The organism is Clostridium sp. 1001271st1 H5, from assembly GCF_005845215.1.
Classification (GTDB): Bacteria; Bacillota; Clostridia; order Lachnospirales; family Lachnospiraceae; genus Enterocloster.
On sequence record NZ_SPHO01000005.1, the window covers coordinates 115343 to 230685 of the forward strand.

The following is a 115343-nucleotide window of genomic DNA, read 5'->3' on the forward strand; positions in this document are numbered from 1 at the left end:
CCCGGGGCTTCACGGCGGCTGAGACAGAAAAAGCGCACCGTGAGATTGCCTGCCGCGTGTTAAAGGCCGCCGGGGAGACGGGGCGCGGATTCATCCTGATGAACCGGGGGGATTCCACGCTCCGGGGGCATTATCCCCTGGAAACGGAAGTTCTGCGGGAGGTGCTGTGGAAGGAAGGCGGAATCCAGGTGGACGGCGAGGTCATCTGCCCCTTTTTCCGGGAAGGGGGACGGTATACCATCGGTAATGTACATTATGTCCGGTATGGCAGTGAGCTGATTCCGGCAGGAGAGACGGAGTTCGCCAAAGACAGGACCTTTGGGTACCGTTCCTCGAATTTGACAGAGTATGTGGAGGAAAAGACGGAAGGCGTTTTCACGTCTCAGAATGTGGTCTGCATCGGACTGGATGATTTGCAAAAGGGCGATGTGGATAAGGTGGCGGGCCAGCTCATGGAAGTCAGCGGTTTTAATAAAATTATAGTGAATGCCATTGGATACGGCGACCTTAAGGTGTTCTGCCTTGCCCTGTACCGCGCCATGGACCAGGGAAAGCGGTTCCTGTTCCGCACAGCCGCCTCCCTTGTAAAGGTGATAGGGGGGATTGCAGACCAGCCCCTGCTTACCAGGGAGCAGATGGTAAGGTGTGAAAACGGACACGGCGGCGTTATTGTGGTGGGCTCCCATACGGCCAAGACCACCAGGCAGCTGGAGGAACTGAAAAAGATTCCCGGAATTGAGTTCCTGGAATTTAACTCAGACCTGGTGCTGGACCAGGCGGCTTTAGAGGAGGAGACAGAACGGATTGTCCGCAGTATGGGGACCATCATTGCAGGCGGCAGAACCGCGGCAGTCTATACGAGAAGGCGTCTGCTGGAGCTGGAAAATGACACCAGGGAGGCTGCTCTTAAACGTTCGGTGAAAATCTCAGACGCAGTGCAGACCCTGGTGGGAAGACTGGAAGTGGTTCCGGCCTTTGTGGTTGCCAAGGGAGGAATCACATCCTCCGACGTGGGGACCAGGGCGCTGCAGGTAAAGAAGGCCACTGTCATGGGCCAGGCTGCTCCCGGCGTACCGGTGTGGAAGACAGGAGAGGAAAGCAGGTTTCCCGGCATTCCCTATGTTATCTTTCCCGGGAATGTGGGGGAGGATGGTACGCTGCGGGAGGCAGTGGAGGTTTTGATTGGGAAGCAGTGAATGATGGAAAGAACTTATACCATATAGAAAGAAAGGGCCGTATCGTCGTGGTACGGCCCTTTTGGAATTTAGCTATTGTCTTTTAGCCGATTGTCTTTCCGCCGATTTTCTGCCCACCGATTCCCGCACAATCAGTTTTGTACCAATGCGGATTTTCCTGGAACGGGATTCCCAACGTTTTTCCGGACCGTTTTCCGCTGCCTGGCGGTCCGCGTCCTGTATCAGGCGCATTAATTCATCCACAGCCTCAACGGCAAAGGCCCGTTTGGATACATTGACTGAGGTCAGGGGAGGACTGGTGACCTCACAGGTAGGACGGTCATTGAAACCAATGATGGATATATCCTCCGGAATACGGATTCCCTTCTCCGAACAGGCGCGGATGAAACCTACTGCAGTGGTATCATCATCGCATACAAAGGCATCCGGCAGCGTCAGGGAAGGCGAATCCAGGATTTTACGGATATCACGGTAGCTTCCTTCCTCTGTGTAATGGACCGTCCAGATATGTTCCGGCAGGAATGCCAGACTGAAATGCTTCAGCGCGTTTTCATATCCTGAATGCCTCTCCCGGAAGCTGCTGATACGTGTCTGGCTTTTCAGATAACCGATGTTGCGGTGTCCGTTCCGTACCAGATAATCAATGGCTTGGTAGGTTCCCATCTGGTTATTGATGGATACGGAATTACAGGACAGACGGGTGAAATCATTGTCCAGCGCCACAAAGGGAATCTGGATGGCTGAAAATGCATCCATATCCTCATCGAACATTTCCGTAGCAAAAATAATGGCTCCCTGGGAGTTCAATTCATTGATTCGTTCTATCTGCGGTTCCACCGGCCGCCGTTTGTCAATGGTGGACAGGAGGATATTGTATCCGTAGCTTCTGGCCCGGGATTCAATGTTTTCCATAAGTAAAAGAAAAAAAGGGTGCAGGTCAAGAATCTCTCCGTGCCTTTTATAAATGATAAAACAGAGATTATTGCTGGGCTCCGCTGCTGCGGAGCTCTTTATCAGATGTTCATATCCCAATTCTTTCAGTTCATTTAAGACCCTGGAACGGGTGGCCTCCGAGACACCTGGCTTGTGGTTGATAATCAGCGACAGAGCCGCAGGGGATACGCCTACCTGGCTGGCTATTTCTTTATTTGTCATGGATATATCCTCCTAATATCATTGAAAAATCTGTTTCTAGTGAATATTATAAAAGATTTCAGCTTATATGTCAAATGATTTAGTGAATGGTTTAGAAAATATTCAGCGTATTTTTACGAAAAACCATGTTTGTATTTTATAAACTCTTTTTAAAAATGTCTTGATAAAGAAGATATAGTCACATGGTCTGAGGTAAAACGGTAAAATTTCATGAGATTAGTAGAAGTACACAAAATCATGAAAGAAAAAATAGTAAATATTCAGTATTTGCAAACTAAATATTTAGAGATACAATCTAAATATAAAGAAACAAAAAACTAAATATTTAGGAGGAAAACAGAATGATTCAGTACGAAAAGGTAAACGGAGATTTTGATTTAACAGGCAAGGCAGCTATTGTTGTAGGCGGGGCAGGCGGTATCGGGGAGGCAACCGCACAGATGTATGCAAGGAAGGGAGCAAAGGTAGCCATTGTGGACTGCAAGGACAACTGTCCGGAGGTGGCAGAAAAAATCGCTGCTGCATACGGGGTTGAGACAATCGGCGTCAGATGTGACGTCACCAGCCAGGAGAGCGTGGATGCAATGATGAGGGCGGTTACAGATGCCTTTGGCGAGATACATATCCTGGCAGCCATGCCCGGGTTTGTAGACCTATACCGTGCGTCAGAGATTGAAATCAGCACCATTGAAAAGCATATGGCAATCAATGCAGTGGGCGTATTCCGGGTCTGCCAGGCAGCAGCCAATCAGATGATTGCCCAGGGAAAGGGAGGCAAGATTGTGTGCGTAACATCCCAGGCGGACTTTATTGCAATCAATAAACATGTGGGATACACCATGAGCAAGGCAGCTGTGGTGGGCATGATAAAGGTATGTGCCCTGGAGTGGGCTGAGTACGGCATCAATGTCAATGGCGTTGCTCCTACCGTGGTAAATACATACATGGGTGAAAAGGCATGGCAGGGCAAGGTGAAAACCGACATGATTGAAAGGATTCCGGCCCGCCGTTTTGCAGAGACAGACGAAATTGCGGCAGCCGTACTCTTCCTCTCATGCAATGAGTCCAACATGATTACCGGTGAGGACCTTGTTGTGGATGGAGGCTTTACAATTTATTAAATCAGGGGAGGACATGGTATGGATGCATTGACAAGAAAATCGTATGAGCTGCGCCGGGACATCATAGAAATGGTGTACAAATCAGGGGCCGGGCATGTGGGCGGCGACCTGAGCGTGGCGGATATATTGACTGTCTTATATTTCAGGGTGATGAATGTGTCGCCTGAGAAAATGGAGGATGAAAACCGGGACCGTTTTCTGCTCAGCAAGGGACACTGTGCGGATGCGCTGTACTGTGTCCTGGGGGAACGGGGGTTTTATGATGTGAAAGAGGCAATTGAGACCTTCAGCGGGTTCGGAAGCAGATTTATCGGCCATCCCAACACAGAGGTGCCTGGAATAGAGATGAATTCAGGCTCCCTGGGACACGGGATTTCCGTGGGTGTGGGAATGGCGCTGGCAGCAAGGATGGACCGGAAAAGCTACCGGACCTATGTGGTTCTGGGGGATGGGGAGATGGCAGAGGGCTCCAACTATGAAGGCATGATGGCGGCCGGCCATTACCGTCTGGATAATCTGTGCGCGACCGTGGATTTAAACCGTCTGCAGATAAGCGGGACCACGGAACAGGTGATGAACAGCGCCAGCCTGGCTGCCAAATTCAGGGAATTTGGATGGAATGTTATTGAGGTGGCAGACGGCCATAACTGCGGCATGCTGGCAGAGGCATACGAAAAGGCGGAGGCATTCAAGGGAAAACCATCGGCAGTGATTGCCCATACAGTGAAGGGAAAAGGCGTATCCTTCATGGAAAACCAGATATCATGGCATCACGGGGTTATGACGCGGGAACAGTACGAAACAGCCGTAAAGGAAATAGAGGAGGTGCTGCAATGAATCAAGTTACAAACCGCCAGGTGATTTGCGAGACCCTGTTAAAAGCAGCGGAAACCCAAACAGATATTGTGGTCCTGTGCTCGGATTCAAGGGGCTCTGCCTCCATGACCCCTTTTGCGAAACAGTATCCGTCCCGGTTTGTTGAACTGGGAATTGCGGAACAGAATCTGGTGTCGGTGGCAGCCGGTATGGCTGCCTGCGGAAAAAAGGCGTTTGCCGTATCCCCGGCCAGCTTTCTTTCCACCAGGAGTTATGAGCAGGCCAAAATTGATGTGGCCTATTCAGGGACTAATGTGACTTTGGTGGGAATCAGCGGGGGAATCAGCTACGGAGCCCTTGGAATGAGCCATCATTCCTGCCAGGATATTGCTGCATTTTCAGCCCTTCCCGGCATGAGGGTATATCTGCCCAGCGACCGGTTTCAGACCCGGCGGCTGATGGAAGCCCTTTTGGAGGACCAGGAACCTGCTTATGTGAGAGTAAGCAGGTCGGCCACCGAGGATGTTTATGATGAGACAGCGGAGCTTAAGCTGAATCAGGCAATGGTACTTTCCCGGGGAACCGATGTGATGCTGATTGCATGCGGAGAGATGGTGCCTTATGCGGTCAAGGCAGCGGAAATCCTCCAAAGAGACGGCATCAGCGCCGGAGTAATTGACATGTACTGCTTAAAACCCTTTGACGGGGAGACTGTGCTGAATTTTGCAAAGCAGGTAAAATGCCTGGTGACAGTGGAAGAACATTCTGTTTATGGAGGACTGGGAAGCCTGACAGCCCAGGTGACAGCCGGGAGGTGTCCGGTTCTGGTAAAACAGATTGCCCTGCCGGATGTCCATCTGATACCTGGAACCAGCCGGGAGGTGTTCCGCTATTACCATATGGATGAAGAGGGGATTGCTGAAACGGTAAAGAATACATTGGCGGGGGTGTGACAATATGAGGTATGTATTGGGAATTGACCAGAGCACCCAGGGTACCAAGGCGGTACTGGCGGATGAATATGGAAAGATTGCCGGGCGGGCGGACCGCGCCCACCGGCAGATTATCAACGGACAGGGATGGGTTTCCCACGATTTAAATGAGATTTATGAAAATGTGCTGGCCGCAGCAAGGGCTGTTCTGGACGAAACAGACATCCTGCCGGAGCAGGTAGCTGCAATCGGAATCAGCAACCAAAGGGAAACCACGGCAATCTGGGACAGGAACGGCGCACCCCTGACCCACGCAGTGGTATGGCAGTGTGCCAGGGCAGAGGGGACGGCCCGGAGCCTGTCCGCTTACAGTGAAATCATACGGGATAAAACAGGTCTTAAGCTGTCTCCCTATTTTCCTGCGGCAAAAATGGCATGGCTTATACAAAACCTGGATATACAGGAGGATGATTTAGGGCAGATATGCCTTGGTACCATTGACTCCTGGCTTATATTCCGCATGACCGGAGGCGCCTCCTTTAAGACAGACTATTCCAATGCATCCAGGACCCAGCTCTATTCAATCAGGGATTTAAAGTGGGATGAGGAAATCTGCGGACTGTTCGGCGTGCCTTTAAAGTGTCTGCCGGACGTGTGCGACAGCAACAGCGTGTTTGGAATGACGGATTTGGGCGGTATTTTCCCTGAACAGATACCCATTCACAGCGCCATCGGAGACTCCCACGCCGCCTTATTCGGGCAGGGCTGCCACGACAGCGGAACAATCAAGACCACCTATGGCACAGGTTCATCCATTATGATGAATGTGGGGGACGCCTTTGTAAAGAGCAGCCACGGTCTGGTTACCTCCCTTGCATGGGGAATTGACGGAAAGATTGATTACGTACTGGAGGGCAATATCAACTATACGGGAGCTGTAATCAGCTGGCTGAAGGATGATGTGAAGCTGGTGGCCTCGCCAGCAGAAACAGAATGTGCGGCAGCTATGGCTAATCCGCTGGATAAGACCATACTGGTGCCTGCTTTTTCCGGACTGTCCGCGCCGTACTGGAAGGCGGATGCAAAGGCTGTTTTATATGGAATGAGCCGCACCACAGGGAAGAATGAAATCATTAAGGCGGCGCTGGAAAGTATTGCTTACCAAATCAACGCGGTACTGGAGTCCATGGAAAAGGACAGCGGCATTCCCATCCGGGAACTGCGGGTGGACGGAGGACCTACAAGGAACAGCTATCTGATGCAGCTGCAGAGCGATTTGTCCAATGTGGTGGTGCAGATTGCCAATACAGAAGAACTGTCGGCAATCGGGGCAGCCTATCTGGCAGGATTGGGCGCAGGAATCTATGAAAAGGCGGCCCTGTTCGGACGGGAGGAGCGCAAACAGTATGTGCCTGCTATGAAAGCGGAGCAGCGAAAGGAAAAACTGGCGGATTGGAATCATGTTATTGACCTTCTGTCGAGATAAGAGGAGACTGTAATTCGTGAAGAAGGAGTGTGCAATGGGGACTACAAAAAAACAATACCAGGCAGGGGTGAATCTGGCAACCTACCGCCTGACGCCGTTAAAACGGTTTTATTATGCACTGGGAGATTTCGGCTACAATTTCATGTATTACTGGCTCAGTACGTATCTGACCATTTACTATACAGATACCATTGGAATTCCGGCGGCAGCTGTGTCGGTTATGATGCTGGTTATACGCATCTTTGACGCATTTAATGACCCGGTTATCGGTTCGCTGGCCGACAGGACCCACAGCAGATGGGGAAGATACAGGGTCTGGTTTTTACTGGGGTCCATTGCCATGGCGTCCTTTATTGTGCTGATTTTCGCTGCAAGCCCGGACTGGTCCTATCGTGGAAGGCTATTATGGATGTGGGGGGTCTATGTGCTGCTGACCATTGCTTCCACATGCAGCAATATGCCCTATGGGGCGCTCAACGGCTGTATCACCCCGGATTCGGAGGACCGTGCAAAGGTGTCCGGGCTGCGGATGATGTTCGCCAATGTCAGCTCTATGGTTACGGTAATCATCGCGGTTCCGCTGATGAGGCTGTTCTCTTCAGATGGTACTGCCAGCAGCGCCAGGGGATATTTCTGGGCAGTGCTGATTACATGTGTTCTGGGACTTCCCACCATGGTCATCTGCTGTATGAATACAAAGGAGGTACTGACGCCGCCGCCCACACAGACCAGTATACCGCTAAAAAGCCAGATGCATTCCCTGGTAAAAAACCGCCCTGTCATTATTCTGATACTGGGTCAGTTTATCCTTGGATGCGTGATTTACGGCAGGGCGGCCATGCTTGCCTATTACTGGGAGTATAATGCAGGGGATGCAGGCTATGCCACTACCTATGGAATCATCAGCCTGTTTGCGGCAATTGCAGGAACCGGCTGGTTTGGCAATGTTTTGTTCAGATGCCTGAACCACAAGGGCAAGGTTTGCTCGGTCCTGAATTTTGTCACGGCAGGCGCTTATTTCCTCATGTACTTTGTGACTGCCCCGGCCGTATCTTTCTGGGTCCTTACTTTCATAGGAAGCATGAGCTTTTATGCCTATATGGGCGTGCATTTCGGCGCAATCGGGGATGCTGTGGACTATGGGGAATACATAACCGGGGTGCGCTGCGACGGATTTCTGTCCTCGTTTGTGTCGGTGGCCAATAAGGCCGGCGGCGCCATCATGCCGGCTATCGGAATTGCGGTGCTGGCAGCCTTCCGCTACGTGGCAAGAGGTGAACAGCCTGCTGAGATTCTGAATGCAATCAACTGGTTCATTACCCTGATTCCGGCAGTCATCAGCGCGGTCAACGGCGTGCTGTACCTGTTTTATCCTATCAGCACGGAAAAGCATAGGGAAATCATGAAGGAACTGATTGGGAGAAGGGCATAGGCTGGTCATGAATTTTATTGGTATGGTATTTTGTTAATCCTATTCTTTCGATTGTAATCTCATACGGAATGATATAAGAAAGCTGGACCAGCCGGCTTATTCCATAACCGTACTTTAGGAGGAAATATTTATCAATTGTTTAGAAAGAAGTCAGAGTTTTTTAAATATAAATGCTGCGCAGTCTGCTATACTGTAGAAAACAAATGAAACGGACTGGACAATAAATGAAATTCTGGGCTTACTTTTTAATTCCTGTATACACGGTTTTATTTACAAGAGGATATAACTGGTTTACCACCAATTTTTCTGTTATAGGCAATTTTTTTGACAGGAAGAAGTCGTTTTTCCTGTGGGGCGTTTTGGTGGGGAGTTATTTTTATATGATACACAGGAACATAAAATCCCGGATTGCGCTGCATCCAATCTGCGCCGGATTGGTTCCGGCTGCGCTGGTGCTGCTGTTCTGTGCCATTACGACCCCGTATCTACCGGAGGAGTTACCCCTTAAATCTGTATTGCATATCATATTTGCATTTTTATCCGCGGTGCTGGTGCTTTTGTATCTGCTTTGGATAATAGGAGCCCGGTACCGGATATCCCCCGGGGCATACAGGCGTTTTCTGTATGGGTGGGGAGCCATTGTGGGTGTATCCGTATTCCTTTTGGCAGCGGCCGGAATCATCAGCAGTGCGCTGGAGATTTATGTGACCCTGACATCCGTTGCCATGGCGGAACGTCTGGTTTGCCGGATTGCCGCACAGAAGGAAATGCCGGACGGCGGGGAAAAGGTATCCGAAGATGATTCCCAGGGGAACTGCGGGGGAAAACACCGCAAACAGCTATTGACATAAAATAGGGATTTACATATAATAGGGCTAGAAAAAACGTGCTTTTCCAGTGGACATACACGTAAATCAGCCACAAAGAGAGAGTATATGGCACAGAGGTGTTATGACTCTCTCTTTCAATATCAGGAGGATTCTTATGCCAGTATTTGATTTCAGCGACAGACCTAAAACAGAAGAGGCGCCCCAGTGCACCTACCGTGTATTTTACTCCGGTGAGGCCGCTGCTTCCCCGGAGAAGCCCATGCTTGTCCTGGACAACAGCAGCCGGACCTGGAACCACCATTCCTGCGGGGTGTTCGCCAATCAGGCCAGGCGGACGGCTTTTGAATTCAAGGAGGAGGACGGGACTGTCAGCGCGGATATCCTGCAGGTTGACGCCCGCTTTATCAGTCTGCTCCGCTGGCTGGGGGAAAACCATATCAGTGTCCGGCTGTCCGGCCAGAACCGCGGGGACGGGTATGCGGTCTATAAGATACGGGAGGTGGCCTTTGGCGGCGGCACCAAGCTGTCTGCGGAGGACGGATTTCTCCAGTTTATGATTGAACGGCTGCTGGCAAGCAGCGCGCCCGAGGCAGAGCTGGCAGAAGAGGACCAGGAGGAAATCGGGGATGACATGAAGCTGACCAGCCTTCAGAGTCTCTCTGATTTCATGAACTGCGCCGGTCGGACGCTGCCGGACAATATACGGATTTGGGCCCGCAGGAACCTGGCTGTGGCCCGCTCCCATGAAGTGACCCCGGAGGAGAGGCGCCACGCGCAGCGCGCCCTTTCCATCATGATGAACATTCAGTGGAAGAACCACTATTTTGAGTCCATTGACCCTGTGGAGGCCCGCCGGATACTGGATGAGGAGCTGTACGGTATGGAGCGGGTCAAACAGAGAATCATAGAAACCATCATACAGATTAACCGTACCCATACCCTTCCTGCATACGGTATGCTTCTGGTTGGTCCGGCAGGCACCGGAAAGTCACAGATTGCCTATGCGGTGGCCAGGATTTTAAAGCTTCCCTGGACAACCCTGGACATGAGCTCCATCAATGATTCGGAACAGCTTACCGGCAGTTCACGCATTTATTCAAACGCGAAACCTGGTATTATCATGGAGGCATTTTCCATGGCGGGAGAATCAAACCTTGTGTTTATCATCAATGAACTGGATAAGGCATCATCAGGTAAGGGCAATGGAAATCCTGCCGATGTGCTGCTGACCCTCCTGGACAACCTGGGTTTTACGGACAATTACATAGAGTGTATGATTCCCACCGGCGGCGTGTACCCCATTGCAACTGCCAATGACAAGTCTCAAATCAGCGCGCCCCTTATGTCACGTTTCGCGGTGATAGACATTCCGGACTATACGCCGGAGGAAAAGAAAATCATATTTTCCAGGTACGCCATGCCAAAGGTTTTAAAGCGCATGGGGCTGCATGAAGATGAATGTGTGGTGACAGCAGATGCCCTTGACGCGGTCATAGAAAAGTACGCGGATACCACGGGCATCCGGGATTTGGAACAGGCCGCGGAGCATATGGCTGCCAACGCGCTCTATCAGATAGAAGTGGACCATGTACCTGCGGTGGTGTTTGACGGGGGGATGGTGCGGGGGCTGCTGGGGTAAGGCGACTCAGGGATACTGCGGCCCAGGCAGTATTTTTACTAAAACTTCTTTATCTCATCTGCCAGGTAAAGCAGAAACTGCTGCTCCCTCTGATTCGGTTTGCAGAGCCGCGATTTAATGAAGCACACTGCCATATGGTCACCGTCCGCAATAGGCCTACACAGGCAGCTTTTCATATTCCGGTTAGCTGAATTTATTATGCCTGGCAGCAGGTAATTGTGGCGGAACAGGGCTTCATAGGTGGTTCCGCGGTCTGAAACATACAATGCCCCTGCTGGGTGAACTGAAAAATCAACCCGGTCATCTGTGACCAGGTTGATATTTATTACAACGGGATATTGAGCCAGGTCATCCTTTGTGACTGTTTCTGAGGCAGCCAGGGGATGACTTTTTGCCATATATACCCCCATGGCAATTCCCAGCCTCAGAACATAAAAATCCAGTTTATAATTCTCTGCAACCTGTCTGTATTTATCTATCTGTTTTTCTTCCATCATAAGAATTCCTATTCTGCATGTCTGATTTAATATATACCCCATGACTTTCTTTAATCCTCCCTCTAAAAAGACATCGTGGCTCTGGGTCGTATACATTTTTTTATAATTAAGAAAACATTGGAAAATGGAAGCTGAAGGCGTACAACAGACCAACAGGGATTCCCGGTCCCCGGAACGGTCAGGAATTTCCAGTATGGACTGCCAGTTTGCCACGATTTTTTCTGCTGCATCTAAAAAGTATAATCCTTCTTCAGTGGCGGTCAGGCCAGCTGCTGTGCGGATAAAAATGTTGTATCCGACCTCTGTTTCCACGTTTTTGATAATACTGCTTAGATGCGATTGGGAAATAAATACGTTCTGGGCGGCCTTATTGATGGAATGGCATTTGTTTGCCTCTAAAATATACATGAGATTTTTAATGTCCATTTGTATCTCCCCAGCCAGACGGCTCATTATCCTATCTGTATTTGAGATAAGGTATCCGATATACCTATTAGTAAATCAAATGACCGTATGATAGTATCAATTATATACAATTACTTTATTATCAACAAGTGGGGGCATATAATTGTCGAAAATCATGAATCGCAGCAATGCTTCCGCTTTTGAGGATTGCCTTAAGCAGGTGATGATGGTTTTCATTAAGTTGATGAGAAAAATCATCAATAGGCAGCTGCTTACGGATACAGAGGACGGGAATACTGGATAAATTTGGAAATTCGAGGGGGCGGAGGATGGAAAATTGAAGGAAAATAAAGCATATTTCAACAGAAAATAAGAAAAACGGGTAAAAAATTAAAAAAATACGGAAAAAAGAGAAGTTGGCACCTAAGTTGCTTATATTAATTGTGTAAAGGTTGTGCACAAACCGAAACATAAGATACAGTCAAAATCACTGAAAGTGAAAAAATTTATGGGGGGTACACTTATGGATTATAACTTAATCAAACTGGTTGTTATTTTCGCCATAATCGTGGCAATTATATGGGCGAAAAAACCGCTGCACTGGGCTTTTATTGTAGGTACTGTCGCCACGGCAGTCATCTGCATGATTCCAATCAAGGAATGCGGGGAAGTAATTGTCGGTGTTCTGACCAGCTGGGGTAAGATGGCCATTGTACTTGACATCTACCTGATTACATTTCTCCAGAGATTGCTGGATAAACGCAAGCAGATTCAAAAGGCCCAGGTTGACATGATTAATCTGTTTAACAACAGGATTGTTAATGCACTTTTAATTCCAATCATCATTGGTTTCCTTCCGTCGCCTGCCGCCCTGGTTTTATGCGGGGAAATCGTGAATGAGGCTACAGGGGATTACATGAATGCAAAGGAGAAAGCCATCATTACATCCTATTTCCGCCATATACCGGAATCTTTTCTCCCTACATACCCTGTTATCCTGCTGTTATGCGGATTTTCAGGACTGCCGATATCCAGTTTTGTAATTGCAATGCTTCCGCCGGTTACCATATTGTTTGTGGTGGGATACTTTATTTTCCTCAGAAAGCTTCCTACTAAAACCGGCATTGAGATTACTGTCAGCAAAAAGGATGCAGCAGTCAGTCTGTTCAAACATATCTGGTCATTGGTACTGATTATGGTATTAATCATGGGGGTTGGATTGTCAGTCGAAATTTCAATTGGAATCGTATTACTTATCAGCTTCTTTGTCTATAAGGTCACGCCAAAGGAAATAGCCCAGCTGCTGCCCAAGGCATTTGATAAGGTAATGATTCTCAGCACGCTGATGATATTCATCTTCCAGGGATTTTTATCACATGCCGGTGTGCTGGCATCTCTGATTACAGCGTTCCAGACATTACCGATTCCCGCCTATATTATGTTTGCTTTGCTCATCTTTGTGGGCGGTGTCCTGACAGGGGCGCAGGGAATCATAGCAGTGGTTGCTCCGCTTGCATTTGCGGCAATTCCAAACTTCGGGGTACCTCTGGTTATGCTGCTGGGCTGTTTTGCATGGGCATCAAACCAGTTATCCCCCACACATGTATGCGTGGTAGTTGCAGCCAATTACTTTAAGGTTGATTTCAGCGACATGGTCCGTCAGGTTATTCCCTGCCTGGCAGTATATCTGGCATTTACATTTGCCTATTATCATGTTCTGCTGCTCTTTATGTAAGATAAAACAAATAAACTTAAAACACCAAATCGGAGGAAATTATTATGGCTATCTCAATTGAAAAAATAGAAAAAATTAAGGAAGCAGCTCTTTGGAATTTTTATAACGGGTTAAACTGCTGTGAAAGTGTTTATGAGGCAATTATTGCCAGCGGGGAGCTGCCGGAGACAGACGCACCTTACCACACCTGTTCCATGTGCGCCGGATTTGGGGGAGGCGTGGGCATGAGCGGCCTTACCTGCGGCGCATTATCAGGAGCCATCATGGCAGTCAGTGCAAAGCATGGCCGTAAAAATCCAAAGGGTGAGAAACCGGATGGGCTGTATGATGTGGAGTACCGCCGTTATAACAATATGGTCAGTGATTTTACAGAGGCCATGGAGAGTCCCCTCTGCCGGGAAATCTGTAAAGACAATTTAGACCGGTGGGGCAGCCCGGAGCGTAAGGACCACTGTGCAAAGGCTATTATTGCAGGTGTGGAAATCGCATGTAAGTATTTAGACCTGACCACGGATGATATCGCAGGATTCTCATGGAAGAAGAATGTTGCTGGTTTCTAATTTCATCTGTCTTTAAGGAAAACAGGAGAATATAAATGTCAAAAAAGATTGTTGTTGTGGGGGGAGTGGCAGGAGGCGCGTCGGCTGCAGCCCGCGCCAGGAGGCTTGATGCCCAGGCAGAGATTGTCATCTTTGAGAGGGGAGAACATGTATCCTTTTCCAATTGCTGTATTCCGTACCATTTAAGCGGAGTGATTAAAAATAGTGAGTCCCTGGTGCTGATGACGCCAAAGGAGTTTAAAGAAAAGCATGATATTGATGTCTTCACGGGCAGGGAAGTGGTTGCCGTCAACCGGGCGGAAAAGACCATCTGTGTAAGAGATGGGGAGACTGGCCGGATTGATACGGAAAGCTATGACAAGCTCATACTCTCTCCGGGGGCCAGTCCTCTCCGTCCGGGGAGCATAGAAGGGGTGGATAAACCGCATGTATTTACGGTGCGCAATGTTACCGATGTCCGCGCGCTGAATGCATTCATTCAGCGTGAGGATGTGAAGGAAGTTGTTGTGGCCGGAGGAGGCTTTATCGGTGTTGAGGTTGTGGAGAATTTAAAAGAGGCCGGAAAGGATATCACCCTGGTTGAAGGGCTGAATCAAATCATGGCATCCTTTGATTACGACATGGCGCAGATGCTCCATAAAGAGCTGATGGACCATGGCGTGAAGCTTTTGCTGGATTCCACGGTTACCTCCATTGAAGATGATAAGGTGATTGTAAGGCAAGGGGGGAGGGATACATGTGTCTCGGCCCAGGCGGTGGTGCTTTCCATCGGAGTCAGGCCGGAGACAAAGCTTGCAGAGGATGCCGGATTGAAAATTGGGATTACCGGCGCCATTGAAGTGAATCATAATTATCAGACCAGCGACCCGGATATTTATGCAGTGGGGGATGCGATTGAGGTATACAACAGCCTGACCCGCAGACCGGGACGCCTGGCGCTGGCAGGACCGGCCCAGAGGCAGGCAAGGGCAGCTGCGGACCATATAAATGGAATTCCGTGTGTGAATAAGGGTGTGATTGGCTCAAGCTGTCTGCGGCTGTTTGAACAGAATGCTGCCTGTACAGGACTAAATGAAAAGGCCGCAAAGCAGGCAGGGATTCCATATGATTTTGCGTATGTACTTCCGCCTGACAAACCAGGACTTATGCCGGACAGCAGGTACATGTGCTTCAAGCTTTTGTTTGAAGTTCCCACAGGCCGTATCCTGGGAGCCCAGGCCATTGGAAAAGGAGGGGTGGATAAAAGAGTTGATGTCATTGCGGCAATGATTGCCATGAATGGAACATTGGAGGACCTTAAGGAGCTGGAGTTGTGTTACTCCCCTGTGTTCAGCACGGCAAAAGATGTTGTGAATATTGCAGCCCTTGTAGGCCTCAATATCCTGAATGGCCGTTACCGTCAGGTCCATGTGGGCGATGTCCGCCGTCTTGTGGAGGAGGGAGCTTATATCGTAGATGTCAGGGAGGAAAGAGAATATAATGCGGGCCACATTAAAGGAGCCCATAATATACCCCTGAGTCAATTGCGCCAGCGTATGACAGAGATTCCCAAGGATATTCCGGTGTATCTCCATTGCCGCACAAGCCAGCGCAGCTATTATGCATTGATGTATCTTCAGGGAAATGGGTATAAGAATGTAACCAATATTTCCGGTTCCTATCTGGGAATCAGTTTATATGAATATTTCAATGATAAGACCCTCTGCAGGGACCGTATTTTAACAGAATATAATTTTGCGTAATGACTGCCGTTACAATAGCTAAGGAAAGGATGTAGGGATATGGATATGGAAGTGAAACGGGACAGACTCATGAGCAGAATTAATTCGTTGGCTAAGTTTAACGAGACGCCTGGATGCGGGGTTACCAGGTATTCCTATAGTACCCTGGACAAGCAGGCAAGGGCATATATCCGGGAAATCTGCGAGGAGATAAGTCTGAATGTATATGTGGACCAGATTGGAAACATACGGGCCCGGTACCAGGGAATGGATGATTCCCTGGCGCCTGTATGGATTGGCTCCCATATAGACAGTGTCCGAAACGGCGGCAAATACGATGGAATCGTGGGGGTCATATCAGCCCTGGAGGTGTTGAATGTATTTTTTGAACATAATATCAGGCCGGTACGCCCGGTGGAGCTTGTGATATTTGCGGAGGAAGAAGGCTCTAATTTCGGCACCACCATGCTGGGAAGCAAGGCTCTGGTTGGGAAATGCAGCAAGGACTATTTGAAAAAGCTGAAGAACGAGGGCGGAGAAACTGCTTATGAAGTAATCAAGGGATTTGGGCTGCAGCCGGATGAGGTTGAAAAATGCCGCTTGAATCCATCGGATGTGTATGCCATGGTTGAAATGCACATTGAACAGGGAGCAGTGCTGGACAAAGAGGGGCTTACCATAGGAGTGGTTCAGGCAATTGCGGGGATGTATACATACAGAATCATCATCCATGGTTCTTCCGACCATGCAGGCTCCACGCCCATGGATATGCGCAGGGACCCCATGACAGCTGCCGCAAAGCTGATTTGCGACATTGAGGAATATGTAAAAAGGAATGTATACCATACAACGGTGGCAACCATAGGGGAAATTGAATGCCAGCCCAATAAGCCCAATGTGATTCCCCAGAAGGTGCAGTTTAGCGTTGATATCCGTGATGTGCATCAGGATGGAATGGAGCGTGTCATCTCCTTTATCAGGGAAAAGGGTAAAAAGATAGAGGCGGAAACCGGAGTGGTAATTGAGATTGCTGAAGTCGGCAAATCTAAGTGCATCCAACTGTCCCAACGGATTGCGGGAATTATCGAAGAAGTGACTGTGGAAAAGGGCTATCCCTATAAATGCATGAACAGCGGCGCGGTCCATGATGCAGCCATGATAACAGAAGTAACGGATGTGGGAATGATATTCGTGCCAAGTGTGGATGGCAGGAGTCACACGGTAGAAGAGTATACAGAGGCCGGGGATATCAAAAAAGGAGCGGACATTTTGCTGGAAACAGTAAAACGGCTGGCGTTATAAAGAAAGGGGCGGAAGGCTTACCATGAAAAAAGTAATTAAAGGCGGAACAATTGTCACGGCTTCCAATGAATATGTGGCGGATATCCTGATTGAAGATGAGAAGATTACCAATATCGGTGTAAATCTTGAATGTGCAGATGCAGAAGTGTACGATGCTTCCGGTAAATTTGTACTTCCGGGAGGGGTGGACCAGCACGTACATTTTTCATTTGAGTTCAATGGAACAAAGGTAAGGGGATTCGAGACATCAAATGCGGCAATTGCAGGCGGAACCACAACCGTGATTGAATTTGTGAACCAGGTAAAGGGAAAAGGGCTGATTGATTCCATCGAAGACTACCGCAGGGAAAACGCAGAGAATGTTGCCATGGCCGATTATTCCTTCCACATTGTCATGACAGACCCAAGGGAAGAGGTCATTGATGAAATCCCCAGACTTGCAGATGCAGGTTACCCGACCATGAAATTATTTATGGCGTATAAGGGAATGTTCTTCCATGCAGATGATGATGCCATTTTAAAGGCGTTAAAAAAGGGAAAAGAGGCCGGTGTCACGGTCATGGTTCATGCTGAGAATGCAGACATGATTGACGTGCTTCAAAAAGAGCTGGTGGCAAAGGGATGCACGGAGCCGTACGGACACGTCTTGTCCAGGCCTCCGGTCGTTGAGGCGGAGGCGACCAGAAGGGCTGTTTACCTGGCGCAGCTGGCGAACGCGCCCTTATATATTGTGCATGTTACCTGCAAAGAGGCATTGGAGGAGATAGCAAGGGCGTACGACAAGGGCATGGCGGTGATGGGAGAGACCTGTTCACACTATCTGGTGCTGGATGAGTCCAATCTTGCAAAACCGAATTTTGAGGGGGCAAAATACGTATGTTCCCCTGCACTCCGTACACCGGACCATTTTGAGGAACTGTGGAAGGGTATCAATAACGGATGGCTGAATGCAGTAAGCTCGGACCACTGCGGCTTTGACTTTAAAAACCAGAAGCATATGGGACAGGATGATTTCCGTAATATCCCAAATGGAGCCCCGGGCCTTCAGAACCGTCTGGCCATACTCTGGACATACGGTGTGGAAACAGGAAAGATTACCCGGCAGAAGCTGGTAGATATTTATGCATCAAGACCTGCCAGGAATAACGGGCTTGATTACTGCAAAGGATTCATTGAAGTAGGATATGATGCGGATATTGTTATCTATGACCCGGATTACACGGGTGTGATTTCCAATAATGATTCCCTGCATGGTGTTGACTATAGTCCGTACGAAGGTATGGAACAGAAGGGTAAGGTGGATACTGTATTTCTTAGAGGCAGCACAGTGGTAGAGGATGGGAACTATATTGGAAATAAGGGTGATGGAAAACTGATTAAAGGTAAACCATTTGGTACAATGTACCGTGACAGATAAGGACAGATATAGAATCACAGGAAAAAGAGAAAGGGGCAGGGCCGGTCAAACGCCCCTTTGTCTTTTTTCGCGCTTATAAAATTTCATTGGATTCCTGAACCATGGCCATGATATCGCACGATGAGGTTATTACAAATGGAAAAAGACTTACAGTACTATAAGGATATATGCAGTGAGCTTGAAGCCATATTTGAGATGGCGTTTGACCAGATTACGGTGGCGGACGGAAATGGTATATTTTTGAGGGCCAGCAAGGCCTGCGGGCTTAATTTCGGAGTGCCCAATGAGGAAATTGTGGGAAGCAGCGCGTATGATTTTGAACGCAAGGGTATTTTTGACAAGTCGGTAACGGTTGCTGTGCTGGAGAAAAAGAGAGAGGTAACCCTTGCGCAGACAACGGCCGGCAATAGAAAGCTCCTTGTCACGGGAAAGCCTATCTTTGACGGGGAAGGGAAGATTAAACGGGTCATTAATATATCAAAAGATATTACAGAAATAGAAAATTTAAAGGAAGAGCTGAAGAACAAGGAGGAGCTGGTAAAGACGGTCCGCGACCAGCTCCGCCACCAGAATGGAAATCAGGAAATACTGATTGGCTCCAGCGCTAAAATGCAGGAGGTGGTCCGCCTCATGGAACACATTGCGCCGCTGCAGACAACCATACTTCTGCAGGGGGAGACTGGCGTTGGGAAGAGTATGTTTGCACGGTTTATCCACAATAATTCGCTGCATAAGGAGATGCCCTTCATTCAAATCAACTGCGGAGCCATCCCGGAAGAGCTCCTTGAGTCGGAACTGTTCGGATATGTTCCGGGAGCGTTCACAGGAGCTTTAAGGGAAGGAAAAAAAGGACTGCTGGAATCAGCAGGCGAGGGTACCGTGTTTTTGGATGAGATATCCGAGCTGCCCCTTCATCTGCAGGTAAAGCTTCTGCATGTCCTTCAGGAACGGGAAATCATGCGGGTGGGCGATACAAAATCCGTAAAGATAAGCGCCAGAATCATTGTTGCAGCCAACAAGGATTTAAAGGAACTGGTTAAGCAGGAAAAATTCCGCGGGGATTTGTATTACAGAATCAGCGTGGTACCCATTCATATACCGGCCCTCAGGGACCGTGAAGAAGATATCATTCAATACATCCGTTTTTTCCTGAAAATAATGAACGGGCGCTACGGCATGACAAAGGATATCACCTATGAGGCCACGGAGCTGCTGCGCAGATATGAGTGGCCGGGAAATGTACGGGAGATGGAGAATGTAATTGAACGCCTTGTGGTCAGCACGTTTCACGATACAATTTCGGAAACAGATATCAGGAAGATGATGCCGGCTTTTAAAAGAGAGGAGAGCGAAGAAACGGGAACCAATGATATGAGCCTGACCGAACGGCTGAATCAGGTGGAAAGGTCCATACTGGAGGAATACCACAGTATGTATAAGACTACACGGGCCATTGCGGATAAACTGGGCATCGACCAGTCGACCGTGGTTAAAAAGTTAAAAAAATATGATATAAAATAGACATACGCATCCCTTGATTATTAGATTCCTTAATCAGGGGATTTTTTATTTTGCCCAAACCCCTTGATGGTATACCGGTATACTGGAATACTGGTTTCAACAAGAAAAGAAAGCCATTAAAACCAGGAGGTCACGAAGATGTGTGTTTATGAAATGGGGAACTTAAGAATCGTGGATTTGACCAGCCATCTGGGGACGCACTGCGAGTGTCCGTATCATCACAGCGATGACTGGCCAAGTGTGGCGGAGCTGCCTCTCACCAACTTTTTAGGAAGAGGCGTGTATCTGGATTTTGGAGAGATGGTTTCGCCCGGCAGCCACATTACGGCAGAGGATTTGGAGCAGGCGGCCAAAGGAAGGGTGCAGGAGGGGGATGTGGTAATCATTGATTCCGCATACTTCCTGCCGCTGATGGTGGCAGTTTCTGCCTCCAAGCGTTTGAAGGTCAATTCTTTTGTGGCCCTGTCCGTTGTTGGCGCGCTGCTCTCAGGACTCAGCATTGGATTTACCGTTGTATGAGCGTATACAATTGTGGGCCCCGGCCTTGCGTCCATGGCAACCTTCATTGACCCTGAGGGAATCAACGCCATGAATATTGTTTGGGCGTTTGTGGGATTTGCCTTTTTCGTATCCTTCCCGGTAACCCTGTTTATATTCAGGGATGAGGAGAATGCAGAGCTGACCCTGTACTTTCTCCTTTATGAGACATCCTGTTATCCGGTGCCTGGTTGTTGACGGGTAAATTTTTTTAGGGTATGATTAGACGTGAAAACACGCTCTGGAACAGACGTGAAAATAAAGACTGCAGGGTGTGTACCAGATGCAGGAGGAGGAGACAGTCATGGTCAGTAAGAGTCCATTGCAGATACAGGCATATGATTATTTGAAAGAGATGATACTGTCCGGCAGGCTGGACCCGGATGTGCTGTATTCGGAGACGCGCATGTCGGCGGAAATCGGGATATCCAGAACGCCCATGCGGGAGGCTATCCAGTGTCTGAGCCAGGACGGCTATATTACGGTGGTGCCCAGCAAGGGTTTCATGCTGAGAAAGCTCAATGAGCAGGACATGGAGGAGAGCATCCAGATTCGCTGTGCAATCGAAGGGTTCTGCATCCATATGGTGGCTTCGCAGACCAATACAAAGAAGGGACAGAAACTGCTGGTGACCCTGGAGCGGCTGCTGGATAAACAGGAAAAGGCCCTTGGCAGCAGGAACGGACCCAGCCGGGAGAATCTGGAGAGCGGAAGCTGCAGCAGCGCGGGCCTGGAACAGTTCATAGAGTATGACCACCAGTTCCATCTGGCGCTGGTAAATTATGTGGATAACCGTGAGTTCCGGTAGATGTTCCAGCGTCTGATGTATCTTATCCATCTCACCACAAAGGGCGCCTTGTCCGTGCCGGGGAGGACAGAGGATACGCTTAAGGAACACCGGGAGTTTTTTTCCTGCCTGAAATCAGGGGACGGGGACATGGCATACAAGCTGATGATTAGACATCTGATGATGCCTCTCACCATGCATATTGCGGAGTAAACGGGGAGTAAGCCCTTCCTGGACAGGCAGGGAGAACAGAGGGGGTATAATATGTACTATACAACAGATTACGCATCGCCGGTTGGCCGGATTAAGCTGGCTGCGGACGGAGAAAACCTGATTGGGTTGTGGCTGGAAGGCCAGAAATATTTTGCCGGTACGGTAAAAGAAGAGATGACGGAGGACAGGGGACTGGATATATTTAAACATACAGAGGATTGGCTGGACCGTTATTTTGCAGGTAAGAGGCCCTGCGCATCGGAACTGCGGCTGGCTCCCATAGGCGGAGCGTTCCGGCAGGGCGTATGGGAAATGTTATGTCAGATTTCCTATGGTCAGCTGGCTACATACGGCGGCATTGCAAGGAAGATGGCAGAGAAAATGAACAGGGAAACCATGTCTGCACAGGCAGTGGGCGGAGCAGTGGGCCATAATCCCATTTCCATCATTATACCGTGCCACAGGGTGGTTGGCACCACCGGCAGCCTGACCGGGTATGCTGGAGGCATCGATAAAAAAATATGGCTGCTGAAGCATGAAGGGGTGGATATGGAGGGCCTGTTTATGCCAAAAAAAGGGACTGCGCTTTGATTTTGACTGCTTGCCAGGGGAATTGGGGGTTGATTTGATTCTCTGGATTTAATTACAATGAGGGAATAGAAGGGCACTGAATAGATGTGACTATTCAGGAGCCCTTCTTTCATTTGCTTAAAAATTATTCTTATGGTTTTCGCCGGTTCAGACTGGCGAATAGAGGGAGTAAGATAATTTCTCTGCTCTTTCTGCTTCAGATAGAAAGTATGCATAAAATGCTTTAAATGCATGCGTCTGGTACTTATTCCTTCTGTAGATGATTGAAAATGGCCGTTCAAATTTCGCATCGCAGATATCCAGCATTATCAGTGTACCGGCATTGATATAGGAGGAGACAAGGGAATAGGGAAGTACCGATATGCCGATACCGATGCAGACCGCGTCAATAATGACCTGGGATGCAGAGCTTTCCCAATAAGGCTGAATGTTCAGTCCGTGTGACTGAAACACATTATCTACCACCATGCGGGCGCCGCTGAATTGCTCCCGCAGTAAAAAACGTTCGTCAATCAAATCAGACAGGTGCAGGTTTTTTTGATTTTTTAATGAATGGGAGGGCGCTGCGATGATGACCATGTTGTCCTGGGCAAACGGTACGCATTCTAATTCCGGAAAGGTGGTGATGCCCTCTATGGTTCCAATATCAAATTCATTGTTGATGACCAGTCTGATAACAGTAGAGGTGTGGTCTGTAATTACATTGGGCTGTATGTTTGGAAATGTCTCCTCAAATCCTTTCATAAGTGTTGTAAACAGAATACTGCCAACACTGTTCCCTATTTTTAACGTTTCACGGGCCGTCTGCTGTAGTATGACCTGCTCCATCTCTTCAAACTGATGAAGAATACTGTCCGCATAATCCCGCATGACACAGCCGGGGGCAGTCAGATATAAGCGGTGTGATATGCGGTCAAATAACTTCACACCATAATAATCTTCCATTTCACGGATGGCCAGACTGACTGCGGGCTGCGATGTATATAGTTTTTGGGCTGCCTTGGTAATGGAGTTCTCACGGCAGACAGTCAGAAAAATCTTTAAATGCTTCAATGTCATTTCACACACCACCAATTGAGATTAATAATATAAGACGGATAACATGAAATAAACAACATGTGACAAATAACATATGAAAAATAGTATGTTTAGTATAATAATTATATCTCTACACAAATGAAAAGTAAAGTGATATACTAAAAATGTAATAAATTTCAACAAAAAAGTGCACTAATTTCAACAAATGTTACAAAAATCAACGGAGAAGGAAGGAGCCTATGAAAAAGAAGGATAGTTCAAAACTGATATGGTGCGCTGTATCAGTCACACTGTTCCTGCTGGTCTGGCAGGCTGTGGCAATGACTTCGGGGGGTAGTATTGTAATGGCAAGACCAGCGGCAGTATTCAGAAAACTGATTGAAAAAATAGCGGACGGCACGTTATGGCCTCACGTGGGAAGCAGCCTGTTCCGCGTCATTGTGGGATTTACCATTGGATTTACATGTTCTATCCCAGTTGCATTCCTTATGGGATGGTATGGTCCGGTCAGAAATCTGTTTGCTCCATGGGTACAGTTTATAAGAAACATTCCGCCGCTGGCCTATATACCCCTTGTGATTCTAGGAGCAGGAGTGGGGGAAAAAGCTAAAATCATTGTGATAGTCATTGCCAGTTTCCTGGTATCGGTTGTAACGATATATCAAGGTGTCTGTAATGTGGACGTGACATTGATAAAGGCGGCAAGGGTGCTTGGGGCAAGCAGTAAGGATATTTTTCTCACCGTGGTCATACCGGCATCCACCCCGTTCATACTTGTGGCCGCAAGACTGGGCTTATCCTCATCCCTGACAACCCTGATTGCTGCTGAACTTACAGGGGCTTCCAGAGGACTTGGCATGATGATACAAAAAGCCCAATCCTATTATGACAGGGAGACTATGCTGTTGGGAATCCTGGTTATCGGTGTGATTGGCATCATATTTGAGAGGATAGTATATTTCCTGGAAAGGAGGCTGACCGGATGGCAGGAGACACAGGGACAGCAAAAGTAAAGATTGATTCGGTTGTCAAAACCTTTGATACCCGTGGAGGTGAGGTGGTTGCCCTAAATGGGGTGAACCTGGAAATTGCAGAGGATGAATTCGTCTGCGTAGTGGGTCCGTCGGGATGCGGTAAATCCACACTGCTGAATCTTATCGCAGGCTTGTCTGCACCTACTTCCGGTAAGGTATATGTAAATGGAAAAGAAGTGAAGGGCCCGGGAGCCGAGCGGGGCGTTGTCTTTCAGCAGTATGCGCTGTTTCCGTGGCTGACAGTAAAGAAAAATGTTGAATACGGTCTTAAGCTCCAGGGGATGGGCAGAAAGGAAGCTTCGGCAGAGGCATCCCGGTATATTGAGATGGTAGACTTGAAACAGTTTGAGGATTCTTATCCAAAGGAACTGTCAGGGGGAATGAAACAAAGGGTCGCCATAGCCCGGGCTTACGCGGTAAAACCCCAGGTACTTCTTATGGACGAGCCGTTCGGAGCCCTGGATGCCCAGACTAAGACGCAGCTGCAGAGTGAGCTTACCCATACATGGAGTCAGGAAAAGAGAACTGTATTTTTTATTACCCATGATGTGGAGGAGGCAGTTGCACTGGCTCAGAGAATCATCATCATGAGCGCCCGTCCCGGCAGAATCCGGGAAATTGTGGACGTAAACCTGCCGTATCCCAGGGACCAAAAGATGAGAATATCAAAAGAATTCATGGAAATTAAAAACCACATATGGGATGAGGTTTATGAGGAATACATGGCAATGCGAAAATGACCCAGCTGTGAAACAGCAGCCATGAAACAATAACCGTCAAAATAGAAGGAGGTTCAAGTTTATGAAAAAAATGGCCAGATTAGTTTGTATGTCAGCACTTGTTTTGAGTATGACGGCCTGCGGAGGAAAGGGCAGCACAGAATCTGCTGCTCCCGCAGCCAGTACAGCCCAAACCACTGAATCACAGCCCGCGGAAAATACAGAAGGAAATGATACTGTTTATGAAACAGTCAGTCTCAGGGCAGCGTATATGCCGAACATGGGCGGAGCTTCGCTGTTAGTGACAGCCAAGGAATTCGGCTTTTTTGATACGTACGGTTTAGATGTTGAATTGGTTGAATTCGGAGATGGAACAGCGGAAATTGCTGCAATGGCATCCGGTGACATTGATTTTGCCATGATTGGCCACGGGGCCCATGCGCTATGCGCAGAGGGCAGCGCTGTTGTATTCTATCCGGATGCAATCGGTCTTTCCAGCGCCATTGTCGCCAATAAAACCAGGGATATTTCCGGGCTGGAGGATTTGCGGGGAAAGTCCGTTGCTTATGTGTCGGGCACATCCTCAGAGGAGCTGCTGGTGCTTGCACTGTCAAAGGCTGATATGACAATGGATGATATTGAGGCAGTGAATTTTGATGTCTCCGGCATGGTCACAGCCATGGCATCCGGTCAGGTGGATGCGGCTGCCTCATCGCAGCCTTATACCAGCACTATTAAGGCGCAGCTGGGGGATGATTTTATCCAGCTGTGTGAAGACCGTGATTATCTTGATGAGAGGGTGCTGATGAACAGTGAGATATGCACATCTGAGTTTGCAAAAGAGAATCCGGAGCTGCTGGTACGGATTTCCTGCGCACTGCTGGAGGCGGCGGACTACCGCTCGGAGCACATAGAGGACATTGCAGAGGCGGTTGCAAAACAGTGCCAGGGGGACAAGGATACATTTCTCACGTTGACTGAGGAGTGTATGTGGCTGCCGGGCAAGGAGGTAAATACGCATGTTAAGGACGACTCCCTGAAAGCTTTTTATGAGAATGCCCAGACAGCATTTCTAAACAGCGGAAGACTGGCAGAACCCGTGCCAGTGGAAAATTATGTCAGATTTGATGTGATAAAATCTGCCTGCGATATTGTTTATTCAGAATCAAATTAAAAATCAGATAAGGAGAGAATAATGGCACTTGTATTAAATCAGAGAGAGCTTTATCAGCATGCTGTGAGTCATGAATACATCATTCCGGCATTTAATTGTTTTGATATAGAATCCATGCGGGCCATTGTCATGGCAGCGGAGGAGGAGGATTCACCTGTGGTTTTACAGGTCTGCATGGCCATGCATAACAAAGTGCATCCTTTGGGAAAATTTGTTTCATACATAAAGGACTATCTTGCGGATGCAGAGGCCCCGGTTCTGTTGAACCATGACCACATGCAGAAGATAGAAGACTGCATGGAGGCTGTTGACATGGGATTTCCGTCTGTCATGTTTGACGGGTCTCATCTTCTCTTTGAGGAAAATGTGGAAAAGACAAAAAAAGTGGTGGAATATGCCCATGCCAATGGAAGATGGGTGGAAGCTGAACTGGGGAGTATTCCCGGTTTTGAGGATATTATTTTCAATTCCAAGAGCATATACACCAATCCGGAACAAGCAGCAGAGTTCATTGAACGTACAGGCTGTGATTCTCTTTCCGTTGCGGTCGGTACAGCGCATGGAGGAGTTCGTGCTAACGGGCCCCTGGAAATGGACTTTACTCTTCTGAAAGAGATAAAAAGAGCGGCAGGAGCCACGCCATTGGTACTGCATGGAGCTGCTTCACTGCCAAAGGAGTATATCGATGAGGTAAATGCTTACGGAGGCACGGTTGAATATCTGAGTATGTGTCTGGAAACCACGATTGAGAAAAGCCGGCATTATGGCGTGGCTAAGGCCAATATGGATGTGGATAATTTCCTGAAGTATACATACACATTGCGAAAGTTCTTTACAGAGCATTCCGACCAGTTTAATCCCTTTGATTATAATACGCTGGCCAGCAGCGCCATGAAGGAAGCCTGCGCTCATAAAATGAGATATGTGACAAAAAGCGCGGGATTTGGAACCGGATTTATTTGCGGAATGAGAGGGGAAGATAAATGGGTTTAGTTGCCAATCAAAGAAAACTATACGCATTTGCAAGGAAGAATCATTTTATTTTGCCTGCATTTAACTTTTATGATTTGGAGTCCATGCGCGCCATATTTGAGGCGGCACAGGAAATGGATTCACCGGTGATTGCCCAGATATCATTGTCAGCGTATGGGAATCTTGCTCCTATCCATGAGTTTGTTCCTTTTGTCAAAGCAGTGACCGGGCAATACAGTGTACCAATTATGCTGCACCATGATTATCTTCCGGACCTTACATCATGCAGACACGCAGTGGACTTGGGTTTCCAGTCAGTATCCTTTGATGGTTCCGGACTGCCGTACCATGAAAATCTTTACATTACACAGCAGGTAGTTGAATATGCCCATATACATGGGGCTATTGTGGAAGCGGAACTGGGAAATGTTCCCGGAGATGGCTTTGTGGCTGCCAGTGTTTATACAAATCCGTATCAGGCTGCGGAATTTGTGCGAAAAACCGGCTGCGATGCCCTGGCCGTATCGGCAGGCACCTCTCACGGTGGTCTCCGTACAGGGAAGCCTCTGGAAATAGAATACGGATTATTAGATAAAATTAAAGCAGCGGTGGGGGATATTCCGCTGGTTCTTCATGGAGCGGCCTCCAGGCCCGCTGCCTATACTGGCCGCGTCAACCGGTACGGCGGAAGGGTTGAGTATCTCAGCATGGCTCCGGAGGAATCCGTGTCAGAGGTCAGGCATCATGGAGTGGCCAAGATTTATGCTGATATGGACAATTGGCTTAGCGTAACAGGGGCTCTCCGGCAATTCTTTGCGGAAAAACCAGATGTTTTTAATCCCATTCAATATATGCCGGCCGGCGGTCTCGCGATGAAGGAGGCAGTTAAGCATAAGATGGAGTATGTTGCCCGAAGTGCCGGATATGGCCGTGGTTTTTTAGACGATTGCAGGGAGGTCGCAGAATGAAGCTGGAGTTTGAATATGGGAATGGACGGATGGGCGCTGAATTACCTGAGAAGACAGATGTATTTATCCCGGGTACCACAGTAAAGGACCCGCCCTGTATACCAGAGGAGCAGATAATTGAACGGACAAGGGAATCCATCCGCAATCCAATGGGTATGAAGCCGCTATCGGAAACAGCACATAAAGGAAATACGGCAGTGTTTGTTATTCCGGACATTGTGAAGGGAGGCTGTCAGGCAATGTCCCACCGCAAGGTGGCAATACAGGTAATATTGGAGGAACTGTATGCAGCCGGTGTGGAGAAAAAGGATATACTGCTTCTGTTTTCCAATGGGCTGCATCCACGTACCACTGTGCCTGAGATGCAGAAAATCCTGGGAGAACAGCTATTTAATGAATTCTATTATACACATCAGATTACAAGTCATGATTCTGAGGACTATGAACATCTGGCAGATTTGGGTTATACAGCGCGCGGCGACCGTGTACTAATGAACAGATATGTATTTGAGTGTGACATTCCCATCCTTATCGGGCATACCCAGGGAAATCCCTATGGAGGATATTCCGGCGGTTATAAGCATTGCGCCACCGGCATTACACACTGGAGAAGTATTGCCTCTCACCATGTGCCGGATGTTATGCACCGGTCTGATTTCACGCCTGTGTCGGGCCATTCCCTGATGCGCACTAAGTTTGACGAGATAGGTATGCTGATGGAACAGGAGATGGGGCATCCGTTTTTCTGCTGTGATGCAGTGTTGGACACATGGTCCCGGCAGATTGAAATTAATTCCGGGTATGCGGCTATCATGCAGCCAAAATCGTGGATTATGGCCAATAAACGTACGTATGTGCCGTTTGCAAAGGAAAAATATGATGTTATGCTCTTTGGAATGCCATTGGATTTTCATTATGGAAACGGCATGGGAAGCAATCCCATTCAGATGATGCAGGCAATCAGCGCCCAGGTAATCCGCCACAAACGTGTCATGAAGGACAACTGTGTCATTATATGTTCATCAATCTGCAACGGCTACTTCCATGATGAGCGCTGGCCTTATTTACGGGAACTATATGAGATGTTTCAGCATGATTATATGAATGTACTGCCGGATATGAATCGTTACGGTGAATATTTTGCCACCAGCGAGGAGTATATACGGAAATATCGGTTCTGTAATGCATTTCATCCATTCCACGGATTTTCAATGATGTCCTGCGGACATATTGCAGAGATGAATACATCTGCTATTTATATTGTAGGTGCCCAGGAGCCCGGAATTGCCAGGGGGATGGGACTTAAGACACGGGCTACATTTGAGGAAGCTTTGGCTGACGCAATGAAAAAGTATGTGGGACCCAACCCCAGTATACTGGCACTGCCGCAGACTTTTCAATTGGGAGCAGTCCATCTGTGTATGAAGGACGATGACTTAAGTCGTGTTTGATTCATCTGGGCCGGCTGGTTTGGAGCAGTTAAAAAAAGGAGTTGGACAATGAACATCGCCATAAGAAAAATATTTGAAGAAGGTGAGGGAGTGTTCCGGATGGTACCTGCCTTTGTATCAAAAAATTTCAATTCACCTGGAAAGCGGTTAAAACTGCATCCGGATGACTATTATTATTACGGAATGAAGGCAGGGGCAATCATGGAACGATGGTTTTGTTCCATTAATAAGGCTCGCAATCATAATCCGGAGCGAGAAGACGAGGGATTAAGCTATGTACTTGGATTTGATGGGGAACAGATATTGTTTGCGGATGCAGTAAGCGAATTAAAGGAGGAATTGATTGGAAACAGACTTCAAGATACGTATGGGACCTGGCCGGTATTTGCAAAGTTTTTTGATTATGGGAATCCCCTGTTTTTCCATTTCCATCCCGGCGCCGTTGTAGCTGAACGGGTTGGCTGTTCGGCAAAACCCGAATGCTACTATTTTCCGCCGCAGCTAAACAGTCACGCAGGCGCCCGCCCCTCTACTTATTTTGGGTTTAACCCTGACGTTACGAAGGAGGAAATACGCAGCAGAATAGAGCATTTCGGAGATTATGACACACATATAACTTCTTTATCAAAAGCTTATGACCTGGAACTCGGTACGGGCTGGTATATTCCTGCAGGCGTTTTGCATGCACCTGGGTCGCTGCTTACATACGAACCGCAATGGGGAACTGATTTGAATTGTGTATTTGAAAATGTTGTGTGCGGGGAAGTATATTCCACGGATTATCTCAGTGATATTTGCCCGCCGGAAGAGGAAAATAAAGTGGATTATATCATGAATGCGGTTGATTGGGATAAGAACTTTGACCCGGATTTTAAGGCGCATTATTTCAGACCGCCATGCCCTCTTCCTTATAAAGACAAGAATCTTACGGAAAAATGGATATGTTATGGAAATGATTATCTGGCTGCAAAGGAAGTTTCCATTGCCCCTAAATCGACTGTTACCTTAGTGGATGAGGCCGCATATGGATGCGTGGTGATACAGGGATTTGGACTGTTCGGTGCATATAATGCAGAAGCAGTGAACATGATGCGCGCAGGGGACCTGACAGCAGATGAGTTTTTTGTGAGTAAAAACAGCGCGAATAAGGGAATTAAGATTGTAAACAACAGCGTTTCGGAACCCATGGTAATCCTGCAGCACTTTGGACCGGATAATGCAGTTTATGCAACTACAATGACTCCGGCATTAGACAAAACAGTCTGAAAATACAGGTTTATAAATGCGTTGATTCATTTTAAAAATGAACCAGCGCTTTTATTATCTGCAGTTGTTTATGGAAAGAAATCGTGCTATAATCCTTTTAACAAAACATTGCCCACATATATATCAGAATTCAGATACGCTTCTGGCGGGGCTGATGTGAAACTATAAAGAATTCGGGGGTCCGGGTGCGATGAAAAATTTTAAGGTGGGAAAAAAGCTGTTTATTTCTTATTCCTTGGTCCTGGCCATTCTTCTGGCAGGATGTATTGTGAGCATTGTGGATTTAGTAAGACTGGGGAGGCAGATTGAAACATTTTATGACGGCCCCTTTACGGTTAACAGCAGCGCCAATATTATTAATTCAAATTTCGAGAAGATGCAGAAGTCTGTATACCGTGCCATCTCAAACACCAATCCGGAAATCGTGGACGAGGCAATTGCCAGTGCCAAGGATGCTGATTCGGCTATTAAGGAACAGCTGCCGGTGATTGAGGGCCATTTTATGGGAGACACCCAGATTGTAGTCCGTCTGAAGGCAGCTCTTGCCAGGCTTGAGCCCATGCGCGAACAGGTATTGGCCCTGGCAGGGCAGAATAAAAAAGCTGAAGCAGCAGAGTATATGGAGAACAACAACATCTTCGCAATTAAAGAAGCGCAGACAGAGCTGAACCATTTGATTGAGAATGGAAATGCCAAGGGAGAAAGCCTTGTGGACGGTCTGAGGTCCAGGTATATGAATTCAATCATTACCATGGCCATACTTGGAATTGCAGGCGTGGTAATCAGTGCTGTTTTCGGTGTCTACATCGTACGGGGAATCACCGGACCGGTCAAGGAACTGGAACAGGCTGCCCGAAGTCTGGCACAGGGCAGTCTGTCCGATGTGCGGATTGGTTATATATCGGAGGATGAACTGGGAATGCTTGCCCAGGACATGCGCAGCATGGTGGCCATGTGGCAGGATGTGATTCAGGATGAGGCGTATCTTTTAACTGAAATATCCAATGGGAATTTCAATGTGCACAGCAGTAAGAGAGAATGTTATGTAGGAGAATTGAACCAGCTGCTGATGTCCATACAAAAAATTAACAGCGGTTTAAGCGATACCCTGTCTCAAATCAACCAGTCGGCAGCGGAGGTGGCATCCGGCTCTGAACAGGTATCCATGGGGGCGCAGACCCTGGCCCAGGGGACCACGCAGCAGGCAGCGTCCGCAGAAGAGCTTTCCAGTACCATTATGGAGATATCAAATCAGGTTGACAGAAACACAAAAAATGCACAGCAGGCCAGCGCTGATTCCCGTATGGTCCGGCTAAAGGCAGAGGAGAGCAGTGAATGCATGGGGGACATGCTGGAGGCAATGGCAGAAATCAATAAAGAGGCCAATGAAATCTCCAAAATCATCAGAACCATAGAAGATATTGCATTTCAGACCAATATTCTTGCGCTGAATGCGGCAGTGGAGGCAGCACGGGCAGGTGAGCAGGGAAAGGGCTTTTCCGTTGTGGCCGGTGAGGTACGCAGCCTGGCCAATAAATCTTCTGCTGCATCCAAGAGTACGGCTGCCTTGATAGAAAACTCCCTGCGGACAGTGGAAAATGGAAAGGATATAGCCAATAAGACCGCGGTATCCCTGTCAGAGGTCGTCAATGGGGTGGGACGTGTTACGGAATCCTTAAATAATATTGCGGAGGACTCGGCGGGGCAGTCTGAAGCCATCCGTCAGATTACAGAGAGCATTGAGGTGATTTCGGATGTGGTCCAGACGAATTCCGCAACTGCAGAGGAAAGCGCGGCTGCCAGCGAAGAGTTATCTTCCCAGGCACAGATTTTGAGATATCTGGTTGAACGTTTTAAACTTAAGGATGTATAATTAGAAAATTCAGTTTGGCACACAAATGGGCCGGCAGTTTCCTGCCGGCCCATTTCGTATGAGAAAAGTTGTATGAAAAGCATTATGCTTTATAAATTAAATATAGCACTAATGTATGAATAAGATATGAACAGGGTTGACTTTTATTATGTATTTTATCGTATATTTTACTTATGTTTTTTTTAGATGCCGCATAGTCCGGGATAAAAACGGAATATATAAAATAATATATGAATCCATAAAAAAATATTGACAGCATATCCATTATATAGTATATAAAATGATATAAAAATGAAATGAGAACAACAGGGAGACCGAACCCGCAAGGCAGGCAGCTGTACTGATACCATAAGATATAAGCCTGCAAGGCGGAAATAGAGACTGACCCGGCAGAAGGAGGGCGTATGGACTACATCTGTTCAAAATGCGGAAAAAAGGAAACGGTAAATACCAGAAAACCGGCCTGCGGATGCGGAGGGCTGTGGAAACTGGACTATAAGGCGCCGGTGTTCAGGCAGGAGCTGATAGACCGGGACACCTGGGGAATATTCCGATACCGTGCATTCATGCCGCTGTCAGATGAGAGCTGGAAGGAGATTACCCTTGGAGAAGGCATGACTCCGGTTATCCGGTTCTCTGAGGATGTTCTGCTTAAGATGGATTATTTCATGCCCACCCTATCCTTTAAGGACAGGGGAGCAGCGGTCCTGGCGGCCCACTGTAAATCCATAGGTGTGGATTTTGTGGTACAGGACAGCAGCGGCAATGCGGGAAACAGTGTGGCGGCCTACTGTGCAAAGGCAGGCATCGGATGCGAGATATTTGTGCCTGAAGGCACATCGCCCAAGAAGATTGACATGATAAAATCCCATGGTGCAATGGTCCATATTGTTCCGGGTACAAGGGACCGCTGCGCGGATGTGTGCCGGGCCAAAGTGAGGGAAGAGGGGAAATATTATGCCAATCATGTGTACAACCCATTTTTCTATGAAGGCACAAAAACTTATATTTATGAGGTTTACGAGCAGCTTCACCGGATACCGGAGCATCTCTTTGTCCCTCTGGGAAACGGCACCTTATTCATTGGGGTGGTCAAGGCGCTGGAGGAGTTCCTGGAAGGGGGAATCATTGACAGAATGCCCCGGATTGTGGCTGTGCAGAGTGAGAACTGCGCGCCGTTTATAAAGTCGGTTGAGACCAGAAGCAAGGAAGTGCAGCAGGTGGATGTGAAGCCCACGCTGGCAGAGGGAATTGCCATCGGCGTCCCCATGAGGGGTGAGGAAATCCTGGAATCCATTTACAAATATGATATCCCGGTGGTTGCCGCGCCAGAGAACCGGATTCTGGAAGCAAGGTCAGTTCTGGCGGCCAGGGGCATTTACTGTGAACATACAACAGCCGCTTCCTATGCAGCGTATTGCAGATACTGTGAGTTATACGGGCCGGCAAAGGACTCGCTTATATCCATGTGCGGGGCAGGGCTTAAATCCGACCATTGATGAATCCGGTTTGGACAAGTGCATACAACGGCGGAAGGAGGAGCGATGAATTCTATATTGAAAACATATTTTCCTGTTGCTGATATGATAGCAGGAACCTTTGGAAACAGCTGCGAGGTAGTGGTCCATGATTTGTCCAAGCCTGAAAGCTCGGTTGTCCACGTTGCCAATGGCAGCGTGACCGGAAGGCAGGTGGGCCAATCGTTTGACCATCTGGTGCGGCAGGTGCTTCTGAATAAAAATTTTAAGGATGACAAGGTAACCAACTATCTGTTTGAATCCTCTGACGGCAAGAAGGTAAAGTCATCCTCAGCCCTGATACGGGATGAGGCCGGGGAGGTAATCGGCATGCTGTGCATTAACTGCGACCTTACGGCCTGTCAGGTGATGCAGGCCCAGCTCCAATCCTTTTTATGCACAGGACAGGCAGAACCTGAGGCTGAGAAGGATGTGGACCAGGACGTGATGGCTGTGATTGATGAGCTGATACTAAAAATCATCGGGACAGCCGATGTGAAGAACATGACCCGGAAAAAGAGCGTGGAGATTGTCCGGTTTATGGATGAAAAGGGAATCTTCCTTGTTAAGGGGGCTATTGATAAGGTGGCTGCCCTTATGGGAGTGTCCAGGGTGACCATATACAGTTATCTGGATGAGGCAAAGGGAAGACGCTGATTGTGCAGGCAGGGGAATTGTACATTTTGCACAAAAATATGGCTTGTTTTTTTACACAATAATGTTCGAAAAGGACTTGTTAATCAGACACAGCTGTAATATAATCTAAATATGCAAGTGATATATCACAGACAAGGATGGAATTTATGGGATTAGGAAAGACGGATATAGCATATGAGTATTTAAAGAACAAAATCGTTACATGGGAAATTCCGCCCATGTCTGATATATCTGAGGAACAGCTGCAAAAGGAGCTGGATATAAGCAGAACCCCAATCAGGGAAGCCATCCTGAGGCTTGAAAAGGATGGGTTTGTGTATCTCTATCCCCGTAAAGGAACCATTGTGGCGGAAGTCAGCCGTGATTTGGTGGAGGAAATTTACCAGGTGCGGCTGCTGCTGGAGCCATTCATTGCCGAGGAGGCAAGCCACAGTGTCAGCAGGTCATGGTTAAAGGATTTGCGGGAGCGTCTGGCGAACCCGCCGGAGAGCCTGACGGACAGGGAGTTAAGGGTGTATTACATCAATCTGGACCTGGAACTTCATTCCACCCTTCTGGCAAACTGCAGGAACCGTTTTATCCAGAATGAGATGAGGAACGTATACAATCATAACCAGAGAATCCGCTGGAAAGCCTCCAATCCCAGGTCAGGTTATGATAATTCCGTTCAGGAGCATATTGAAATCATTGATGCGCTGCTGAGCGGGGACCCGGATGCGATTCGGGAGGCAACCACACGCCATATTACTGAATCCAAGAAAATTACTTACGGAGCCATGTGAGGCCGGCATGGCTCCGTAGTAAAAAAAACATCTGATATATCAGATGCATATAAAAAATATATAACAAGAAAAGGAGCAGATTATGAAGAACACAATAAAGGATGTAAGGTTTTTTAGGGCAGTTTCCAAGATAAGCAAACCCATTGCAGACTCCACCCATACTATCAGCAAAATCGCCTTCTATGTAGTGGAAGTTACCACGGAGTCAGGGGTAAAGGGTCAGGGGTACCTGCTGTCCTTCCACTATTCACCCAATGCAATTGAGGGCGCCCTGAAGGATATGTGTGAATTTGTCAGGTCCAATTGCTATCAGGTCTATGAGACGGTTAAGGTAAAGAAGGATTGGGACAGGGAGGCGGAATATTTCGGCAATACGGGACTGAATACATGCGCCGTAGCGGCCCTCAACATTGCCATGTGGGATGCCTGGGGACATACCTGCGGCATGCCGGTATGGAAAATGCTGGGTGTGAACCAGACCAGGATTCCGGTGTACGGAAGCGGCGGATGGATTTCCTATACGGATGAGGAATTGCTGGAGGAGGTACTGGACTATAAGGCCAGGGGATTTACTGCGGTTAAGATAAAGGTGGGACATCCGGAGGGCATTGAACGCGACATGCACCGTTTGTCTATCTGCCGGGAGCGTCTGGGAAACAGTGTGAAAATCATGATGGATGCCAACCAGGGCATGGATGTGGTGGATGCGCTGAAGCTTTCCGAACAGGCCAAGGTCATTGGACTTCAGTGGTTTGAGGAGCCGGTACCCCATACTGATTTTGCCGGTTATGAGCTGCTGAGGAATAAATGCGGCATTGCCCTGGCCATGGGAGAGCGTGAATATGACTGCGAGGCCCTTAAAAATCTGATTTCCAGAAATGCGCTGGACCTTTGGCAGCCGGATATTGTCCGTCTGGGAGGTGTGGAGAGCTGGAGGGATTCCGCAGCATTGGCAGAGGCGTACCATCTCCCTGTACTGCCCCATTATTATAAGGATTATGACGTTCCCCTTCTCTGTACCATCAAGACGCCATACGGGGCTGAATCCTTTGACTGGATTGACGGTATCATTGACAATACCATGAAGATTGAGAATGGCTTTGCGTACCCGAGGGAGGGCGCCGGATGGGGCTTTGCATTTAAGGAAGAGGCCCTGGAGGAGGTAAAATAAATGAAGGCGATTTATGTGTCGGAACCTGGTAAAATGGAGATAGTTGACAAAGAAATGCCGCAGATTACAGGCACCACACAGGTTCTGGTGAGAATCACGGCAGCCGGAATCTGCGGGAGCGACATACATATCCTGCACGGCACCCATGCATATGCCACCTATCCCCGTGTCATCGGGCATGAGGGATGCGGCGTCGTGGAGGCGGCGGGAGCGGATGTGACTGATTTGAAGGCAGGGGACCCGGTTGTCATTGAACCCATCCATGGGTGTGATACCTGTTATGCCTGCCGTCACGGACACTATAACTGCTGCCCGGATATTGTGGTGGCAGGTGTCCATGTGGACGGGGTCATGGAAGAATATATGGTGGTGGAGCGGAAACAGCTGCATCCCTATGACCCTGTACTGACACCTGTACAGGCAGCCACAGCCGAACCATACACCATTGGGGCTCAAGCCAATGCCCAGGCGGGAACCATGGCCGGCGACCTGGTCCTTATCCATGGGGCTGGTCCCATTGGCATGATTATCTGCGATATTGCGGAAAGCCTTGGCGCCACTGTCATTGTCAGCGAGGTGAACCAGTCCAGGCTGGACCTGGCCGGTAAGTTCGGGGCAGCCTATACCATTAATCCGGGCAGGCAGGATTTAAGGAAGTCCATTATGGATATCACGAAAGGGGAAGGTGTGAACGTGGTGTTTGAGACCAGCGGTATCCCGGCTCTTACCAGCCTTTCCGTGGAGCTTCTGAGTCCCCACGGCCGCCTGGTGCCCCTTACATTTGCCCCGGAACCCATCCCCATCAATTTCCGTCTGGTCAATAAGAACGAGCTGGTCATTGCCGGCACACGGAACCAGAACAGCAAATTTAAAGAGGTGGTGGACAGCCTTCCCGGGCGCAGGAACAGAATCAATCAGTTAGTGACCCATGTATTCACGGCGGATGAGGTACAGAAGGCATTTGAGACAGCCATGGATAAGAACAGCGGGGCATGCAAAGTAGTAATTACATTTTAGGAGGTAAATATAAATGACATCACGGGAATATGTTGCAGGTCTGTTTGACCTGACAGGGCATGTGGGTATTATCACAGGAGCCAGCAGGGGGCTGGGCCTGGGACAGGCAAAGGTGCTGACAGATGCAGGGGCAACGGTTTACAATTTAGACCTTGCGCCCCATTCAGACGAGGAGGCCATCCGGAAAGGGCATATGACGGATATTGTCTGCGACGTGACAGAATATGAACAGGTACAGAAAGCAGTGGAAGAAATCGCGGCAAAGGAAGGACATCTGGATTTCCTGATTAACAATGCAGGCATAACCTTCAAATGCAGGGCAGAAGAATTTCCGGAGGAACGCCTGGACAAAATCATGGAAATCAACCTGAAGACGCCTCTTATGATAGCGAAAATCTGTTATCCGTACCTGAAGGAATCAGAATACATCGGGCGGATTGTTTCAATTTCATCCATGGCAGCCTACATGGGCTTTACAGGCGTGCTGCCCTATGATATGACAAAGGCGGGGATTCTGGGACTGACCAGGGGACTGGCTGAGGAATGGAAGAATGACAACATCCTGGTGAACAGTGTTGCTCCCGGCTGGTTCCTGACCAAGCTGAACGAGGATATGTTTGAACAGAACCCGGACCGAAAGGCAGCTGCCTTAAGCAAGCCCATGCTGCCAAGGTTCGGCAGGCCGGTGGAAATCGGATACATGATGCTGTTTCTTTTATCCGGCGCATCTACGTATCTGACAGGACATGATTTTACGGTTGACGGAGGAGCTACTTCTCACGGATTCTAAAAGGGAGAGGAAATTTTATGAGGGCAAAAATTTGTTTATTGACAGCTGTATTAGGGGCCGTGCTGCTGTCAGCCGGCTGCGGGGGGAAAAGCGACAGCACAGGCGGGGTAATCCGCATAAGCATAGGGCAGAGCAATAATCCGGGTGAACCGTTTGCAGAGGCCGCTGATTATTGGGCTGAGATTCTGGAAGAGGAGAGCGGGGGAACCATGGTCATGACGCATTATCCCTCCGACCAGCTGGGGTCTAAGACCGACCTGTTCGACCAGATGATTGCAGGGGATGCTGTGATTGCCCCGGGAAGCGCGCCTTTTTTCTCGGATTTGGGGATAGCGGACTTTGGCATTGTCCAGGCCCCCTATCTGTGCGCGTCCTGGGATGAGATGGAACATCTGATGGACAGCAGCTGGTATCTGAATCTGGAAAAGCAGCTGGAGGAAAAGGGGTATAAGGTTATAGCCAGGAACTGGAAGTACGGGACAAGGCATACCTTGACAAAACATCCGGTACAGCATCCGGGGGACTTAAAGGGCATGAAGATACGCGTACCCGACAGTGTGCCTTATGTTAAAACATTTGAGGCAATCGGGGCCAATCCAACGCCTTTATCCATGAACGAGGTCTATCCGGCCCTGCAGCAGGGAACCATTGACGGACTAGAGAACCCACTGCCCACTATTGTCAACGGAGGGTGGCAGGAAGTGGCCAAGTATGTCTTACTGGACGGCCATATCCTGGATATGACATCCATGGTGTGCGGTCTTGATTTCTGGAACAGCCTGACGCCGGAGCAGCAGGATATTCTTCAAAGGACGGCTGAGAAGGCAGGGGAGTATCAGAACCAGCTGATGGTGAAGGCGGAAGAGGACGCGCGTCTGAGACTGGAACAAGCAGGCGTGCAGTTTTCAGAGGCGGATGTGGATGAATTCAGGAAGGCGGCAGAGGTATATTATACCTATGACGAGTTTAAGAACTGGACCCCCGGGCTTTATGACACGGTAAAGGCGATTCTGGCAGAGGAGGAGGAAGATGACAGTGTGGAATAAAATTAAGAACATTGATTTTGTGGTTTCCGGCGTCTGCCTGGCAGGACTTGTGCTTCTGACTGTCATGGGCGTTGTCATGCGCTACGTTGCCCACAATCCATTTACCTGGCTGGAGGAAGTACAGAAAGCCCTCATAACCTGGATTGCCTTTTATGCGGGCAGCGCCGCGTTCAGGACGTCGGGCCATGTTGCCATAGAGATATTAGTGGATGCAATGCCGGAACCGGCGCAGAAAGCCGTTGGATACCTGATTCATGCAGTGGTTGTGGGAACCCTTCTGTTTCTGGCTTACAATGGGCTGTCTCTGGCCATGCTCCATGCAGGTGTGGAAAAGACCACCAACATACTGAAGATTCCCTATTGGTTCATTGATTCGGCAGTACCCATTGGCTGTCTGCTGATGTGTGTGAATTATGTGGTGACAGCTGTCTTTGGCACGGAGGATGAGGAGGTGATTTCCTATGAGTAGCCAGCTTATTGTGATTGCTCTGGTCATTACATTGGCCTGTCTGTTTTTAAAAGTACCTGTATTTATATCCATTATTGCAGGCGCCGGCGTGTACTTTTTTGCGGAACCGGCAGTATCCACTCATCTGATTGTCCAGAGAACCCTGTCGGGTATGCAGAGCGTGCCGCTTTTAGCCGTACCGTTCTTTGTTTACTCTGGAGTACTGATGAACTACGCAGGCGTGACCCAGCGCATCATGGATTTTTGTAATGTGCTTACCGCTGACATGTGGGGAGGACTGGCCCAGGTCAATATTCTTTTGTCCACTCTGATGGGCGGTCTGTCCGGGTCCAGCCTTGCAGATGCAGCCATGGAAGCCAAGATGCTGGTGCCGGAAATGCGCCAGAAGGGAATGAGCAATGAGTTCTCATCTGTGGTCACCGCCTTCTCATCATCCATCACTCCCTTGATTCCGCCAGGCATCGGTATGATTTTATACGGTTCCATAGGAAACGTATCAATCGGACAGCTGTTTATGTCCGGTCTGGTGGTGGGGATTGTTCTGTGCGCTGCCATGATGCTGTTGACAGCGGTTATTGCAAAGAAGCGGGGCTATAAGCCAGAGGCATCCTATAAAAAGGGCGGAAGGAGCCAGGCATTGGGGGCCAGTCTTAAGAGAGCAGTCCTGCCCCTCTGTCTTCCTGTCATCATCATCGGAGGTATCAGGCTGGGAATATTCACGCCCACAGAGGCAGGGGCTGTTGCGGTTGTTTACTCCATTATCCTGGGCTTTATCTATGGGAAACTGAACAGGCGCAACATGGTGGTGGCCCTGAAGGAGACACTGGTGACAACCGGCTCCGTTATGCTGATTGTAGGAGCGGCCTCTGCCCTGGCATGGATTCTCACAAAAGAACAGATTCCCCAGGCACTGACAAGCGCCATGGTTAACACCATTGGGAACAAGTATATTTTCCTGATTGCCGTAAATGTGTTCCTTCTGATTGTGGGAATGTTCATTGAGGGAAATGCAGCTACCATCGTATTGGTGCCCCTGCTGATTCCCATTGCAAGGGCATATGGAATCAATGATATCCAGTTTGCATTTGTATTTATTTTCAACATGGCCATAGGCGCTATCTCACCGCCCATGGGAACCATTATGTTTGTGACCTGCGGCGTTACGAAATGCAAGATTAAGGATTTCCTGAAGGAGTCCATACCTTATTTTGCATTGATGCTGGCAGTTCTGTTGCTGATTACTTATGTTCCGGCCACCACAACGGCCATTATAGATTTATTTTATTAGGAGGATACCTGAATGAAATTCAGCGGTACGGTTACATTACAATACGACACACCTTTTTCACCCTTTAAAGTCACGGAATATGAGTCAGCTTTGGACTGGCTGAAGGAAAGCGGTTTTGACGGCGCAGAGGTCTGTATATCCAATTACAACGGGATTGATGTGCATAAAGTAAAGTCGGATTTAGATAAAAGGGGACTGGGGTGTTCCACCATATCCACGGGACAGGCAAGAGGCCTTGAGAATATTTCGCTTCTTCATCAGGGAGAGGCCCTGAGGACTGCCCAGGAAAGAATGAAACAGCATGTGGATGCGGCTTCTGTACTGGGCTGCAAAGTCACCCTGGGACTTCTCAGGGGACTTGGCACAAGGGGAAATGAACAGGAGGAAAAGGAAATTCTGGCAAGGAATCTCCAGCCGGTTCTCCAATACGCAGAGGACAAGAAGGTCACCATTATGCTGGAGGCAATCAACCGGTATGAGACAGCGCTCTTTAACAGTGCACAGGAGACAGTGGATTTCATAGGAAAACAGTTGGGAAATCCGGACTGCATGGGGATACTTTGGGATATTTTCCATGCAAATATAGAGGATGCCCGGTTTGAAGAGGCAGTGGACTGCATGGGAAAACGGCTGAGACATGTACATATGGCGGACTCCAACCGGATGTTCCCGGGATACGGGCATACGGATTTTGAGAAGATTGTAAAGAAATTAAAAAAAGCCGGATTTTCCGATTACATGTCCTATGAATGCCTTAACCTTCCTTCCGTGGAGCTGGTAAGGCAGGAATCCGGAGCGTTTGTGAGGAAACTTCGTGGTATGGCATGATGTCAGGAAGGAGATTGAGGCCGAAACAAGCGCAGCAAACAATACATCCAGAAAATAACAGCTGTCCGGTCATTGTCTGAGATTGTGCAGAATCCAAATCCAGTATATAATAAGTATGTTTTAATATGAATATTGGAGGAAGAAGAATATGACATTTACTTACCCGGCGGTATTTACGCCCCATAAAAACGATAAAGGCTACCATGTAACATTTCCGGATCTGCAGTGCTGCGAGGCAGACGGACCGGATCTGGAGGACGCTGTGGAACATGCCAGGGAGGCAGCATATAACTGGCTCTATCTGGAGATTGAAGAAAAAACCTTTGAGTTTCCGCCCCAGACGCATATGGAGGATATCAAGCTGGAGGAAGGGGATTTCCTGAAACAAATCATGGTCACAGTAAAGCTGCTGCCGGATAATGATTGATTTTATTGCTTTTTTTTACATTAAGTGGTAGGATAAAGCATATCGAGTTAAGAACAGCTGGTGCCGCTGTCTGTCCATGGCAGACTGCGGGTAATAGGGAAACAGGTGAAAATCCTGTACGGTCTCGTCACTGTAAGTAAGGAGCGCATGGTCAATGTCAAGGACAGTCACTGATTCGGTTTCGGATTGGGAAGGCGGTCATGCGTGTTGATATACAAGTCAGGAAACCTGCCAGTTGTTGGTACAGGAATATAATTCCAAATCACGAGTAATTGGTTGTACCGATTTACGGTGTTTCGGCCGCGGATTTCTGACTCAGACGGTAACGGATTTTTACGCAGGGGAAACTATGCCCGGATGGAAGCGGATTGCTTCGGGGTATGGAAACGCTGCGTATTACATATCTGCAGAAAATCACATATCTGCGGACATCTTCCGGAATACGCCTATGGGCGTGCAGGCTGCCGTTTGGGATTCATCCGATACAGGCGGCATATTCCTCTACCTTGCTTTAACCGATGAGGTTATATAAAACAAGGAGGAAAGAGAAGATGAAAATGAAAAAACTGGCAGTATTATTTGCGGCAGCCGCCCTGACAACGGTGACCGTGGCCGGCTGTTCCGGCGGACAGAAGGAAACAGCCGCAGAGACAGCCGAGGAGAATGAGGCAGCGGCGGCTGCTGAGACAACAACAGCGGCAGAAACGGAAGCAGCGCAGACAACAGAAGAGGCCGCAGAAGCAGCTGCCGAGGCAGACGAGGAGAATTACGATACCGGAGATGCATCTAAGGATAATACCAGGAATCAGGATGAAATCGGTGAAAATGAACTTCTGGTAGTCAGCTTTGGTACCAGCTACAATGACAGCAGACGTCTGACCATTGGTGCCATTGAGGACGCTATTGAGAAGGTATTTCCTGACTTTGCCGTAAGAAGAGGATTTACCAGCCAGATTATTATTGACCACGTAAAATCCCGGGATGACGTTGCTATTGACAATGTAGGCGAGGCCCTTGACCGGGCGGAAAAGAATGGCGTCAGGAATCTTGTCATTCAGCCCACCCATCTGATGAATGGGCTTGAGTATACGGATTTGGTCAATGAAGTGGCGGAGTATTCGGATGCATTTGAGAAAGTGGCAATCGGAAAGCCTCTCCTTACCACAGATGACGATTTTAAGGCAGTTATGAAGGCCATCACAGAGGCAACAGCCCAGTATGATGACGGCGAGACAGCTATCTGCTTCATGGGACATGGCACTGAGGCGGATTCCAACCAGGTATACGCAAAAATGCAGGATATGCTCACAGAGGCAGGATATAAGAATTACTATGTGGGTACTGTGGAGGCAACGCCAAGCCTGGATGATGTCCTGTCAGCCGTGAAGGAAGGCAGCTATAAGAAGGTGGTCCTGGAACCTCTGATGATTGTAGCAGGCGACCATGCCAACAATGACATGGCAGGAGACGAGGAAGGCTCCTGGAAGACTGCCTTTGTGGATGCAGGCTATGAAGTGACATGTCTGGTCAGCGGACTGGGCGAGCTGGAGGCAATCCAGCAGCTCTTTGTGGAACATGCTCAGGCAGCAGTTGACAGTCTGGCAAAATAAATCAGAAAGATAAGTGGGCGGTCGGGGTAATTTGCTGACTGCCCTTTTAAAAGTGGGGAGATTGGAAATGAAATTCAGGAAAATGAAATTGGCTGCCCTGCTGCTTGTCGTGGGGCTGTCAGCTGGAACTCTTTCAGGCTGCGGAAAGGAGGCGCCGGCTGCTGCAGACATTGCCGCGGAGACCTCTGCGGAGGAAACGTCCGGGGCAGAGCGCGCCCAGGCAGGAGACACCGCAAGCCAGGAGACAGGCAGCCGGATGGATGCAGCGGAAGACGGAATGGTACCAGTCCTGGCAGATGCAATAAAAGATGGGGTCTATGAGATTAAGGTGGACTCCAGCTCCAGCATGTTCCGGATTACGGAGTGTGAACTTACGGTGCAGGATGGAGCCATGAGCGCGGTTATGACCATGAGCGGAACCGGGTATCTGAAACTGTATATGGGAACAGGCGCTGATGCAGAGCGGGCTTCGGATACGGATTTTATTCCATTTGCGGAAAATGCGGATGGGAAACACACCTTCAAGGTGCCGGTGGAAGCACTGGACAAGGGAATTGACTGCAGCGCGTTCAGCAAGAAAAAGGAAAAGTGGTATGACCGTGTGCTGGTATTCCGTGCCGGCTCCCTTCCGGCGGAGGCGTTTGCAGACGGTAAGGTGGCTGCCGCCGGGAGCCTTGAGCTGGAGGATGGTTCCTATACAGTGGCAGTCAGGCTGGAGGGCGGTTCAGGCCGGGCATCTGTGGAGACACCGGCAGCACTCCGGATTGAGGACGGCAAGGCTTTTGCAACCATTATCTGGAGCAGTTCCAACTATGATTATATGAAGGTAGGGGGCGAGAAGTTTGACCTGGTGAACACGGAAGGGAATTCTTCCTTTGAGATTCCGGTCAGTGCCTTTGACTGGAAGATGCCGTTCATAGCAGATACAATCGCCATGAGCGAGCCTCATGAGGTGGAATATACCCTGGTGTTTGATTCGACGACAATAAAAAGGGCTGAATGATGAGACGAAAAAAGATAGTGACGGCGGTTGCCGCTGCAGGAATCCTGATGGCGGTGATATGCGCAGGCTGTTCGCTGGCCGGGCGGGCTGACACAGGGCGGACGGCTGCAAGACAGACGGCCACGGATGAGGACCCTGAGGCTGTCCCGGAAAGCTGGAGCAGCAAAAAGATAACCGGGAGTATGGAACTTCTCTATGCGAACCAGTTTTCAGTGGACTACTACGATGGCGGCTACTCAATGATAACCATAAAGGACAGCGGCCGCTATCTGGTGGTGCCGGAAGGAAAAACAGAGCCCTCCGGTATTCCGGACGAAGTGGCTGTCTTAAAACAGCCGCTGAAGAATATTTATCTGGCGGCAACATCAGCAATGGACCTGTTCTGCAGCCTGGATGGAACGGACCGGATTACACTGTCCGGGACAGACGCTTCCGGTTGGTACATAGAGGAGGCCAGGTCAGCCCTGGAAGATGGCAGAATGCTTTATGCGGGCAAATACAATGCACCGGATTATGAGCGGATATTGTCCATGTCCTGCGACCTGGCCATAGAATCCACCATGATTTATCATTCCCCGGAAGTAAAGGAACAGCTGGAACAGCTGGGGATACCGGTTCTGGTGGAGCGTTCCAGTTACGAGAGCCATCCCCTTGGCAGGATGGAGTGGCTGAAATTATATGCCGTGCTGTTGGGCCGGGAGGAACAGGCAGAGCGCTGCTTTGACCACCAGGTAAGACAGCTGTTACCTGTGATAAACCAGGAGAATACCGGGAAGACAGCAGCATTTTTTTATATCAGCAGCAACGGTTATGTCAATGTGAGAAAGTCAGGGGATTATGTGGCTGAAATGATTGCCCTGGCCGGAGGAACCTATGTACCCCAGGGACTTGCAGAAAATGAAAATGCATTGTCCACCATGAACATGCAGATGGAAAGCTTTTATGCCGCTGCCAGGGATGCAGATTACATTATTTACAACAGCACCATAGACGGGGAACTGGACAGCCTGGACCAGCTTTTGGATAAAAGCAGCCTTCTGGCTGATTTTAAGGCTGTGAAGGAGGGAAATGTGTGGTGCACGGAAAAAAGCCTGTTCCAGGAAACCATGGGGCTGGGGGATATGATTCTGGATATCCACCGGATACTGACAGAGAAGGAGCCGGAAGGACTAAGGTATATGCACCGGCTGCGCTAGAGCCTGTCTGAAAACCCATTCCCGCCCGGCAAAGATACATGGCAGTCCCATGGGCTGCCGGAAAAAGGAGTTATGCCAATGCCAAAAGGTACCTACACAAAATACAGTATTTCATTTGCCCTTCTGGCAGCCATGATGTGCTTATTATTTATCTGGAACATTAATTCCGGCAGTGTGCATCTGTCCGTGGAGGAAATCGGTGAGATCCTGCTCAGGAGAACCGGAGAGGACACCTCATACCACATTGTGTGGGATATACGCCTTCCGCGGATTCTTTCAGCTGTGATACTGGGCGGAGCCTTATCCGTATCCGGTTTCCTGCTCCAGACGTTTTTTGCAAATCCCATCGCAGGGCCATTTGTGCTGGGAATTTCATCCGGCGCAAAACTGGTGGTCTCCCTTGTGATGATTGTCCTGCTGGGGAGGGGAATCTCCATCGGCTCAGCCGGGATGATTCTGGCTGCTTTTGCAGGCTCCATGATTTCCATGGGATTTGTTCTGATGATTTCCGGTAAGGTAAAGAAGATGTCCATGCTGGTTATCTGCGGTGTAATGATTAGCTATATCTGTTCCGCCATAACGGATTTTGTGGTGACATTTGCGGATGACGCCAACATTGTCAATCTCCACAACTGGTCCATGGGCAGCTTTTCAGGTACCTCATGGGAGAATGTAAGGGTCATGACAGCAGTGATATTCCTGGCGCTGCTCCTTGTCTTTCTCATGGCAAAGCCCATTGGCGCTTACCAGATGGGAGAGGTATATGCCCAGAACATGGGGGTAAACATCCTGGGGTTCAGGGTGGCCCTGATTCTGCTTTCCAGCATTCTTTCGGCCTGTGTGACCGCATTTGCCGGTCCCATATCCTTTGTGGGCATTGCGGTCCCGCACCTGGTGAAGAGCCTGTTTAAGACGGCAAAGCCCATACTCATGATTCCGGGCTGCTTCCTGGGCGGCGCTGTGTTCTGCCTGTTCTGTGATTTGGCGGCCAGAACGGTTTTTGCGCCCACGGAACTCAGCATCAGCTCCGTGACAGCTGTTTTCGGCGCGCCCATTGTCATCTATATGATGGTGCATAACCGTAAGAACATGCAGTGATTGGGAAGGATGGGGGCAGCAGGAAAATAGAACAGAGGGAGAGACAGAGAGGCGGATATCATGGCAGAAGATTACATTTTGACTGAAAATATGACCGTGGGGTACGGCGGTACACCTCTTATTAGGCAAATCGGGATTCATGTGAGACCGGGCCAGATTGTGACTCTGATTGGTCCAAACGGGGCTGGCAAATCCACCATCCTCCGAAGCGTAATCCGGCAGCTGGGACTGTTGGAAGGGTCCGTATATCTGGATGGCACGCCTATGGAGCAGATGGGGGAGAGGGAAATTGCAAAGCGTATGTCCATTCTGATGACAGAACGGATTCATCCTGAACTTATGACATGTGAGGATGTGGTCAGCACCGGCCGTTACCCGTATACCGGAAGAATGGGCATACTGACCGCAGAAGACAGAAAGAAGGTCAGGGAGGCCATGGAGCTGGTCCATGCATGGGACCTGGCCCGGCGGGATTTTTCAGAGATAAGCGACGGGCAGAAGCAGCGCATCCTTTTGGCGCGGGCTGTGTGCCAGGAACCCAGGGCCATTGTGCTGGACGAACCCACCTCATTCCTGGATATCCGGCATAAGCTGGAGCTTCTGACGATACTTAAGGACCTGGTTCATGAGAAGAAGGTGGCAGTGCTTATGTCCCTGCATGAGTTGGATTTAGCGCAGAAATTATCGGATTATATTGTCTGTGTGAACGGGGAATACATTGAACGGTGCGGCACACCGGAAGAAATCTTTACATCCTCCTATATAACCAGTCTGTACGGAATTACGAAAGGAAGCTATCATGCCGAGCTGGGCTGCCTGGAAATGGAACCGGTCAGGGGAACGCCTCAGGTGTTCGTCATAGGCGGAAACGGAAGCGGAATCCCGGTGTACAGGAAATTGCAGCGCATGGGAATTCCCTTTGCTGCAGGCATTCTCCACGAAAATGACATAGATTACCCCATTGCCGTGGCATTGGCCGCAAAGGTGATATCGGAAGCCCCCTTTGAGCTGATTCAGGAGGAGACGTATGAGCGGGCGGCTGCGGTTATGGCATCCTGCGGCCAGGTCATCTGCTGTCTGAAGGATTTCGGGACTGTAAATGAGAAGAACCGGAAGCTGGCTGAGCTGGGCAGGGATAAGCTGGTTAAGATGGGGGATGTGCTAATCCACTTTTAACTGCAGCTCCGTCACCTGCTCCTCCACATGCTTAGTGGTATGGACATCAATCCACAGCAGTTCCAGCAGCGGTCCCCGGATGTTCAAGGAATGTTCCCTGGCATAGGCAAGGAGCTGGGGCACATAGGTGCGGGTCTGTCGGAAGTTGCCGCTGTAACAGACCGACAGATAGGAGCCTTCCCCGATGCAGTGCTCCCCGTCCGGATGAAGGATGAACACTGCGTCATACTGCTGGCATCGTCCGTCCATGGCATCGGACAGGCTGATGAAGGAGCCCATCTGGTTGTTGCCTATAATGTACTGACGGTCCGGTCCAAAGGAGACCAGCTGTTTGATGAGAATATCCATTTCTTCGTCCGTCTCGTAGCTCTGCATAATCCGGTGGCAGGGCCGGGACGGCATTTCTTTTAATGTGATGGTACCAAGGGGAAGCATCCTTGCCCGGGAAATGGTTTCCCTGCGGGTGATGATGTTGTCCCTGAGGGATATAAGCCGTTCAATGTGGCGGTCAATCACATCCATTTCCTTCTGGAACAATTCCAGGGAGGAATCAATGCTCCGGTTTTCGATATAAGCCTTTATCTGTTCCATGGAAAACCCCAGTTCCCTCAAATCGCGTATTACATTCAGGCACCACAGGTCCTCGGTTCGGTAAATGCGGTAGCCGTTAAAGGCCCGGCGGGGGACCAGTATGCCCAGCTCCTCATAATAGCGCAGAATATCCGTACTTATGTTGTAAAGGGCTGCAATCTCCCCGATTTTATAAAATGTTGACATGAATTTTCTCCCAAATATGGCAATATTTACTGTTTACCTTGGTATTATACCAAGGTTTATGATGGTAATGCAAGCCAGTTGTAAAGTCGTCATAAAGGAGCTGTATCATGAATTTTGAAGGAATGTCACTGAAGAAAAAGTTCTGGAGGTTTGTATGGCCCTCCGTGGTGGCCCAGTGGATTTTTGCGCTGTATACCATGGTGGACGGGATGTTTGTGGCCAGGGGGGTATCGGAGGTGGCTCTGTCCGCAGTGAATATTGCCTCTCCCTTTGTAAATTTCCTGTTTTCTGTTTCCATCCTGTTTGCCGTGGGCACATCCACGGTGGTGGCCATTTTTCTGGGGCAGGGCAGGCAGCGGGAGGCCAATCAGGCCAACACCCAGAATATGGTGGTGACAGGCGTCCTGTCCCTGCTCATTATGGTCACTGTGTGGCTGTGCCTGGACCCCATTGTAAAGTTCCTGGGAGCCACCCAGAGCACGGCGGAGTATGTGAAGCATTATATTTTGTCCCTTCTGCCCTTTACATGGTGGTTCATCATATCATACACGTTTGAGACACTGGTGAAGACAGACGGATTCCCGCGGTTTGCAGCTGTGGCTGTGGCTTCAGGCGCCCTTATGAACTGTGTGCTGGACTATTTCTTTGTCATGGTGTTTCACTGGGGCATTGCGGGAGCAGGGGCTGCCACGGGACTGTCGCAGATGCTGCCCGTATTCCTGTATCTGAAACATTTCCTGGGGCCAAAGGCCACCATACGGTTTGCCAGACCGGTCTGGGATTCGGGACAGTTTTTCCGGGTGGTAAAGATTGGGCTGTCCTCCGGACTTACGGAGCTGTCGGCAGGTTTCACGGTATTCATGTTCAATCATGCCATACTCCGGTATATCGGCGAACAGGGAGTGGTGAGCTACACAATCATCGCATATGTAAATACCATTGTGGTCATGTCCATGGCGGGAATCGCCCAGGGCATCCAGCCCTTAATCAGCTTTTATTACGGCAGGCAGGAGAGGGATGTCTGCAGCAGGCTTCTTAAGTACTCCCTGACAGCGGCTGTTGGCGTTGCTGGAATTGCCTTTATTGGTTCTATGGCAGGGGCTGACTGGCTGGTGGCCCTCTTTATTTCAGAAAAGCTGGAAGGACTCAGGCTTTACTCGGCGTCTGTATTCAGGATATTCAGCCTGTCATTCCTGGTGCTGGGATTCAACATTGTGGGGGCAGGATATTTTACGGCCATAGAACGGCCGAAGGAGTCATTGGCTATCTCCATGGGCAGAGGCATGATTATTATGACGGCTGCATTAGCAGGCTGTATTGCGGTAATGGGAGGCGTGGGAATCTGGTGGGCGCCTGCTGTATCGGAGCTGTCGTGTCTGGGTATAACTTTGTTTCTGGTATATTTGTATACCAGAAGGGAGATGCGGATGGCAGGGGAGGAACAGGCGGAGACGGTATAGGCGGGGAGGGTCTGGCCGGCACATAAAAGACAACGGAACAGGGCCGTGCATGGAGTGATTCATGTCATGGTCCTGTTTGTCTTTGAAATATTTTTATTCACAAAGGTAGACAGGGCCATGTATATTTGCTAAAATAAAACCACATTTCCAATGAGGTCTGTAATTCTTATCATTCAATGCAGTTTCTGCAGTACATTTCTCAATCGGATTTTAACATGATACAAAGGGGGTATTTTATGCAAAAAAATGAAAAGCAGGTATCAAACCGTGAGGTGAAGTCCAGTGCATTTACTACACTGTTCGGTAAACCGGAAAATGCTGCAAAGCTGTATTCGGCATTGAACGGTGAAGAGGAGGTGGCAGCGGAGGATATAACTTTTACCACGCTGAGCGGGGTACTTTTTATGGCGCGGAAAAACGATATGGCATTTACTGCTAAGGGAAAAGTGCTGGTTATCAGCGAACACCAGTCAACCTTAAATGAGAATATGCCGTTAAGGGATGCCATTTACTATGGAAGGACAATGGAGAAACTGGTTGAGTCCAGAGCATTGTACCGCACCGGCCGGATTCAGATTCCAACGCCTGAGTTTTTTGTTTTCTATAATGGTGACAAACATTTTCCGGAAGAGAGAATTCTGAAACTTTCGGATGCATACCTTGAAAAGACCCAATATCCTATGCTAGAATTAAGTGTAAAGGTAATTAATATCAATCTGCCGTCAAACCACCCGATTCTAAAAAAATGCGGGCCTCTGTATGAGTATTCCTGGTTTATCCAGCAGATAAAGAATTATCTGGTACATGGAAAGAGCCGCGATGAGGCAATTATCAGCGCCATGTCCGACTGTGAGCAGAAGGGTTTTTTGGCGGAGTTTCTGAGAGAACATGGAACGGAGGCGGTGAATATGCTGTTTACGGAGTTCAATATGGAGGACGCCCTGGAAGTCCGTTATGAAGAGGGAAGAAACGAGGGTAGAGCAGAGGGTAGAAACGAGGGAATCAGGGCTTTTATCCTGGATTATTTGGAGGACGGAAAGACGGAGGAACAGACGCTTGAGCGGCTGAAACAAAGGTTTTCCCTGAATCAGGAGGAGGCACAGAAGTATTTTGGCCTTTATAATACCAGGAAAAACCACAGCAATTAGTGCAGTCCCGGATTAGCCCAGGACAGGCCGTGCGCTGTACACTCAGCGTCAGGGCCTTTTTTCCATCCCCCGGATGTGAAGTATAATAGGGTGAATTAAATAATTGCCCTTTGCCTCCGGATATGGTACCATGTCATGGTATAAGAACAGAAAGAGGAACGCAAAATGGGAAAACTGTATGGAATTGGCGTAGGACCGGGGGACCCGGAACTGCTTACATTGAAAGCATACCGCGTTTTAAACGAGGCGGATGTGATTTTTTGCCCTGAAAAGGAAACTGGAGCAGGCAGCTTTGCTTTTGATATCATAAAAGGACTTTTGAAGAACACAGAGGCGGAAATCGTAAATTTAGTATATCCAATGCATTATCACGGCATGAAGCTGCGTGAAATGTGGGAGCAGAATGCAGGATGCATCGCAGAGCATTTAAACGGGGAGCGTACCGGTGCCTTTATTACGCTGGGGGACCCGGCGGTTTACAGCACATTTATGTATACGCTGCCTTACATAGAGGCAGCAGGCGTGGAGGTAGAGGTGGTGCCCGGCATTACATCCTTCTGCGCAGTGGCAGACTCCATGAAAATGCCTCTGGTAGCCTGGAATGAAGATTTGGTTGTGGCGCCCGTGCGTAAAAACAGCAGTGAAGATTTGGGAAGGGTGCTCAGGGAACACGACAATGTGGTTCTGATGAAGCCCTCCACTGACCCGGAAGCCCTGCTGCAGGCCCTGGAGGAGAACCACCTGGAGGATAGGTTTGTGCTGATTACCAAGACCGGCACAGGTGAAGAGCGTCTGGTGACTGATTTTGAGGAGCTGAAACATTATGATATCCCCTATCTGTCCACAGTCATTATCAAAAAGCAGGGGAGGCAGTAATGATTCTATGTAAAGACCTGCATAAGCGTTTCGGAGATGTGGAAGCGGTGAAGGGTGTCACCATGGAGATACCTGATGGAATGTTTTTGGGCCTGCTGGGACCAAATGGAGCAGGAAAGACAACATTAATGCGGATGATGACAGGATTGCTGATGCCGGATACCGGCACCGTGTCCTTTGACGGACAGGTCATGGACCGGAATGCTGTGGCTGTAAAGCAGGCCATTGGTGTGACCAGCCAGCACGTCAACCTGGACAAGGAATTGACGGTTGAAGAAAATATGGAATTTGCAGGCCGCCTTTACCGGATGGGAAAGGCGGATATTGCTGTTTCCACAGACCGTCTCCTCACATTCCTCGGACTGGACAGTGTGCGGAAACGGGTGACCCAGAACCTGTCCGGAGGGATGAAGCGCAAGCTGATGATTGCAAAGTCCCTGATTCACAACCCCAGATACTTATTTCTGGATGAGCCAACCGTAGGCATTGACCCCAATGCCCGCCGGGATATATGGGATTTTCTGCGCATGCAGCACAAGGAGGGAAAGACCATACTTCTGACCACCCATTATATTGAAGAGGCCCAGCATCTTTGTGATTATGTGATGCTGATTGACGGAGGAACGATATTTAAGGAGGATACGCCCGAAGGACTGATTGATGAAATCGGACCCTTTAAGGTGGAATATGACGGAGGTGACAGGATGAAGGCTGAGTTTTTCAGGGACCTGGCTGCTGCCAAGTCCAGGTCTGCCGAGATTGACGCACTGTGCAGCGTACTGCCGTCCACCCTGGAGGATGTATTCTTCCACTATACCAGTAAGGGGGTGGGAGGATGGAAATAACCACGATTTTGTGGCGGGAATGGCTGTTCCTTAAACGGCGGTTCTGGCGGGTCACGTTTTCCCAGATGGTATCTCCGCTGCTGTATTTCGTGACCTTTGGAATGGGGCTGGGAAGGGTGATGGAGATGGACGGAAGACCCTATCTCTATTATCTGATACCGGGACTTTTAGCCATGACAACCATGCGGAACAGCTACACTTCCGTTTCAACCCGCATCAGTGTCATGCGCCTCCACGAGAAGAGCTTTGAGTGCTATCTGTATTCGCCCACCCGGATGTATCTGCTGGCAATGGGCCATATCTTTGCAGGAGCCCTCCGCGGTATGTATTCCGGTGTATTCATCGTTCTGCTGGGAATCGTGTCAGGGGCCAGGCTGTCCATGAACGGCTGGCTGCTGACAGCAGTCATACTGAATTCGCTGATTTTTTCAGCCCTGGGTTTTCTGGCAGCCATGATGATGGAAAGCCATTATGACATGAATAATTTTACAAATATTGTAATAACCCCCATGTCATTTTTATGCGGCACCTTTTTTTCGCTGGACGGCATACCGGAAGCCCTGAAGTGGGTTGTGAATATCATGCCGCTGACCCATACCACGCGGCTTATTCGGGAAATTTCTTTTGGAGGCAGCGTCAGCTGGCTGTCCATGGCAGCAGCGTGCCTGTTTGCAGCGGCCCTTACCGGGTGCTGCGTGTGGGCATGTTACCGGGAAGCAAAAGCATAAAAACAGGGATTATGGAAAGAACTATAATACTGAGGAAAATAGATTGAAAATGAAAAAGAATGAACATGTGATAAAAGAAGTATTTCCCGGCTCCATTGCAAAAGAGATGGAAATCGAACCGGGTGATATACTTCTTTCAATCAATAATGAAGAGATTGAGGATGTATTTGACTACAGGTATTTGATTAAGGATGAGTATATTGAGGTAGTCATAAGAAAACCGGACGGGGAAGAGTGGCTGTTGGAAATCGACAAGGATTATGACGATGACCTGGGGGTGGAGTTTGAAAACGGCCTGATGAGCGATTACCGTTCATGCAGCAACAAGTGCATATTTTGTTTTATTGACCAGATGCCGCCGGGGATGCGGGAAACCTTATATTTTAAGGACGATGATTCCAGGCTTTCTTTCCTGCAGGGAAATTACATCACCCTGACCAACATGAAGGAAAGAGACATAGAGAGAATCATCCGGATGCAGCTGGCTCCTATTAATATATCCGTGCAGACCACCAATCCGCAGCTGCGGTGTAAAATGCTCCACAACCGATTTGCAGGCGATAAGCTTAAGTATCTGCAGATGCTCTATGACGGTCATGTGGAAATGAACGGACAGGTGGTCTGCTGTAAGAATGTAAATGACGGGGCGGAGCTGGAGAGGACCATCAATGATTTGTCTAAATATCTGCCCTTCTTAAGAAGCGTATCCGTGGTTCCGGCAGGAATCACAAAATTCAGGGAGGGGCTGTTCCCCATTGAGTTATATACCAGGGAAGAGGCCGGCGCTGTTATTGACCTGGTGGAAAGCCGCCAGCAGGAATTTTATGACCAATACGGACTCCATTTCATTCATGCAAGTGATGAGTGGTACATTACGGCAGGCAGGGATTTTCCGGAGGAGGAGCGCTATGACGGCTATATCCAGCTGGAAAATGGAGTGGGAATGATGCGTATGTTCATCAATGAATTCAACGAGGCCCTGGAAGCAGTTATCAATGGCAGGGAGTATGAAAGGCTGAAAAAGACAGTCACAAGGACGCTGACCATTGCAACAGGGAAGCTGACCTATTCCACCATCTGTGACTTTGCGGGAAAGCTGATGGACGCATTTCCGCATCTGACCATTCATGTGTACTTTATACGGAATGATTTCTTTGGGGAGACCATAACGGTATCCGGTCTTATAACGGGACAGGACCTGATAGGACAGTTAAAGGAGCGTCAGGATGCAGGGGAGGATTTGGGTGAAGTACTGCAGATTCCATCCAATATGCTGCGCATGGGCGAACAGGTGTTTTTAGATGACCTGACGGTCCAGGATGTGGAACGGGAGCTGGGAATGAAGGTGGTGGCCGTGGAATCAGGGGGCAGGGAGTTCATTGACGCTGTCCTGGATTCGGAATACAGAATGGAACGCACAAACGATAATTTTGTCTATATACAGGCCTATGACCGGAGTAAGGGAAAATAGAGCTGCAGATATGGATGTATTGAAAAAGAGAGACGCCTTGGAGAAGCAGAGGCAGGAACAGGAAGAGTGATATAGTTTTAAACTATAGAAGCCTATAAAAATTACAAATTATGCCTTCTTTTTGATTTGTGCTATGATTACTGCAATCAGAAACCATGACAAAGACATTAAAGAAGGGAACAGATATACATGAAGACATCATCACTGTTTAACCATAAGACAGTACTGTCCCTGGAGGTATTTCCTCCTAAGAGGACAGCGCCCATTGATACGATTTACCGGACATTAGATGAACTTAAGGGAATCACCCCTGATTTCATCAGCGTCACATACGGGGCAGGGGGCAGCGAGAACAGCCAGGCAACGCTTAAGATAGCGTCTTTCATTAAGCGTGAATACGGCATAGAGAGCGTGGCCCACATCCCATGCCTGAACCTGACCAGGGAAGACGTTCTGCTGATTCTGGGACAGCTGAAGGAACAGAACATAGAAAATATCCTGGCCCTGCGGGGGGACCGTATTCCTGACAGGATACCGGCAGGAGATTTTAAGTACGCTGCGGATTTGGTGGAATTCATAAAAATGCAAGGGGATTTTAACATAATCGGCGCCTGTTATCCGGAGGGACATCAGGAATCAGGCGGTCTGGTAAGGGATATGAAATACCTGAAAGACAAGGTGGATGCGGGCGTCAGCCAGCTTATTACCCAGCTTTTCTTTGACAACGAGTATTTTTACCGTTTCCGGGAGCGGATGGACCTGGTAGGCATCCATGTCCCGGCGGAGGCGGGAATCATGCCGGTGGTCAACAAAAAGCAGATAGAACGCATGGTATCCCTGTGCGGCGTAAAACTGCCAAAGAAGTTCATTTCCATGATGGAACGGTACGGGGATAATCCTGTTGCCATGCGGGATGCGGGAATCGCCTACGCGGTGGACCAGATTGTGGACCTGGCAGCCCATGGCGTGGATGGAATCCACCTGTATACCATGAATAATCCCTATATTGCAAACCGGATTTACGAATCCGTATTCCGGCTGATGGCGTCTTAGAGCGCCTTTGGAAAATGGGTATTTAAGCCTCTAGGTCTGCGGGCCAATGAGCCGGCTTAACTCTTCCAGATAGTTCTCTGCAAAACGGCTGAGATGGAGTCTGGGGTCTGCAATCCATCCAATGAGCATGTTTTCTTCTGTTTCCAGCGGAACCGCCATGATGGAGTCGCCGTTCAGGTTGCGGTTTAAAATGCCGCTGCATATGGTATATCCATTCAGTCCAATGAGAAGATTGAACAGGGTGGCCCTGTCGCTGACATAAATTACTTTCTTTCTTGGAATGGTGCTGAGTATTTCCTCTGAGAAATAAAAGGAATTTTTTTCTCCCTGCTCAAAGGCCAGAAAGGGGTAATCCTCCAGGTCCTCTATGGTTACGCTTTTTCTGCCTGACAAGGGATGGGTTACGCTGATGAATACATGGGGACTGGCCCGGAACAGGGGATGGAATACAAGACCGCTTTCCTTAAACAGTTTTTCCAGCACCTTCCGGTTAAAATCATTGATATAAAGAATGCCCAGCTCACTGCGGTAATTCTTTACATCATCAATAATCTCATAGGTGCGGGTCTCCCTCAGCGTGAATTCATATTCGTCGGTGTTCTGCCTGGATACCAGGTTGGCAAAGGCATTGACGGCAAAGGCGTAGTGCTGGGTGGATATGGAACAGATGCGCTTTACCGGCTTTTTGTTGGTATAGTGCTGTTCCAGCAGCTCGGCCTGCTCCAGTACCTGCCTGGCATAGGAAAGGAATTCTGTTCCCTGGGAGGAAAGGGCAATGCCTTTGGAGCTGCGGTTAAAGATGGATATGCCCATTTCCTTTTCCAGTTCCCTGACTGCATTTGAAAGGCTGGGCTGGGTGATGAAAAGCTGCTTTGCCGCCTCGGAAATAGAGCCGCAGTTTACGATGGTTACAATATAGCGCAGTTGCTGCAGTGTCATGACAAATACCTCCATTGCATTTGATGCATGGAGGTATTTTAGCACGGAATGATATAGTTTGAAACTATGTATGTTCATGTTTGGATGATTTTTTATGATTTCCGCCGGTCATATGACGGATGATTGCGGAACAGGTGCCGTGAAGAACCACCAGGGTCAGGCAGACGGCTGTCAGCAGGAGCGCATAGTCTGTGAAGGTTCCTGGACTGTTTCTGTATGCTCTGTTAAGAAACGGTATCCCCAAAACAAGGGAGAAATACCAGAATGAAGGGACTGCCCATCCGCCCAGGGCCTTCATGGGGGAAATTCCGGACCGGGTCCGGCTGTTCCAGCAGCGGGATGTTCCGGGGCTGTTCCTGCAGCGGGATGTTCCGGAAACAGAAGAGCATCTCCGGGAGGCATACTCCCCCAGCTGACATATGGCAAACAGGGCGGTAAAGTAAACAGCAGCCCCAATAATGGTATGAAGCCGTTCCGGCGTGAGCCATATGCTCCAGGCGTGAGCCATGCCTGAACCGGCTGTGCCCGGACCGGCCGTACCTGAGCCAGCCATGCCAGCCCCCGGTGTCCCGCTGCCGGTCATTCCCAGATATATGGGGATGAAGATGGAGAACAGGATTCGGAAGCCGTTGACAAAGATGGTCAGCAGATACGAAGCCAGGGCGCTTAAGGCCATCCATCCCAATTTACCCTTCATGGTCCTCATCCGGTGGATATAAGAGAAAACCAGGGCAGCCGCGGAAATCATCAGGAACCGGACGCCTGAGCAGGAGGCGGCTATGATGAAACGGTAGGAATGGCTGACATAGCCTGCCTGGGGGACCTTTATGAAGGAAATTCCGCTTAAGGCGCTGACCCACCAGGCAGTGGGGGACAGAATCCATGAAAGGCTGCCACAGTCCATGCGGCTGTAATAATATTTCATTCCCAGCAGGAAGGCGGCTCCCGCAAGATAGAAGGGGATAGTTTGCCGGATAAAGGATTTTGCGCTGCGGATATCCACTTTTTATGCCTCCTCCGTCTGCTTCTTTTTCCTGTTGGCGCTGTTTCGCCGGATACAGCCGGCTGCCATTATGACTCCCGCAGCACACAGAAGTATCAGGGTTCCGGGTTCTGAGCCAATGGTATATCCGGCTCCCACGGCAAAATCAGACACATGCTTCGGCAGCGGAAGGGGCTGGTTCACATCCGCGGCAGAACCCTCCTGGTTGCGGACTGTTTCAGTGACCGCGATGAAGGAGGTGTAGGGTGTCATCATGCTGTAGTCCAGTCCCAGCTGTGTGACGGTCTTTTTGACCATGGCCTGCCTGATTATATCCTGGGTATCCTCCCGTGTACCGTAATCCGTAAGACGCTCTGCCTTTGTCCTGGCCCACAGATAGGATATGGCATGATTGTCTGTTCCGGCCTCTGTCCGGTCCACCGGTATTTCCTGTATGTAATCCTGATTTCCGGTTTTGCCGGTTATCCGTATGGTGCCGGAAGGCTGGCCCCGCCATTTTCCAAACAGGACAATGGGCTTTTGGGCAAACAGGGTGGGAAGGATGCCCGGCTCTACATCGTAAACATCAAAACCATCAAAGGAAACCTTTATGCCGGTCATGACCGGGGACTGGATATAGGTGCGGAAATCACTGGCAGTGCCTGAGGCCTGTTCCGGCTCCGTTACAACAAAGGCTTCCCCGGAGCCGGCTTTTGCGATTCCGTCAATTAAATAGCGGTTGACGGAGGTGCCGATTCCAAAGGAGAAGAAATCCGCAGTTTTAAGGTTCTTATTTATTATTTTGAAAATGGACGCCTCATCGGACATATAGCCGTCTGTGATGGTGACAATGCTTCTGGCCATCTGCGGGTCCTTTGGCAGGGAAACCGCCTGCTCGAGGGCCGGGGCCAGCTCCGTGCCGCCGCCTCCGTCCTGGCGCTCAATCAGGTCAATGGCCATCTGGATGTTTTCCATGGTGGCAGGTACAGATGCTTGGGCCATGGAGATGGCTGTGTCTGAAAACAGTATCAGGTTAAACCGGTCTGAATCCCTGAGATTTCCTACCAGGTCCCGTATAAGCTCCTTTGCAGTGTCAAGAGGATACCCGAACATGGAGCCTGACACATCCAGCACAAATATGTATTCACGGGGCGGAATCTCCTCCGCCCTGACACGCTCCGGGGGCTGTACCATCAGCATAAAGAAGTTCTCCTTTTCCCCTGTGTCCAGCATGTGTCCGCAGTTTATATCCTGCCCGGTAAGTCTGTAATCCAGGATGAAGTCCCGGTCCCCTGCAAATTCTCCGGAATCAGATAGGGTCACATGGGCAGCGGATTCGCTTTCTTTTTCCACCTTGATTTTATGGGAACTGCTGGTCAGACTGGAAATGGGAACGCCTGTGGAGAGGTTGACGGCAATATCATAGGTTCCCTGAGGGGCGGTTCCTTCCTCCAGGTAAGGACTTGCCACCCACTCATCCTGCCCGCTGTTTTCCGGCGAAGGACTGGCATATCTGGGTCCGGTTACGGTGGGGAATACAAACTGGTAAACCCCGTCCCGGGAGGATATCAGTTCGGTGTAGTGCAGTTCAATGCGCACCGTATCCCCGGGCATCACATTGGCCACATTCATGGTAAATACATTGGGACGCTGCTGTTCCAGCAGAGAGGCGCTTTTTCCTTCGCTTTTAGCTTCCTCGAATTCTGTTTTGGCCTCTTCCTTTTCCCTGATTTTTGCCGTGATTACCTCGTCCCCGATTTCCATTTTCATACCATGGACCGTGACCCTGGCGGATGCCGGGAACACGTAGCTGGCGTTGATTGGATTTTGTCCTTCGTTGGTATAGGTCTGGGTGACATAGGTTTCGGCAATGACGCCGTTTATTGTGGTGGACACACTTGTGTCTTTCAGGGGGAACTGTTCCGCCGTCCCTCCGGTGTCCTGTATAAAGAAATAGGGGGCAAGAGTCTTGTCCGCCGCATCCCCCTCCGGTTCCCCGCCGTAGACCGCAGCAGGGGACAGGGTCAGCATAAGCAGGGTCAGACATACACAGAGCCATGTTTTCTTCCGTTTCATTGTTTACACCTCGTTTGTTATTTGTAGGAGTTTCCTTACTGTCCAGATTACAATGGACAGGCATCAAAAAGGCATCAAAGATGCATCAAATTTGCATCATATGAAAAAATTTTACAGCCGTTCAGGCAAGATGAAAAGGCCGGAGGAGAATTCTGACCGTAAAGAGGAAATCCATTGACATTCTGTATTTTTAGTTATAAAATAAGTACCGGGAATGAAGTTCTCCCTTAGTCTGACTAGAACCGCTTATAAAGCTGATGACTTCTGCATTATGTATTAACGCAGAAATTATCGGCTTTTTCTGCGTTTGTAAGGAGGAAAAGAATATGCTGATTAGTATTGCTTACATGTTGATGCTGGGAATGTTTCTGGGCTGGGTGTGCAGGAAACTGCGGCTGCCCGGCCTTATGGGGATGATTTTTACGGGGATTCTTCTGGGACCCTATGCGTTTAACCTGATTGATGTGTCCATTCTGAACATATCGTCGGAGCTGAGGCGGATTGCCCTCATTATCATATTGATGCGGGCAGGGCTTTCCCTGGATGTAAATGATTTAAAGAAGGTGGGAAGGCCGGCCGTGCTCATGTGTTTTCTCCCTGCCTGCTTTGAAATATTGGGAATGGTCATACTGGCGCCGAAATTGCTGGGGATGCCGGTGCTTGACGCCGCCATTATGGGAGCTGTGGTTGGGGCGGTTTCGCCGGCTGTCATTGTTCCCAAGATGTTAAAATTGATTGAAGAAGGATACGGTACGGATAAGGGAATTCCGCAGTTGATTTTGGCGGGAGCTTCCGTGGACGATGTGTTTGTGATTGTCATGTTCACGGCCTTTACTGGTCTTGCCCAGGGTGGAGCGGTGTCACCCATGAGCTTTGTAAAGATACCTGTGTCCATTCTGGTTGGAGGACTTGTGGGACTGGCGGCCGGATGGGGTCTGGCTGTATACTTTAAGAGAGTTCATATCCGGGATACGGTGAAGGTTATCATCCTGCTGTGCGTGGCCTTTATTCTGGTGACGCTGGAGGACAGGTATTCGGACATCGTGCCGTTTTCAGCTTTGATTTCAGTCATGGGAATCGGAATCGCCCTGCAGAAGAAACGGGAGGAAGCAGCCCGCCGGCTATCCGTTAAGTTCAATAAGGTGTGGGTCTGCGCTGAAATCCTGCTCTTTGTTCTGGTGGGGGCAACTGTGAATATCCGATATGCATGGTCGGCCGGTTTACCGGCTGTCTTACTTATTTTCGGCGTGCTGGTGTTCCGGATGGCCGGTGTGTTCTGCTGTCTGGTCAGGACAAAGCTGGATGTGAGGGAACGGGTATTCTGCATGATAGGGTATATGCCTAAGGCTACGGTGCAGGCCGCCATAGGCGGAATGCCTCTGGCCATGGGTCTGGCCTGCGGGGATATGGTGCTGACGGTTGCAGTGCTGGCCATCCTGATTACAGCACCCTTGGGAGCCTTTTTGATTGACCTGACCTATAAGCGTCTTTTGCAGAACAGCTAAGGGACTGTCCGGCCAGCTGCTGTTTGCTGGAATGAAAAGCCCAGGTCCAGAAGCATTCGGTCCTGGCCGTATCCTGCCGTAAATGTGGCGCCCTGGGGCCTGCCCTTGTCATTGAGGCCCAAGGGAACGGTCAGCTCCGGGTATCCTGCCGCGCACACGATATCGGAAGCCGAGGTATTGAGAAATGCAATGGAGTCCAAATCATAGGACTCCATCAGGGTATCCAGCTCCTGACGGGCTTTTTGGATGGAGTCATGGATTGGAGAATAATCAGGGACCGTAATCGCTTCAGCTGCTTCCAGATGGTCCTGTCCGTAACGCATCCTTCGTATGGGGGCCTGCCGGTTATAGTCCAGCAGGTCCCCCAGTTTTGTTATGGGGAGCTGGTTTTGTTCTGCAAAATGCTGGAATTCCTGTTTAAAGGTCAGGTGAATGACAGTTTGGACCCGGACTCCATGGCCCTCCAGCGGGATTTCTGTCACATGGGCCCCGGCGGATATAAGGATGTCCCTGAGCCGGGATATCATGGCAGGGTCATTGTAGGCGTATACTGCCAGACCAATGCCGGCACCTTTTAAAGCGTCCGGATTCAGGTTTGCCGCGGGATTGGAAGCCGCGGTGCCGGGCAGGCCCAGAAGGGCGTCATAGGCCAGGGCTGCATCCTGTACTGTTTTGGCAATGGGCCCCGGGGTGTCCAGAGCATGGATTAACGGCATGATTCCTTCCGCGGATATCCGGTCACGGGAGGGCTTAAAGCCGACCACGGAGCTGGCGGCCGCAGGGCCGGCGATGGAGCCGGCTGTCTCCGTGCCAATGGACACCGGCACCAGGTTGGCAGTGACCGAAACCGCGCTGCCGCTGCTGGAGCCGGAAGGGGAAATCTTCAGGGGACCGTAGGGATTGACGGTCTGGCCCTTGTTACCGCTGTATCCGGAGGGCATGATACTTGACATATAATTGGCGAATTCCGATAAATTATTTTTACCCAGGATAACAGCGCCCTGCTCCCGCAGGGTGCGGACCAGAGGGGCATCCTGGGCAGGAATATAGTCTGAGTAGGCCTCGGCCCCAAAGCTGGTGGGTATGTTCCTGGTATTGATATTATCCTTGAACATGACAGGAATTCCAAAGAGAGGGGAGGGAGGGCGGAAGTCTGCGGTATCCTGCTGCCCGGTTGAATCCTGCTGCCGTCCTGATGCGCCCGGCTGTTTCCGGATGGCATCGCATGTCCGGGCCTGCTCCATGGCATCCGGCGCTATCTCCGCAACCGAGTTATAACCGTGTCTGCACTGGTCCAGCTTTTTAATGCGGTACAGGCAGAGGGCGGTCAGTTCCTCATAGGTCAGCTCACTGTCCATGACGGACTGCTGCAGCTCATCCAGGCTTTTTTCCAGTACATACTGTTCTTTTTCTGCCTCCAGGCGTTCCATGTCCATACCTTCCAGCTGCCGGTCAATGGAGGTTAGTAAATCTTCATTGTCCCAGCTAATCCATTCTTCTCCGGGCGGGACCATGTTCCTGAAATACAGGACCATGGCTGAGAGCAGAAGGAGCAGGATTAGGGAAAAGGCCAGGATTTTCTTATATGTTCTATTCATAATATGAGTTCTCCGTATTTTTAATTGAAATCCGCTGTTCGTTTGAACTGATAAGAATAGGATGTCCGTATCTTATTGATTTTATCTATCCGCGCTGTTTTGGGAAGAAAGGTGAATCCTGCCATTGTGGAGATTAGGACAGCATGGTAAAATGAGAAAGGAACGGTCCGGTTCCGTAGGGACCGGGGCCTGAGGAAACCGACGGCTGAAATTCACCGGAGGAAACCGACGGAGGAAAATACCCGGGTTCCATCACGGTCTGAAATCACCCGGCTGAAATCACCCGGCGGGCATGGATGCCGTACGGAAAATGGCGGCACAGAACAGGGATAATACTGATAAATTTAAGTGAATTCCGTTGGAACTATACCTGGAGTTAGCAGGAAAGGGGAAGGGAAATGAAGGATTTGAAGAAAATATGTAAAATAGCCGTTATTCAGGCTGCGCCTGTTATGTTTGACAAGGATGCATGTACACAGAAGGCGGAACAACTGATTCAGGAGGCGTCCCAGGGGGGAGCAGAGCTCATTGTGTTTCCGGAACTGTTTATACCGGGATACCCTTACGGCATGACATTTGGGTTTTGCGTGGGAAGCCGCAGCGGGGAGGGACGGAAGGACTGGAAAATGTACATGGACAACTCCATCCTGGTTCCCGGAAAGGAGACAGAGAAAATCGGCCTGGCTGCCCGGAAAGCTGGGGCTTATGTCAGCATCGGTGTCTCTGAACGGGACGGTGTGACGGGAACCCTTTACAATACAAACCTGTTCTTCTCTCCCCAGGGAGAATTGATTTGCGTGCACCGCAAATTAAAGCCCACCGGGGCTGAACGGGTGGTATGGGGCGATGCGGACAGGGGATATTTTCCGGTTGCGGAAACGCCCTGGGGTGTGATGGGAAGCCTGATTTGCTGGGAAAGCTATATGCCGCTGGCCAGGGCGGCCCTGTATGAGAAGGGAGTGGCCCTGTACATATCCCCTAATACCAATGACAATCCGGAGTGGCAGTCCACCATTCAGCACATTGCCCTGGAGGGGAGATGCTACTTCATCAACTGCGATATGTATTTTACCAGGGATATGTATCCGGAGGGCCTGCACTGCAGGGATGAGATTGACAGACTGCCGGATACTGTGTGCAGGGGAGGCAGCTGCATCGTGGACCCATATGGTCACTATGTGACAGAGCCGGTGTGGGATAAGGAGGCCATAATCTATGCGGACCTGGAGACGGACCGGGTATGTGCCAGCCGTATGGAGTTTGATGTCTGCGGACATTACTCCCGTCCGGATGTGCTGAGGCTTCAGATTGACGACAGATAATCCATAGGAAAGCAGGTTGACGGGCGTGAAGATAAAATCAGATACAGAGCTGCATCAGCGCTTGGAGGAAGTGAAGAAACTGGCCAGCCGTATGATGCACATGCACTATTGCGAGCACGATACAGAGGGAATCATTTCCTGTTTTTCAGACCGGTTTTCCTGGATGGGGGCAGGGGAACAGGAGTATCTGTCCGGCAGACAGGCCTGTGTGGAACGGTTCCGGAAGTTTGGTAAAACCATTCCCGACTGTAATATCCGGGATGAGGAATACGATGCCTTCTGCCCCATGGAGGGCATATATGTTGTCATGGGACGGATGTGGATAGCCACGGACCCCAGCACCCGGATGTACCTGAAAGTACATCAGAGGGTGACCTTTGTGTTTCAGGATACAGAGGAGGGGATTATGTGTTCCCATATCCATTGTTCCAATCCTTATCAGGAAATGCTGGACGGGGAGAGCTTTCCGGAAAAAATCGGCAGGCAGTCCTATGAGTACGTCCAGGAGCGCTTAAACGCCCTGGAGGAAGAGACAAAACAGCAGAACCGGCAGCTGGAAGTAATCATGTCCTCCATTGCAGGGGGGCTGAAAATAAGCAATGACGATGACACCTATTCCTTTGCCTATGTCAGCAGGGAGGCGGCGGCCCTGTTTGGGTATACCGTGGAAGAATTTATGGAAGCAACCGGCGGGACAGCAGTGGGAAATGTGTATCCGCCCGACCTTCCGGGCGCCCTGGCTGACTGTGCGGAGGCGTTCAGGGATGGAAACCTTACCTACTCCACCCGTTACAGGGTACGCTGCAAGGACGGAAGTCTTAAGTGGGTCATTGACAGCGGCAAGAAGGCCCAGGATGCGGACGGGAACTGGATGGTCAACAGCCTGTACCTGGATGTGACCAGGTCTGAGGAGGACGCCCAGCGTCTGAGGGAACAGACCCAGCTGCTGGCCAGTATTTACGATACGGTTCCATGCGGCATCATCCGCTTTGTCAGGGACATACAGGGCGGATTCCGTCTTGTTTCCATCAATAAGGCCGTATTGTCGCTGATGGATTACCAGGATATGGAGGAGGGTTTTAAGGACTGGCGCGACGGCGTACTGGGTGCTGTGCTGGCAGAGGACCGCCCGATATTGCAGGAGGCATACCGCAGGCTGAAGGAGGTTGGCGACCGGCAGGACCAGGAATACAGGGTAAGATGGAAGGACGGAAGCCTTCACTGGCTGGAGGGGACCAGTATGATTGTGGGGGTCACTCCACAGGGAGAGGACATCCTGCAGCGCACAGCGGTGGACATCACCCAGCGCAGGATTCTCCAGGAACAGTTAGGGCGGGAACAGGAGATGTACCGTGTTTCCATGGAGGTGAGCTCCGCTGTCATGTTTGAATACCGCATGGATGAGGATGTGTTCATCAGCTACGAACCCAGGACAGGACAGGGAGTGCTCCGCAACGAACTCCCCAATTATTCCAGGATACTGCTGGAACAGCAGGTGGTCCATCCGGACGATGTGCCTACGGTCATTGACAATATCTGCAACGGCCGCTCAGAGGTTTTTGAGGTGCGCTGTTCTGTTCCCGGCGGCCAGCCCGGAAAATTTATCTGGTACAGGGTCAACAGCAGGCTGATTATGGAGGAAGGGAAACCCAGCCGGGTGGTGGGAGCGCTCCACAATATACATTCCATGAAATCAAAGCTCTCAGAGAACAGCGAACGCCTCTATATGAGCCAGTCAGCTCTTCAGGCCATCAATGGCGTGTATGTCAGCATATTCTATGTAAACCTGTCCCAGGACAGCTATTACGCTGTAAGGCTGCCGGAAGCCAGCAAAGGAGCGGGGCTGCCGAGAAACGGGGCCTATTCCTCCGTTCTTCGCAGTTATATCCTTTCGGATGTGGACCCGGCAGACAGGAACCGGGTGGGTTCCATATGCAGCCTGGACTGGCTGCTGGGGGAGCTGTCCGGAGGAAACGAACATATTGAGGTGGAGTTCAGGCACTGCCGCTCTCCGCTGTGGCTGCGGATGGAGGTCCACATGGCTGCCGCGGAGGAGGGAAGGCCAAAGACAGCCATCATCGCCCTTCGCAATATCAGCGCCGAGAAACAGCGGGAGCTGGAGTATTATGAGGAGGAGAAAAAGGCAAAGCATGCCCTGGAGGAAGCATATGATTCCCTGAACCGGGCCAACCAGGCAAAGTCGGATTTTCTCTCCAGGATGAGCCACGACATACGTACGCCCATGAATGCAATTATGGGCATGACGGCCATAGCTAGGAGCAGTCTGTCCAACCGTGATAAGGTGGAGGACTGTCTGTCCAAAATCAGCCTTTCAGGCAGTCATCTTCTGGATTTAATCAATAAGGTGCTGGACATGTCAAAAATAGAATCCGGAAATGCAGGGCTGAGCGAGGATGCTTTCTGCCTGAAGGATTTGGTGGAGGAGGTGTCCCAAATCATCAAACCGGATATGGACAGCAGGAAGCAGGAGCTGTCCATTGACATAAAGGAGATGGCCCACCATGCCGTATACGGGGATGCGGTCCGGGTCAAACAGATACTCATCAACCTGCTGTCCAACGCAGTAAAGTATACTCCTGACAGGGGCCGTATATCTGTATCCCTGGAAGAAAAGCTTTCCAGTGAAAGCGGGGTGGGATGCTTTGAGTTTGTGGTGGAGGACAACGGCATCGGCATGACGCCGGAATTCCTGGAAAAGCTGTTCATGCCCTTTGAACGGGCCGAAGATTCCAGGGTCAGCCAGGTCCAGGGAACCGGGCTGGGACTGGCTATTACCAGGAATCTGGTGCAGATGATGAACGGCACCATCCGTGTGGAGAGCCGGTTAAACAGGGGGACCCGGTTCATTGCCACCATATTCCTGAAGCTGGCTCAGGAGGAGACAGGAGAGGGTGCCCCGGACAGCGGCAATGAAGAGGCCCCGGCCCCATTTCCGCCCGGGACCCGGGTGCTGCTGGCGGAGGACAATGAGCTGAACCGTGAAATCGTGGTGGAGCTTCTGGCCATGTTTGGAATTACAGCTGTGTGCGCGGTCAACGGTCAGGAGGCAGTGGAACGGTTTAAGGCGGACCCGCCCGGAACCTATTCCCTTATCCTTATGGATATCCAGATGCCTGTGATGGACGGATACACGGCAGCCAGCGCCATCCGCAGCCTGGGCAGGACAGGACAGCGCCCTGACGGGGCGGGGATTCCTATTATTGCCCTTACAGCCAATGCTTTTGCCGACGATGCTTACCGGGCCAGACAGGCAGGAATGGATGAGCACGTGACAAAGCCACTGGAAATCAACCGGCTGCTGGAAATCATGCACCGGTACCTGGATGGGCCTGACAGGAACCCGCCGGATTAAAAGTTCGTTAAAGAATGGGCCGTCCTCTTGTGTAATCCGTGCTTTTCCCATATAATAGGCCGTAAACAGAATTACATGAGGAGAGGACGGATTCCATGGACGATGAATTCGGTGACACTGTCCCGAAGAATAAATATCTGATACAATTTACCGCATGAGTGGGTTGAGGCATGGCTTGCGCACATTTGGGTGCAGGCCGTGTCTTTTTGTTTTTCGGAGGAATACCGGTAAACGGGGCGTTGTCCATGGATGTTTTGTCCGTCCGGACAGAAAGGAATAAAACATGAAAACGGAAGCAAGAAAATCATTTATCATCAACTGCATGTATTTTACAATCCTGCTGCTGGCAGCCTTTGTACTGCTGAAAATTGGGCTGCCCATGGTGGCTCCCTTTGTCACTGCGTTCGTGATTGCATATCTGTTGAGGAGGCCAATCTGCTTTGCAGCAGGCCGTCTGCACATGAACAGGAAGGTTACGGCCATTCTTACGGTGCTCCTGTTCTACAGCGGGGCAGGCCTGCTGTTCACCCTTCTCTGCGTCAAGATGTTCTCAAACGGGAAACTGCTGGTGGCGGGACTGCCGTCATTCTATGCCAATCATGTGGAGCCGGTATTTACCGGAATCTTCAGCGGCATAGAACAGTCCCTCCTGCGCATGGACCCTTCCCTGCTTGGGACCTTGGAAGAGCTGGAGGGCCATCTTGTACAGTCCGCCGGACAGATGGTATCCGGCATCTCCATGGGGGTCATGGGATGGCTCTCCGGTTTTGCCTCGTCCTTACCCGGCATGTTTATCAATCTGCTGCTCATGGTCATTACCACCTTCTTTATTGCTGCTGATTATGAACTGCTGACCGGGTTCTGTCTGCGGCAGCTGGGGGACCGGCCAAAGGCGGTCTTTATGGAGATACAGTCCTACGTGGTGGGCACCCTTTTGGTGTGCATACGTTCCTATGCCCTAATCATGACCATCACCTTTGTGGAATTGTCCATTGGCCTTACCCTGATTGGGGTGGAAAATTCGCTGGTCATTGCATTCCTCATCGCTGTATTTGATATTCTTCCCGTGCTGGGGACAGGAGGAATCATGATTCCATGGACTGTTATCACTGCCCTTATGGGCAACCACGGCCTGGCCCTGGGGCTACTGGTGGTATATCTGTCCATAACAGTCATCCGCAACATCATAGAGCCTAAAATCGTGGGAAGCCAGATTGGCCTTCATCCGGTGGTTACGCTGGTAAGCATGTTTGTGGGGGCGCAGCTTCTGGGGGTGCTGGGACTGTTTGGTTTTCCCATCGGCCTGTCCCTTCTGCGCTACCTGAATGAGACAGGGACCATACGGCTGTTTAAAACAGGAGAGGGAGAGTAAAGGAATCGGACGGAACAGATTTCAAAACAGATTTCCTTCCAACACATATTGCATCCCTGCCTAAATGCTTGGTATAATGGTAAAGATAAGAGGAAATCGCAGAGACAGAGGAGAGTAAGACATGGAACAGGAAGGGCAAAAGCACCAGCGCCGTGTGCGCTACAAGGGAACGCATCCCAAACGTTACGAGGAAAAGTACAAGGAGCTCCAGCCGGAAAAGTACCCGGAAACAGTGGCCAGGGTCATTCAGAAGGGAAGCACTCCTGTGGGTATGCATATCCCCATTATGGTGGATGAGATATTGGAGTTCCTGCAGATACAGCCGGGCCAGACCGGTCTGGACGCCACCCTGGGATACGGGGGCCATACCAGCAGGATGCTGGAGCGTCTGGAGTCAAAGGGGCATATCTATGCGCTGGATGTGGATTCTATTGAGATGGAGAAGACCAGGAAACGGCTTGAGGATATGGGCTATGGGCCGGACATACTGACCATCCGGAAGCTGAATTTTGCCAATATAGACCAGATAGCACAGGAGTCAGGTCCCCTGGATTTTGTGCTGGCGGATTTGGGCGTATCATCCATGCAGATTGATAATCCGGCCAGAGGTTTTTCCTTTAAGAAGGAAGGTCCCCTGGACCTGCGTCTGGACCCGCTTAAGGGGGAGCCTGCGTCTGAGCGTCTGAGGAGTCTTACCCAGGAGGAATTTACAGGTATGCTCATAGAGAATTCCGACGAACCCTACGCAGAGGAGATTGCCCGCGCGGTCATGGGAGAAATCAAGCGTGGGAGGGAGGTTGCCACCACTACCAGGCTCTATGAGATGGTAGACAGGGCATTGGCGTTCATTCCGGAGGAGGACCGGAAGGAGGCGGTGAAGAAGTCCTGCCAGAGGACCTTTCAGGCCCTGCGCATTGATGTGAACAGCGAGTTTGAAGTATTGTATGAATTTCTGGACAAGCTTCCGGGCGTATTAAAGCCCGGAGGACGGGCTGCTATCCTGACCTTTCATTCCGGTGAGGACAGGATTGTAAAGAAGTCATTTAAGGAAATGTACAGGGCGGGCCTATACAGCCAGGTTTCTGCTGATGTGATTCGTCCGTCGGCAGAGGAGTGCAGGATGAACAGCCGTGCCCATTCCACCAAAATGCGGTGGGCCATTAAGGCGTGACTCACAGGCTGACAGTTACAGACAGGAATAAGGAGGTGCTATAATGAAGGCATTATTTATAGGGGGAACAGGAACCATCAGCACGGCAGTGACAGCGCTGGCCAAAGAGAGAGGATGGGAGATTACCCTTCTCAACCGGGGGTCCAGACCAGTGCCGGACGGAATGGAATCCATTGTGGCGGACATTCATGATGAGGCGGCGGTGGCCCGGGAATTGGAAGGCAGGACATATGACGTGGTGGCTCAGTTCATTGCATATGGGGCCGGGGATGTGGAACGCGACATACGGCTTTTTCAGGGAAAGACAAGACAGTATATTTTTATCAGCAGCGCGTCCGCGTACCAGAAACCCATGGCAGGCTGTCCCATAACGGAGAGCACGCCTTTAATTAACCCGTACTGGGAATATTCCCGCAAAAAAATTGATGCGGAGGAGGTTTTGACGGCCGCGTACCGAAGGGAAGGGTTCCCGGTAACGATTGTGCGTCCCAGCCATACATACGATGGGAAAAAGCCTCCGGTGGCCATTCATGGCGACAGGGGAAACTGGCAGATATTAAAGCGGATACTGGATGGAAAACCGGTCATCATACCAGGGGACGGCACCTCCCTGTGGACGCTCACCCATTCCTCTGATTTTGCCAGGGGGTACGTGGGGCTTATGGGCAATCCCCATGCCATAGGCAATGCCTATCATATTACCAGCGATGAGTCCATGACCTGGAACCAGATTTATGAAACCCTGGCAGAGGCCCTGGACAGGCCCCTGAACGCCCTTCATGTGGCATCTGATTTTCTGGCTGAGCATGGAAAGGAGTATGATTTTGCAGGTCAGCTTCTGGGGGATAAGGCATGCACGGTTCTGTTTGACAATACGAAAATCAAGAGGGCAGTGCCTGATTTTGTATGCAGGGTGTCCATGGCAGAAGGACTTCGCAGTTCCGTCCGCTACATGCTGGACCACCCGGAGAGCCAGACGCCGGACCCGCAGTTTGATGCATGGTGCGACCGGATAGTCATGGCATGGAAGGCTGCGGATGAGGCATTTGGAAAATAGGGATTGTTTGTGAACCGTTGGACCCATCAGGGGGAAACGGATAGACAGTAAGGAGGTCCTGGCAGATGGATGGGTGTACATGGTGTCTGTGCAATGAAAAGATGAAGAAATACCACGATGAAGAATGGGGCGTTCCTCTTCACGATGACCGTGGGCAGTTTGAGTTCCTTATGATGGAAGTCATGCAATGCGGACTGAACTGGAACATGATGATACAGAAGCGGGAAATCTTCCGTCAGTGTTTTGACGGGTTTGATTATGACCGGATTGCAGCATATACAGAGGATGATATTGAGCGTATCCTTATACAGGAAGGAATGATTAAATCCCGCAGGAAAGTGGAGGCTGTTATTCATAATGCCAGATGTTTCCGGAAGGTCAGGGAGGAATACGGCTCATTCAGCGCTTACATATGGGGCTTTTCAAAGGGAAAGACCATTTTGTACGCAGGCCATCAGAAGGGCAGGATTCCGGCACAGAACGCCCTGTCACAGCAAATCAGCCAGGATTTGAGGAAACGAGGATTTAAGTACCTGGGACCGGTCACGGTCTACTCCCACCTCCAGGCCTGCGGCGTGATTAACGACCATGTGGAGGGGTGCTTCAGGTATCGTGATATTGTGGAGCGCTATCCCACTGTGAGAAAGCGGGACAAGGCGCCGGATGCCTGACGGCCGGTATCAATAGAACAGCCATGGGTATTTTGGTGCGGGATAACTGATTATAATAAGGTGATGAAAGGGATTCGGGTCTGTCTCAGGCCGCGAATCCTTTTTGCTTTCCAGGCGACAGAAAAGCTTTAACTGAAATTAAGAATTATTCAAAGAACAAAGAAGGTATGTGTGTTACCATAGAATCATCAGAGGTATCAGGGCGGCTTTATCCCTGGTACGGTGTGGCGTGAGGAGGGAGTATGATGAAAATGAGGTGGCGTGTGGCGGCGGTCATAGTCTGTGTGGCAGCGTTGTCTTACTGTGCGGACAACAGGCCCAATCTGACGCTGGCGGAGAAACCGGTGATTTATCTGTACCCGGAACAGACCCGGGAGGTAAGGGTCAGACTGGATTACGACGGAAGGCTTACGGATACGATTCCTGCCTATGGGGATGGATGGCAGGTCACGGCATGGCCGGACGGAAGGCTGGTGAATCAGGCTGACGGGCAGGAATATCCCTATCTGTTCTGGGAAGGGGAGGACTGCACGGAGTATGATATGTCCAAAGGGTTCGTGATTCCGGGAAGCGGGACAGAGACATTTCTCAGGGAAAAGCTGGAGTTTTTGGGGCTGGTTCCAACGGAATATGAGGAATTCATTGAATACTGGCTGCCCAGGATGAAGGACAATCCTTATAACCTGATTACATTCCAGAGGGAAGCCTATGAGAAAACGGCCCGGCTGTACATTTCACCGCAGCCGGACAGTGTGCTCAGGATTTTTATGGTGTATACACCGCTGGAGCAGCCTGTCCGGGTGGAGGAGCCGGAGATGGACAGATTTGAACGGAAAGGCTTCACTGCAGTGGAATGGGGAGGAAAGGAGGTTTTGGCAAAATGAAAGTTAAACCGGTTGTTTATTATAAGAAGCCGGGATATCCCGCCGGGGCTGACATACAGTCTCATCCTGAACTGCTAAAAAAGGTGCCGGACAGATGGGCTAAGAACAGTGTGGTGCTGACGGCTCTGGGAATGTCCCTTGCACTATGCGCCTGTGCAGCGCCGGGAGGCGAAGGACAGAACGGCATGAACCCGGGAGGCCGGGACCGGGAAAATGCAGGCCAGGCCAGTGCAAGTCAGGCCAGTGAAAGCCAGAGTGGCCGGGACTCAGGAGAGCCGGAAGAGGACGGAGGAACAGAGGGCGGAACAGAAGGGAAGGGCCTGGTGGCACCTGTATTCATTCATGGAGGCGGGACCGGGGCCTATGGCTGTGTGGCAGTGACCTCTCCATTTTTCCTGTCAGAGGAGGAGGCATATGAAATTATAAAATCCGAGGCGGAAAGCTATGGAGGAATTGCATTTGCACGGGAAACCGCCCCTGTGCTGGAGCAGGTGAAACTGCCGGAGAGCCGTCTCTTCAGCGGGCAGCCCGTGACAAAACAGTCCGTCCGGAACGGCGATTTATATCTGGACGAAGCGGATGAAGATAAGAACATAGCCTTTGAGTTTATTTCCAGGGACGATGTATATGAATGGCGGAAGGAGAACGAGGAGGCCGCGGCTACTTTTACGCTCTATGATGTAAAAGGGACCGCGCAGCAGCTGAGGAAGGAACTGGTTTCCTATGGGCCGGACATGGCCCTGGGAATTTTTTATGACCCTTGCAATGATGTGAATATGGAAGGTGTTTTTGATGCAATGGCCCAGGCAGAGGAACGCGGGGAGACCTTTGACTGGGATGGGGCCAGTCTGGAAAAGAAGGCGGAAGCCAGGGAAAAGTCAGAGAAGGAGCTGCGCGCCCAGGTGCGTGATTTCCTGGATTGGCTGAAAGGACAGGGGGTAATCTGATGCATGTGACGCTTCATCTTACCAATGCCTGCAATCTGGCCTGCGGATACTGCTATGAGTGCCACAGGAAGGATTATATGACAGCCGGGACAGCCAGGAAAGCAGTTCTTCTGGCAGCCGGGAACGGGCGGCCCTCCTGCGGCGTCCTGGCAGCCGGGAACAGGCAGCCCTCCTGCGGCGTCATATTCTTTGGCGGGGAACCCCTGCTGTGCAGAGACGTGATTTACGGCACAGTGGCTGCCTGCAGGAAAATGGAGCATGATTTAAATACCCGATTTCATTTTAAGATAACCACAAACGGGACGCTTTTGGACCGGGAATTCCTGGACTATTCCAGGGAAAACCATATTCTGATTGCACTGTCCCATGACGGAACGAAAAAAGCCCACGATTTTTTCCGGAGGCATAAGGACGGAAGGGGCAGCTATGATGAACTGGAGTCCGTAATCCAGGAACTTCTGGCTGTCCATCCTTACGCTCCGGTTATGATGACGGTATGCCCGGAAACGGTAGGAGAATACGCCAGAGGAATTAAGGAATTGTGGAAAAAGGGATTCCGTTATTTCATATGCAGCCTGAACTATGCCGGTACATGGGACAAGGGCTCCATCAATGAACTAAAAGCACAGTATGGCGAACTTGCTGACTTTTACTATGAAATGACCTGTAAGGAGGAAAAATTCTATTTCAGCCCCTTCGAGGTCAAGATAGCCAGCTGGGTTAAGGGGGCCGCCTACTGCCATGAGCGCTGTGAGCTGGGCTTAAAACAGATTTCGGTTGCCCCGGACGGGGTACTCTATCCCTGTACGCAGTTCGCAGGCCATGGCAGCTATGCCATTGGCACGGTGGACCAGGGCATAGACCAGGCCAGAAGGCAGCGGCTGTACGCTGAGAGCCGGAAGGATAAGCCGGAGTGCAGCGGATGTGCAGTAAAGCAGCGTTGTAATTGTACCTGCGGGTGCCTGAATTTCCAGGTAACAGGAAACATCCGCCAGGTGGCTCCCATGCTGTGCTTCCATGAACGGCTGGTCCTTCCCATTGCGGATAAGCTGGCTGCCCGGCTGTATAAACAGAGAAGCGGGATGTTTATCCAAAAGCATTATAATGATATGTTTCCGCTGATTTCGCTGGTGGAGGACAAGGCGGGAAGACAGGGGGAAGGAGGGAAGAAAAAATGAAGACAAGGACGGAGTACACATGTCCTCTGGAATTGACCCATGACATCACAAAGGGAAAATGGAAGCCTATCATACTGTGGCAGCTGGGCAAGGAGCCTCATTCGCTGGCTGGCCTGAAACGGGAGATAAGGGGAATCAGCCAGAAAATGCTGATTGAGCAGTTAAGAGAGCTCTGTGATTATGGAATGGTGTCAAAGATATCCTATGAGGGATACCCCTTAAAGGTAGAATATTCGCTGACCGGCCGGGGGATTAAGATGCTGGAAGCAGTGGTTATCATGCAGGGAATCGGAATCGAAATGATGATGGAGGACGGCAGGGAAGAATTCCTGCGGGATAAGGGTTTGCTGGATTAGGGCATGGTCACAAAAAAGTGTGTAATTTACAGGGAGCCTCTTTCGTGCTAGAGTGTGTTTGACAATTACGTTCCGCCGGATGGCGGGGATGAAGTTTCTAATACGCTCCGGAGTGCATCGGAGGAAATATGAGAGGAGGCATTTTTATGAGGGATGCAGAAACAACCATAGGAAACTTGGCGGATAAACAGACCGTGGCTTTTATCGGGGTTACGGATGAGGAGGGATATCCGGCTGTCAGGGCCATGCTGGCGCCGCGGAAGCGGGAGGGGATAAAGGTCTTTTATTTTACCACCAATACCTCATCCAGACACGCGGCGCAATACCGTGAAAATCCCAAGGCATGTATCTATTTCTGCGACAGACGTTTCTTCCGGGGCGCCATGTTAAAGGGCACCATGGAGATTCTGGAGGACAGAGCAAGCAAGGAAATGATATGGCGGGAAGGAGATACCATGTATTATCCGGGCGGAGTTACGGACCCGGATTACTGTGTGATGCGCTTTACGGCTGTCTCCGGAAGGTTTTACAGTAATTTCCATTCAGAGGATTTTGAGGTATAGACTGAAATGAAAGCAGCGGGGAAAGCCGGCAGGTCCAGCACAGGGTCATACCGGTAAGCGGAAAAAATAAATCCCAGCAGGAGCATGTTTGCCATGATGCTCAGCTTTCCCTCTGATACCAGCGGAAGATTGGTGAACGCAGCATACTGATAACCGAAGTTTCCCAGAACATAAAGGAGGCTCTGGAACAGCAGGCAGAGGCCGCAGTAAAACGATACGCTTGACGCCAGGGCGCCGCGGGTTCTGAGGACACAGGAAAAAATAAGTGCATAAAAGGCCGCCATGACTGTCAGGAGCAGAATGCCGGGCAGCCATCCATAGAGAAGGATAACCACGGCAACCAGGTAATTGCTGTAATAGTGCTGTGGAAGGATATCCCACAGGGTAACACTGGATTCATCGTAGTGAAGATATGGGTTCCTCCTTAAGGTTCCCAGCTTCACACGTTCCTGAAGCTGGTATTCGCTCTGGTCCTCTGCCTGGCCGAAATACCATTCCCCTGTCCCATAGTCCATCATCTCGGACTGCGTCATTGAAATCCCTCCTATGAGCGGGGCTCTCGATAAGAGGTCCTGTATCAGAATGCCATTGTAGGAATCATCCCATACAGAGGATGCATGATTCCCAGGTGCTGTAAATTTCTGAAAAGATGTCTGCTGAAACGGAAGGGCTGAGAACAGTCCTATGATGCATAAGCTGCCGGCCATGGCAAAAACATACAGTGTCCTTCTGGAACCGCCAAATACATTGCGGTGAATCATGAACAGAAGGGTCCCTGTGAGGGAGAACAGGAAAACAGCCATTGCGGGCAATATAACATCAAAGTGCAGATGAAAATGCAGCAGGACGGCAGCGCCCGGAACCAGAACAGCCGCCGCCATTGCGCGCCCTGCATTTGCACGCAGACGGTAAAGTGCGACAACGAGAACCGGTCCCAGGAGCAGGATTTTTCTTATCCAAACAGAACACCTCCTATCACCTGGTTGACAGCTGACTGGAACACGTTCCATTCCTCCAGCTTATCCTGAAGCAGTTTCCTTCCCTGTTCCGTTATAATATAATACTTCCGCTGACGGCCGTTATCCGCAAGCCGTATTTCACAAATAACGGCTCCCTGCTGCTCCAGAGAGTGGAGCAGGGGATAGAGGGTGCCCTCCTTCAGGGAAAATATGTGATTGCTCCGCTTTTCCAGCTCCCTGATAATCTGGTATCCGTACATGTCCTGCTGCTCCAGAAGCTTCAGCAGAAGCATGGACGTTCCCATAGCCATATTCTTCTTGACAAAAGCAGAATAACTGTATATCATGATATTATCAAATAGATAATAACTAATAGATAATAATTATTTAATAATAACTGCAGAGTGATTCGATTACATATGGAGGTAAAGCAATGGTATACACATGGGAGGCACTGAAAAGGGCATACAATGCAGGCCAGCATTTCAAGTTCTTATTTTTCTGGGGCCACACTCCGACGGCGGACGGTCATATTACAGAAACCTGTCTGAGCCAGTGGTGGAAATGCAGCTTCACAGCAGAGGGTGTTGCTTATACCTGTGCGGAGCAGTTTATGATGGCTGAAAAGGCCAGAATGTTCGGGGATACGGACATGCTTGGGAACATCATGGAGGCCAGGGAGCCAAAAGCCATGAAGGCCTTTGGACGGGCAGTAAAGAATTTTGATAAGGAAATTTGGGATGCGGCCTGCTATGAGCTGGTTCTCAGAGGAAATATGGCAAAATTCTCCCAGAATCCTGACCTTTGGGAGTTTTTAAAATCCACCAGAAAACGGATTCTGGTGGAGGCCAGCCCCAGGGACCGTATATGGGGAATCGGCATGGGAAAGGGCAACCCGGATGCAGAGTGCCCGTTAAAATGGAGAGGAAGCAACCTGTTGGGATTTGCCCTGACAGAGGCCAGGGATTTGCTGCTTGAAAAAGAGGAGAATGCTGATTGAAATGGGAGAACATAAGGAAAACAAACCGTGTATGAGGGATAGGAATGGCCTGACGGAAGAGGAATTTCTAAAACAATATAACCCGGGCCACTATGCCCGCCCGTCAGTGGCAGCGGATATGGCCATTTTCACGGTGACGGACCAGGAGGAGGCCAATTACAGAAAACTGCCGGAGAAGAACCTGAGCATCCTTCTGATTCAGAGGGGGGGACACCCTTATCTGGGGTGCTGGGCCCTGCCGGGAGGTTTTGTAAGGCCGGAGGAGACTACGGAGCAGGCTGCCAGAAGGGAGCTCAGGGAGGAAACCGGGCTGGGCCAGGTGTATATGGAGCAGCTGTATACGTTCAGCGAACCGGCAAGGGACCCCAGGACCTGGGTTATGAGCTGTTCCTATATGGCATTGGTGGACAGCAGCCAGCTTAAACTGCAGGCCGGCGATGACGCGGACAATGCCAGATGGTTTCATGTTTCCTGCCGTCTGACCGATGAATGCAGGGACTATGGGCGCAGCGGGACCACAGGCCAGGTGGAGTCAGTGGTGCACATACAGCATTACGAACTCAGACTATGGGCGGATGATACGGTCCTCTGTTCCGGGATTGAGAAAATGACCGTGAAGAGCAGGCAGGCGGAGACAGTGGAATATAAGATAACGGATAACCAGGGGCTGGCATTTGACCATGCCAGAATCATATTTTACGCCCTGGAACGGCTTCGCGGGAAGGTGGAATATACAAGTCTTGCCCTGCATCTGATGCCAGGGGAATTTACCCTGACACAGCTGCAGCAGGTATATGAGGTGATTCTGGATAAAAGCCTTTTAAAACCCGCCTTCCGCCGCAAGATTGCATCTCTGGTGGAGGAGACGGATTCCTTTACGGAACGGGAAGGCCACCGGCCCTCGCGCCTTTACAGGAGAAAATGGGAGACTCAGGTACCTATTGACTTTTAAAAAGAGCCGTAGTATACTTGTCCCAACAACGAAAAGGGGTGCTGGAGTGGAATCCGGCTGAGATGGAATATATTCTGAACCCTGATACCTGATCTGGATAATGCCAGCGTAGGAAGCCTGCAGAAGATATAAGTTTTTGTGAGTTTTATCCCGCCCGGAATATCCGGACGGGATTTTTTAATCCATGTAATTTTCATAGAAAAGGAGAAACAGTATGAACGCAAGCGTAGCAATCCAGTCACTTCCAAAAGCAGCAGATGATGAGGAATTAATCCGTATTGTGGACGAGGTTATCGATTACATTAAGAGCACGGGGTTAAACTATTACGTAGGACCCTTTGAGACAACCATTGAAGGGGATTATGACCAGCTGATGGATATTGTAAAAGAGTGCCAGCACATTGCAGTCAGGGCAGGCGCTCCCTCTGTGGCTGCATATATCAAGGTTTCTTATCACCCCGAAGGAGATGTGCTTACCATTGAAAAGAAAGTCACCAAGCATCACCAGTAAACTGTGGTCTGTTTCAGCCATCCTTTCCATTCTTATCCTGTGGCAGCTTGCAGTGTCCCTTGGGCTGGTGGAGGGATTTATGCTCCCATCACCGGTCCAGGTAGCCGGAGCATTCATAAAGGAATTCCCGGCCCTTATGGAAAATGCCGGGATTACGCTGGCTGAGGCCGGGCTGGGACTGGTACTGGGAATCGCCACAGGCTTCGGGGCAGCTGTGCTGATGGACCGGTTTGATAAGGCATACAAGGCTTTTTATCCCATCATTGTACTGACCCAGACCGTACCGGCGGTTGCCATTGCGCCTCTTCTGGTGCTGTGGTTCGGCTATGAAATGACTCCCAAGGTTATACTGATTGTCATTACCACGTTCTTTCCCATCACAGTGGGGCTGCTCACCGGATTCAGGGCAGCTGACCCGGATGCGGTGAATCTGTTGAAGGCCATGGGAGCGGGCCGGTTCCAGATATTCCGGTATATCAAGCTGCCGGGCGCCATGGGCCAGTTTTTTTCCAGTCTCAAGATATCTGCCTCCTATGCTGTGGTGGGGGCTGTGATTGCCGAGTGGCTGGGCGGTTTCGGCGGACTGGGCGTTTACATGACAAGGGTAAAGAAGGCATTTTCCTTTGACAAGATGTTCGCGGTTATTTTCCTGATATCGGCTATCAGCTTAATCCTGATGTGGGCCGTGGAACTGCTTCAGAAAAAATGCATGCCATGGGAAACCAATCTGAAACAAAAATAGAACGGAAGACAGATATCCGGCATAACACAAAGGTGTTCCGTAAAGAGGAGAGGATTAGAATGAAAAATAAACGCGCAAGTATGCTGATGGCGTCCCTGTGCCTGGGAGTACTTCTTGCCGGGTGCGGCAGGGCTCCGGTTACAGGAGATAAGACCGCCCCCGGCCAGTCTGTGGCTGATACACAGAAAGAAACCGCATCAAAGGAAATTACACAGAAGGAAACTGCACAAACGGGAGCCGGAAACCAGGGTGAAAACACGCCGGGACAGGATGTAAAAAAGCTGACGTTCGTTCTGGACTGGACGCCCAACACCAACCATACAGGTATCTATGTTGCCCGGGAAAAGGGGTATTTTAAGGATGCGGGCCTGGAAGTGGAAATCGTGCAGCCGCCGGAAAACGGGGCCGAGGTATTGGCTGCCTCGGGCAAGGCCCAGTTCGCCATGTCCTTCCAGGACAGCCTGGCGCCCGCGTTTTCAGGGGACAATCCCCTTCCCGTGACCGCTGTGGCAGGAGTTATACAGCACAATACATCCGGTATTATTTCCGCGAAAGGCGGGGGAATGGACCGCCCAAAGGGACTGGAGGGGAAAAAGTATGCCACCTGGGACCTTCCGGTGGAAAAGGCTACCATAAAGGATGTAATGGAAGCGGACGGAGGGGACTTTGATAAGGTGGAGCTGATTCCCAGCACAGTGACGGACGAGGTGACGGCCCTGAAGACAAAATCCGTGGATGCCATATGGATTTTCTATGCATGGGCAGGCGTCAAGACAGAGCTGGAAGGCCTGGAGACAGACTATTTCGCATTTGCTGATTTAAATCCTGTATTTGATTTTTATACACCGGTTATCATAGCCAACAATACATTCCTCCAGGAGGAGCCTGAGACAGCCAGGGCATTTCTGGAAGCGGTCAGCAGGGGATATGAGTTTGCCATAGAACATCCCCGGGAGGCAGGGGACATTCTGTTAAAGGCTGCGCCGGAGCTGGACCCGGAGCTGGTAAAAGCCAGTCAGGAATACCTGGCGGATAAATACCGGGCCGACGCACCCCAATGGGGATACATTGACCAGGAGCGCTGGGATGGGTATTACGCGTGGCTGAATGAAAAAGGGCTTACGGAAACGCCCATTGAGGCGGGAACCGGATTTACCAACGATTATCTGCCGTAAGGCCGGGGACGGAAAGGCAGTGGACAGATTGTCCGGCGGAGAAAAGGCCGGACCAGCCGGGCCAGGAGGAGAACATGGAGCAACTGAAGGTAGAGGGAATTTCAAAATCCTTTGACGGGGAGCCGGTGCTGGCGGATATATCCATAACCCTGAACAAGGGTGAGCTGGTGTCGCTTCTGGGAATCAGCGGAGGCGGAAAAACCACGCTTTTTAATATCATTGCAGGGCTGTCAAGACCGGATGCAGGGCGGGTCCTTCTGGACGGGGAGGACGTGACCGGCTGTCCGGGCCGGGTGAGCTATATGCTGCAGAAGGACCTGCTCCTTCCCTACCGGACCATAGAGGACAATGTGTCCCTTCCGCTGGTTGTAAAAGGAATGAAGAAGGGGAAGGCGCGGGAGCAGGCAGCGCCCTACTTCCGTCAGTTCGGCCTGGAGGGCACACAGAAGAAATATCCGGCCCAGCTGTCAGGAGGCATGCGTCAGAGGGCGGCCCTGCTTCGCACCTATCTGTTTTCAGGCAGTGTGGCCCTGCTGGACGAGCCCTTTTCAGCACTGGACATGCTGACCAAGAAATCAGTCCATGACTGGTATCTGAAGGTGATGGATGAAATCCACCTGTCCACCCTGTTCATTACCCATGACATTGAAGAGTCCATATTGCTGTCCGACCGGATATACCTGCTGACAGGCAGGCCTGGAAGGATAACGGAGGAGCTTGTTATAAGAGAGCCCAAGCCCAGGGACAGGGATTTCAGCCTTACGGAAGAATTCCTGGAATATAAGAGGCACATACTGAGACATCTGGAAAGAACAACCTGAAAAAGAACAGCCTGAAAAATGAGGAGCCCTTTCACCGGTTCCTTATTTTATTTTTCTATCTATTATGTTTATATATATTGTTTTCCTGTATTTTACCATAAGGTTGACGGGGACAGGTAAAAAATATTATAATTAATATATTTCAATGATAAGCTGCGTGCGGAAAAGAGGTACTTGCATGAGTACGAAAAGAAGCAGTGATGAGACAAGCATTTACATTATAGACAGGGATTACAGGCTGGTGCATTTTAATGACGCCCTGAAGCGGCGGTTTAAGGATGTGCGCTGCGGTGATTTCTGCTATGAGAAGCTGTGCAGCGAGGACAGGCCCTGCCAGGGCTGTCCGCTAAATGAAGATTCGGACGGGGCTGTCATGTTTTATAACAAAGCCATCCAGCAGTGGGTGGAAGTGAGTACAGGTGACATGGACTGGCCGGGACATGGGGCCTGCCGGGTGATTCTGGTCCGGGAAATCTATGAGGGCAATAAGAATCTCTTTTACAACCTTACCAGCATTTCTGCCTATGACGAATTGTTTGAGCTGAATTTCACCAGGGATTACTATAAGATACTGTACCATCAGGAGGGGAAGTATGTAATTCCTGCGCCGGAGGGAACGCTGGGCTCCATGGTCCGGGATGTATCGGAACACATGATTCATCCGGACGATGCCCGGCGGTTCCTGACGTTCTGGGACCCGGAGCGCATCACATCCTGCCTTTGGGACCGTGATGACAGCCGCGTCCTGAAAGGGGAGTTCCGCAAACGGAAGGTGGACGGAACCTGGTGCTGGGTGGCGCAGATTGTAGTGCCTATTTTGAACGGCGCTGAGGACGAGAACATTGTCATGTGCTTTATACAGGACATTGACGAGCAAAAACGCAGGGAAGAATCATTGACCAGGGGAAATCAGGAGCCGGAGGAGCGCCCGGACCCCGTCACCGGGCTTTGCAGGAGGCCGGTGTTTTTCAGGCAGTCGGACGCTTTCCTGAAACATGTAAGAAACCCTGAGGATTACTGCCTCATGGCCATTGATATTGAGCATTTTAAGCTATTTAATGACTGGTATGGGCCGGAAACAGGGGACCGCCTGCTGGCCATGATTGGGGCACTGCTGGATAAGACGCGGGCAGAGGAGGGCGGGCTGGCCGGTTATATGGGCGGAGACGATTTCGTTATACTGCTTCCGGATGCGCCCGCTGTCCTGCGCAGGCTGCAGGAGGAGATAACCAGGTACATGAAGGAGTATGGCGGCACAGCCGGCTTCCTTCCGGCCTTTGGCATCTATGGAATTGACGGTGGGGGCCTCCCTGTCAGCAACATGTATGACCTGGCCGTCATAGCCCTGTCCTCGGTGAAGGGTAATTACGCCCAGAGGGTCAGCCGGTATGACAGCCGCATGAAGCAGAAGATGGAGGAGGACCACAGGCTTTTATCTGAGATACAGCGGGCCCTGGCCAATGGCGAATTCACCTTCTATGCCCAGCCCAAGTGCAATATGCGGACCGGAAAGATTGTGGGGCTGGAATCCCTGGTGCGATGGAACCACCCGGTGCGGGGCCTCATAGCCCCCGGCGTGTTCATTCCCCTTTTGGAGAACAACGGGCTCATAACAAAGCTGGACCTGTATGTCTGGGAGGAGGTCTGCAGGAATGTCAGAAAATGGATAGACAGCGGCCGCAGGCCCATTCCCATATCGGTCAATGTGTCCAGGATGGACATTTATGCCCTGAATGTGACCCAGGTATTCCAGGAGCTTATCAGACGCTACTGCCTGGACCCCGGGCTGATAGAGATAGAGATTACGGAGAGCGCCTATGTGGAGGAATACAAGGTCATAACAGCTGTGGTGGAGGAGCTGCGGACCGCAGGCTTTACCGTGCTTATGGATGATTTCGGCAGCGGTTATTCATCCCTGAACATGCTGAAGGATGTAAATGTGGATGTCCTGAAAATCGACATGAAATTCCTGGATATGGACCGCAGCAGCGTGGACAAGGGCATGGGAATCCTGGAGGCAATCACCCGTATGGCCAATATTGTGGGCATACGCATGATAGCGGAGGGAGTCGAGAGCAAGGAACAGATGGAGCTGCTTCTGGACATGGGCTGCACCTACGGGCAGGGATATTATTTCTACCATCCCATGCCCATAGAAGTTTTTGAACCGCTTCTGTCAGATGAGGCCAACATTGATTTCAGGGGAATCAAGGCGAGGCAGATTGAGCGGATTCGTCTTCAGGAGCTGATGAACGGGGACATGGTAAGCGATGCCATGATGAATAATATTCTGGGCGCTGTTGCATTTTATGATTTATACGAGGGCAGGCTGGAGCTTCTGAGGGTCAATGAGCAGTACTGTTCCGTCACCCGCACCACGGGCATGGACCTGGAGGAAGTACGCAAATCCATTATGGACACCATATTTGAGGAGGACAGGAGCCGTGTGATGGAAATATTCAGCCGGGCCAGACAAAATCCTATAAAAGGAGCGGAAGGGGACCTGCGCAGCAGGCGGGGAGACGGAACTTCCATGTGGATGCATCTGAGGGTATTTTTCCTCAGGGAGCAGGACGGCCACTGGCTTTACTACGGAGCCATAAGCGATATATCCCAGCAGAAGCACAGGGAGCAGCAGCTGGAAGCCTCCCGGCGCGCCCTGTCGTCCGCAGTATATATTTCGGAAAAGGACGAGTCCTTCATGAAGCTGGACGAGGAGAACCGCAGGGCCGCTGCCTCCATCTTTGCCCAGATGATGCCCGGCGGCATGATAGGAGGTTACTGCGAGGAAGGATTTCCGCTGTATTTTGCCAACCATGAGATGGTAAAGCTGCTGGGCTATGAAACCTTTGAGGAATTGCGGGAGGCAATCCGGGGACAGGTCATCAACACCATTCACCCGGATGACCGGGAACGGGTGGCGGCAGACATAGGACCGCGGTATTACACCGGCCTGGAATACACCACCACCTACCGCATGCCCAAGAAGGACGGCACCTGGTTCTGGACCCTGGACAAGGGCCGTGTCATTGAGGCGGAGGACGGCCGCCTGGCTATCATCAGCGCCTGCACGGACATCTCCGAGAGCATGGAGGCCCGGCGCCTGCTACACCAACCTTTGGGAGATACGGCGGATAATGAATTCAATTGACCTGTCATAATAGAAAAGACGGACAACCAGCCATATAAAGCAGAAGGAGACAACCCTTATGATTCTATATTTTTCTGGAACAGGAAACAGTGAGTATACAGCAAGGAGAATCAGCCTTGAGACAAAGGACAAAATCCTGAATCTGGAAGAAAAAATACGCAGCCGTGATTTTACAGGCATGTACTCGGATACCCCATGGGTGGTGGTTTCCCCCACCTATGCATGGAGAATCCCGCGCATTGTGCAGGAGTGGCTGGAAAACACGGAATTAACCGGAAACAGAAACATATATTTTGTAATGACCTGCGGAGGAAACATTGGAAACGCCGGTAAATACCTGGAAAAATTAGCTGCCGCCAAACACCTGGACTATTCAGGCTGCGCCCAGATAATCATGCCTGAAAACTACATTGCAATGTTTACCACGCCCACACAGGAAGAAGCAGCACGGATAATCCGCCAATCCCAAAGCGCAACCGACAAAACCGCCCGGCTCATCAAACACGGCAGGCCTATCCCCCGGCTTCCCGTAACGCTGAAGGACAGAATCAACAGCGGCATTGTAAACGCACTGTTTTACCCTGTCTTTGTCCACGCCAAAAAGTTCCGCTCCACAGATGCCTGCATCTCCTGCGGAAAATGCGCTGCCGTCTGTCCTTTGAACAACATACGCCTGAAGAACGGAACTCCTGTATGGGGGCAAAGCTGCACCCACTGCATGGCCTGCATCAGCCGCTGTCCGGCCAAAGCCATTGAATACGGGAAACACAGCCAGAACCTGCCGCGTTACACCTGCCCTGAACATATAAGCTGAATACGAACCACAAGAATAAACCCTTCCATTTTACAAATTCAGCTTCAAATCCCCCTCCTTAATCCACCCCATCTTCCGCAGCACCTCTCCAAACACAAAGGTCAGCACAGCGGGCAGCAGGAAGCACACCAAAAGGATGCCCACCCACATCCTGGTCCCGCCGCCCATGGCCGTGTATACGCCGATGGGGCCTACCAGACCGCAGGTGCCCATGCCTGACCCGGCAGGGATGTTTTCCAGGCAAAAGACCATGGTGGCTATGGGGCCAGTAATCATGGATGCCAGTGTGGGAGGTATCCAGATACGGGGATTCAGCACGATGTTGCCCATCTGCAGCATACTGGTTCCCAGGCCCTGGGCCATCAGTCCGCCCACTTTATTCTCCCGGTAGCTCATGACGGCAAAGCCAATCATCTGGGCGCAGCAGCCGGCTGTGGCTGCTCCCCCGGCCAGTCCGTCCAGGGATAAGGCGATACAGATGGCTGCACTGCTGATGGGAAGGGTCAGGGCAATGCCGATAAGGGCCGACACCAGGATTCCCATGATAAAGGGCTGCATTTCCGTGGCCGTCTTTACCAGATTCCCAAACCAGCTCATGAATCCGGCCACGCCGGGTCCTACAAACTGGGCCACCAGCACACCGGATATAATGGTGAGTCCGGGGGTTACAATGATGTCCAGGCGGGTTTCCTTGGATACAATTTTGCCTAGTTCAGCCGCCACAATGGTGGCCACCAGAGCGCCAACAGGACCTCCCAGGGCATTGCCCGCAATGCCTACCGTGGCGGCGGAGAACAGCACCAGCTGGGGCGCTTTTAAGGCGTGGGCAATGGCGATGCCAAGGGCTGCGCCGGTAGCGCTTTTTGCATAGTCCGCAATGACATTGAAAATTTCTATCTGGAACTGCTGCCCCAGGGTACCGAAAATGGTGCCGATGAGAAGGGATGCAAACAGGCCGAAGGCCATGGCTCCCAGGGCGTCAATCAGATAGGTCTGTACCGTGATGTTTACATTTTTCCGCTTCAGGAATTCTTTCACACTTGATTTTGCCATACTCATATTCTCCCTTTTTCCGGGCTGGGGGGTGTATTAGCATTGATACGCTCCGGAGCCTTTATTTTGTTAGGGATTTTATCACATATTCATAAAAATGCAAGGATTTTGACTAAAATCGCAATTTTTGTTAAAATATTAACAGATTGCAAAATGATATGGTGTGGGATATAATGGTATGAACAGGGGATATTAACCTGGAAATGAGGTGGACGGTATCGAATTCCGGATTTTATATACACTGCAGGAACTTCACACGCCTTTGGTAGACGGGCTTATGGTGTTCATTACCTCTCTGGGCGACCACGGATGGTTCTGGCTCCTTATGGGTGTCCTGCTTTTTTCATTTCCAAGAACCAGGCTTTTGGGAGGATGCATGCTGGTATCCATAGCAGCCGGATTCCTTTTGGGCAATGTACTGCTTAAGAATATGATAGCCAGGCAGCGGCCCTGCTGGCTGGAGCCTGCCGTGGAGCTGCTGGTCCGTGTGCCCGGGGATTATTCCTTTCCCTCCGGACATTCCCTGGTGAGCTTTGAGGGAGCGGTCTGTATTTTCCTTTTTAACAGGAAATGGGGAATTCCCGCCCTTATGCTGGCTGTGCTCATCGCATTTTCCAGACTGTATCTCTTTGTCCATTTTCCCACGGATGTGCTGGCAGGAAGCATGATGGGAACCCTGATTGCCTGGTCCGTGGTGAGTACAGCTAAAAGGCGGCGGCAAAACAGGGATTGTATAGGGGAAGAACCATGCCAAGGTGGCAAACCCGCAGAATAAAATGACCATAGAATGACAGAATGAAAGACAGGTGGAAGTTATGTTGGAACGCGCTCCGGGAATTTTTGAAGTGGAGCTTCACAGCAATCAGAAAAGTATTGATGAGATTAAGATATTCCTCATTCCCGGAAAGGATGGGGGAAGAAGCCTGATGGTGGACGCTGGTTTCCGCAGCAGGACGTGTCTGCGCGTCATGGAAGCGGAGCTGGAAAAGCTGGGAATCACCTATGACAGGCTGGATATATTCCTGACCCACAAGCACCATGACCACTGCGGCCTGGCCAGCGAGTATGCGGCCAGAGGCGCAAGGCTGTTCATGAATCCCCAGGAAGACAGGCACTGCTATGACTGCCTTTACTACAATCACAGCCACGGCTCCACGGAGGACCAGCCCCAGGTGCTGCAGAGCGTTGGGGTGACAGAGGATGGGACGCCGGAGATTTGGAACATGTTTATGGAAGTGAACCGCAGGATTCGGGAGAACAGGGGATGGGAATTTGAGATACCGGGATATCCCTACACACCGGTCAATGAGGGGCAGATTCTGAGCTATGGGGATTATGACCTGGAGACAGTGGGGCTTAAGGGACATACCTACGGGCAGATGGGACTTTACGACCGGAAGCATAAGATTCTCTTTAGCGCGGACCAGGTCATTGACGGCATTGTGCCTATTGTGGGCACCACCTATCCGGATGAGCATCTGCTTAAGGGGTATTTTGATTCCCTGGAAAGGCTGAAGCACCGGTACGGTGACTGCCTGATTCTCCCGGCGCACAAGGAACCCATCCGGGACGTGAAGCGGGTGGTGGACCGGATTGTATTTGCTTATCTGGATAAGACGGACTTAATCAAGCATATCCTGGACCACGGCCATCACAGGATGACCACCAAGGAGGTGGCCTGCCTGGCTTACGGCATAGACCATGTGCCCAGGGACCAGTCGGAGTTTATCAAGCTTAAAATGGTTATCAGCAAGACCTTTTCCTGTCTGGAATACCTGTATGATGAGGATTTCGCCATCCGCACCCTGGAGAATGGGACTTATTACTGGGAAGCTCCGTAAGGGGTAGCGGGAGCGGGAAAATAAAAAAGTGCTTGCATATCTTTATATATGGTGTATAGTAGAAGATACAATAAAAACAGAAGCAGAGTAGGTATATGTGCGTTAAGTGCCGGCTGGACAGGGAGTTGTCAGCTGGACGAAAGAGGATTCCCCAAGGGAATCTCCCTGCGGTGCATATGCTGCATCCCGCTGCAACAGAGATAGATGGAGCGGCCTGTTTTATGTGCAGCCGGTTTACACCGGTTAAAAGCGTGTTTGGAATTCTGTGACGAAGCACGTTCTCGCACAGGGAAGCCATGTCCCGGCATAAATGTGGATATGGTTCCCGGGGCCGTTTTTTGTATGCCAGGAAGAAAGGTTCCTGCACCTGCCATTGTATATCTCCGTTTGTAGTCCGTGAAATCTGCAAAGGAGGTAATGAATCATGAAGAAATTAGCAGAACTGTTTGGCAGCTCCTCCCGGGAGCTAAAGAGTGTCAGGACCATCACTGTGTGCGCCATGCTGGCGGCGGCCGCAATCATCCTGGTGAATTTCCGTATTGAGCTGACCAGCACCCAGAGAATCGGTTTTTCCGGCATACCCAACCAGTTAGTGGCCTATCTTTTTGGTCCTGCGGTCAGCTGTCTGTTCGCAGGGGCGCTGGACATTGTCAAATATCTCATAAAGCCGGTGGGCGCCTTTTTTCCCGGCCTGACGCTGGTGACCATGCTGGCCGGCCTGATTTACGGGTTTTTCTTATACAGGAAGCCGTTAAAATTCACCAGGGTTCTGGCAGCCCATTTCCTGGTCTGCCTGGTGTGCAACGTGATTCTCAACACCCTGTGCCTCAGTATTCTGTACGGGCAGGCATTCATGATACTTCTGCCTCCCAGAATCATACAGAACCTGGTGAAATGGCCCATTGATTCCTTTATCTTTTACAATGTGGCCAGGATGCTGGAGCTGTCCGGCGTGTTCCGGATTGTCAGGGGAAGCAGGGCAGCGGTGACGCGGTAGCCGGAAGCAGATTAAAAGTTATTTATTTAACGGGTGAAGCATTTAACAAGAACCGGCAGGGACAGACACGCAGAGTCCCCTGCTGTTTACAGCAAATTGCCCCCGGGCTTCAGGTGTAAAACCTGTCCCGGGGGCATTCTGCTGCCATGGGGCCGGGGCCGGTGGGAATTCTCTCTCAGAATTGCCGGTGGGCCCCGTTATTTTTGCGACAGGCTGTTTTGCAAAAAGTACATTGGCGCTGTTGATTCGCCCGGAGGGCTGTGCTATGATTGGGGCTGCAAAAATGAGATGAAAGCAGTTTAAAGGAGGAACCATGCCATGGCAGTTCATGTAATCGACGAAGCCAGCCGTTGTCTTCAGTGTAAGAAACCCATGTGTCAGCAGGGATGCCCAATCCACACCCCCATACCCGCAATGATTAAGGCCCTGAAAGAAGGGGGACTGGAAGAAGCAGGCGCCATGCTGTTTTCCAATAACCCCATGTCATTGGTGTGTTCCCTTGTATGCAATCATGAGCGGCAGTGCGAGGGCCACTGTGTCCTGGGAAGGAAGGGACAGCCGGTCCATGTGAGCAGTATAGAAAATTATATATCAGATACATGCCTGGAGCGCATTGACATCCGGTGCCAGCCAAAGAACGGAACAAAAGTGGCTGTTATCGGGGCAGGACCCGCGGGAATCACCATCGCCATCCTGCTGACAAAGAAAGGATACAGTGTGACCATCTTTGACTCCAGGGACAAGATTGGCGGCGTACTGCAGTATGGAATACCTGAATTCCGCCTGCCAAAGTCCATTCTGGAGCGCTATAAGAAGAAGCTTCTGTCCATGGGAATCAGGATTCGTCCCAACACCACCATCGGAGGCGCGCTGGAAATCAAGGACCTGTTCCGGGACGGGTATGAGAGCATTTTCATCGGCACCGGCGTGTGGCGTCCAAAGAAGCTGGGAATCAAGGGAGAGTCCCTGGGAAATGTCCATTTTGCCATTGACTATCTGGCCAACCCGGATGCCTATGACCTGGGGGACCGGGTGGCCATCATCGGGGTGGGGAATTCCGCCATGGACGTGGCCAGGACCGTTATCCGCAAGGGCTCCCACCATGTAACCCTCTATGCCAGGGGAAGCCACTCAGACGCCAGCCTTCACGAAACCCAGTATGCCATGCTGGACGGGGCTAAATTCGAGTTTAACCGGAATGTGGTGGAAATCAATGACAATGGACCTGTATTCCAGCAGATTCTGTACGATGAGGAGGGAAATGTGACAGGTTATTCCCGGGAGCAGGAGCAGATTTACGCTGACTCTGTCATTATTTCCATCAGCCAGGGGCCAAAGAGCAAGCTGGTCAACACCACACAAGGACTGAAAGCCACCAGAAACGGCCTTCTGGAGACAGATGAACAGGGGGAGACAACGGTGGAGGGAATCTTTGCCTCCGGCGACGTGGTTTTGGGAGCCAAGACAGTGGTGGAGGCTGTGGCCTATTCCAAAACCGTCGCAGATGCCATGGATGCCTATATGAAGGAAAAAGCAGGGAAGAAAAAGATGGAAAACCTGGAATAACCGTGGTAAAATAGGACTTGAGAACGTTTGCAAAGGAGAGAGGCCATGAAACTGAATACAGGCATGAGATGCCATGATTTATGTCCCAGGATGGAAATGGAAAAGCTGTTTGCCCGGGTGAGGGAACATGATATCCATCAGATTCAGCTGGCATTTGGAAAGTCCATCAGCGATTATGATTTTACCACAGGCCGTTACAGCAGCGGATTCGCCCGGGCCATTGCCGGGGAGCTGGAGAAGAATAGCATCCATGTGGCTGTGCTGGGCTGTTATATCAATCCCACCAATCCCGTTGAGTCCAGACGGCGGTCAGAGGTGGCGCGTTTCATAGAACACCTGAAATATGCCAGAATCATCGGGGCAGATATGGTGGGGACTGAGACCGGACGCCTGGACCCGGATTTCAGGGTCACAGAGGAAACCTATACAGAAGACGCCTACCAGCTGCTTCTCAAGAGCATGAAGGAGATTGTGGCTGCGGCTGAGAAGCTGGGCGTCATCGTGGGCGTGGAGGGCGTATTTAACCACACTCTGTACAGCCCGGCCAGGATGAAACGCTTCCTGGAGGACATTAATTCCCCCAATGTGGAGGTGATACTGGATGCTGTAAACCTGATTCATCCGGATGAAACGGAGCCTGAGGCCCAGGAGCGTGTCATTGACAGGGCCTTTGCATACTACGGCGACCGCATAGGGGCCCTTCATGTGAAGGATTTTGTCTTTGACGGGCAGGAACAGCTGTTCCGCCATGTGGGAGACGGGCTGTTCCGGTATGAACCCCTTATGAGGCATGTAAAGAAAATGAAGCCCCACATCGCCATGCTGCTGGAGAATTCCAGCCAGGAGCGGTATCATGGGGATGTGGAGTTCCTTCAGAGGATTTACGACCAGGTCTGAAGCCTGGACAGGGACCAGAGATAAATTTAACATAACAACACCCCAAGGCTTCCGAAAACAAGGCAGCCTTGGGGTGTTGTATATTGTGTGGGCATTCTGCTCCAATTATCTGCCTGAACCGTCTGCTCCGGCTGGCTGCCGGAATCAGGCGGAAAGCTCCCGCTTCATTTTCCGGAAGGAAAGAATGAACAGGGTTACGGTGGTGCACACTGCGATGGTGTCGGCAATGGGTTCGGCCACAAATACGGCAAATACCTTATTTTCAAAGAGGTTAGGCAGAATATAAATAAGGGGTATCAGCAGGATGACCTTGCGCAGCAGGGCCAGGAACAGGGAGGTCTTGCTGTCGCCGATGGCGATAAAGGTCTGCTGGCATGCCAGCTGGGCTCCAAAGAGCAGGGAAGCCGCCATATAGATGCGGATGGACCACTGGCTGAACGCTGTCAGGGCAGGGTCCTGGGTGAAAATACGGATATAAACCATGGGAGCGAACATGGCTACGGCCCAGAGCGCAGTGGAGTAGGCCATACATGAAGCCAGCAGCAGGCGGAAGGTCCTGCTTACACGGTCCAGCTTCCTGGCCCCGTAGTTAAAGCTGATGATGGGCTGGGCACCCTGGGTCAGTCCCTGGAGGGGGAGAAGGGAGAACTGCATTACGCTTCCCATAATGGTCATGGCGCCTACTGCCACATCGCCTCCGTATTTTAACAGGGAGGTATTAAAACAGATGTTCAGGATGCTTTCCGTGAACTGCATAACAAAGGGGGCGGCGCCCAGTGCAATGGCCGGCATGAGGATTTCCCTTCTGGGCCGCATGTAACAGGTGCGTATCTTAAGGTAGCTTTTATTGGATATAAGAAACAGGACCACCCAGGCAGCGGAGATTCCCTGGGAGATAATGGTTGCCAGGGCCGCGCCCCGTACGCCCATGTGGAACACAAACATGAGGATGGGGTCCAGGATGATGTTGCATATGGCTCCGATGAGCACGGTGTACATGCCTGTCTTGGCATATCCCTGGGCGTTGATGAAGGCATTGAGTCCCAGGGCCAGCTGTACGAAAATGGTTCCCAGGGAATAAATCTGCATGTAAGCCCAGCCATATTCTATTGTATTGCCGCTGGCGCCGAACATCAGCAGAATGCGGCGGCCGAAGATGAGGAAAAAGGCGGTCAGCACAACGGCCACGGTTATGAGGGCAGTGGTGCAGTTGCCCAGGATGTTTTCGGCCTCCTCCTTCCTGCCCTTGCCCAGCATGATGGACGCCCTGGGAGCGCCGCCCATGCTCACCAGGGCGGCAAAGGCTGAAATTGCCATGATGACCGGGAAGGTGACGCCTACGCCTGTAAGTGCGTTGGCGCCTTCGCCGGGCAGATGGCCGATGTACATACGGTCTACCATGTTATACAGCACGTTGATGATTTGGGCTGTAATGGCCGGCAGGGCCAACTGAAAAAGAAGTTTCCCCACGCTTCCTGTGCCCAGGTCCACCTCTTTTGCTTCTCTGTTTTTTTCCATATAAATCACAATCCTTTCGTATTTCAAAAATAACCATTTAAATACTATATCTCGAAACCATGGGAAAGTCAACCTGGGAAGCGGATGGCAAAAAGCTGAAAAAACCGGCCCTTCGGGACGTAATCCATGCTGTATGGAATTCATGACAGACCGGTATACCACATCCCTTCCCCTTTTAAACAGAAATGGGCGGTTTAGGATGATTTCTGCTTTGGTTGTGTAAAATACACAAAAATAAGAGGGGAAAAAACGAAAAATAATTATGTTTTATGTCTATATGCATAAAGATACAATTTTATATTGACAGGAATGTCAGATAAGATTATATTGCAAATAACAATACAAGTTGTAATGACAAAATGTAATAATAAATTTACCAGGAGGAAACAGTATGAAAGACAAAATTGCCGGCGCCCTGTACGGGATGGCTCTGGGCGATGCCATGGGCATGCCTGCCGAGTTGTGGGGAAGGAAGAGAGTGAAGGCGTTTTTCGGCCGGATTGAGGGATTTTTAGACGGACCGGCTGAGAATGATGTGGCATTTAATTATAAAAAAGGCCAGTTTACCGATGATACGGGCCAGGCCCTTGTGCTGCTGGATTCCATTGCATCCACTGGTTATGAACCGGACACCAGGGACATTGCCTTAAGAATGCTGGCCTGGGCTGAGAAGGAAAATGCCTTTGAGAACAATATCCTGGGCCCCACCTCCAAGGTGGCCCTGGCCAATTTCCGGGACGGCATCCAGGATTCCAGGATTACGGACAAGGCATTATCCAACGGAAGCGCCATGAGGATTGCCCCCATCGGCTGCCTCTTCAGGCCGGAGCAGAAGGAGGATATAGCCAGGTACGTGTACCAGGTGTCAAGGGCCACCCATACCAGCGATGTGACCATAGCCGGTGCAGCCATGATTGCAGCCGCTGTGAGCTCGGCCATTGTGAAGGATGATTTTGAGGAAATTATGGAGGATGTGTTTGGGATTGAGGAGATAGGCTGCAGCCTGGGATGTGAGACGTTCAGCCCGAAACTGGGAGAGCGCCTGCGGATTGGACTGGAGATTGCCAGGACGCATAAGGGGGACGAGGAAGGATTTATCCGCAGGCTTTACGATGTGGTGGGCACCGGAGTGGGCATCATCGAGTCTGTACCGGCTGCCCTGTCCGTGGCATATTTTGCCCAGGACCCAAACCGGTCCTGCCTGCTCTGCGCCAATATGGCAGGCGACACCGATACCATCGGGGCCATGGCAACGGCTGTCTGCGGCGCATTTACAGGGGCCGGACAGATAAAACAGGAATACATTGACACCCTGAGACAGCAGAATGATGCTGACTTTGACCATTACATCCGGATACTGGAAATAGGAAGGGAGAGACTTGCATGAAAACCCTGGTAATAGGCGCAGCCATCATTGATATCATAATGAAAATCAAACGCCTGCCCAAAAGCGGAGAGGACATTCTGTGCAGCGAAACCATGACCACGGTGGGGGGATGCGCTTACAATGTGGCCGGCACCCTGCGGGGCTTTGGCGTGGAACACGACCTGTTTGTGCCTGTGGGAAGGGGGATGTACGGGGATATGATTGCCGGGGATTTGGAGAACCTGGGATACCCCATCCTTATCAGGGAAGAGGAGAGGGACAACGGTTACTGCCTGTGCCTGGTGGAGGAGGACGGAGAGCGCACCTTCATCACGGTAAAGGGAGCTGAAGGCTGTTTCCGTTCATCCTGGTTTGAACCGCTGTCCCCGGATGCTTATGACAGCATCTATGTAGCCGGGTACCAGGTGTGCGGCGGCGGCCGCCGGGTTATATCCGGCTGGATGGAGAGCGCCGGGGACAGTCTGAGGGAGAAGCGGGTTTTCTTTGCTCCGGGACCTGTTATAACCGGGATAGAGTCACCGGTGATGGAGCGCATCCTGTCGGTGAATCCCATTCTCCACATCAATGAGAAAGAAGCCTTTGATTATACAAAGCAGGCAACGGTGGAGGACTGCCTGAGGTACCTGCACAGTCTGAACCACAATCTTGTGGTGGTGACCATGGGAGCTGCCGGCACCATGTATTATGACGGCAGGGTGATGAAGTCAGTGCCTGCTGTCAAGACAAAGGTAAAGGATACCATAGGGGCGGGGGACAGCCATGTGGCTGCCATGATTGCGGGATACTATAAAGGGCTGGATACGGAGCAATGCGTAAGGCTGGCCAACCGGGTAGCCGCAAGTATCGTAGGCATACAGGGGCCGGTGATGACCATGGAGATGTTTGAGCAGCAGGATTTCATATCAGATATTCTGGATGGCTGTATATAAAAAACGAATGCGGAGGGGAATTTCATATGAATAAAATAAAAGAGTTCTTTCATGATTGGAGCATATTTGAAAAAGTCTGGCTGGTTTTTGTTTGCTCCCTGATGGCCGTCATATGGTTCATCAACGGGGATACGCCGTTCATGCTGGTGCTGAGCCTTACAGGCAGCCTGAACCTGGTGCTGGGAGCCAAGGGCAAGGTGGCAGGACTGTATTTTGCCATCATTAACAGCGCCATGTATGCGTACCAGTGCATGGGTATACCGCTGTACGGCGAGGTAATGTACAATGTACTCTACAGCATACCGGTCAGCGCCACGGCCATCTATCTGTGGAAAAAGAACGCGACCAGCGACGGCGAGGTCAGATTCCGCACCATGACGCCTAAGCTCATTGCAGGGGTAGCGGCAGCAACAGCCCTGGGAGTATGGGGTTATTCGGAAGTGTTAAAATACATGGGCGGTTCCTTCGCGTTTATGGATTCACTGACAACCGTGGTTTCAGTCATTGCCAGTATGCTCTACCTGCTCCGTTACTCCGAACAGTGGCTTATGTGGGTCATTGTCAACGCCCTTTCCATTATTATGTGGATTATGGTGTTTGCATCAGGAGATACCACGGCCCTGCTCATCATTGTGATGAAGACCGTGAACCTGCTGAATTCCCTCTACGGATACATGAACTGGAAGAAAATATCCCGGAAAACAGCGGCATAAGTTGAAAGAATGTCTCTCTCAGTATATAATGATAAAAACAGTAAGTGAACGGATTGAGGTTATCATGAGAGAGAAATTAGCCAAATATGAGCAAATCAGACAGGATATCATACATAAAATCGAGAGCATGGAATACAGGCCCAACCAGGTCATTCCATCGGAATATGAACTGTGCGCGTCCTATGGAGTAAGCAGGATTACGGTCCGAAAGGCCATAGACGAGCTGGTCCATGAGGGGTTTCTCTACCGCATCAAGGGAAAAGGAAGCTTTGTCCGCGACCATGCGTCGGAGGGATTGTCACGCATCTACAGCTTTACCGAAGCCATCCTCCATCAGGGGAAGACACCGTCCAAGAAGCTTTTATCCCTGACTGTTAAGGAAGCGGATGCCGATGTAAGGCGCAGAATGGGTTTAAAGGAAAAGGAGGAGGTCTATGTCATCAAGAGCATTTACTATGCTGACGGCAGTCCGTACTGCATCAACACCTCCATTCTTCCAAGAAAGCTGTTCCCAAAGCTGGAGCTGTTTGATTTCAACCATAACTCCCTGTATGAGGTGCTGAAATCCTTTTACCAGCTCTCCTTCACAAAGGCGCGCCAGATTTTAAACGCCACATTGGGAAACAGTGAAATCTACGGGTATCTGGAGACAGAACAGAACCAGCCCCTTCTCAAAATAAACGCCACATCGTTCTGTCTGTATAATGATAATGAGACTGTGTTTGAGATATATGAATCTTATATATTGACGGACATCCTAAGCTATTATGTGGAAAAATATAATACGTAAGAAGTGTTCCGCAGATATACGGCGCACAGCCAGGGAAAAGCGGTCCCTGCCAGTCTATGGCAGGGGCCGCTTTTTGTGGAACAGGAGCAGAAGTCCCATGTAGCTGAAGCAAAGGAACAGAATCTGCACCGCTGTCATGATAAAGAGGGGCAGCTCCTTAAGCCAGACGCAGGCCTGGGTGAATGCCAGGTACATGCCGATGGATACCAGCAAAAGGAGCACAGGCTTAATAATCATGTTGGCGGTGTCCCAGCGGAAGGGGACCAGGCGTTTTACCGCAAGAAAGCACATAAGGGCCAGGGCCAGCTCACTGGCCAGCATACCCCACAGGTATCCCAGGATTCCGTATCGGGGGATGGCAAAGAGCACAAATGCCAGCCGGATGACCATGGCGCACACATTCTGGAAAAAGGTGGAGGAGGTTCTCCCGAGGCCGTTCAGGATGCTTCCCATGGTGGTTGCCAGGTACATGAAAGGACACAGCCAGGAAAGGATGGTGATATAGGTACCGGCATTCTGGTCGTGGAAAACGCTGACGCCAAGCTGGTTCCCGAAGAGAGTGAATATGCCGATGCACAGTACGCCCATATAGCAGCTGTAGCGCAGGGACATGGATATCATGGAGGAAATACGGGCCTCATTGCCGTCCGCCTGGGCTTCGGCCACCGTGGGCAGAAGAAGCACTGCCATGGAGTTGGTGATGGCAGAGGGAAACAGGATGAAAGGCAGGGCCATGCTGGTCAGCACGCCGTATACGGACAGGGCCTCGGAATTGGTAAGGCCGGAGCTCATCAGCCGGTTGGGAATCCATATGGCTTCCGCGCTTCCCAGCACATTAAGTATAAGGCGGTTTCCCATGAGGGGAAGAGCCAGGGCCATAAGAGGGGCAGCGGTGGCGCTGAAGGAGAGGGGGATGGCTGGCGCGCGGCGGGAATCCCCATCCTTATGGGGCGGAAAAAATCCAAGGCAGAACACAGTGAATACAGCAGAGGCCATCTCGCCAATCAGGTGTCCGTATACAGCAAGGCTTACCGTAATCTGGCGTCCTGATTCCAGCCAGACGCTGGCAATGAGGAATACGGCGCCCATGCGTATGACCTGCTCCGCTACCTGGGAGAAGGCGGGGACCCGGGCTTTCTGCATGCCGTAGTAATAACCGTTGATGCAGGCGTGAAGGGCTGCAAAGGGGACGGACACTGCCATCACCGGAAGGTAGGGGGCGCACCGGGGCTCCAGCAGAAGCTTCTCTGCCAGAAATCCGGCATTTCCATAGATGCCCCAGGCCAGGAGGAAGGACATGCCCATGGCAATGACCAGACCCGTCCTGAACACGGCCTTGCCCCGGGACTGGTTGGCAGCCACGTACTGTGAAAGAGCAGTCTGGATGGAGCCTGCACAGACAGCAAAACAAATGCTGAATATGGGATGCACCATATTGTATATACCCAGTCCCTCTGCGCCGATGGTCCTGGACATGAAGATCCGGTAAAAGAATCCCAGAATCCTGCATATGAATCCGGTGGAGGTCAGAAGCAGGGTTCCGGTAATAAAGGCCATTTTCCTGGGGGAAAGGCGCTTGGAAACAGGGGAGGATGCAGTCAATGATTGATTCATAAACGCTCCTGGTGATGGGAATTATTAAAAATATATGATAAATTCCGGGATGTAGAACACATGGCAGGGAGTTTTAGGGGCTGCCCCGCGCAATTTTAAAGCGCTCCCTAAACAGCTGTTTTTACAGACTGTTCCATCCTGGTAAATTCCCTGAATATACCCCGTATAATGACCACTGTTAGAACCAGGGTGCCGATGTCGGCAATGGGCTGGGCAATCTGGATGCCAAACAAGCCCAGAAAATGGGTGGCAATGAGCAGCACCGGTATGAGGAACAGTCCCTGACGCGAGATGGCTAAAAGAGTGGCGCGGAACCCGTAGCCGATGGACTGGGACATCATATTGCTCATGGTCAGGAATCCGTTCATCCACATGGTGGCAATCTGCAGCCGCAGCGCCAGGGTGCCGATGGCAATGACCTCGGGGTCATTTTTCCGGAACAGACTGATTACATGTCCGGAGACAAGGAACCCGCCGGCGCAGACCGCCAGCAGCGCACAGGTGGTGAATTTCACGCAGAACCAGTAGGCCTGACGGACCCGGCTGTATTTTTTTGCGCCATAGGAAAAGCCGCACACTGGCTGGAAACCCTGGCCAAAACCGATGACGGCTGAGTTGACGAAGTAGACCAGGCGGTTCACAATGGCCATGGCGGCAATGGCAGCATCGCCAAAGGGATGAGCCGTTGTATTTAAAACAATGGTTGCAATGCTGGCCATTCCCTGGCGGGTCAGGGAGGGAAGGCCGCCGTTCAGGATTTTGCCGTACAGGGTAATGGATGGGCGGAAATTGGAGAAACGGATGGGGATGCATTCCCTGCGCAGATTGCACTGGGCCAGGAGAATACAGAAGCTGATGAACTGGGACAGTCCGGTGGCGATGGCGGCTCCGGAGGTGCCCAGGCCCAGCCCGAAGATGAAAATGGGGTCCAGGGCAATGTTAAGGATACCGCCGGTGGTAATTCCCACCATGGCAAAGGCCGCCAGGCCCTGGAGCCGCAGCAGGTTATTCATAATGAAGGAACACATCATGAAGGGGGTGGCCAGGAAGATATAGCGGGCATACTCCACCGCATAAGGCTTGATGGTTTCCGTGGCTCCCAGAAGCATGACAATCTGGTCGATGTGGAACAGGCAGAAAGCGCCCAGGCAGGTGCCCAGGATGAAACCGGTGAAAAATGCCACGGAAACAGCCTGTTCCCCGTCCTCATGCCGTCCTGCTCCCAGACACCTGGCCATGTAGTTGCCGCTTCCCATGCCGATGGTAAAGGAAAGGGCCTGGATGATGGCCATGGCCGAGAATATGATGCCCACAGCGCCTGAGGCGCTGGTCCCCAGCTGGCTCACAAAAAATGTGTCAGCCATGTTGTAGATAGCGCTGACCATCATGCTGATGATGGTGGGAATGGCAAGGCGTGGGATGACCTTGCGGATGTCTCCGTTTACAAGCATTTCATACCGTTCTTTTTCCGCTTCATTTGTGCTCATGATGTACCGTCCTTTTGCGTATCTTTATCCCTCTATTATAAGATGGGGCGGAGGGGAATGTCAATGTGGGCGGAGATGGGGACAGGGGAGGAATTTGGGGTTAATTAGGGGGAAATGCTGACTTTATGGCGGCTTCGTGGTAAAATGGATGCGGAGTTTTGGCGCGGGGAGGTTTATATGAAGGAATTGGTTTGGGGGAGAACGCTGCGGTCCCGGTTGATTCGGTATAACTTTTTTATTATATGTGTGATTGCTATTTTTGTCAGTGTTTGCTCCTATGTTACTGCCAGCAGGAAGACGCTGGAGGTGGCTAAGAATTCGCTGCAGCATCATGTGGAGAGTATTTCTTACCGGTATCAGCTGGCTTATGAGGAAATGATTAATATTGTCCTGAACTGTACGGAGAGAAAGACCTTTAATCTGGGGGAGATTGGAAGGGGGCTGACGCCCGGGGCCAGGAAGAAGGGGCTGGATTATGCGGAGCTGATTAAGGATTACTGCGCTATTTCAGAGTACGGGGATTATATTGTGAAGCTGTCTGTGTTTGATGACAGGGGAGGAATGGTGCAGACCGGTTCTTCTTTTGGCAGTACGGATGATGCCAGGGGGATTCTGGATGGAGGCTGGCTGGAAGGGGAGCTGGATAAGACCATGGACAGCTATGAGCTGGATTTGGTGGATTCTCCTTTTTTCCAGCACGACGGACAGGTACTGCCCATTGCCAGAACGCTGACCGGGAGCAGGGTAAATCCGGGGGGCTGGGTGGTACTCTGCCTGTCTACTGATTTGTTCCAGGATGTGCTGGGGGATACTACCGGGGGTCAGGAGGCTGTGGTGGTGACCAGTGAGGGGAAACGGATTGCTTCCCTCTATGAGCCGGAAGGCCATAGGGAGGAAAATGACCGGGTCATCCGGCAGCTCCAGCAGTCCGGACAGGATAAGGGGCTGCTGGAGATGAAGCTTCACGGCGGGAAAAGCCTGGTGGCTTTTGAGAAATATGGACGAAGCGGCGTCATGGTCTATGAGACAATTACCCTGGACAGCCTGAGCAATGACCGGCTGATGGTGGTTCAGACCGTTATCATTATGTTCGCCGCCTGCCTGATTTTCGGATTTATCCTGTCTGTGCTGATTACCAATCAGATAAAGAAGCCCATTGACCGGCTGGTCAGCCATATCGGCGATGTGGCGGCAGGGAATTTTACCAGGGACCCGGATATTGAAGGGGAGGATGAAATCGGCACCGTGGGCAAGGTGGTCAATGATATGTCGGAACGAATCGATACACTGATGGCTGAACGGCTGGAGGATGAGAAGGAGAAAGGTGATTTGGAACTGAAAATGCTTCAGGCTCAGATTAATCCTCATTTTCTCTATAATACGCTGGATTCCATCCGGTGGATTGCTGTTATACAAAAGAGCAGCGGGATTGTCAAGATGGTTACGGCTTTGTCGGGACTGCTTAAGAATATGGCCAAAGGGTTTAATGAGAAGGTGACGCTGCAGAAGGAACTGGATTTTCTGAATGATTATGTTACCATAGAAAAGGTGAAGTATGTGGAGCTCTTTGATTTGGAGGTCCGGGTGGATGAGCCGGAGCTCTATGAGGCGCTGGTCATTAAGCTTACGCTTCAGCCCCTGGTGGAAAATGCCATTTTTAACGGCATTGAGCCGGGAGGAAAGCATGGGACCATTGTGATTCATGTTTACAGGGAACATGACTGTCTTGTGATTCAGGTGAGGGATGACGGCGTGGGTATTCCAAAGGAAAAAATGGACGCCCTTCTGAATCATACGGAGAAGGTAAAGGGAAGCTCTATGAGCGGAATCGGCCTTCCCAATGTGGACCGCAGGATTAAGCTTAATTACGGAGACCAGTACGGGCTTTCCATTGAGAGCCGGGAAGGGGAATTTACGGAGATAACGGTCAGGATGCCGCTGGAATATGGACAGCAGGTCATATAGAAACATCCGGCGTCCTGAGAAACAGATAAGGGGAGAGATATATGTATCGTGTGATGATTGTGGATGATGAGCCGTTGATTCTGGCGGGCATTGCGTCTCTGCTTGACTGGAAGGAATATGGATGTGAGATTTCCGGAAAGGCGGCAAACGGACAGCAGGCATTAAAGCTTATGGAGGAGCAGAAACCGGATATTGTGATTACGGACATTAAAATGCCGGGAATGGACGGAATCGGATTCATGCAGGCTGTAAAGGAGCGGGGATGGGATGATGTGATTTTCATTCTGCTGACCAATCTGGAGGAATTCAGCCTGGCGCGGCAGGCTTTGTCCCTGGGGGCTGTGGAGTATCTGGTGAAGATGGAGCTGACAGAAGAAAAGCTGGCGGACAGCCTGAAGCTTGCCATGGAACGGCGGGAGATGAAGCGCAAGGCAGAGGCGGTTGATACGGCCGGAACGGTTTCCAGGGAAGAGGCGGTCAGGCAATACATCGAGAGGCTTCTGACGGACGGCGGAACGGTCAGCGGGTGCGCCGGCGCAAAAGACAATGACGGAAAAGACAATGACGGGAATGGCAGTGAAAACAGGGCGGAACAACGGGGAGAGGGGTACGATTCTTACCTTACGGCCCCGGTTCTGGCCATCATCAGCTTTAACTACGGATACGAGGGATTTTCCTCTGACTTTACAAGAGAGGACCAGAAAAAGGTTATTTCCTTTGCGGAAAATATTATCGGCCAGATGGTGAAGGGATATTTTGACCGCAGCTGCCTGGTGCGCCGGGAACTGAACAGCCTGGTGCTGGTGATGTCCACGGAGGGAATCCGGGATTACAGGGAACAGATACGCAGTCTGGGAGAAAAAATCATATCCGTGGTAAGGGACTACTTTGAGGTATCTGTGTCCGTGGCTGTCAGCAGCAGGAAGGAGAGCCTGGGGGAATTCGGGGCGCTGCTGTATGAGGCCATGAGCGCCACCAACCACTATTTTTACCACTCCGTGGACCCGGTTGTATTCTACTCCGAGGAATGTGAGACCAGCGCCAGGCATACGGGCAGCTTCCATATCGGGTTCCTGAAAAAGGACCTGTCTCAGGCTGTTGCCCAGAATGACAGCGGACGCCTGGAGGAGATACTGGACCAGGTGGCATGTCTGCTGAAGGAGCATAATCCTTCCAGGCAGCAGGCGGTCAATGCCTGCGCAAACCTGTATTTTTTCCTGTCCTCCTTTTTTGAGGACGGGGAGGAGCCGGATTTTCCTTATGAGGTCAATATAATGGAAAAGCTGGGACGGCTGGGGACCCTGGGACAAATTATCCAGTGGATTAACTGGTTCAAGGAGGCGGTTTCGCGGATTCTGGAACGCCGCAGGGATACCAGGGTGGACAGGATTGCGGAGCTGGTCCGGGAGTATGTGATGGAGCATTATAAGGAGCGGATTACCCTGGGACAGGTGGCCGAGGCCCTGAACATAAGCCAGGGTTATCTGAGCACTGCCTTTAAAAAACAGTCGGGGGAATCCTTTACCAGTTATGTGTCTGCCATCAAGATTGAGAAGGCAAAGGATCTGATTGCCAGCCACCGGTATATGATGTACGAGGTGTCGGATTTGCTGGGGTTTGATACGCCTTTTTATTTCAGCAAGGTCTTTAAAAAAGTTATGGGCATGTCGCCCAAAGAGTATGAGGCCCGGTGCCTGAAGCAGAAAAAATTGTAAAAACATGAAGATATTATATAAAAAAATAAAACTCATCTGAAAATTTTACAAAAAGTATGATATAGGTCGATTCGGTTTCGGAATTCGTTCTGGTATAGTTATATCAGAATTTGAAACAGCAAATTTTAAGGAGGGTTTTATTATGAGATTAAAGAAAACAGTGGCATTGGCACTGGTGACAGCCATGACCGCAACCATGGCAGCGGGCTGCGGCAGCTCTTCATCGGACAAGGGGGCTGCGGCTCCTGAGAGCACGGCGGCAGGCAGCGAGGCGGCAGGCAGTGAAGCTGCAGGCGGCGCAGCTGACAGCAAGGAGACAAAGGAAGCTGCTGCTTCCGGGGAAAAGCAGAAACTGACCGTGTCCGTGTGGGACAACGATGCCACCCCCCAGTTTACTTCCGTGACAAAGGCATTTATGGAAAAATATCCGGATGTGGAAGTGGAATTTATCGATGCGCCTTCTGACGAATATGCAAACAAGGTGACGGTTATGCTGGCAGGCGGCGATGCTGACCCGGATGTTATTTTCATCAAGGATACGGAGAACCAGGTTACCATGAAGGACAAGGGACAGATTCTGAGCCTGGATGAATATATTAAGAAGGACGGAATCGACCTGACCATGTACAATGGCGTTGCCGACCAGTTAAAGATGGATGGCAGCAGCTACACCCTTCCTTTCCGTAAGGACTGGTATATGCTTTACTTTAACAAGGATTTATTTGACAAGGCAGGGGTTCCTTATCCCTCCGCAGACATGACATGGGATGAGTATGAGGAGCTGGCTAAGAAGATGACAAGCGGCGAGGGCAGCGCCAAGGTATACGGAACCCATAACCACACCTGGCAGGCCCTGGTATCCAACTGGGCTGTACAGGATGGCAAGAACACCCTTATGAGCGAGGATTACAGCTTCCTGAAGCCGTATTATGAGCAGGCTTTAAGGATGCAGGACCAGGGAGTGGTACAGAGCTATGCCAACTTAAAAACAGGCAGCATCCATTACATTAGCGTGTTTGAGCAGCAGCAGTGTGCAATGATTCCCATGGGCTCCTGGTTCATCGGAACCCTGACGCAGGATAAGGATGCCGGCAAGTTTGACTTTAACTGGGGCGTGACCGCCATTCCCCATCCGGCTGATACCAAGGCAGGCGCCACGGTTGGTTCCACCACGCCGGTTGCCATCAATGCAAAATCCGATGTGCCGGATTTGGCATGGGAGTATGTGAAGTTCGTGACCGGTGAAGAGGGTGCAGAGGTTCTGGCTGATAACGGAATTTTCCCGGCAGCTGAGTCCCAGACCATCAGCAGCAAGCTGGCTGCAATCCCGGGATTCCCAGAGGATGGGCAGGAGGCTCTTAAGACCACCAGCTGGGTTCTGGACCGTCCGCTGGACGCCAAGATGGCAGCTGTAAGGAAGGTGCTGGAGGAAGAGCATGACCTGATTATGATTGGCGAGGAAGATGTGGACACAGGTATTGCCAACATGAACCAGAGAGCACAGGAAGCCAGGGAAGACTAACAGCATAAACCGGCTTATGAAGCAGTACGTGTATTAGGATAACAAGCAAAGAGCGTCTGATTAACGTGGCAGCGAGGGTTGGACGCTCTTTTTGCGCCTTAAAATGAGGAAAATGGTGATTAAAATGACAGGAAAACAGAAAAAAGTATTGAAGAGGAACGTCATCGGCTACTCTTTCATCCTTCCTAATTTTATCGGATATTTTATATTCATCTTTATTCCGGTAATATTGACCTTTGTCTTATGCGTGATGAAATGGGACGGCTCCAGCACACCCATGGAGTTTGTGGGACTTAAGAATTTCGTGAAGCTGTTCCATGACAGCGGCTTTCGGATTTCTGTCACCAACACCCTGTATTACGCGGTGTTTACCGTGCCCCTAACCATGGTGGCGGCCCTTCTCATCGCGGTGCTGTTAAATTCCAAGATAAAGGGGATTGTGGTGTACAGGACCGCATTCTTCTTCCCATACGTGGCCTCCCTGGTGGCAGTGGGCGCTGTGTGGAACATGCTGTTCCAGCCGGAATTCGGCCCTGTCAATGAGTTCCTGAAATTTATCGGCATCGCCAATCCGCCCAAATGGTGCGCATCCACGGACTGGGCCATGACGGTTATCATCATTGTCAGTGTGTGGAAGTATATGGGGTATTACATGGTGGTATACCTGGCGGCCCTCCAGGGCATTTCCCAGGATTTATATGAGGCTGCCAGCATCGACGGTGCCACAGGGCTTAAGAAATTCCGCTATATCACCATTCCCATGTTAAAACCAACCACGTTTTTTGTCATCATCATGATGACCATCCAGTGCTTCAAGGTCTTTGACCTGATATATGTTATGACCGGCGGCGGACCCGGCAGGTCCACCAATGTGCTGGTGAACCATATCTACAACGCAGCCTTTGTGGACTTTAAATTCGGCTATGCCAGCGCCAGCGCCCTAGTGCTCTTTGCCATTGTGCTGGTAGTGACTCTGGTCCAGTTCCAGGGTGAGAAGAAGTTCACGGATTACGTATAGGAGGGGCATAGGATGGAGACAAGGACGTTAAAAAGTAAATTATTTATCTATATGCTGTTAAGTGCGCTGGCAGTGCTGGTGGTCATTCCCTTTGGATGGATGCTCCTGGCATCCGTAAAGACCAGCAACGAGGTGTTCAGTATTCCCATGAAGCTGTTTCCAAAGGAATTCCAGTGGGTGAACTACCAGACTATATGGGATAAGATTCCCTTATTGGTTTTCTTTAAAAATACCTTCAAGATAGCAGTATGCACCACCCTGCTTCAGGTGCTGACCAGCTGCTTTGCTGCCTACGGATTTTCCAAGGTGGAATTTAAGGGACGGGATTTCCTGTTTCTGGTATCAGTCACTACCTTTGCAGTGCCCTGGCAGGCGTATATGGTTCCCCAGTTTGCCCTTATCTCCAGGATGGGGCTGACGGATTCCCACCTGGGACTGATTCTGATGCAGGCGTTCTCCGGATTTGGCGTGTTCTTAATCCGGCAGTTCATGATTGGAGTGCCCAACGAGCTTTTGGAGGCAGCCAGGATTGACGGGCTTTCCGAGTACGGTATCTTTGCAAAGGTAGCGTTGCCCTTGGTGAAGCCGGGTATTGCAACCCTGGTAATCTTTACATTTGTAAATATATGGAATGACTTTATGGGACCTTTGATTTACTTAAACAGCACCAGGTTAAAGACAATCCAGCTGGGCATCCGCATGTTTATTTCCCAGTACGGGGCTGACTATGCGCTGATTATGGCTGCTTCGGTGTGCTCCCTCATACCTGTGCTGATTGTGTTTATGGTATGCCAGAAATGGTTTGTGGAAGGTATTACGGCCGGCGGCGTCAAGGGATAATAGATGCAGGGATGAGGCGGTAAACGGCTGTTTGATAGGAGGGCGCAGGTGAAGAATCATAAAATAGATATGAAATGGTGCAGTGATTACTGCAGGAAATACTGGCCGGAGGAATGCGCCCATATCCTGCGGATTGCAGATGACGCAGTGGAACAGAGGTTCCTGTTTGACCTGCCCTGGGATATGGAGCAGACGGCAAAGGCCGTGGAATTTAAGGGAAGGATAGACTGGCAGCATATGCCGGACGGGGACCCGGAATTCATATATCAGTTTAACCGGCACCGCTATTGGATTTGTCTGGGCCAGGCATATGCCCTGACCGGGGATGAAGCATATGCCGGATGTTTTGTCAGCCAGCTGTGTTCCTGGCTGGAGGACAATCCTGTCTGCCGGGAGACAAAAAATACTACCTGGCGTACCATAGAGGCGGGCATCCGGGGGGAAAACTGGGTGAAGGCCATGGAGTATTTTGAGGATTGCCCTGTTGTGACGGAGGATGTAAGGGCAAGGTTCCTGGAAGGACTTCGGGTCCACGGTGAGTATCTGATGGACTGCCGGGTGCCCTTCAGCGATAAGAGCAACTGGGGTGTGCTGGAGAGCCATGGGCTGTTTGATATCGGCGCATATCTGATGAAATGCAGGGGGAGCGAAGCTGGTGCATATGCAGCAGCCCCGGCCCGGACAGGGCGGGGGGAAGCCTATGCGGCGGAGGCAGCTGCACGTCTGGAACGGGAGCTGGATATCCAGATTATGGACGACGGTGTTCATTGGGAACAATCTCCCATGTACCACAATGAGGTGCTGCGCTGTGTCCTGGAGGTTCTGCGTGTGGCGGAGCGCCAAGGTATCATCCTGCCTGCGTCCCTTTATGACAGAGCCAGGGCAATGGCCCATGCGGACCTGGCCTGGATGAAGCCGGACAGGACCCAGCCCTGCAATGGAGACAGTGACAGGACCGACCTGCGGGATGTGTTTACCCCTGCTGCATGGCTGTTAAAGGACAGACAGCTTCGGTATGCCGGATACAGCCGGCTGGATTTTGAAAGCGTATGGGAGCTGGGGGCGGAGGCTGCCCTGGAATATGAGAGCATGAGTCCCAAGATGCCGGAATGCCATTTTTATGCACTGAGGCAAAGCGGCAACTGGTGTCTGCGTTCCGGCTGGGGAGAAAATGCAGATTACCTGCATTTTAAATGCGGTTCACTGGGAGGGGGGCACGGCCATTTTGATAAGCTGCACATAGACCTGACCATGGCCGGTGAGGATATACTCATAGATTCCGGAAGATATACCTATGTGGACGGAAGCCTGCGCAGACAGCTTAAATCCTCCTGCGCCCACAATGTGCCGGTGGTGGACTGGCAGGAATACACCCAGTGCGTTGGTTCCTGGGATGTGAAGGGAAGGACGGCTGCCGGCGGACAGGACTGGAACCAAAAGGGGTCATATACATTTTTACAGGGCGCCCACCTGGGATATATGGAAAACGGCATACTGGTAAACAGGCGGATTCTTTCCATCGGCTCCCGCATCCATGTGATTGCAGATGAATTTTACGGCGCGGGAACTCATGTGTGCAGCCAGATATTCCATTTAAATCCGGCCGGAACCGTGGAAATGAGGGAGGATGGCTTTCTGTACCACGGGGTCAGGACAGATGCTGTTTTTTACCGGTTGGAACCATCTGCGGATGCATATACGGGAGGAATGGAACTGGAGGAAACGCCTGTGTCCTTCCATTACAATCAGATGGAATATGCGCCCTGCGTCAGCTTCTGGAGGGAATGCCCCCTGTTCTGTTCCATGGTGACCGTGGCTGCGGGATATGAAAAAGGAACTGAAAATCCTTACACGGTCAGCCGCGTGCCTGTAACCTCGCCTGTAACCGGCAGATGCCTGGGCGGGGATGAGGCAGAGGCCCTGCGGATCCAGGATGGAACCCATTCCTGGCTGGTGGTTGTAAACCACAGGGAAACCGGGGCGGACGGAGAATACATCGGGGCAGAGGGACATTACGGCCTGGGCCGCATGATGGCCTGCGACGAGACGGATGAGGGGAGCCGGATGACCGTGCTCCAGTGGTAGGACAGAAAAATGATTCAGAAAAGGAGCAGAACATGCAGACAAAGGACCGTTTACAGACCTATAAAATCATTGACAAAAGAGAGGCGGAAACCTGCCTGGATACAGCCGTGGACCTGGTGCGGGAGAATCTGAAAACCTTTACAGAATGGTTTCCGGATTCCAACAGCCGGAACCGGTTCTATCCCAGGAGCGCCAACCGGGAGTGGACCACGGGATTCTGGACCGGGGAAATATGGCTGGCCTATGAGAGGACAGGAGAGCCTGTTTTTAAAGAGGCTGGCCTGCTCCAGGCAGAATCCTTTCTGGAGCGCATAAGAAACCGGGTGGATGTGGACAACCATGATATGGGATTTTTATACACCCCCTCCTGTGTGGCTGCTTACCGGCTTACCGGCAGCCGGACTGCCAGAAAGGCAGCCCTGATGGCTGCGGACAACCTGATGGGAAGGTTCCAGGAAAAAGGCCAGTTCTTTCAGGCCTGGGGGGAACTGGGAGCAAAGGACAATTACCGGCTGATTATAGACTGTCTTCTGAACATGCCGCTGCTGTTCTGGGCCAGCGAGACGACCGGAGAGGAACGGTACAGGAAAAAGGCAGAAGCCCATATACGGACAGCCATGAACTGTGTTATCCGGCCGGACCACAGTACCTACCATACATATTTTTTTGACCCGGACACAGGCCTTCCCGTAAAGGGTGTCACCCACCAGGGCAACCGGGACGGCTCTGCCTGGAGCCGCGGCCAGGCATGGGGAATATACGGAAGCGCTTTGAGTTACAGGATTGAAAAAAAGCCGGAATATATGGATATATTCCGCAAGGTAACGGATTATTTCCTGGAGCATTTGCCGTCGGACCTGATTCCTTACTGGGATTTTGACTTTGACGACAACAGCCCGGAGCCCAGGGATTCCTCCTCAGGGGCTATTGCTGCCTGCGGAATGCTGGAGATGGCCAGACATATGGAGGCCAGGGAGGCTGCTTACTACACGGATATGGCCGGGCGTCTGGTGAAGGCTCTTGCCAGCCAATGCGCCGTAAAGAGCCCGGATGAGTCCAACGGCCTTCTTCTCCACGGAACCTACGCCAGGGCCAGCGCAGGCAATCCATGCGCGGACCGCGGGGTGGATGAATGCAATACCTGGGGGGATTACTTTTATATGGAGGCACTGACCAGGCTGGCGGGGGAGTGGGAGCCGTATTGGTATTAAAGCGCGGCCTCGCTGCTTTCCGGCAGCAGCAGGGCGGCAGAGGCAATGAAGGTATCGGATTCATGCTCAATTGTCAGCTGCCCGCTGTACCTGCCGGTGATGCGTTCAATCAATTTGATGCCGTATCCATGCTCATCCGGATTTTCCTTGGAGGTTTTAAAGAGCCCGTGTTCCATGATAACAGGGGTTTCGTATGTGTTTTCTGTTTTTACAATTAAGAATCCGCCGGACACATTTGCTTTCAGTGAGATGTGTTTCTGGTGCTGTGTCACCTTTTGGCAGGCTTCAATGGCATTATCCAAAAGATTGCAGAACAGGCTGCATAAATCAATTTCGGCAATGGTCAGGACCGGGGGAATTCTCGCGCTTATATCCAAAGGGATACCCTTTTCATCCGCCATCTGTTTTTTGATGGTGAGGACGGCATTGATAATCTCATGCTCGCAGTAACGCGGGAGTGCGTTTTTATCCAGGCAGCTGCGGGATTCCTTCAGTAAGCCAGGTATTGTATCCAGGCTGTTTTCATTTTTCAGTGACTGGCGGATGGCCTGCAGATGGGCGGAAAATTCCTGTTTCATGATTTCCATGTTGTCCATATGTTTCTGCGCCAGCTGATAATATCCCATCTCAGTCTGACGCTGGGCATAAAGGGCAGTCAGATTTTCTTCAATTTCTATTTTTTCCACCAGATTGTCGATGGAAAAAATCATGATTAAATCAACGATAATATTGAGAAACAAAATAAAATTACCCATTGAGAATGCAGTCCTGTCCGGCATCTCGTAGGTTTTAAGAGAGATGCAGAATAAAAGCAGCTGATACAGGGGTAGGATGATATATAATAACAGCTCTTTATGTTTCAGCCTGTTTTCCGTTATTTTTCTGCACGAAATAATCAGTATGATAATTGCCAGGAAAATCATGGCCTGCAAAGGGATGGATATGATTTCCATGATACCCTGGGGCGCTGTGAGAATCTGGTCTTTTGAAAACAGATGAGGCAAAAGCCGGCCTGCCAGGAAAAAGGCAGACAGCTCGGCGGTAATTAACGTAAATATTGCAAGTGACTTCATGGATAAGGTGCCGTCAAAGGCCAGAAGGGCCATGGAGACGAGGCATAGGAGGTTGATAAAAATGTAAATGCCGGAAGCTGGCAGCAGCAGGACACGGGGACTTGCACACAGGATTAGGGTCCCCATGGAGGCTATCATCAATACTGCAAAAAGAGTCAGCTTCCACCATTTATTAAACAGACGGTGCTTTTTTATATGGAGCAGGCTGCAGAGAAAAAAGGCAGATATGGCACAGTGGAGCATACAATCCAGCAGAATGGATTCCATCATCATAAAATCAGTCATTTGTTACACCTCTTTCGCGGTTCTTTTCTATTATATTTTGTTGTTTTAGCTGGTTACAGGAATTTGTTATCATGGTTTCTATATCCGCAATCGGAGCTTGATTGGATATCAGGGCGTATATGGTAGAGAGCTGGTTGGCAAAGTCATGCTTTAAAAGCCGGTGTTCATGCAGCTGTTTTTGAATCTGTATATAACATTCATATTCATTTTTTTGCTGAAGCGCCAGAAGTTCCAGTTCTTCCTGGCGCTGTTTCTTATGTATCAGATTTGTAAGTGAAGATAAGAGTATAAAATCAACTATAATCCCCAATATAAGAAATATGTTTCCAACAATAATCATCCAGGGAGATGGTTTTTCAAACAGGCACATGCAGACAGCGAAGGTTATGTATTGATAAACAGGAAGCAGGCAATACAGGAACAATACCTTTGAATGAAAGCAGGCCCTAATCATCCACCAGACAGCAGGAACAGTAGCAGTGAGAAGGAGCATGGACATATTGGTAAAAGTAATACCTGTTAATATATAGAGATTATTTCCTGCAAAATCCACATATGCTTTGAGATGAAGAAATGCCCGGAAAGAATATATACATAATAATTCGGCACTGATTGAGAGTACTGACAGATAAAGAGTTATACCTGTACTTTTTAGAAACGAATCTGAATACAGCGACCGTATAATGAAAAACGTAGCACAGGTAGCAGCAAGCACATGAAGTACCACATGGTTCTGTAAAGAAAAAAGAAACACAGTCAATAGTAAAAAAATTGCGGAGAACAAGAACCATGTTTGTAATTTTGAAAAAAATCTGGGAGTTCCCAGGGCTGTAACTGTCAGGCCCAAAATAAGTGTGCTTATAAAATAAGAAAAGATAATGGAAAAAAAGTAAGTGCCAAAGTGAATCATTCTGGATGCCTCGCCTCCCGGACAGATTGTTTTGGTCTGCAGCCACAAATACATTCATCAAAAGCCATATAAGTTGGCTCGGAATTTAAAAAGCAGTTTGAAGAAGATATCATATTATCAATATCATCCACAGAAGCCTGGTTATAAACCATTGCATAAATGGTGGAAAGCTGGTTTGCAAATTCATGTTTTACCAGCCTGTGCTGTTCTAATTGCTTTTGAATTTTCAGGTAGCATTCATACTCATTTTTTTGCTGAAGCGCCAGGAGTTCCAGTTCTTCCTGGTGTAATTTTCTTTTTGTCAGATTATCCAGGGAAGATAGCAGGATAATATCAACTATGACTCCTAGGAGGAGAAAAACATTGCCAACGCAAACCATCCAAATCGAAGGTTCCTTGAACAGGCGCATACAGATGCAGAAGAGCATGAACTGATAAACCGGGAACAGGCAATAAAGAAAAATTTCTTTTGTATGTCTGAATGACCTGATAATCCATCCCATAGCCGGCATGGTAGCTGAAAGCAACAGTATGGCCATATTAGTGAACGTTATACCTAACATCATATAGAGATTATTGCCGGCAAAATCAATATAAGCTTCAAGGTTGTGAAATGTCCAAAAGAAGCAGATGCAGATGATTTCTGCAGCTATTGAAATTGCCAGCAGATAAATTGTCAGCCAGACACATTTAACCAGGGAATCAGCATAAAACAATCGGATAAGCACAAAGGTCAGGATACCAATGAATAAAATATGCAGTACCAAGCGGATTTGTAAAGGAATGGCTATTGTGCCTGCAATAGAAAACCCGATAGTAAACAGAAGCCAGGTTTTGTATCTGGAGAAAAATCTTGGCTTTCCAATGTACATGACGGATAAGGTAATTATAAAAGCCCCAATCACATAGGAAAATAAAATAGGGTAGAAGAGTTTATTATATTCAATCATCTGTATTTCCACTTTCTGAATGCTGCATTTTCAAACA

The 115343-nt window shown here is 50.3% G+C and carries 101 protein-coding genes, 1 pseudogene and 4 riboswitches (1 of these 106 cut by a window edge); of the genes and pseudogenes, 85 read left to right on the forward strand and 17 right to left on the reverse strand.

Annotated elements, in window-relative coordinates; all coding sequences use genetic code 11:
• Positions 1–1196 carry the 3' portion of a four-carbon acid sugar kinase family protein gene (locus FGS84_RS09210; RefSeq protein ID WP_347563812.1) on the forward strand. It extends 250 nt beyond the left edge of the window, so only the last 1196 of its 1446 coding nucleotides appear in the window; its start codon lies off the left edge, out of view; the stop codon is at positions 1194–1196.
• 72 nt (positions 1197–1268) lie between these two features.
• Here the strand turns inward: FGS84_RS09210 and FGS84_RS09215 are convergent, their stop codons facing one another.
• Complete coding sequence (locus FGS84_RS09215; RefSeq protein ID WP_138307731.1) at positions 1269–2351, reverse strand: LacI family DNA-binding transcriptional regulator; 1083 nt, start codon at positions 2349–2351, stop codon at positions 1269–1271.
• 341 nt (positions 2352–2692) lie between these two features.
• On the opposite strand from FGS84_RS09215, the gene FGS84_RS09220 reads away from it, so the two are divergent.
• From FGS84_RS09220 to FGS84_RS09250, 7 genes are all read left to right on the forward strand, one after another.
• The gene (locus tag FGS84_RS09220) at positions 2693–3472 is read left to right on the forward strand and encodes an SDR family oxidoreductase (protein WP_138307733.1); all 780 of its coding nucleotides are present in this window, start codon (positions 2693–2695) and stop codon (positions 3470–3472) included.
• An 18-nt stretch (positions 3473–3490) separates the two neighbouring features.
• The gene (locus FGS84_RS09225) at positions 3491–4309 is read left to right on the forward strand and encodes a transketolase (RefSeq protein WP_138307735.1); all 819 of its coding nucleotides are present in this window, start codon (positions 3491–3493) and stop codon (positions 4307–4309) included.
• Positions 4306–5241, forward strand: a complete 936-nt coding sequence (locus FGS84_RS09230) for a transketolase C-terminal domain-containing protein (protein WP_138307737.1) — start codon at positions 4306–4308, stop codon at positions 5239–5241. The genes FGS84_RS09225 and FGS84_RS09230 overlap by 4 nt, the downstream gene beginning before the upstream one ends.
• A 4-nt stretch (positions 5242–5245) precedes the next feature.
• Entirely contained in the window at positions 5246–6706 is a 1461-nt protein-coding gene (locus tag FGS84_RS09235; RefSeq protein ID WP_138307739.1) for a glycerol kinase, read from the forward strand.
• A 34-nt stretch (positions 6707–6740) separates the two neighbouring features.
• Positions 6741–8138 (forward strand): glycoside-pentoside-hexuronide (GPH):cation symporter, encoded by a 1398-nt coding sequence (locus FGS84_RS09240; RefSeq protein ID WP_138307741.1) that lies wholly within the window; start codon positions 6741–6743, stop codon positions 8136–8138.
• A 380-nt stretch (positions 8139–8518) separates the two neighbouring features.
• Positions 8519–8989, forward strand: coding sequence for a hypothetical protein (locus tag FGS84_RS09245; RefSeq protein ID WP_243129930.1), 471 nt, complete (start codon positions 8519–8521; stop codon positions 8987–8989).
• 133 nt (positions 8990–9122) lie between these two features.
• Positions 9123–10607: an AAA family ATPase gene (locus FGS84_RS09250; RefSeq protein WP_138307743.1), complete on the forward strand. Its 1485-nt coding sequence runs from the start codon at positions 9123–9125 to the stop codon at positions 10605–10607.
• A gap of 38 nt (positions 10608–10645) precedes the next feature.
• Here FGS84_RS09250 and FGS84_RS09255 read toward each other — a convergent pair whose 3' ends face one another.
• Positions 10646–11530: a LysR family transcriptional regulator gene (locus FGS84_RS09255; protein ID WP_171042578.1), complete on the reverse strand. Its 885-nt coding sequence runs from the start codon at positions 11528–11530 to the stop codon at positions 10646–10648.
• Between the two features lie 502 nt (positions 11531–12032).
• Between FGS84_RS09255 and FGS84_RS09260 the strand changes: the two genes are divergently transcribed.
• The 10 genes and pseudogenes from FGS84_RS09260 to FGS84_RS09300 all read left to right on the forward strand — a co-directional run bounded on the left by FGS84_RS09260 (position 12033) and on the right by FGS84_RS09300 (position 21893).
• Positions 12033–13244: a DUF401 family protein gene (locus FGS84_RS09260; protein ID WP_171042579.1), complete on the forward strand. Its 1212-nt coding sequence runs from the start codon at positions 12033–12035 to the stop codon at positions 13242–13244.
• A 44-nt stretch (positions 13245–13288) separates the two neighbouring features.
• On the forward strand, positions 13289–13804 hold the full coding sequence (locus FGS84_RS09265) for a C-GCAxxG-C-C family protein (RefSeq protein WP_138307749.1): 516 nt from the start codon (positions 13289–13291) through the stop codon (positions 13802–13804).
• Positions 13805–13839: 35 nt separating this feature from the next.
• The gene (locus FGS84_RS09270) at positions 13840–15546 is read left to right on the forward strand and encodes an FAD-dependent oxidoreductase (RefSeq protein WP_138307752.1); all 1707 of its coding nucleotides are present in this window, start codon (positions 13840–13842) and stop codon (positions 15544–15546) included.
• A gap of 39 nt (positions 15547–15585) precedes the next feature.
• On the forward strand, positions 15586–16827 hold the full coding sequence (locus FGS84_RS09275; protein ID WP_207671114.1) for a Zn-dependent hydrolase: 1242 nt from the start codon (positions 15586–15588) through the stop codon (positions 16825–16827).
• A 22-nt stretch (positions 16828–16849) separates the two neighbouring features.
• Positions 16850–18244, forward strand: coding sequence for a dihydropyrimidinase (gene hydA / locus FGS84_RS09280; protein ID WP_138307754.1), 1395 nt, complete (start codon positions 16850–16852; stop codon positions 18242–18244).
• 135 nt (positions 18245–18379) lie between these two features.
• The gene (locus tag FGS84_RS09285) at positions 18380–19765 is read left to right on the forward strand and encodes a sigma 54-interacting transcriptional regulator (RefSeq protein ID WP_171042580.1); all 1386 of its coding nucleotides are present in this window, start codon (positions 18380–18382) and stop codon (positions 19763–19765) included.
• A gap of 138 nt (positions 19766–19903) precedes the next feature.
• Positions 19904–20284 carry a cyclase family protein gene (locus tag FGS84_RS09290; RefSeq protein WP_138307757.1) on the forward strand — a complete coding sequence of 127 codons (381 nt, stop codon included), beginning with the start codon at positions 19904–19906 and terminating at the stop codon, positions 20282–20284.
• 33 nt (positions 20285–20317) lie between these two features.
• Positions 20318–20500 (forward strand): hypothetical protein, encoded by a 183-nt coding sequence (locus FGS84_RS30775; RefSeq protein WP_171042581.1) that lies wholly within the window; start codon positions 20318–20320, stop codon positions 20498–20500.
• A gap of 106 nt (positions 20501–20606) precedes the next feature.
• A pseudogene (locus FGS84_RS09295) lies at positions 20607–21302 on the forward strand (GntR family transcriptional regulator).
• A 51-nt stretch (positions 21303–21353) separates the two neighbouring features.
• The gene (locus FGS84_RS09300) at positions 21354–21893 is read left to right on the forward strand and encodes a methylated-DNA--[protein]-cysteine S-methyltransferase (RefSeq protein WP_138307759.1); all 540 of its coding nucleotides are present in this window, start codon (positions 21354–21356) and stop codon (positions 21891–21893) included.
• Between the two features lie 147 nt (positions 21894–22040).
• On the opposite strand, the gene FGS84_RS09305 is transcribed toward FGS84_RS09300, so the two are convergent.
• Positions 22041–22952, reverse strand: a complete 912-nt coding sequence (locus FGS84_RS09305; protein ID WP_138307761.1) for a LysR family transcriptional regulator — start codon at positions 22950–22952, stop codon at positions 22041–22043.
• A gap of 218 nt (positions 22953–23170) precedes the next feature.
• Here FGS84_RS09305 and FGS84_RS09310 point away from each other — a divergent pair, with 218 nt between their 5' ends.
• The 24 genes from FGS84_RS09310 (at position 23171) to FGS84_RS09425 (ending at position 48463) form a co-directional block, all read left to right on the forward strand.
• Entirely contained in the window at positions 23171–23944 is a 774-nt protein-coding gene (locus FGS84_RS09310) for an ABC transporter permease (RefSeq protein WP_138307763.1), read from the forward strand.
• Entirely contained in the window at positions 23914–24705 is a 792-nt protein-coding gene (locus FGS84_RS09315; protein ID WP_138307765.1) for an ABC transporter ATP-binding protein, read from the forward strand. The genes FGS84_RS09310 and FGS84_RS09315 overlap by 31 nt, the downstream gene beginning before the upstream one ends.
• Positions 24706–24766: 61 nt before the next feature.
• Positions 24767–25858, forward strand: a complete 1092-nt coding sequence (locus FGS84_RS09320) for an ABC transporter substrate-binding protein (RefSeq protein ID WP_138307767.1) — start codon at positions 24767–24769, stop codon at positions 25856–25858.
• 21 nt (positions 25859–25879) lie between these two features.
• Positions 25880–26851 carry a class II fructose-bisphosphate aldolase gene (locus FGS84_RS09325; RefSeq protein WP_138307769.1) on the forward strand — a complete coding sequence of 324 codons (972 nt, stop codon included), beginning with the start codon at positions 25880–25882 and terminating at the stop codon, positions 26849–26851.
• Positions 26842–27798 (forward strand): class II fructose-bisphosphate aldolase, encoded by a 957-nt coding sequence (locus FGS84_RS09330; protein ID WP_138307772.1) that lies wholly within the window; start codon positions 26842–26844, stop codon positions 27796–27798. Before FGS84_RS09325 ends, FGS84_RS09330 begins: the two co-directional genes overlap by 10 nt.
• Complete coding sequence (locus FGS84_RS09335) at positions 27795–29249, forward strand: lactate racemase domain-containing protein (protein WP_138307774.1); 1455 nt, start codon at positions 27795–27797, stop codon at positions 29247–29249. Before FGS84_RS09330 ends, FGS84_RS09335 begins: the two co-directional genes overlap by 4 nt.
• Before the next feature lie 48 nt (positions 29250–29297).
• Positions 29298–30515 carry a hypothetical protein gene (locus FGS84_RS09340; protein ID WP_138307776.1) on the forward strand — a complete coding sequence of 406 codons (1218 nt, stop codon included), beginning with the start codon at positions 29298–29300 and terminating at the stop codon, positions 30513–30515.
• 190 nt (positions 30516–30705) lie between these two features.
• Positions 30706–32388, forward strand: coding sequence for a methyl-accepting chemotaxis protein (locus FGS84_RS09345; RefSeq protein ID WP_138307778.1), 1683 nt, complete (start codon positions 30706–30708; stop codon positions 32386–32388).
• A gap of 404 nt (positions 32389–32792) precedes the next feature.
• Positions 32793–33887, forward strand: a complete 1095-nt coding sequence (locus FGS84_RS09350) for a threonine synthase (RefSeq protein ID WP_138307780.1) — start codon at positions 32793–32795, stop codon at positions 33885–33887.
• A gap of 45 nt (positions 33888–33932) precedes the next feature.
• Positions 33933–34562 (forward strand): PAS domain-containing protein, encoded by a 630-nt coding sequence (locus tag FGS84_RS09355; RefSeq protein ID WP_138307782.1) that lies wholly within the window; start codon positions 33933–33935, stop codon positions 34560–34562.
• Positions 34563–34708: 146 nt separating this feature from the next.
• Positions 34709–35344: a GntR family transcriptional regulator gene (locus FGS84_RS09360; protein WP_171042583.1), complete on the forward strand. Its 636-nt coding sequence runs from the start codon at positions 34709–34711 to the stop codon at positions 35342–35344.
• A gap of 82 nt (positions 35345–35426) precedes the next feature.
• Positions 35427–36515: a mandelate racemase/muconate lactonizing enzyme family protein gene (locus tag FGS84_RS09365; RefSeq protein WP_138307785.1), complete on the forward strand. Its 1089-nt coding sequence runs from the start codon at positions 35427–35429 to the stop codon at positions 36513–36515.
• A complete protein-coding gene (locus tag FGS84_RS09370) occupies positions 36516–37532 on the forward strand; it encodes an alcohol dehydrogenase catalytic domain-containing protein (protein ID WP_138307787.1) in 1017 nt (338 codons plus the stop codon). It abuts the gene before it with no gap.
• A 13-nt stretch (positions 37533–37545) separates the two neighbouring features.
• A complete protein-coding gene (locus FGS84_RS09375) occupies positions 37546–38322 on the forward strand; it encodes an SDR family oxidoreductase (RefSeq protein ID WP_138307789.1) in 777 nt (258 codons plus the stop codon).
• 17 nt (positions 38323–38339) lie between these two features.
• A complete protein-coding gene (locus FGS84_RS09380; RefSeq protein WP_138307792.1) occupies positions 38340–39368 on the forward strand; it encodes a C4-dicarboxylate TRAP transporter substrate-binding protein in 1029 nt (342 codons plus the stop codon).
• Complete coding sequence (locus FGS84_RS09385; protein ID WP_138307795.1) at positions 39352–39837, forward strand: TRAP transporter small permease; 486 nt, start codon at positions 39352–39354, stop codon at positions 39835–39837. The genes FGS84_RS09380 and FGS84_RS09385 overlap by 17 nt, the downstream gene beginning before the upstream one ends.
• A complete protein-coding gene (locus FGS84_RS09390; RefSeq protein WP_138307797.1) occupies positions 39830–41125 on the forward strand; it encodes a TRAP transporter large permease in 1296 nt (431 codons plus the stop codon). Before FGS84_RS09385 ends, FGS84_RS09390 begins: the two co-directional genes overlap by 8 nt.
• A 12-nt stretch (positions 41126–41137) precedes the next feature.
• Positions 41138–41953: a sugar phosphate isomerase/epimerase family protein gene (locus FGS84_RS09395; RefSeq protein WP_138307799.1), complete on the forward strand. Its 816-nt coding sequence runs from the start codon at positions 41138–41140 to the stop codon at positions 41951–41953.
• 148 nt (positions 41954–42101) lie between these two features.
• Positions 42102–42380 (forward strand): type II toxin-antitoxin system HicB family antitoxin, encoded by a 279-nt coding sequence (locus tag FGS84_RS09400; protein WP_138307801.1) that lies wholly within the window; start codon positions 42102–42104, stop codon positions 42378–42380.
• A gap of 41 nt (positions 42381–42421) precedes the next feature.
• Positions 42422–42631, forward strand: a riboswitch (cobalamin riboswitch).
• Between the two features lie 300 nt (positions 42632–42931).
• Positions 42932–43990 carry a sirohydrochlorin cobaltochelatase gene (locus FGS84_RS09405; protein ID WP_138307803.1) on the forward strand — a complete coding sequence of 353 codons (1059 nt, stop codon included), beginning with the start codon at positions 42932–42934 and terminating at the stop codon, positions 43988–43990.
• Positions 43991–44057: 67 nt separating this feature from the next.
• Positions 44058–44993: a hypothetical protein gene (locus FGS84_RS09410; RefSeq protein ID WP_347563813.1), complete on the forward strand. Its 936-nt coding sequence runs from the start codon at positions 44058–44060 to the stop codon at positions 44991–44993.
• Positions 44993–46189, forward strand: coding sequence for an ABC transporter substrate-binding protein (locus FGS84_RS09415; protein ID WP_347563821.1), 1197 nt, complete (start codon positions 44993–44995; stop codon positions 46187–46189). Before FGS84_RS09410 ends, FGS84_RS09415 begins: the two co-directional genes overlap by 1 nt.
• A 78-nt stretch (positions 46190–46267) precedes the next feature.
• On the forward strand, positions 46268–47287 hold the full coding sequence (locus tag FGS84_RS09420; protein ID WP_138307810.1) for an iron ABC transporter permease: 1020 nt from the start codon (positions 46268–46270) through the stop codon (positions 47285–47287).
• A gap of 60 nt (positions 47288–47347) precedes the next feature.
• On the forward strand, positions 47348–48463 hold the full coding sequence (locus FGS84_RS09425) for an ABC transporter ATP-binding protein (protein WP_138307812.1): 1116 nt from the start codon (positions 47348–47350) through the stop codon (positions 48461–48463).
• Here FGS84_RS09425 and FGS84_RS09430 read toward each other — a convergent pair.
• Positions 48449–49240, reverse strand: coding sequence for a MerR family transcriptional regulator (locus tag FGS84_RS09430; protein WP_138307814.1), 792 nt, complete (start codon positions 49238–49240; stop codon positions 48449–48451). The two genes, FGS84_RS09425 and FGS84_RS09430, sit on opposite strands and share 15 nt — an antisense overlap.
• A 107-nt stretch (positions 49241–49347) precedes the next feature.
• Between FGS84_RS09430 and FGS84_RS09435 the strand changes: the two genes are divergently transcribed.
• From FGS84_RS09435 to metF, 7 genes are all read left to right on the forward strand, one after another.
• Positions 49348–50700 (forward strand): MATE family efflux transporter, encoded by a 1353-nt coding sequence (locus tag FGS84_RS09435; protein WP_138307816.1) that lies wholly within the window; start codon positions 49348–49350, stop codon positions 50698–50700.
• A 236-nt stretch (positions 50701–50936) separates the two neighbouring features.
• Positions 50937–51848, forward strand: coding sequence for a hypothetical protein (locus FGS84_RS31440; protein WP_243129932.1), 912 nt, complete (start codon positions 50937–50939; stop codon positions 51846–51848).
• A gap of 165 nt (positions 51849–52013) precedes the next feature.
• Positions 52014–52724, forward strand: a complete 711-nt coding sequence (cobI, locus tag FGS84_RS09445) for a precorrin-2 C(20)-methyltransferase (protein ID WP_138307818.1) — start codon at positions 52014–52016, stop codon at positions 52722–52724.
• Entirely contained in the window at positions 52724–53569 is an 846-nt protein-coding gene (locus FGS84_RS09450) for an ABC transporter ATP-binding protein (protein WP_138307820.1), read from the forward strand. The genes cobI and FGS84_RS09450 overlap by 1 nt, the downstream gene beginning before the upstream one ends.
• Positions 53560–54297 (forward strand): ABC transporter permease, encoded by a 738-nt coding sequence (locus FGS84_RS09455; protein ID WP_138307822.1) that lies wholly within the window; start codon positions 53560–53562, stop codon positions 54295–54297. Before FGS84_RS09450 ends, FGS84_RS09455 begins: the two co-directional genes overlap by 10 nt.
• 49 nt (positions 54298–54346) lie before the next feature.
• Entirely contained in the window at positions 54347–55768 is a 1422-nt protein-coding gene (locus tag FGS84_RS09460; protein ID WP_138307824.1) for a DUF512 domain-containing protein, read from the forward strand.
• 189 nt (positions 55769–55957) lie between these two features.
• Positions 55958–56821, forward strand: a complete 864-nt coding sequence (metF, locus tag FGS84_RS09465) for a methylenetetrahydrofolate reductase [NAD(P)H] (RefSeq protein WP_138307826.1) — start codon at positions 55958–55960, stop codon at positions 56819–56821.
• 30 nt (positions 56822–56851) lie between these two features.
• Here metF and FGS84_RS09470 read toward each other — a convergent pair whose 3' ends face one another.
• The 3 genes from FGS84_RS09470 to FGS84_RS09480 all read right to left on the reverse strand — a co-directional run bounded on the left by FGS84_RS09470 (position 56852) and on the right by FGS84_RS09480 (position 60818).
• Positions 56852–57760: a LysR family transcriptional regulator gene (locus tag FGS84_RS09470; protein ID WP_138307828.1), complete on the reverse strand. Its 909-nt coding sequence runs from the start codon at positions 57758–57760 to the stop codon at positions 56852–56854.
• A gap of 64 nt (positions 57761–57824) precedes the next feature.
• Positions 57825–58763 (reverse strand): exosortase K, encoded by a 939-nt coding sequence (gene xrtK, locus FGS84_RS09475; protein WP_138307830.1) that lies wholly within the window; start codon positions 58761–58763, stop codon positions 57825–57827.
• 3 nt (positions 58764–58766) lie between these two features.
• Positions 58767–60818: a VIT domain-containing protein gene (locus FGS84_RS09480; RefSeq protein ID WP_138307832.1), complete on the reverse strand. Its 2052-nt coding sequence runs from the start codon at positions 60816–60818 to the stop codon at positions 58767–58769.
• Between the two features lie 201 nt (positions 60819–61019).
• A riboswitch (Fluoride riboswitch) is annotated at positions 61020–61092 on the forward strand.
• A 52-nt stretch (positions 61093–61144) separates the two neighbouring features.
• Here FGS84_RS09480 and FGS84_RS09485 point away from each other — a divergent pair.
• Positions 61145–62323: a cation:proton antiporter gene (locus tag FGS84_RS09485; RefSeq protein WP_138307834.1), complete on the forward strand. Its 1179-nt coding sequence runs from the start codon at positions 61145–61147 to the stop codon at positions 62321–62323.
• Here FGS84_RS09485 and FGS84_RS09490 read toward each other — a convergent pair.
• Positions 62320–63921, reverse strand: coding sequence for an amidase family protein (locus FGS84_RS09490; protein WP_138307836.1), 1602 nt, complete (start codon positions 63919–63921; stop codon positions 62320–62322). The two genes, FGS84_RS09485 and FGS84_RS09490, sit on opposite strands and share 4 nt — an antisense overlap.
• 398 nt (positions 63922–64319) lie before the next feature.
• On the opposite strand from FGS84_RS09490, the gene FGS84_RS09495 reads away from it, so the two are divergent.
• From FGS84_RS09495 to FGS84_RS09545, 11 genes are all read left to right on the forward strand, one after another.
• Positions 64320–65243, forward strand: coding sequence for a carbon-nitrogen hydrolase family protein (locus FGS84_RS09495; protein ID WP_138307839.1), 924 nt, complete (start codon positions 64320–64322; stop codon positions 65241–65243).
• A 25-nt stretch (positions 65244–65268) separates the two neighbouring features.
• On the forward strand, positions 65269–68616 hold the full coding sequence (locus FGS84_RS09500) for an ATP-binding protein (RefSeq protein WP_347563814.1): 3348 nt from the start codon (positions 65269–65271) through the stop codon (positions 68614–68616).
• 283 nt (positions 68617–68899) lie between these two features.
• Entirely contained in the window at positions 68900–69988 is a 1089-nt protein-coding gene (gene ytvI / locus FGS84_RS09505) for a sporulation integral membrane protein YtvI (protein ID WP_138307842.1), read from the forward strand.
• 121 nt (positions 69989–70109) lie between these two features.
• Complete coding sequence (gene rsmH / locus FGS84_RS09510) at positions 70110–71159, forward strand: 16S rRNA (cytosine(1402)-N(4))-methyltransferase RsmH (protein ID WP_138307844.1); 1050 nt, start codon at positions 70110–70112, stop codon at positions 71157–71159.
• A 43-nt stretch (positions 71160–71202) separates the two neighbouring features.
• Positions 71203–72216: an SDR family oxidoreductase gene (locus tag FGS84_RS09515; RefSeq protein ID WP_138307846.1), complete on the forward strand. Its 1014-nt coding sequence runs from the start codon at positions 71203–71205 to the stop codon at positions 72214–72216.
• A 65-nt stretch (positions 72217–72281) separates the two neighbouring features.
• Positions 72282–72887: a DNA-3-methyladenine glycosylase I gene (locus FGS84_RS09520; protein ID WP_138307848.1), complete on the forward strand. Its 606-nt coding sequence runs from the start codon at positions 72282–72284 to the stop codon at positions 72885–72887.
• A gap of 242 nt (positions 72888–73129) precedes the next feature.
• Positions 73130–73771, forward strand: a complete 642-nt coding sequence (locus tag FGS84_RS09525; RefSeq protein WP_227146949.1) for a hypothetical protein — start codon at positions 73130–73132, stop codon at positions 73769–73771.
• The gene (locus tag FGS84_RS09530; protein WP_138307850.1) at positions 73768–74718 is read left to right on the forward strand and encodes a hypothetical protein; all 951 of its coding nucleotides are present in this window, start codon (positions 73768–73770) and stop codon (positions 74716–74718) included. Before FGS84_RS09525 ends, FGS84_RS09530 begins: the two co-directional genes overlap by 4 nt.
• On the forward strand, positions 74691–75896 hold the full coding sequence (locus tag FGS84_RS09535) for an SPASM domain-containing protein (RefSeq protein ID WP_243129934.1): 1206 nt from the start codon (positions 74691–74693) through the stop codon (positions 75894–75896). Before FGS84_RS09530 ends, FGS84_RS09535 begins: the two co-directional genes overlap by 28 nt.
• Complete coding sequence (locus tag FGS84_RS09540; protein ID WP_138307854.1) at positions 75893–76252, forward strand: helix-turn-helix domain-containing protein; 360 nt, start codon at positions 75893–75895, stop codon at positions 76250–76252. The genes FGS84_RS09535 and FGS84_RS09540 overlap by 4 nt, the downstream gene beginning before the upstream one ends.
• 146 nt (positions 76253–76398) lie before the next feature.
• Complete coding sequence (locus FGS84_RS09545) at positions 76399–76815, forward strand: pyridoxamine 5'-phosphate oxidase family protein (protein ID WP_138307856.1); 417 nt, start codon at positions 76399–76401, stop codon at positions 76813–76815.
• On the opposite strand, the gene FGS84_RS09550 is transcribed toward FGS84_RS09545, so the two are convergent.
• The gene (locus tag FGS84_RS09550) at positions 76779–77696 is read right to left on the reverse strand and encodes a hypothetical protein (RefSeq protein WP_138307858.1); all 918 of its coding nucleotides are present in this window, start codon (positions 77694–77696) and stop codon (positions 76779–76781) included. The two genes, FGS84_RS09545 and FGS84_RS09550, sit on opposite strands and share 37 nt — an antisense overlap.
• Before the next feature lie 71 nt (positions 77697–77767).
• Positions 77768–78085, reverse strand: coding sequence for a PadR family transcriptional regulator (locus FGS84_RS09555; RefSeq protein WP_138307860.1), 318 nt, complete (start codon positions 78083–78085; stop codon positions 77768–77770).
• Between the two features lie 122 nt (positions 78086–78207).
• Between FGS84_RS09555 and FGS84_RS09560 the strand changes: the two genes are divergently transcribed.
• From FGS84_RS09560 to FGS84_RS09595, 8 genes are all read left to right on the forward strand, one after another.
• A complete protein-coding gene (locus FGS84_RS09560) occupies positions 78208–78774 on the forward strand; it encodes an NADAR family protein (protein ID WP_138307862.1) in 567 nt (188 codons plus the stop codon).
• Between the two features lie 31 nt (positions 78775–78805).
• Positions 78806–79726, forward strand: a complete 921-nt coding sequence (locus FGS84_RS09565; RefSeq protein ID WP_330640826.1) for an NUDIX domain-containing protein — start codon at positions 78806–78808, stop codon at positions 79724–79726.
• A gap of 24 nt (positions 79727–79750) precedes the next feature.
• Positions 79751–79858: riboswitch (TPP riboswitch) on the forward strand.
• Positions 79859–79940: 82 nt separating this feature from the next.
• Complete coding sequence (locus FGS84_RS09570; RefSeq protein WP_138307866.1) at positions 79941–80237, forward strand: thiamine-binding protein; 297 nt, start codon at positions 79941–79943, stop codon at positions 80235–80237.
• On the forward strand, positions 80206–80979 hold the full coding sequence (locus FGS84_RS09575) for an ABC transporter permease (RefSeq protein ID WP_138307868.1): 774 nt from the start codon (positions 80206–80208) through the stop codon (positions 80977–80979). Before FGS84_RS09570 ends, FGS84_RS09575 begins: the two co-directional genes overlap by 32 nt.
• Before the next feature lie 59 nt (positions 80980–81038).
• Positions 81039–82154 carry an ABC transporter substrate-binding protein gene (locus tag FGS84_RS09580; RefSeq protein ID WP_138307870.1) on the forward strand — a complete coding sequence of 372 codons (1116 nt, stop codon included), beginning with the start codon at positions 81039–81041 and terminating at the stop codon, positions 82152–82154.
• 74 nt (positions 82155–82228) lie between these two features.
• A complete protein-coding gene (locus tag FGS84_RS09585) occupies positions 82229–82975 on the forward strand; it encodes an ABC transporter ATP-binding protein (protein WP_138307873.1) in 747 nt (248 codons plus the stop codon).
• A gap of 178 nt (positions 82976–83153) precedes the next feature.
• The gene (locus tag FGS84_RS09590; RefSeq protein WP_243129935.1) at positions 83154–86126 is read left to right on the forward strand and encodes an EAL domain-containing protein; all 2973 of its coding nucleotides are present in this window, start codon (positions 83154–83156) and stop codon (positions 86124–86126) included.
• A 58-nt stretch (positions 86127–86184) separates the two neighbouring features.
• Positions 86185–86940 (forward strand): EFR1 family ferrodoxin, encoded by a 756-nt coding sequence (locus FGS84_RS09595; RefSeq protein ID WP_138307874.1) that lies wholly within the window; start codon positions 86185–86187, stop codon positions 86938–86940.
• Positions 86941–86970: 30 nt separating this feature from the next.
• On the opposite strand, the gene FGS84_RS09600 is transcribed toward FGS84_RS09595, so the two are convergent.
• Positions 86971–87993 (reverse strand): PTS sugar transporter subunit IIC, encoded by a 1023-nt coding sequence (locus FGS84_RS09600; protein ID WP_138307877.1) that lies wholly within the window; start codon positions 87991–87993, stop codon positions 86971–86973.
• 208 nt (positions 87994–88201) lie between these two features.
• On the opposite strand from FGS84_RS09600, the gene FGS84_RS09605 reads away from it, so the two are divergent.
• The 5 genes from FGS84_RS09605 (at position 88202) to FGS84_RS09625 (ending at position 93294) form a co-directional block, all read left to right on the forward strand.
• Positions 88202–88768, forward strand: coding sequence for a phosphatase PAP2 family protein (locus FGS84_RS09605; RefSeq protein WP_138307879.1), 567 nt, complete (start codon positions 88202–88204; stop codon positions 88766–88768).
• A gap of 40 nt (positions 88769–88808) precedes the next feature.
• Positions 88809–89834 carry an MBL fold metallo-hydrolase gene (locus tag FGS84_RS09610; protein ID WP_138307880.1) on the forward strand — a complete coding sequence of 342 codons (1026 nt, stop codon included), beginning with the start codon at positions 88809–88811 and terminating at the stop codon, positions 89832–89834.
• 81 nt (positions 89835–89915) lie between these two features.
• Positions 89916–90028, forward strand: a riboswitch (THF riboswitch).
• Positions 90029–90258: 230 nt separating this feature from the next.
• Complete coding sequence (locus FGS84_RS09615; protein ID WP_138307882.1) at positions 90259–90831, forward strand: folate family ECF transporter S component; 573 nt, start codon at positions 90259–90261, stop codon at positions 90829–90831.
• A 318-nt stretch (positions 90832–91149) separates the two neighbouring features.
• A complete protein-coding gene (locus FGS84_RS09620) occupies positions 91150–92397 on the forward strand; it encodes an NAD(P)-dependent oxidoreductase (protein ID WP_138307884.1) in 1248 nt (415 codons plus the stop codon).
• 45 nt (positions 92398–92442) lie between these two features.
• Positions 92443–93294, forward strand: a complete 852-nt coding sequence (locus tag FGS84_RS09625) for a sugar phosphate isomerase/epimerase family protein (protein WP_138307886.1) — start codon at positions 92443–92445, stop codon at positions 93292–93294.
• 144 nt (positions 93295–93438) lie between these two features.
• On the opposite strand, the gene FGS84_RS09630 is transcribed toward FGS84_RS09625, so the two are convergent.
• Positions 93439–94812: an MATE family efflux transporter gene (locus FGS84_RS09630; protein ID WP_138307889.1), complete on the reverse strand. Its 1374-nt coding sequence runs from the start codon at positions 94810–94812 to the stop codon at positions 93439–93441.
• Positions 94813–95203: 391 nt separating this feature from the next.
• On the opposite strand from FGS84_RS09630, the gene FGS84_RS09635 reads away from it, so the two are divergent.
• From FGS84_RS09635 to FGS84_RS09650, 4 genes are read left to right on the forward strand one after another with little or no spacing between them, the layout of a single operon-like run.
• The gene (locus FGS84_RS09635; RefSeq protein WP_138307891.1) at positions 95204–96199 is read left to right on the forward strand and encodes an ADP-ribosylglycohydrolase family protein; all 996 of its coding nucleotides are present in this window, start codon (positions 95204–95206) and stop codon (positions 96197–96199) included.
• On the forward strand, positions 96196–97128 hold the full coding sequence (locus FGS84_RS09640; RefSeq protein ID WP_138307892.1) for a PfkB family carbohydrate kinase: 933 nt from the start codon (positions 96196–96198) through the stop codon (positions 97126–97128). Before FGS84_RS09635 ends, FGS84_RS09640 begins: the two co-directional genes overlap by 4 nt.
• Positions 97129–97154: 26 nt before the next feature.
• Positions 97155–97841 (forward strand): nicotinamide riboside transporter PnuC, encoded by a 687-nt coding sequence (pnuC, locus tag FGS84_RS09645; RefSeq protein ID WP_138307894.1) that lies wholly within the window; start codon positions 97155–97157, stop codon positions 97839–97841.
• A 28-nt stretch (positions 97842–97869) separates the two neighbouring features.
• Complete coding sequence (locus FGS84_RS09650; protein WP_240305406.1) at positions 97870–98631, forward strand: GntR family transcriptional regulator; 762 nt, start codon at positions 97870–97872, stop codon at positions 98629–98631.
• A 54-nt stretch (positions 98632–98685) separates the two neighbouring features.
• On the opposite strand, the gene FGS84_RS09655 is transcribed toward FGS84_RS09650, so the two are convergent.
• Entirely contained in the window at positions 98686–100245 is a 1560-nt protein-coding gene (locus tag FGS84_RS09655; RefSeq protein WP_138307899.1) for a polysaccharide biosynthesis protein, read from the reverse strand.
• A gap of 107 nt (positions 100246–100352) precedes the next feature.
• Positions 100353–101732: an MATE family efflux transporter gene (locus tag FGS84_RS09660; RefSeq protein ID WP_138307901.1), complete on the reverse strand. Its 1380-nt coding sequence runs from the start codon at positions 101730–101732 to the stop codon at positions 100353–100355.
• 177 nt (positions 101733–101909) lie between these two features.
• Between FGS84_RS09660 and FGS84_RS09665 the strand changes: the two genes are divergently transcribed.
• The 7 genes from FGS84_RS09665 to FGS84_RS09695 all read left to right on the forward strand — a co-directional run bounded on the left by FGS84_RS09665 (position 101910) and on the right by FGS84_RS09695 (position 112088).
• The gene (locus tag FGS84_RS09665) at positions 101910–103697 is read left to right on the forward strand and encodes a sensor histidine kinase (RefSeq protein ID WP_138307903.1); all 1788 of its coding nucleotides are present in this window, start codon (positions 101910–101912) and stop codon (positions 103695–103697) included.
• A 41-nt stretch (positions 103698–103738) separates the two neighbouring features.
• On the forward strand, positions 103739–105412 hold the full coding sequence (locus tag FGS84_RS09670; RefSeq protein WP_138307905.1) for a response regulator: 1674 nt from the start codon (positions 103739–103741) through the stop codon (positions 105410–105412).
• A gap of 142 nt (positions 105413–105554) precedes the next feature.
• Positions 105555–106934 (forward strand): sugar ABC transporter substrate-binding protein, encoded by a 1380-nt coding sequence (locus tag FGS84_RS09675; protein WP_138307907.1) that lies wholly within the window; start codon positions 105555–105557, stop codon positions 106932–106934.
• 112 nt (positions 106935–107046) lie between these two features.
• Entirely contained in the window at positions 107047–107952 is a 906-nt protein-coding gene (locus tag FGS84_RS09680; RefSeq protein WP_347563815.1) for a sugar ABC transporter permease, read from the forward strand.
• 12 nt (positions 107953–107964) lie between these two features.
• Positions 107965–108792: a carbohydrate ABC transporter permease gene (locus tag FGS84_RS09685; protein ID WP_138307908.1), complete on the forward strand. Its 828-nt coding sequence runs from the start codon at positions 107965–107967 to the stop codon at positions 108790–108792.
• Positions 108793–108840: 48 nt separating this feature from the next.
• A complete protein-coding gene (locus tag FGS84_RS09690) occupies positions 108841–110877 on the forward strand; it encodes an alginate lyase family protein (protein ID WP_138307911.1) in 2037 nt (678 codons plus the stop codon).
• A gap of 32 nt (positions 110878–110909) precedes the next feature.
• Positions 110910–112088, forward strand: a complete 1179-nt coding sequence (locus FGS84_RS09695; RefSeq protein ID WP_138307913.1) for a glycoside hydrolase family 88 protein — start codon at positions 110910–110912, stop codon at positions 112086–112088.
• Here the strand turns inward: FGS84_RS09695 and FGS84_RS09700 are convergent.
• From FGS84_RS09700 to FGS84_RS09710, 3 genes are read right to left on the reverse strand one after another with little or no spacing between them, the layout of a single operon-like run.
• Positions 112085–113446 carry an ATP-binding protein gene (locus tag FGS84_RS09700; protein ID WP_138307915.1) on the reverse strand — a complete coding sequence of 454 codons (1362 nt, stop codon included), beginning with the start codon at positions 113444–113446 and terminating at the stop codon, positions 112085–112087. The genes FGS84_RS09695 and FGS84_RS09700 overlap by 4 nt on opposite strands.
• Positions 113439–114356: a hypothetical protein gene (locus FGS84_RS09705; RefSeq protein ID WP_138307917.1), complete on the reverse strand. Its 918-nt coding sequence runs from the start codon at positions 114354–114356 to the stop codon at positions 113439–113441. Before FGS84_RS09705 ends, FGS84_RS09700 begins: the two co-directional genes overlap by 8 nt.
• Positions 114353–115318, reverse strand: coding sequence for a hypothetical protein (locus tag FGS84_RS09710; protein WP_171042585.1), 966 nt, complete (start codon positions 115316–115318; stop codon positions 114353–114355). Before FGS84_RS09710 ends, FGS84_RS09705 begins: the two co-directional genes overlap by 4 nt.
• Between the last annotated feature and the right edge of the window lie 25 nt (positions 115319–115343).

Coding starts and splice junctions, on each gene's coding strand:
- FGS84_RS09290 (WP_138307757.1), top strand. CDS start 19,904: ATGTGTGTTTATGAAATGGGGAACTTAAGAATCGTGGATTTGACCAGC.
- FGS84_RS09395 (WP_138307799.1), top strand. CDS start 41,138: ATGAAATTCAGCGGTACGGTTACATTACAATACGACACACCTTTTTCA.
- FGS84_RS09585 (WP_138307873.1), top strand. CDS start 82,229: ATGGAGCAACTGAAGGTAGAGGGAATTTCAAAATCCTTTGACGGGGAG.
- FGS84_RS09660 (WP_138307901.1), bottom strand. CDS start 101,732: ATGAGCACAAATGAAGCGGAAAAAGAACGGTATGAAATGCTTGTAAAC.
- FGS84_RS09485 (WP_138307834.1), top strand. CDS start 61,145: ATGCTGATTAGTATTGCTTACATGTTGATGCTGGGAATGTTTCTGGGC.
- FGS84_RS09580 (WP_138307870.1), top strand. CDS start 81,039: ATGAAAAATAAACGCGCAAGTATGCTGATGGCGTCCCTGTGCCTGGGA.
- FGS84_RS09400 (WP_138307801.1), top strand. CDS start 42,102: ATGACATTTACTTACCCGGCGGTATTTACGCCCCATAAAAACGATAAA.
- FGS84_RS09455 (WP_138307822.1), top strand. CDS start 53,560: ATGGAAATAACCACGATTTTGTGGCGGGAATGGCTGTTCCTTAAACGG.
- FGS84_RS09230 (WP_138307737.1), top strand. CDS start 4,306: ATGAATCAAGTTACAAACCGCCAGGTGATTTGCGAGACCCTGTTAAAA.
- FGS84_RS09215 (WP_138307731.1), bottom strand. CDS start 2,351: ATGACAAATAAAGAAATAGCCAGCCAGGTAGGCGTATCCCCTGCGGCT.
- FGS84_RS09240 (WP_138307741.1), top strand. CDS start 6,741: ATGGGGACTACAAAAAAACAATACCAGGCAGGGGTGAATCTGGCAACC.
- FGS84_RS09410 (WP_347563813.1), top strand. CDS start 44,058: ATGAAATTCAGGAAAATGAAATTGGCTGCCCTGCTGCTTGTCGTGGGG.
- FGS84_RS09600 (WP_138307877.1), bottom strand. CDS start 87,993: ATGGCAAAATCAAGTGTGAAAGAATTCCTGAAGCGGAAAAATGTAAAC.
- FGS84_RS09335 (WP_138307774.1), top strand. CDS start 27,795: ATGAAGCTGGAGTTTGAATATGGGAATGGACGGATGGGCGCTGAATTA.
- FGS84_RS09640 (WP_138307892.1), top strand. CDS start 96,196: ATGAAAACCCTGGTAATAGGCGCAGCCATCATTGATATCATAATGAAA.
- FGS84_RS09460 (WP_138307824.1), top strand. CDS start 54,347: ATGAAAAAGAATGAACATGTGATAAAAGAAGTATTTCCCGGCTCCATT.
- FGS84_RS09245 (WP_243129930.1), top strand. CDS start 8,519: ATGATACACAGGAACATAAAATCCCGGATTGCGCTGCATCCAATCTGC.
- FGS84_RS09590 (WP_243129935.1), top strand. CDS start 83,154: ATGAGTACGAAAAGAAGCAGTGATGAGACAAGCATTTACATTATAGAC.
- FGS84_RS09370 (WP_138307787.1), top strand. CDS start 36,516: ATGAAGGCGATTTATGTGTCGGAACCTGGTAAAATGGAGATAGTTGAC.
- FGS84_RS09420 (WP_138307810.1), top strand. CDS start 46,268: ATGCCAAAAGGTACCTACACAAAATACAGTATTTCATTTGCCCTTCTG.
- FGS84_RS09495 (WP_138307839.1), top strand. CDS start 64,320: ATGAAGGATTTGAAGAAAATATGTAAAATAGCCGTTATTCAGGCTGCG.
- FGS84_RS09275 (WP_207671114.1), top strand. CDS start 15,586: ATGGATATGGAAGTGAAACGGGACAGACTCATGAGCAGAATTAATTCG.
- FGS84_RS09250 (WP_138307743.1), top strand. CDS start 9,123: ATGCCAGTATTTGATTTCAGCGACAGACCTAAAACAGAAGAGGCGCCC.
- FGS84_RS09450 (WP_138307820.1), top strand. CDS start 52,724: ATGATTCTATGTAAAGACCTGCATAAGCGTTTCGGAGATGTGGAAGCG.
- FGS84_RS09255 (WP_171042578.1), bottom strand. CDS start 11,530: ATGGACATTAAAAATCTCATGTATATTTTAGAGGCAAACAAATGCCAT.
- FGS84_RS09385 (WP_138307795.1), top strand. CDS start 39,352: ATGACAGTGTGGAATAAAATTAAGAACATTGATTTTGTGGTTTCCGGC.
- cobI (WP_138307818.1), top strand. CDS start 52,014: ATGGGAAAACTGTATGGAATTGGCGTAGGACCGGGGGACCCGGAACTG.
- metF (WP_138307826.1), top strand. CDS start 55,958: ATGAAGACATCATCACTGTTTAACCATAAGACAGTACTGTCCCTGGAG.
- FGS84_RS09595 (WP_138307874.1), top strand. CDS start 86,185: ATGATTCTATATTTTTCTGGAACAGGAAACAGTGAGTATACAGCAAGG.
- FGS84_RS09425 (WP_138307812.1), top strand. CDS start 47,348: ATGGCAGAAGATTACATTTTGACTGAAAATATGACCGTGGGGTACGGC.
- FGS84_RS09235 (WP_138307739.1), top strand. CDS start 5,246: ATGAGGTATGTATTGGGAATTGACCAGAGCACCCAGGGTACCAAGGCG.
- FGS84_RS09470 (WP_138307828.1), bottom strand. CDS start 57,760: ATGACACTGCAGCAACTGCGCTATATTGTAACCATCGTAAACTGCGGC.
- FGS84_RS09675 (WP_138307907.1), top strand. CDS start 105,555: ATGAGATTAAAGAAAACAGTGGCATTGGCACTGGTGACAGCCATGACC.
- FGS84_RS09570 (WP_138307866.1), top strand. CDS start 79,941: ATGAACGCAAGCGTAGCAATCCAGTCACTTCCAAAAGCAGCAGATGAT.
- FGS84_RS09265 (WP_138307749.1), top strand. CDS start 13,289: ATGGCTATCTCAATTGAAAAAATAGAAAAAATTAAGGAAGCAGCTCTT.
- rsmH (WP_138307844.1), top strand. CDS start 70,110: ATGGAACAGGAAGGGCAAAAGCACCAGCGCCGTGTGCGCTACAAGGGA.
- FGS84_RS09490 (WP_138307836.1), bottom strand. CDS start 63,921: ATGAATAGAACATATAAGAAAATCCTGGCCTTTTCCCTAATCCTGCTC.
- FGS84_RS09375 (WP_138307789.1), top strand. CDS start 37,546: ATGACATCACGGGAATATGTTGCAGGTCTGTTTGACCTGACAGGGCAT.
- FGS84_RS09705 (WP_138307917.1), bottom strand. CDS start 114,356: ATGATTCACTTTGGCACTTACTTTTTTTCCATTATCTTTTCTTATTTT.
- FGS84_RS09615 (WP_138307882.1), top strand. CDS start 90,259: ATGAAGAAATTAGCAGAACTGTTTGGCAGCTCCTCCCGGGAGCTAAAG.
- FGS84_RS09380 (WP_138307792.1), top strand. CDS start 38,340: ATGAGGGCAAAAATTTGTTTATTGACAGCTGTATTAGGGGCCGTGCTG.
- hydA (WP_138307754.1), top strand. CDS start 16,850: ATGAAAAAAGTAATTAAAGGCGGAACAATTGTCACGGCTTCCAATGAA.
- FGS84_RS09350 (WP_138307780.1), top strand. CDS start 32,793: ATGGACTACATCTGTTCAAAATGCGGAAAAAAGGAAACGGTAAATACC.
- FGS84_RS09345 (WP_138307778.1), top strand. CDS start 30,706: ATGAAAAATTTTAAGGTGGGAAAAAAGCTGTTTATTTCTTATTCCTTG.
- FGS84_RS09560 (WP_138307862.1), top strand. CDS start 78,208: ATGGTATACACATGGGAGGCACTGAAAAGGGCATACAATGCAGGCCAG.
- FGS84_RS09665 (WP_138307903.1), top strand. CDS start 101,910: ATGAAGGAATTGGTTTGGGGGAGAACGCTGCGGTCCCGGTTGATTCGG.
- FGS84_RS09695 (WP_138307913.1), top strand. CDS start 110,910: ATGCAGACAAAGGACCGTTTACAGACCTATAAAATCATTGACAAAAGA.
- FGS84_RS09620 (WP_138307884.1), top strand. CDS start 91,150: ATGGCAGTTCATGTAATCGACGAAGCCAGCCGTTGTCTTCAGTGTAAG.
- FGS84_RS31440 (WP_243129932.1), top strand. CDS start 50,937: ATGCAAAAAAATGAAAAGCAGGTATCAAACCGTGAGGTGAAGTCCAGT.
- FGS84_RS09435 (WP_138307816.1), top strand. CDS start 49,348: ATGAATTTTGAAGGAATGTCACTGAAGAAAAAGTTCTGGAGGTTTGTA.
- FGS84_RS09270 (WP_138307752.1), top strand. CDS start 13,840: ATGTCAAAAAAGATTGTTGTTGTGGGGGGAGTGGCAGGAGGCGCGTCG.
- FGS84_RS09635 (WP_138307891.1), top strand. CDS start 95,204: ATGAAAGACAAAATTGCCGGCGCCCTGTACGGGATGGCTCTGGGCGAT.
- FGS84_RS09530 (WP_138307850.1), top strand. CDS start 73,768: ATGAAAGTTAAACCGGTTGTTTATTATAAGAAGCCGGGATATCCCGCC.
- FGS84_RS09520 (WP_138307848.1), top strand. CDS start 72,282: ATGGATGGGTGTACATGGTGTCTGTGCAATGAAAAGATGAAGAAATAC.
- FGS84_RS09430 (WP_138307814.1), bottom strand. CDS start 49,240: ATGTCAACATTTTATAAAATCGGGGAGATTGCAGCCCTTTACAACATA.
- FGS84_RS09650 (WP_240305406.1), top strand. CDS start 97,870: ATGATAAAAACAGTAAGTGAACGGATTGAGGTTATCATGAGAGAGAAA.
- FGS84_RS30775 (WP_171042581.1), top strand. CDS start 20,318: ATGGCAACCTTCATTGACCCTGAGGGAATCAACGCCATGAATATTGTT.
- FGS84_RS09285 (WP_171042580.1), top strand. CDS start 18,380: ATGGAAAAAGACTTACAGTACTATAAGGATATATGCAGTGAGCTTGAA.
- FGS84_RS09555 (WP_138307860.1), bottom strand. CDS start 78,085: ATGGCTATGGGAACGTCCATGCTTCTGCTGAAGCTTCTGGAGCAGCAG.
- FGS84_RS09415 (WP_347563821.1), top strand. CDS start 44,993: ATGAGACGAAAAAAGATAGTGACGGCGGTTGCCGCTGCAGGAATCCTG.
- pnuC (WP_138307894.1), top strand. CDS start 97,155: ATGAATAAAATAAAAGAGTTCTTTCATGATTGGAGCATATTTGAAAAA.
- FGS84_RS09260 (WP_171042579.1), top strand. CDS start 12,033: ATGGATTATAACTTAATCAAACTGGTTGTTATTTTCGCCATAATCGTG.
- FGS84_RS09525 (WP_227146949.1), top strand. CDS start 73,130: ATGATGAAAATGAGGTGGCGTGTGGCGGCGGTCATAGTCTGTGTGGCA.
- FGS84_RS09320 (WP_138307767.1), top strand. CDS start 24,767: ATGAAAAAAATGGCCAGATTAGTTTGTATGTCAGCACTTGTTTTGAGT.
- FGS84_RS09540 (WP_138307854.1), top strand. CDS start 75,893: ATGAAGACAAGGACGGAGTACACATGTCCTCTGGAATTGACCCATGAC.
- FGS84_RS09655 (WP_138307899.1), bottom strand. CDS start 100,245: ATGAATCAATCATTGACTGCATCCTCCCCTGTTTCCAAGCGCCTTTCC.
- FGS84_RS09315 (WP_138307765.1), top strand. CDS start 23,914: ATGGCAGGAGACACAGGGACAGCAAAAGTAAAGATTGATTCGGTTGTC.
- FGS84_RS09625 (WP_138307886.1), top strand. CDS start 92,443: ATGAAACTGAATACAGGCATGAGATGCCATGATTTATGTCCCAGGATG.
- FGS84_RS09390 (WP_138307797.1), top strand. CDS start 39,830: ATGAGTAGCCAGCTTATTGTGATTGCTCTGGTCATTACATTGGCCTGT.
- FGS84_RS09685 (WP_138307908.1), top strand. CDS start 107,965: ATGGAGACAAGGACGTTAAAAAGTAAATTATTTATCTATATGCTGTTA.
- FGS84_RS09360 (WP_171042583.1), top strand. CDS start 34,709: ATGGGATTAGGAAAGACGGATATAGCATATGAGTATTTAAAGAACAAA.
- FGS84_RS09325 (WP_138307769.1), top strand. CDS start 25,880: ATGGCACTTGTATTAAATCAGAGAGAGCTTTATCAGCATGCTGTGAGT.
- FGS84_RS09480 (WP_138307832.1), bottom strand. CDS start 60,818: ATGAAACGGAAGAAAACATGGCTCTGTGTATGTCTGACCCTGCTTATG.
- FGS84_RS09300 (WP_138307759.1), top strand. CDS start 21,354: ATGTACTATACAACAGATTACGCATCGCCGGTTGGCCGGATTAAGCTG.
- FGS84_RS09220 (WP_138307733.1), top strand. CDS start 2,693: ATGATTCAGTACGAAAAGGTAAACGGAGATTTTGATTTAACAGGCAAG.
- FGS84_RS09550 (WP_138307858.1), bottom strand. CDS start 77,696: ATGGCGGCGGCTGTTCTGGTTCCGGGCGCTGCCGTCCTGCTGCATTTT.
- FGS84_RS09670 (WP_138307905.1), top strand. CDS start 103,739: ATGTATCGTGTGATGATTGTGGATGATGAGCCGTTGATTCTGGCGGGC.
- FGS84_RS09340 (WP_138307776.1), top strand. CDS start 29,298: ATGAACATCGCCATAAGAAAAATATTTGAAGAAGGTGAGGGAGTGTTC.
- FGS84_RS09365 (WP_138307785.1), top strand. CDS start 35,427: ATGAAGAACACAATAAAGGATGTAAGGTTTTTTAGGGCAGTTTCCAAG.
- FGS84_RS09610 (WP_138307880.1), top strand. CDS start 88,809: ATGTTGGAACGCGCTCCGGGAATTTTTGAAGTGGAGCTTCACAGCAAT.
- FGS84_RS09310 (WP_138307763.1), top strand. CDS start 23,171: ATGAAAAAGAAGGATAGTTCAAAACTGATATGGTGCGCTGTATCAGTC.
- FGS84_RS09305 (WP_138307761.1), bottom strand. CDS start 22,952: ATGACATTGAAGCATTTAAAGATTTTTCTGACTGTCTGCCGTGAGAAC.
- FGS84_RS09515 (WP_138307846.1), top strand. CDS start 71,203: ATGAAGGCATTATTTATAGGGGGAACAGGAACCATCAGCACGGCAGTG.
- ytvI (WP_138307842.1), top strand. CDS start 68,900: ATGAAAACGGAAGCAAGAAAATCATTTATCATCAACTGCATGTATTTT.
- FGS84_RS09405 (WP_138307803.1), top strand. CDS start 42,932: ATGAAAATGAAAAAACTGGCAGTATTATTTGCGGCAGCCGCCCTGACA.
- FGS84_RS09700 (WP_138307915.1), bottom strand. CDS start 113,446: ATGACTGATTTTATGATGATGGAATCCATTCTGCTGGATTGTATGCTC.
- FGS84_RS09225 (WP_138307735.1), top strand. CDS start 3,491: ATGGATGCATTGACAAGAAAATCGTATGAGCTGCGCCGGGACATCATA.
- FGS84_RS09680 (WP_347563815.1), top strand. CDS start 107,047: ATGGTGATTAAAATGACAGGAAAACAGAAAAAAGTATTGAAGAGGAAC.
- FGS84_RS09545 (WP_138307856.1), top strand. CDS start 76,399: ATGAGGGATGCAGAAACAACCATAGGAAACTTGGCGGATAAACAGACC.
- FGS84_RS09565 (WP_330640826.1), top strand. CDS start 78,806: ATGAGGGATAGGAATGGCCTGACGGAAGAGGAATTTCTAAAACAATAT.
- FGS84_RS09355 (WP_138307782.1), top strand. CDS start 33,933: ATGAATTCTATATTGAAAACATATTTTCCTGTTGCTGATATGATAGCA.
- FGS84_RS09330 (WP_138307772.1), top strand. CDS start 26,842: ATGGGTTTAGTTGCCAATCAAAGAAAACTATACGCATTTGCAAGGAAG.
- FGS84_RS09630 (WP_138307889.1), bottom strand. CDS start 94,812: ATGGAAAAAAACAGAGAAGCAAAAGAGGTGGACCTGGGCACAGGAAGC.